Genomic DNA, 112,856 nt, shown 5'->3' on the forward strand with positions numbered 1-112,856 from the left:
TGGGAGCCAAGGATATCGACGCTCCCGTCGAGCAGGCATCGCTGACCAAGCTGATGTCGGCCTATGTCGTGTTCGACGCCCTGCGTGCCAAGAAAATCACGCTGGAGCAACGCATGCCCGTGAGCGAGCGCGCCTGGAAGATGCCCGGCTCGCGCATGTTCATCGACCCCAAGATGCAGGTTCCGGTCAATGACCTGCTCAGCGGCATGATCATCCAGTCCGGCAACGATGCCACCATGGCACTGGCCGAGGCCGTGGGCGGCACGGCCGAGAACTTCGTCAAGATGATGAATGACCAGGCCAAGGCCCTGGGCATGAAGAACACCAGCTACAAAAACCCCGAAGGTCTGACCGAGCCCGGCCACCTGACGACGGCGCGTGATCTGTCCATACTGGCCCAGCGCCTGATGCATGACTTCCCCGAGTACATGCACTACTACTCCACCAAGCAATACAGCTATCCCGGCACGCCCGCGTCCAACGGCAGCAACCGCAATGCCTTGCTGTTCCGTGATCCCACCGTGGACGGCCTGAAGACCGGCCATACCAATGCCGCCGGCTACTGCCTGGTGGCCACGGCCAAGCGCGATCTGCCCAATGTGGGCCAGCGCCGTCTGCTGTCCATCGTGCTGGGGACGGCCAGCGAAAAAGCGCGTGCCAACGAAAGCCAGAAGCTGCTGAACTGGGGTTACACCGCTTTCGATGCCGTCAAGCTGTTCGATGCCGATCAGCCCGTCGCCACTCCTGCTGTCTGGAAGGGTGCTGCCAATGCCGTCAAGATCGGCAAGGCCGACGGCGCTGTGGTGGTGACGGTGCCCTCGGGTACCGGTGGCAAGCTGACCACCGAAGTGGTGCGCCAGGATCCGCTGATCGCTCCTATCGCCAAGGGCCAGTCCATGGGTGTGCTCAAGGTCAAGTCGGGCGCGGATGTGGTGGCCGAGGTGCCGCTGGTGGCGCTTGAGGCCGTCGAGCAGGCCGGCTTCTTCGGGCGTCTGTGGGACACCATCCGCCTCTGGATCAAGTAAGTTCCCGGGCCGGCAGGAGGCTGCTCCTGCCGGTGACAGCCCTTGATCGGTCATGCAAAGCATCTTGCTGCCTGGGGGCTATTGCCCGCTGGTGCTTGTGCTGATTTGCGCAAGCTGGTACATTCGAGGGCTTTTCGGAATTTCCGAAGGGATTCACGTTTCCGCATCAGCATCTGTTCTTGCGGATAAACCTTTTGCTTTCACGAAGCAAATTCACGTTTAGGGACGTTTAATTAATGCCAACCATTAACCAACTCGTGCGTCAGGGCCGCACGGTAGAAGTTGTTAAATCCAAGAGCCCTGCTATGGAAAACTGCCCCCAACGCCGTGGCGTGTGCACCCGTGTGTACACCACCACTCCCAAGAAGCCTAACTCGGCTCTGCGTAAGGTGGCCAAGGTTCGTCTGACCAACGGTTTCGAAGTGATTTCGTACATCGGCGGTGAAGGCCACAACCTGCAAGAGCACAGCGTTGTGCTGGTGCGTGGCGGCCGTGTGAAGGACTTGCCCGGTGTGCGTTACCACATCGTGCGCGGTTCCCTGGACCTGCAAGGCGTCAAGGACCGTAAGCAAGCTCGCTCCAAGTACGGTGCCAAGAAGCCTAAGGCTAAGTAATCAGCCCTGGTTTTTTGAAAACAAACGGTGTTTGATTCGCCTGACTGGCGCGGTCAAACGTAGTGGCCCTGAGCACGAATGTTTTGTGCGGGTCGAGTAAGTGAGAGTTTTGAATAGCTCTCGCGGTATCTGAAAAGATGCCAACTGAAGCAAAGATAGAGGTAAAAAATGCCACGTCGTCGCGAAGTCCCCAAACGTGAAATCCTGCCGGATCCCAAGTTCGGCAATGTAGAGCTGTCCAAATTCATGAACGTGATCATGGAAGGCGGCAAGAAGGCGGTTGCTGAGCGCATCATTTATGGCGCTCTGGACCTGATCGAGAAGAAGCATCCTGGCAAGGACCCTCTGGAAGCTTTCGTTGTTGCCATCAACAACGTCAAGCCCATGGTCGAAGTGAAGTCCCGCCGTGTTGGCGGTGCCAACTACCAGGTGCCCGTGGAAGTGCGCCCCGTCCGTCGTCTGGCTCTGGCCATGCGCTGGATCAAGGAAGCCTCCCGCAAGCGTGGCGAGAAGTCCATGGCTCAACGCCTGGCCAACGAGCTGCTGGAAGCTACGGAAGGCCGTGGCGGCGCTATGAAGCGTCGTGACGAAGTGCACCGTATGGCCGAAGCCAACAAGGCCTTCAGCCACTTCCGCTTCTAATCGGAATCTCGCTCGAGATACAGGGCCGCATGCAAAAACTTGCTGCGGCCTTGTGTCGATTCTGAGCGCCCCCATATAGAGCTGCTGCCTCCTGCGCACAATGCGGGGCCGGCAGTACTCCCATACGATCAAGCAAGGATCCATCATGGCTCGCAAGACCCCCATTGAGCGCTATCGCAACATCGGTATTTCCGCTCACATTGACGCAGGTAAGACAACTACTACAGAACGTATCCTGTTCTATACCGGTGTGACCCACAAGCTGGGCGAAGTGCACGACGGCGCTGCCACCACCGACTGGATGGAGCAAGAGCAAGAGCGTGGTATCACCATCACTTCCGCTGCAGTGACCTGCTTCTGGAAGGGTATGGACCTGTCCTATCCCGAGCACCGCTTCAACATCATCGACACCCCCGGCCACGTGGACTTCACGATTGAAGTGGAGCGTTCCATGCGCGTGCTGGACGGTGCTTGCATGGTCTATTGCGCTGTGGGTGGCGTGCAGCCCCAGTCCGAAACCGTGTGGCGTCAGGCTAACAAGTACAAGGTGCCTCGTCTGGCCTTTGTGAACAAGATGGACCGTACCGGTGCCAACTTCTTCAAGGTCTACGACCAGATGAAGCTGCGCCTGAAGGCCAATCCTGTGCCCGTGGTGATCCCAATCGGTGCCGAAGACAACTTCAAGGGCGTGGTCGATCTGGTCAAGATGAAGGCCATCATCTGGGACGAAGCTTCCCAGGGCATGAAGTTCGAATACCAGGACATCCCCGCCGAGCTGGTGGAGACCGCCAACAAGTGGCGTGAAAACCTGGTGGAAGCCGCTGCCGAAGCTTCGGAAGAGCTGATGAACAAGTACCTGGAAGAAGGTACTCTGACTGAAGAAGAAGTGAAGCTCGGCGTGCGTACTCGTACCCTGGCCACCGAAATTCAGCCCATGCTGTGCGGCACCGCGTTCAAGAACAAGGGTGTGCAGCGCATGCTGGACGCCGTGATCGACTACCTGCCCGCTCCCGTGGACATCCCTGACGTTACCGGTACCGACCCCGATGACGAAGAGAAGAAGCTGAGCCGCAAGGCCGACGACGCCGAGAAGTTCTCGGCTCTGGCCTTCAAGCTGATGACCGACCCCTTCGTGGGCCAGCTGACCTTTGTGCGCGTGTACTCCGGCGTTCTGAGCAAGGGTGAGACCGTTCTGAATGCCGTCAAGGGCAAGAAGGAACGTATCGGCCGTATCGTGCAGATGATGGCCAACGACCGCGTGGAAGTCGAAGAAATCCGTGCCGGCGACATCGCTGCCTGCGTGGGTCTGAAGGACGTGACCACCGGCGAAACCCTGTGCGACATCGCTGCACCTATCGTGCTGGAACGCATGGTGTTCCCTGAGCCCGTGATTGCACAGGCTGTGGAACCCAAGTCCAAGACCGACCAGGAAAAGATGGGTATCGCTCTGTCGCGTCTGGCTGCAGAAGATCCTTCCTTCCGCGTGCGTACCGACGAAGAATCCGGTCAGACCATCATCGCCGGTATGGGCGAGCTGCACCTGGAAATCATCGTTGACCGCATGAAGCGCGAATTCAACGTGGAAGCCAACGTGGGCAAGCCCCAGGTTGCCTACCGCGAAACCATTCGCAGCACGGTCAAGGACGTGGATGGCAAGTTCGTTCGTCAGTCCGGCGGTAAGGGCCAGTACGGTCACGTGGTTCTGACTCTGGAACCCCAGGAAGCCGGCAAGGGCTTCGAGTTCGTCGACGAAATCAAGGGCGGTGTGGTTCCTCGCGAATACATCCCTGCGGTGGAAAAGGGCGTGATCGAAGCGCTGACTTCCGGTGTTCTGGCTGGCTACCCCGTGGTGGACGTCAAGGTGCGCCTGACTTTCGGTTCGTACCACGATGTGGACTCGAACGAAATGGCGTTCAAGATGGCTGCTATCTTCGGTTTCAAGGAAGCTGCCCGCAAGGCCAACCCCGTCATCCTGGAACCCATGATGGCTGTGGAAGTGGAAACACCCGAAGACTACGCCGGTACCGTGATGGGTGACCTGTCTTCCCGCCGCGGCATGGTGCAGGGCATGGACGACATGGTTGGTGGCGGCAAGGCCATCAAGGCTGAAGTGCCCCTGTCCGAAATGTTCGGCTACGCCACTTCGCTGCGTTCCATGACTCAAGGTCGCGCCAGCTACACCATGGAATTCAAGCACTACGCTGAAGCTCCTCGTAACGTGGCCGAAGCCATCGTTGCTGCCCGCGCCAAGTAATTGACGCAGGTTTGACGAATCCGTCATAATCTAAGGCTTCCAATCGCGGCAGTTCCTTGCGGGCTGCCGCGATTTTTGCCGGTCTGCGATCCCATGCCGTCCTGTTTCCTGTGCGGGGCGAATCAGCAATGAGGTGCAGACCTTAAACATCACACAGGTTTTTGCTCTTTCGGAGAAATCATGGCAAAAGAAAAGTTCGAACGTACCAAGCCCCACGTGAACGTGGGCACCATCGGTCACGTTGACCACGGCAAGACCACCCTGACTGCTGCTATCGCTACCGTGCTGTCCAAGCACTTCGGCGGTGAAGCCAAGGACTACTCGCAGATCGACAACGCTCCCGAAGAAAAGGCTCGTGGCATCACGATCAACACTTCGCACGTTGAATACGAAACTGCCAACCGCCACTACGCTCACGTGGACTGCCCTGGCCACGCTGACTATGTGAAGAACATGATCACTGGTGCCGCTCAGATGGACGGCGCTATCCTGGTTTGCTCCGCTGCTGACGGCCCCATGCCCCAGACTCGCGAGCACATCCTGCTGTCGCGTCAGGTGGGCGTTCCCTACATCATCGTGTTCCTGAACAAGGCCGACATGGTGGACGACGAAGAACTGCTGGAACTGGTCGAAATGGAAGTGCGCGAGCTGCTGTCCAAGTACGACTTCCCCGGCGACGACACCCCCATCATCCGCGGCTCTGCCAAGCTGGCTCTGGAAGGCGACCAATCCGACAAGGGTGAACCCGCTATCCTGCGTCTGGCCGAAGCTCTGGACACCTACATCCCCACTCCCGAGCGTGCTGTTGACGGCGCCTTCGTGATGCCCGTGGAAGACGTGTTCTCCATCTCCGGTCGCGGTACCGTGGTGACTGGCCGTATCGAGCGCGGTATTGTCAAGGTCGGCGAAGAAATCGAAATCGTCGGTATCAAGGACACCGTCAAGACCACGGTCACCGGCGTGGAAATGTTCCGCAAGCTGCTGGACCAAGGTCAAGCTGGCGACAACGTGGGTCTGCTGCTGCGCGGCACCAAACGTGAAGACGTGGAACGCGGCCAAGTGCTGTGCAAGCCCGGCTCCATCAAGCCCCACACCAACTTCACTGCTGAAGTTTATGTGCTGTCGAAGGACGAAGGCGGTCGCCACACTCCCTTCTTCAACAACTACCGTCCCCAGTTCTACTTCCGTACAACTGACGTGACCGGCTCCATCGAACTGCCCGAAGGCAAGGAAATGGTGATGCCTGGCGACAACGTGTCGATCACCGTGAAGCTGATCGCTCCCATCGCCATGGAAGAAGGTCTGCGTTTCGCTATCCGCGAAGGTGGTCGTACTGTGGGTGCCGGTGTGGTTGCCACGATCATTGCCTAATTCTTAGAAAAGCTAGGAATTAACAATGTCTAAGCAAAAAATCCGCATCCGTCTGAAGGCTTTCGATTACAAGCTGATCGACCAGTCTGCAGCCGAAATCGTTGATACCGCCAAGCGCACCGGTGCCATCGTCAAGGGTCCCGTGCCCCTGCCGACACGCATGAAGCGCTTCGACATCCTGCGTTCGCCTCACGTCAACAAGACCAGCCGCGACCAGTTCGAAATCCGTACGCACCAGCGTCTGATGGACATCGTGGATCCGACTGACAAGACTGTTGACGCTCTGATGAAGCTGGACCTGCCCGCAGGTGTGGACGTCGAGATCAAACTGCAATAAGAGTTTTGGAAGCCTCGCAAGAGGCTTTTGAGGGTCTTTGTTTAACGCGAACTTGCTTGAAAAAGCAGTTCGCGTTAAAATTTGGAGCTTCGCCTTTGATGCGAAGTTTTATTAACCTTCTTTTGTGTGCTAGGCATGATTGCCGAGGCGCAACGCTGGGCCAATTGCAGTTTCAGCGGCAAAAGTTTTGGAGCAAACAAATGAGTCTGAGCAACTCCCTGGGGTTGCTGGGTCGCAAGGTGGGCATGATGCGTCTGTTCACTGATGATGGGGACGCAGTGCCTGTCACAGTGGTGGATGTTTCTAACAACCGCGTGACTCAGGTCAAAACCCAAGAGAACGATGGCTATGTGGCCCTGCAGGTCACTTTCGGTGCACGCAAGGCTTCTCGCGTGACCAAGCCTCAAGCCGGCCACCTCGCCAAGGCGGGTGTCGAAGCCGGTGAAGTGACCCGTGAATTCCGCGTGACCGATGAAACCGCTGGCAAGTATGCCGCTGGTGCTGTTCTGCCTGTGGCAGAGCTGTTCAGCGTCGGCCAGAAGGTGGACGTGCAAGGCACTTCCATCGGTAAGGGCTACGCCGGCACGATCAAGCGCCACAACTTCAGTTCGCAGCGCGCTTCGCACGGTAACAGCCGTTCGCACAATGTCCCCGGTTCTATCGGTATGGCACAAGACCCCGGTCGCGTGTTCCCCGGTAAGCGTATGACTGGCCACATGGGCGACGAAACCGTCACTACTCAAAACCTCGACGTGGTTCGTATCGACGAAGCACGCCAACTGCTGTTGATCAAGGGTGCCATTCCTGGCGCCAAGGGTGGCTTCGTTTCCGTGCGCCCCGCGATCAAGGCTAAAGCTTCCAAAGGAGCGAACTAATGCAGCTCGAACTCCTGAATGAACAAGGCCAGGCCGCTTCCAAGGTGGAAGCTCCCGAGACTGTGTTCGGTCGTGAATTCAACGAAGACCTGGTCCACCAGCTGGTGACTGCCTACCGTGCCAACGCACGTCAAGGCACTCGCGCCCAGAAGGACCGTGAACAAGTGCGTCACACCACCGCCAAGCCTTTCAAGCAAAAGGGTACAGGCCGTGCACGTGCTGGTATGTCCTCCTCGCCTCTTTGGCGTGGCGGCGGTCGCATCTTCCCCAATCTGCCCGAAGAAAACTTCTCGCAGAAGATCAACAAGAAGATGTACCGCGCCGGTATGACTGCCATCCTGTCTCAGCTGGCCCGCGAAGGCCGTCTGGCAGTTGTGGAGTCCCTGACGCTGGATACCCCCAAGACCAAGGTGCTGGCAGACAAATTCAAGGCTATGAACCTGTCTTCGTCGGTGATGGTGATCGCTGAAGAAATCGACGAGAACCTGTACCTGGCATCCCGCAATCTGAAGAACGTGTTCGTGGTTGAGCCGCGCTATGCAGACCCCGTGTCGCTGGTGCACTACAAGAAAGTGCTCGTCACCAAGGGTGCGATCGACAAACTCAAGGAGATGTTCGCATGAGCACTACCAAGTTTGACGAAGGTCGTCTGATGCAAGTGCTGGTCGCTCCCATCGTGTCCGAAAAGGCCACTCTGGTTGCTGAAAAGTCCAATGCTGTGACATTCAAGGTGCTGCAGAACGCTACCAAGCCCGAAATCAAGGCCGCTGTGGAATTGATGTTCAAGGTTGAAGTGGCAGGCGTGTCTGTGGTGAACACCAAGGGCAAGACCAAGCGCTTTGGCAAGACCGTTGGCCGTCGCGACAATGTGCGCAAGGCTTACGTGATGCTCAAGCCCGGTCAAGAGCTGAACCTGTCTGGGGAGGCTGCGTAATCATGGCTGTTATCAAGCTCAAACCTACGACCCCCGGCCAACGCGGCGCGGTGAAGGTTACTCGCGACCACCTGCACAAGGGTGAGGGCTTTGCCCCCCTGCTGGAAGCTCAATTCCAGAAGGCCGGTCGTAATAACAACGGTCACATCACAACTCGCCACAAGGGCGGTGGTCACAAGCACCACTACCGTGTGGTGGACTTCAAGCGCAACAAGGACGGTATCCCCGCCAAGGTTGAACGCATTGAATACGACCCCAACCGTACTGCCCACATCGCTCTGGTGTGCTATGCAGACGGCGAACGTCGCTACGTCATTGCTCCTCGCAACCTGGAAGTCGGCGCTACCATCATCAGCGGCTCCGAAGCTCCTATCCGCGTGGGCAACACCCTGCCTATCCGCAACATCCCCGTGGGCTCGACTATCCACTGCATCGAACTGAAGATCGGTGCCGGTGCTCAGATCGCTCGCTCGGCTGGTACCTCCGCCACTCTGCTGGCTCGCGAAGGCATCTACGCTCAAGTGCGTATGCGTTCGGGCGAAGTCCGCAAGGTGCACATCGAGTGCCGTGCCACCATCGGTGAAGTTGCCAACGAAGAACACAGCCTGCGCCGTCTGGGCAAGGCCGGTGTGAAGCGTTGGATGGGTATTCGTCCTACCGTCCGCGGTACGGTCATGAACCCTGTCGACCACCCGCACGGTGGTGGTGAAGGTAAGACCGGTGAAGGCCGTCACCCAGTTGACCCATGGGGCAATCTGACGAAGGGCTACCGCACCCGTAACAACAAGCGCACACAGACAATGATCGTGTCGCGCCGTAAGAAGTAAGGGGTAGCAAATGACTCGTTCTCTTAAAAAGGGTCCGTTTGTTGACCATCACTTGCTGGCCAAGGTCGAAAAGGCCATCGCCACCAAGGACAAGAAGCCAGTGAAGACCTGGTCGCGTCGCTCCATGGTCCTGCCCGAGTTCATCGGTCTGACCATCGCCGTGCACAACGGCAAGCAACACGTGCCGGTTTATGTGACTGACCAGATGGTTGGCCACAAGCTGGGTGAATTCGCGCTGACTCGTACCTTCAAGGGTCACCCTGCGGACAAGAAAGCCAAGAAGTAAGGAATAGAACATGTCTGAAACACGTGCTGTTCTCCGTGGCGTCCGCCTGTCTGTTGACAAGGGTCGCCTGGTCGCGGATCTGATCCGCGGCAAGAAGGTGGATCAAGCTCTGAACATTCTCCAGTTCACGCAGAAAAAAGCTGCCGTGATCGTGAAGAAGGTTCTGGAATCCGCTATCGCCAACGCTGAGCACAACGACGGCGCCGATATCGACGAGCTGAAGGTCAAGACCATCTACGTCGAGCAAGGCACTACGCTCAAGCGTTTCACTGCTCGCGCCAAGGGCCGCGGCAACCGCATCAGCAAGCCTACCTGCCACATCTATGTGACAGTGGGTAACTGAGGCCTTAAGGAAGAATATGGGACAGAAAATCCATCCTACCGGCTTCCGTCTGGCGGTGAGCCGCAACTGGGCAAGCCGCTGGTACGCTAGCAACCGTGACTTCGCCGGCATGCTGGCCGAAGACATCAAGGTGCGCGAGTACCTGAAGGCCAAGCTGAAGAACGCCGCTGTGGCTCGCGTTCTGATCGAGCGTCCTGCCAAGAACGCCCGCATCACCATTTTCTCGGCTCGTCCGGGCGTGGTGATCGGCAAGAAGGGTGAAGACATCGAGGCCCTGAAGAAGGAACTCGCTGCTCGCCTGGGCGTGCCCGTGGCTGTGAACATCGAAGAAGTGCGCAAGCCCGAAATCGATGCCAAGCTGATCGCTGACTCCATCTGCCAACAGCTGGAAAAGCGCATCATGTTCCGCCGCGCCATGAAGCGTGCCATGCAGAATGCCATGCGTCTGGGTGCTCAAGGCATCAAGATCATGTCTTCCGGTCGTCTGAACGGTATCGAAATTGCTCGTACCGAGTGGTACCGCGAAGGCCGCGTGCCTCTGCACACTCTGCGTGCCGACATCGACTACGGCTTCTCCGAAGCCAAGACGACTTACGGCATCATCGGCGTGAAGGTCTGGGTCTACAAGGGTGACACCCTGGGCCGTAACGATCTGCCCGCCGTGGAAACGCCCCGTCCTGAAGACGAGCGTCGTCCCCGTGGTCCCCGTCGTGACGGTCGCCGTGATGGCCGTGATGGCGCTGGCCGTGGTGGCCGTCGTCCCGCAGGCACCAATGCCGCTCCTGCCGATGGCAGCGACAAGCCTGCTGGCGCTGGTGCTGATTCCGTTAAGCGCGTTCGTAAGGCCGACGCGCCCGCTACAGCAGCGGACGGTAAAGGAGAATAAACATGCTGCAACCTGCACGCCGCAAGTTCCGTAAGGAACAAAAAGGCCGCAACACCGGCATCGCTACCCGTGGCAACTCCGTTGCCTTCGGCGATTTCGGTTTGAAGTCTACTGACCGTGGTCGTCTGACCGCACGCCAGATCGAAGCTGCACGTCGTGCAATTTCCCGTCACGTCAAGCGTGGTGGTCGTATCTGGATCCGCGTGTTCCCGGACAAGCCCATCTCTACCAAGCCCGCCGAAGTGCGTATGGGTAACGGTAAGGGCAACCCCGAGTACTACGTGGCCGAAATCCAGCCCGGCAAGGTGATCTACGAAATCGTGGGTGTGCCTGAAGAGCTGGCCCGTGAAGCGTTCCGCCTGGCTGCTGCAAAGCTGCCTCTGCGCACGACCTTCGTGTCCCGTCACATTGGTGCTTAAGGAGATCAACATGACGAAATCTGCTGAACTCCGCCAAAAAGACGTGGCTGGTCTGGAAGCTGAAGTGAAGTCCCTGCAAAAGGCTCACTTCGGTCTGCGCATGCAAAAGGCCACGCAACAACTGGGCAACACTGCGACCATCAAGGCTACACGCCGTGACATCGCTCGTGCCAAGACCATCCTTGCTGAAAAGCAAGCCGCCAAGTAAGGAGCCGACATGACGGAAGCTAAAACATCCCTCAAGCGCACCTTGATTGGCAAGGTGGTCAGCGACAAGCGTGCCAAGACTGTGACCGTTCTCGTGGAACGCCGCGTCAAGCACCCCATCTACGACAAGATCATGATCAAGTCGAGCAAGTACCACGCTCACGACGAGCAAGGTGAGTACAAGCTGGGTGACGTGGTTGAAATCACCGAGAGCCGTCCTCTCTCCAAGACCAAGAATTGGGTTGCTACCCGCTTGGTTCAAAAGGCTGCCCTGGTGTAAGCCTAACCAGGCCCACCGGCTGCAAAGCCCTTGAAAACGACCCACAATGTTGTGGGTCGTTTTTTTATTTGGGCCGCCAAGAACGCGGTCCTTGCTTTGCAACAAAGGAGATAGTCATGATTAAAGTTGGTGATGCCCTGCCCGCAGTGACCTTGATGGAATATGTGGAAGTGGAAGGCAATGGCTGCAGCCTCGGCCCCAACCCCGTGAAGCTGCCCGAAGCACTGGCCGGCAAGACCGTTGCCGTGTTTGCCGTGCCCGGCGCCTTCACGCCCACCTGCTCCGAAAAGCACCTGCCAGGCTATGTGGCCAAGGCTGAAGAGCTCAAGGCTGCCGGCGTGGACGAAATCTGGTGCCTGTCCGTGAACGATGCTTTCGTGATGGGCGCCTGGGGCCGCGACCAGAAGGTGGCTGGCAAGGTGCGCATGATTGCCGACGGCGATGCGGCATTTGCCAAGGCCACCGGCCTGACGCTGGACCTGAACGGCAAGGGCCTGGGTCTGCGCGCCAATCGCTTCTCCATGCTGGTCAAGGACGGCAAGGTTGCGACCCTGAACGTGGAAGCTCCCGGCAAGTTTGAAGTCAGCGACGCCGCCACCATGCTGGCCCAGGCCAAGGCTTGATGGGTGAAGCTCTGAGCCGCTGCGCGCGGGAATGATGTTCTCGCCGCAAGGCGGCTTGGCGCGGCGCCATAAAAAAAGGCATTGCCAGCTTGGCAATGCCTTTTTCGCGTCCGGGCTCAGAACAGATCGGCCTTGAGGTAGTGTGCGCCTGGAAGCGGGTTGTGATAGTAGGGCTCGATGGACGCAAAGCCCAGGTCCACATACAGCGCGCGGGCGGATTCCATGTCGTCCAGTGTGTCGAGCAGCACATGGTCGTAGCCGCTCTGGCGTGCCACGTCCAGCATGGCCTCGGCCAGTTGACGGCCCAGGCCGAAGCCGCGAAAGGGCTTGCGCACATACAGGCGCTTCATTTCGGCCGCATTGGGATAGTCGCAGTCATCGAGCGGGCGCAGCGCGCAACAGCCGGCGAGAGCACCGTCCACATGGGCCAGCAGTATCTGGCCGCGGGGCGGGGCATAGTCGCCGGGCAGATCGGCGATTTCGGATTCGAATCCTTGAAATTCCAGGTCGATGTTCAGGCTGTCCGCATACTCCTGGAAGATCTGGCGCACAGCACCCATTTCCTCCAGTCCGGGCGTCAGCAAGTCCACGGCGGGCTTGTCCACGGCAACTAGGCGATGATGAAAGAAGGGTCAGTGTAGCGGCAAGTGCTCTTCATGGTTAAAGCGCAGGCTGCGTCGTCAGAACTCAGAAAGCAGCGCCCTGGCCCAGTTGATGGACCCACCAGGACAGTGCGCTTGCCACCACGGCCAGCAGCGCAGCCAGCATGCGGGTGGCGGCGGTGTCGCGGCTCGCCGTGACCGGTTCTGCCAGGCATTTGTCGCCCGTCACCATGGCGGGCAGCAGCTTGTTGCCTTTGAGGCTGTAGCCGATGAGGGCGAGCAGATGCAGTGCGACCAGTGCATAAATCAGGTACTGGCCCCAGTGAGCATGGTAGTCGGTGGCCTTGGAGATCAGCTCGCCCGAGACAAAGCGCGTCAGGGGACCGCTGAAGGCAATTTCGTCATCGCTCATCAGCCCGCTTGCGATCTGCGCCATCAGCACGGCGAGCATCGCGATGACCGACAGCGAGCCCAGCGGGTTGTGGCCTGCGCGGTCCTGCGTGGTCGAGGCGCCGCTGAGATAACGTCTCATGGCGGCCGCGGAAGGAATGAAGCTGCCAAAGCGCGACCAGTACCCGCCGACCAGGCCCCAGAGAAGGCGAAAGACCAGCAGAGCCAGCACCACCTGTCCCAGTATCAGATGCCAGTTCATGGCATTGCCGCCCATCTTGGCGGTGACGACCAGGGCAACGATGCAGGTCGCCAGCAGCCAGTGAAACAGGCGGGTGGGCAGATCCCAGATCCGGATTCTGTGGATTTCCGTGGCGGCTTGTGTGGCGGACTCTGTCATGGCTTTTTCATGGCTGATGGACCCGGACATTGTGCCCTGGCAAGGCGGCAAGCCCAAATCGCGGCCTTTGGGTGACTCTGCCATACTGGTTCTGCAGCCGCCTGTGGTGAGCTGCAGAACCAAGAAAGGATACCCCGATGAAAGCTTTTTCCACTCTGGCATTCGCTGCTGTGGTTGCCACCGTGGCCCTGCCTGCCTCGGCCCAGTTTGCCAAGGCTGAAGATGCCATCAAATACCGCCAGAGCGCGCTGAGTGTGCTGGGCACGCATTTCAGCCGTCTGGGCGCCATGGCCAACGGCAAGATGCCCTTCGATGCCAAGAGCGCGCAGGAAAGCGCCGAGGTCGTGGCCTTCATGTCCAAGCTGCCCTGGGCCGGTTTCGGCGCCGGCACCGAAGGCGGCAAGGCCAAGCCCGAGGTGTGGAAGGAGCAGGCCAAATTCCATGACCTGTCGGGCAAGATGGAAGCAGAAGTCGTCAAGCTCAACGCTGCCGCCAAGACCGGCAATCTGGACAATCTCAAGACGGCTTTCGGCCCGGCCGCCAATAGCTGCAAGAGCTGCCACGACAGCTTCCGCAATAAGTAAGTCAAGACTGTTCTGCATCAAGCAGACGCAAAAAAAACCGGCAGTGCCGGTTTTTTATGAGCGCCTTGCGCATGCTGATAGGTGATTTCAGCTTTATTTCATCTTGAAATCGAACAACAGCGTGCGCTACCAGCTATGTTTTTGAATGAGTTCAGGCGTTCGCAGGCTCGGCCAGCAGCTTCTCGATCAGCTTGTGCAGCTGCTCAAAGTCGGGGGCGCCGATATAGCGCTTCACGATCTCGCCGCGCTTGTTGACGATGAAGGTGGTGGGGGTGAGTTGCACATCGCCCCAGGCCTTGGCCACATTGCCGGTGTTGTCCAGCGCGACCTGGAAGGGCAGCTTGCGCGATTCGACAAAGTTCACGACATAGCTGGGCGGGTCGTAGCTCATGGCCACAGCCAGGGTGTCAAAGCCCTTGCCCTGGTACTTCTGGTAGGTGCTGATGATCTCGGGCATCTCTGCCACGCAGGTGGTGCAGCTGGTGGCCCAGAAGTTCACCAGCGTCACCCTGCCCTTGAGGTCGGCGGTGGTTTTCTGGCTGCCGTCCAGCAGCACAAAGGTGGATTGCGGCGCCGCGGTCTGCCCTGCGCCCGAATACACCCAGGCCCCGACGCCGATGACGGCGGCCGCCACAATGCCTGCGATCCAATGTTTGCTTGCCATAGAGATTGATTGTGCACAAATCTTCAGCATCTTGCTGATCTGTGGTTTGGTGTGCCAAACACGCAGAAAGTTCAGTTCCTACTGCTTGACCCACGGGTCAACCCTAGGCTTGCGTAGCAGGCCGGGCCCATGCCGCTGCCGATAATGGGTCATGAAGAAAACCGGACTCTGGGCTGCGACGCTACTGTTCAGCTGCGCACTGCTGGCCGCCTGCAGCCCGGCGCTGAATTGGCGCACCATCCAGCTCAAGGATGCGCCGCTGCAAGCGCTGCTGCCCTGCGATGCGCAGACGGCCAGCCGCCCTGTCGAGCTGGGCCTGGGCCAGGTGCCGCTGTCGGTGGTGGGCTGCGAGGCCCAGGGGGCGACCTATGCGGTATCGCATTTCGCCGTGGCCGAGCCCGCCCGCGCGGCCGAGGCGCTGACGTTCTGGCAGCAGGCAGTGCTGGCGCAGCTGAAGTCGGCAGACGGCGTCGCGAAAAGACTCAATGTCAAGGGAGACGGCCCGTGGGTGCCCAAGGGGGCGCTGAACCTGCCGCAGTCCTTGCGCATCACATTCGAAGGCCTGGGCCCCAGGGGGCAGAAGGTGGTGGGACATGGACTGTGGTTCGCTCGCCTGGAAGGCAGCGGCGCCAGGCTCTACCACGCGGTGATTTACGCTGACAAGGCCATGCCTGCAGAGGCCGAGCTGTTTTTCTCGGGCCTGCAGCTGCAATAAGCCCGGATCCAGATCATGACCCTTGCGCTTCATCCACCTCATTGCCCTTGTTGACGGCGGCGACAAGCCATAATTTGCTATCAAGAACTGTGACTACATGACCACGCGCATTCTTTTGCTCACTCACGCTCCTCTGGCCGCTGCATTGCGCGAATGCGCGCTGCACGTGTTTGCCGATAGCGCTGACGACTTGCTGGCTCTGGACGTGCCTTCCGACGAGGCGCCCGAAGCCACGCTGGAGCGTGCCCTGGCCATGCTGGTGGCGCATGGCGGGCTGGATGCGCCAACACTGGTGCTGACCGACCTGTTCGGCGCCACGCCCTGCAATGTGGCCCAGCGTCTCAGCGGGCTGTTGCAGGCCAGGCTGGTGGCGGGGGTGAACCTGCCCATGCTTTTGCGCTCCATCGGCTATCGACACGAGCCGCTGGACGCCCTGGTCTCGCGGGCCATGGTGGGCGGTAGCCAGGGGGTGATGCAGGTGGCCGGCAGTTCCCGACAAAATCAAAGCGCACGACCTTCCAATGATCAAGACCAATATCACCATCAGCAATAAATTGGGCCTGCATGCCCGCGCATCGGCCAAGCTCACCAAGCTCGCCGGCAGCTTCCCCTGCGAGGTCTGGCTGACCAAGGGCGAGCGCCGCGTCAATGCCAAGAGCATCATGGGCGTGATGATGCTGGCCGCGGGCATAGGCTCCGAGCTGGAGATGGAAACCGATGGCGCGCAGGAGCAGGAAGCCATGGATGCGCTGGTGGCCCTGATCAACGACAAGTTTGGTGAAGGCCAGTAACAGGGGCGCGGCCTGCGTCGTCGCTTGACTGCGTGCAGGCGGCGGCTGGGGCGCTAGCTCCTTTGATAGCAGGGAGCTCCTTGCTGGCAATGAGATAAAGCGTTTTTCGTGCTGCGGCGCAGTGAAGAACTGCGCTGGCTGCTGCAAAAACAAGAGCAAGAAGCAAGCAAAAAGCAATCGCGAAATTCGCGAAAGGGCATTCGCTATGACATTTGCCATCCACGGCCTGGCCGTTTCCCGAGGGATTGCCATTGGGCGCGCGGTCGTTGTGGCCTCCAGTCGCATGGAGGTGGTGCATTACTTCATCCGTCCAGATCAGGTGGAGTCGGAGATCCAGCGTGCCCGCACGGCACGCAATGCGGTGATTGACGAGCTGCGTCGGCTTCAGGAGGAGATGCCCAAGGACGCGCCCGGCGAGCTGGATGCGCTGCTCGATGTGCATCTGATGCTGCTGCAGGACCAGGCGCTGGCCGAGGCCATTCGCAACTGGATCTCCGAGCGTCTTTACAACGCCGAATGGGCGCTGACCACGCAGCTGGAGATCGTCTCGCGCCAGTTCGACGAGATGGACGACGAATACCTGCGCGAGCGCAAGGCCGATCTGGAGCAGGTGGTGGAGCGTATTCTGCGCCACATGAAGGGTGCGGCCAGCCCGATTGCGCAAGCTGCACCGCCGCTGGCACCGACAGGCGCCACCCCGGCAGCCAGCGGGCAGCAGCTGCAGCTCGAAGGCGCCACGGAAACCCCGCTGGTGCTGGTGGCGCAGGATCTGTCGCCGGCGGACATGCTGCAGTTCAAGAGCAAGGTCTTTGCGGGCTTCATCACCGCCGTGGGCGGCAAGACCAGCCACACCGCCATCGTCGCGCGCAGCATGGACATTCCGGCCGTGGTCGGTGCGCGGGCTGCAAGCCAGCTGATCCGCCAGGACGACTGGGTCATCATCGACGGCAACGAGGGCGTGGTCATCGTGGACCCCACTCCCATCATTCTGGCGGAGTACAGCTTTCGTCAGCGCCAGACCGAGCTGGAGCGCGAGCGCCTGACCCGTCTGCGCTACACGCCTTCGCTGACCATGGACGGGCAGAAGGTGGAGCTGCTGGCCAATATCGAGCAGCCCAGCGACGGGGCGGCGGCCGTGCGGGCTGGCGCTGTCGGCGTGGGGCTGTTCCGCACCGAGTTCCTGTTCATGGGGCGCAGCGGCAATCTGCCCGGTGAGGAGGAGCAGTACCGCGCCTATCGCGAGGCCATCGACGGCATGCAAGGCATGCCGGTCACCATCCGCACGCTGGACGTGGGGGCCGACAAGCCGCTGGACAAGGCCCAGCCCAAGGACTACTACCTCAACCCCGCACTGGGTCTGCGCGCCATCCGCTGGAGTCTGGCCGACCCCGTGATGTTCCGCACCCAGCTGCGCGCCATCCTGCGCGCGGCGGCGCACGGGCAGATCAAGCTGCTGTTTCCCATGCTGGCACATCGCAGCGAGATCGAGCAGACCCTGGCCCAGCTGCGCCAGGCACAGCATGAGCTCGATGTGCGCGGCATCGCCTACGGTCCGGTCAAGCTGGGCGCCATGATCGAGATCCCGGCGGCTGCGCTGACGGTGCGCAGCTTTTTGCAGTATTTCGACTTCCTTTCCATAGGCACCAACGACCTGATCCAGTACACGCTGGCCATCGACCGGGCCGACGAAACCGTGGCTCATCTCTACGACCCCATGCATCCTGCCGTGCTGCGGCTGGTGGCCGAGGTGATCGCAGCGGCCAATGCCGCAGGCAAGGAGGTGTGCGTCTGCGGCGAAATGGCGGGCGACCTGAGCATGACGCGGCTGCTGCTGGGTCTGGGGCTGCGCAGTTTTTCCATGCATCCCGCGCAGATCCTGGCCGTCAAGCAGGAGGTGCTGCGCGCGGACGCCAGCAAGCTGGCTCCCTGGGCCGCTGAAGTGCTGGGCAGCGAATGCCCGGCGCAGATGCTGGTGCCCTGAAGAACCTTGGGAACGACCTCAGGGCAGGCAGAAAAGGGATGGATGAATTACGCAAATTCGCAGGAAATCGCCCGTGCGCTTGAGCCGGTGCTGGAAGATGCAGCGCTTGCGCTGCAACTGGCAGCGCAAGCCAGGCCGGCTATGTGGCTGCAGACCACTGCAGTGGAGGATGAAGCGGAGATTGCGTCCGGCAGCACCAAGTTTGGCGGCTGTCCCGACCTGCCTGCCGGTGTGGCCTGGCCCGAGCGAGGGCGCTATCCGGACCATGAGCAGCGGGTGAAGCCCCATCGCGAAGACAGCGTTGCTCCCGACAGCCGCTGGCGTTGGGCCAGACCGGAGCAAGTAATGCTGTTTCGCGAAGAGGCCTTGCAGCACATTGCAAGACTCGAACGCACTTTTCCGCTGAGCTTTGTGGCGCAGATCAACTTCGCGGAAGCCCGCTCCGCCGGGACCCTGGAGGCAGCTTTTCCCGAGTCCGGGCTGTTGTCCGTCTTCTACGACCTGCTGGAGCAGCCCTGGGGTTTCAATCCTGCAGATGCCTGTGCGCTAAAGCTCATCTTCTCCGAAGACGATGCTGTGCTCGAGCGACGTCAGCAGCCGCCGGCGCTGCTAGAACTGCCCGATCACTGCCAGCTCGCACCTATGGCCTGCGAAATGCATGCCTGCGTCACGGCCTTGCCCCTGGAGAGCGCTCAGTGGGGTTCGCAGGGGCTGGAGCTAGACGAAGAGCAGCGTGATCGCTTTGTCGAATGGTGGTTCGATGACGCACAAAACGCTGCCAGCAGCGGTGGAGAGGACAGCGGCTGCCATCGCATCGGCGGCTGGCCCACGCCCATCCAGGGGGATATGCAGACCGAATGCGCGCTGGTGGCTGCGGGGCATTACTGCGGTAATGGCGATGCCTACGCGGACGAGGCCACGCGGGCCGTACGCGATACCGCAACGCAGTGGCTTTTGCTGCTGCAGATCGGCTGCGATGAAAAAGGCGGCATGGGCTGGGGCGATGAAGGTCAGGTCTATCTTTGGATGCGCCGCGACGATCTGCGCGCGCGTCGCTTTGACCGGGCGCGGTTGGTGCTGCAGTGTTGCTGAAACCCGCCTGCGCCGTGGCCTCAGGTACCAACGGTTGCGAAATGGCGGCAAAACAGCTGCTTGGAGATTTCTTTTGGTGGAAAACGAAAATTAATTGATATTGATTCTCATTTGATGTTACTATCCATCCCAGCTTGCAGCACGGGACTCTGGTGGGGTATCCAGCGCTGCATGGCTCAGTTTCATCGTGGGGCGACTCGTCGGGCCTGTTCAGCCTGCAGTCGTTTTTGCCAGCCAGCGGTTTGCCGGTTAGCCAGGCGTTTTTTCGATGCAAACAGTGGGTTATTCAAATTTCATGGCTTTTAGCGCATGATCTACAGCGATCCTGCTATGAATTGACTATGTAGGCTTTACCAGAAAGCGCAGCAAGCTCCTTATTCAGGAGCTTTATTTTTGGGCAAATCCTGGAGCGTGCAGCACTGCTCGTTGTGTGTGGCCATGAAAAAAGCAGCCCTTGGGCTGCTTGTGGGTGAGCACTTTCTTCGGTGCTCAGACGCCTGCGGCATGTGCCTGCTGGTCGGCGTGATAGCTGGAGCGCACCATGGCACCGACGGCGGCGTGGGTGAAGCCCATCTTGTAGGCCTCCTGCTCGAACATCTTGAAGGTGTCGGGGTGCACATAACGGCGCACGGGCAGGTGGCTGTTGGTGGGCGCCAGATACTGGCCGATGGTCAGCATGTCGATGTTGTGGGCACGCATATCGCGCATCACCTGCAGGATTTCCTCGTCAGTCTCGCCCAGGCCCACCATGATGCCGCTCTTGGTCGGTACATCGGGGTGCAGTTCCTTGAACTTCTTGAGCAGGTTCAGGCTGAACTGGTAGTCGGAGCCGGGGCGCGCTTCCTTGTACAGGCGTGGTGCGGTTTCAAGGTTGTGGTTCATCACATCAGGCGGAGCCGACTTGAGAATCTCCAGCGCGCGGTCGTCACGGCCGCGGAAGTCGGGCACCAGGATTTCGATCTGCGTCTCGGGCGAGAGTTCGCGGATGTTCTTGATGCATTCCACGAAGTGGCCCGAGCCGCCGTCGCGCAGGTCGTCGCGGTCCACGCTGGTGATCACCACGTACTTCAGGCGCAGAGCGGCAATGGTGCGCGCCAGATTCAGCGGCTCGTTCACGTCCAGCGGGTCGGGGCGGCCATGGCCCACATCGCAGAAGGGGCAGCGGCGCGTGCACTTGTCGCCCATGATCATGAAGGTGGCCGTGCCCTTGCCGAAGCATTCGCCGATATTCGGGCAGCTGGCTTCCTCGCAGACCGTGTGCAGATTGTTCTTGCGCAGAATGTCCTTGATTTCGTAAAAGCGCGTGCTGGGGCTGCCGGCCTTGACGCGGATCCACTCGGGTTTCTTCAGGACTTCGGCCTGCTCCACCTTCACGGGGATGCGCGCCAGCTTGGCGGCAGCCTTCTGCTTGGCCAGCGGGTTGTAGTTTTCGGCGGACTGCGCTTCGCGCACGACTTCATTGGTGCTCATGATCTTGCCTTCAGGGAGAGAGACGCGCCTTCAGCTGGCGGCCCAGCACGGATGCGGCCTCGTCCCAGGTTGTCTGTATGCCGATTGTAGAAAGGTCCACCGTCCTCAGCCCTGCGTATCCGCAAGGGTTGATTCGCAAATAAGGTTCCAAATCCATATCGACATTGAGTGCCACTCCGTGGTAGGTGCTGTGGCGGCTGACTTTGATGCCCAGGGCGGCAATCTTGCCCAGGCCCTCGAAATGAGGCTCGGGCGCCGGGCTGCCGGCTTTGCGGTGCTGCGGGCGCTGCTCCAGCATGGCATGGCTGCGCGGATCGTCCAGGCGCACATAAATGCCGGGCGCGCCCGCCACGCGGTGGCCGGTGACGCCGAAATGATCCAGCGTGCGGATCACCGCGTCTTCCAGCCGGTACACGTATTCCTTGACGAAGTAGCCCATGCGCTGCAGATCCAGCAGCGGATAGGCCACCACCTGGCCGGGGCCGTGATAGGTCACCTGGCCGCCACGATTGGTGGCGACCACGGGAATATCGCCGGGGTTCAGAACATTTTCGGTCTTGCCAGCCAGCCCCTGCGTGAAATGCGGTGAGTGCTCACAAATCCAGAGTTCGTCGCGCGTGCTCGCGTTGCGGGTGCGCGTGAACTCCTGCATCGCGACCACCGCTGCCTCATAGCCGGTACGCCCCAGAAAGCGCAGGTCCATGGCTTCGGGCGGCTGCGAAGCAGAAGCAATCGGGCTGTCGCTCACAGCACGACCTTCACCAGGGGGTGAGAGGTCAGTGCGCGGTAGGTGTCGTCCAGCTGCTCGCGGCTGGTGGCCGTGATGGTGATGGTCACGCCCAGGTAGTTGCCGCCGGAGCTGGGGCGCAGCTCGACCGTGCTGGCGTCAAAGCTGGGGTCGAATTTTTCGGCGATCTTGGTGATTTCATGTACCAGATGCTCATTCTTGACACCCATGACCTTGATGGGGAACTGGCTCGGGTACTCGATCAGCGAATCCTTGCGCGGGTCTTCTTGCTGACCGTTCTCGTTGGCGGCAGATGTGTTGGGCGTGTCGCTCATGAGGAATCCTTGGCTGAAATGAAAAATTGCCGTTGGTGAAACAGCCTGTCAATGAGTAGCAAAGATTGTGCGCCACGCCGGGCAGCCCTGCGTGTGTGGGCCTAATCGATGGATGACCGGAGCCTGCAAACCCTCAAAGCCCCTGGGTGCAGGCAGACAATTCAGGGCAATCGGGTTTTTCAATTGAGGCACACTCGCGCCGCACCAAAGCTGCGGGTGGCAAATGTTGTCACTCGGCGACAACCCTCAGGTCTTGTCAAAGACGTTTTGCGCATGACAGTATCAACCCCTATCTAACGACGGGGGTTTTTACTTATAATCAGAGGCTTTGTAAAAAAGTCTTGCCTGGTCAGCGGTGCGAAAGAAAACATGACAAACATGCCCGCTGATTTCCAGGATGAGGACGAAGTCGAAGACTTCAAGCCCCTGACTGCACAAGAAGCCTCTGCATGGCGTTCGCGCTTTCCGCAGGTTTCGGTCTGGCGCATCGTCATGGTTCAGACGCTGGTAGGCGTTATCGTGGCTTTGCTGTCGTGGTTGATCACGGGGCGTGCAGCCGCAGGCTGGTCGGCAGCGTATGGAGCGCTGGCGGTCGTGTTGCCCGCGGCGCTGTTTGCAAGAGGCGTGGTTCGTCAGCGGCCGGGAGGTGCCGGTGGCGCCATGGCAGGGATTTTCGGTTGGGAGCTGGTGAAGCTGGTGCTGTGCATTGCCATGTTGGCGGCTGCACCCAAGCTGGTACCTGACCTGAGCTGGCTGGCGCTGCTGGTCGGCTTGATTGTTGTGATGAAAACGTATTGGGTTGCGCTTCTGGTGCGATCCAGTGTCCAAAAACCGATTGATATTTGAGAGAAGTTGACCGATGGCCGCAGAAGCGCACGCACCAACTGCAAGTGAATACATCGTTCACCACTTGCAACACCTCCAGAACATCAAGCAGAAGTCCATCATCGACTTCTCCGTGTTCAATCTGGATTCGATTGCCGTGAGTGTGACTCTGGGCGCTTTGTGCCTGTTCGTCCTCTGGCTGGCTGCCCGCAAGGCGACTTCCGGCGTTCCCGGTCGTTTCCAGGCTGCGGTGGAAATGCTGGTCGAAATGGTGGACAACCAGGCCAAGGCCAATATTCACAACGCTGAATCTCGCAAGTTCATCGCTCCTCTGGCACTGACCGTGTTCGTCTGGATCTTCGCGATGAACGCCATGGACATGCTGCCTGTGGATCTGCTGCCCGTGCTGTGGCAGACCGCCCAGGGCGACTCCCATGCCTACCTGCGTGTCGTGCCTACTGCCGACCTGTCCACCACTCTGGGTCTGTCGACCGGCGTGCTGGTGCTGTGCCTGATCTACTCGGTGAAGATCAAGGGCATGGGCGGCTGGGCTCACGAACTGGTGACCGCTCCGTTCGGTACCTCTAAGAATCCCGTGTTTGCTGTGATCCTGGGCGTTGTGAACCTGGCCATGCAAATCATTGAATACATTGCCAAGACGGTTTCGCACGGTATGCGACTGTTCGGCAATATGTACGCTGGTGAGTTGGTGTTCTGTCTGATCGCCTTGATGGGCGGTGCGGCTGCCATGTCGCTTTCCGGTGTGTTGCTCCCCGTGGGGCACATCATTGCAGGTTCGATCTGGGCGATCTTCCACATCCTGATCATTACCCTGCAAGCCTTCATTTTCATGATGCTGACGCTGATTTACCTCGGCCAGGCACATGAAGCTCACTGAAATCCTTTCTTTCACTCAACCTTTCTTTAATCCCTAGGAGTCATCATGGAAAACGTTCTCGGTCTCGTCGCTCTGGCTTGTGGTCTGATTGTTGGTCTGGGCGCTATCGGCGCTTCGATCGGTATCGCTCTGATGGGTGGCAAGTTCCTGGAATCCTCGGCACGTCAGCCTGAGCTGATCAACGAACTGCAAACCAAGATGTTCATCTTGGCTGGTCTGATCGACGCCGCCTTCCTGATCGGTGTGGCTATCGCTCTGCTGTTCGCCTTCGCCAACCCCTTCCAACTGGTTGCCTAAGCTCCGTTCAACGCCCTAAATAGAAAGGTGTTGCCGTGAGTATTAACGCGACCCTGTTCGTTCAGCTTGGTGTTTTCCTGGTTCTGGCGCTGTTCACGATGAAGTTCGTGTGGCCCCCGATCGCGAAGGCACTGGATGAGCGAGCCCAGAAAATCGCCGATGGCCTCGCTGCTGCCGACAAGGCCAAGACCGAACTGACCGCTGTCAACAAGCGCGTCGAGCAGGAATTGGCCCAGACGCGCAACGAAACAGCTTCGCGGCTTGCGGACGCCGAACGCCGCGCCCAGGCCATCATTGAAGAAGCCAAGGCCCGCGCGACAGAAGAAGGCAACAAGATTGTTGCTGCTGCCCGCGCTGAAGCTGACCAGCAAGCCATTGCTGCCCGTGAAGCCCTGCGTGAGCAAGTGGCAGCGCTGGCCGTCAAGGGTGCCGAGCAGATCCTGAAGAAGGAAGTCAATGCCGGTATCCACGCTGATCTGCTGAACCGCCTGAAGACAGAGCTGTAAGGAAAGCAAAAAATGGCAGAACTCGCCACCATTGCCCGCCCTTACGCCGAAGCATTGTTCAAAGCCTGTGTCGACAAGGGCGCAGACTTGAACAGCACTGTCGCTTGGGTGGAGGAATTGGCGGCGATTGCCGCCAACCCGCAATTGCGCCAACTGGCCGACAACCCGAACGTGAGCGACGCGCAAGTGTTCGATCTCGTCACGGGTGTGGCCAAGTCGGCATTGCCCGAGTCCGCACGCAACTTCCTGCATGTGGTCCTCGAAAACGGCCGTCTGGACGTGCTGCCTGAAGTGGCAGCCCAGTTCCGCAGCCTCGTGAACAGCAAGAGCGGCTCTTCGGATGCCGTGGTGTACAGCGCTTTCCCGATTGAGGATGCAGCGCTGGCCGAGCTTGGCGCCACGCTGCAAAAGCGCTTTGGCCGCAAGCTGAATCTCACCGTGAAGCTCGATGAATCGCTGATCGGTGGCGTTCGCGTCGTGGTGGGCGACGAGGTGCTGGACACCTCCGTCAAGGCCCGTCTGGAACAAATGAAAGCGGCCCTCACCGCGTAATGCGCTTGAGGTCTCGGCTAACACACAAGAAAGAAGGAAAGAGTCATGCAACTCAATCCCGCAGAAATTTCTGAACTGATCAAGAGCCGCATCGAAGGGCTGGCTGCTAGCACTGACGTCCGTAACCAAGGCACCGTGGTGTCGGTGACTGACGGTATCGTGCGCGTGCACGGCCTGTCGGACGTGATGGCTGGCGAAATGCTGGAATTCCCCGCAGGCGCCGACGGTCAACCCACTTACGGCCTGGCTCTGAACCTGGAGCGCGACTCCGTGGGCGCCGTGATTCTGGGTGCTTACGAGCACATCGCAGAAGGCAACACCGTCAAGTGCACCGGCCGTATTCTGGAAGTGCCCGTGGGCCCAGAACTGGTCGGCCGCGTGGTGAACGCCCTGGGTCAGCCTATCGACGGCAAGGGCCCCATCAACGCCAAGATGACGGACGTGATCGAGAAGGTCGCTCCTGGCGTGATCGCACGTCAATCCGTGGATCAGCCTCTGCAGACCGGTATCAAGTCCATCGACTCCATGGTTCCCGTGGGCCGTGGTCAGCGTGAACTGATCATTGGTGACCGTCAGACTGGCAAGACGGCTGTCGCTATCGACGCCATCATCAACCAGAAGGGCCAGGGCGTTACCTGTATCTACGTCGCTATTGGTCAGAAGGCATCTTCGATCAAGAACGTGGTGCGCGCTCTGGAGCAAGCTGGCGCGATGGACTACACCATCGTCGTGGCCGCTACCGCTTCCGAATCGGCAGCTATGCAGTACGTGTCGGCCTACTCCGGCTGCACGATGGGCGAATACTTCCGCGATCGCGGTGAAGATGCTCTGATCGTTTATGACGATCTGTCCAAGCAGGCTGTGGCCTACCGTCAGGTTTCGCTGCTGCTGCGTCGTCCTCCCGGACGTGAAGCTTTCCCCGGCGACGTGTTCTATCTCCACAGCCGCCTGCTGGAGCGTGCCGCTCGCGTGAACGCCGACTACGTCGAAGCCTTCACCAAGGGCGAAGTCAAGGGCAAGACCGGTTCTCTGACCGCTCTGCCTATCATCGAAACACAAGCTGGCGACGTGTCCGCTTTCGTTCCCACGAACGTGATTTCGATTACTGACGGCCAGATCTTCCTGGAAACCAGCCTGTTCAACGCCGGTATCCGTCCCGCTATCAACGCCGGTATCTCGGTGTCCCGCGTGGGTGGTTCCGCTCAGACCAAGGTGGTGAAGGGCCTGTCCGGCGGTATCCGTACCGACCTGGCTCAGTACCGTGAACTGGCTGCCTTCGCGCAGTTCGCTTCCGACCTGGACGAGGCAACCCGCAAGCAGCTGGACCGCGGTGCCCGCGTGACCGAACTGCTCAAGCAGGCTCAGTACTCTCCTCTGTCGACCGCTCTGATGGCTTCTTCGCTGTTCGCAGTGAACAAGGGTTTCATGGACGACATCGAAGTCAAGCAAGTGCTGCCCTTCGAGTCTGGTCTGCACCAGTTCCTGAAGACCAGCCACGGCGCTCTGCTGGACCGTCTGAACGAAAAGCGTGCTTTCGACAAGGAAGGCAAGGACGAAGCTGAACTGACTGCAGCCATTACTGCATTCAAGAAGTCCTTCGCTTAATACCGGCGAGGAGTCATCATGGCAGCAGGTAAGGAAATACGCGGCAAGATCAAATCGGTGGAAAACACCAAGAAGATCACCAAAGCCATGGAAATGGTGGCTGCATCCAAAATGCGCAAGGCGCAGGACCGGATGCTGGCTGCCCGTCCATACAGCGAAAAAATCCGCAACATTGCAGCCCATCTTGGCGAAGCCAACCCTGAATATGTGCATCCGTTCATGCAAGTGAGCGATGCCAAGAAGGTCGGCGTCATTGTGGTGACGACCGACAAGGGTTTGTGCGGCGGCATGAACACCAACGTGTTGCGTGTCGTCACCAACAAGTTGCGCGAACAGCAGGATGCGGGCATTGCGACAGAAGCGGTGGCCATTGGCGGCAAGGGACTGGGTTTTCTGAACCGTGTCGGTGCCAAGGTGGTCTCTCACGCTACAGGCTTGGGCGACACGCCTCACCTCGACAAGCTCATCGGGCCTGTCAAGGTGTTGCTGGACCAATATGCTGAAGGCAAGTTGAGCGCGGTGTACCTGGCGTACACCAAGTTCATCAACACCATGAAGCAGGAATCGGTGGTGGAGCAACTGCTCCCCCTGTCGTCCGAAAAATTGCAAGCCGAGAAGACGGGTGCATCCTGGGAATACATCTACGAGCCCGACGCTCAGAGCGTCATCGACGAACTGCTGGTTCGTTACGTGGAGTCCCTCGTGTACCAGGCAGTTGCGGAAAACATGGCGTCCGAGCAATCGGCGCGCATGGTGGCCATGAAGGCCGCTACCGACAACGCCGGCAACGTCATCAGCGAGTTGAAGCTGGTCTACAACAAGACGCGTCAGGCAGCGATTACGACCGAGTTGTCGGAAATCGTGGCAGGCGCAGCCGCTGTGTAAACGGCTTTAACGAACAAACAGATTGGAGCAAAAAATGGCTCAAGTACAAGGCAAGATTGTTCAATGTATCGGCGCCGTGGTGGACGTGGAGTTTGCCCACGGCCAGGTGCCCAAGGTGTATGACGCCTTGAAGCTGGAAGGTACGGCCCTGACCCTGGAAGTTCAGCAGCAGCTGGGCGACGGCGTGGTGCGTACCATTGCCCTGGGTTCTTCCGACGGCCTCAAGCGTGGTCTGATGGTCACCAACACCGGCAACCCCATCACCGTGCCCGTGGGCAAGGCGACGCTGGGTCGTATCATGGACGTGCTGGGCAACCCCATCGACGAGCGCGGCGATGTGGACCAGACACTGACTGCCCCCATCCACCGCAAGGCTCCTGCATACGACGAACTGTCGCCTTCGCAGGAACTGCTGGAAACCGGCATCAAGGTGATTGACCTGATCTCTCCTTTCGCCAAGGGCGGCAAGGTGGGTCTGTTCGGTGGCGCCGGCGTGGGCAAGACCGTGAACATGATGGAGCTCATCAACAACATCGCCAAGGGCCACGGTGGTCTGTCGGTGTTTGCCGGTGTGGGTGAACGTACCCGTGAAGGCAATGACTTCTATCACGAAATGTCGGATGCCGGCGTTGTGAACCAGGCCAACCTGAACGAATCCAAGGTTGCCATGGTTTACGGTCAGATGAACGAGCCTCCAGGAAACCGTCTGCGCGTTGCGCTGACCGGTCTGACCATGGCCGAAGCTTTCCGTGACGAAGGCAAGGACGTGCTGTTCTTCGTGGACAACATCTACCGCTACACACTGGCCGGTACCGAAGTGTCCGCTCTGCTGGGCCGTATGCCTTCCGCCGTGGGCTACCAGCCTACCCTGGCTGAAGAAATGGGTAAGCTGCAAGAGCGTATCACCTCCACCAAGGTGGGCTCGATCACTTCCATCCAGGCCGTTTACGTGCCAGCCGATGACTTGACCGACCCCTCGCCAGCCACGACCTTTGCTCACTTGGATTCCACCGTGGTGCTGTCCCGTGACATCGCTTCGCTGGGTATCTACCCCGCCGTGGACCCGCTGGACTCCACCAGCCGTCAGCTGGACCCCCAAGTGGTTGGCGAAGAGCACTACAAGGTGGCTCGCCAAGTGCAAGGTACGCTGCAGCGCTACAAGGAACTGCGCGACATCATCGCGATTCTGGGTATGGACGAGCTGGCTCCCGAAGACAAGCTGGTCGTGTCCCGCGCTCGTAAGATGCAGCGTTTCCTGTCGCAGCCTTTCCATGTGGCTGAAGTGTTCACCGGCGCTCCCGGCAAGTACGTTCCCCTGTCTGAAACCATTCGTGGCTTCAAGATGATCGTGAATGGCGAAGCCGACCACCTGCCCGAACAGGCTTTCTACATGGTTGGTACCATCGACGAAGCCTTCGAGAAGGCCAAGAAGCTGGCAGCCTAACGGACTTTCACCCCCTGAGCGGCTAACGCCGCCTCCCCCTCTCTCTTCGGGAGGGGGACGACGCCCTCGCTGCGGGGCGGCCCTTGCTCGGCGTCTATGGCTTGGGGTGTGCAAGTTTCAGGACCAGTTTTAACCTTTTCCAAGGAGCAAAGATGAACACCATCCACGTTGATGTGGTCAGTGCCGAAGAGTCCATCTTCTCCGGTGAAGCGCGCTTTGTCGCCTTGCCCGGCGAAGCGGGCGAGCTGGGCATTTATCCCCGCCACACACCGCTGATCACCCGCATCAAGCCGGGTTCGGTGCGCATCGAAATGCCTGATGGCAGCGAAGAGTTCGTCTTCGTGGCCGGTGGCATTTTGGAAGTGCAACCCAACTGCGTGACCGTGCTGTCCGACACCGCCATCCGCGGCAAGGATCTGGACGATGAAAAGGCGCAAAAGGCCAAGGCTGCCGCTGAGGAAGCCCTGAAGAACGCCAAGGGCGAGCTGGATATCGCTCGTGCACAGTCCGAGCTGGCCGTCATGGCAGCTCAGATTGCCGCTCTGCGCAAGTACCGCCAGAAGCGTTGATGTCTGGTGCCCTGGAGCACCTGCATCAGCAAAGAAAAGCCACCGCATGCGGTGGCTTTTTCATGCCTGTGCATCCTTGAGGTTCAGGCGCATCGCACTTGATACCTCGGAGGGCAAGGCGCGCAATACTCGGTATTTCGGAGTGCTGCAGGGCTTAGCCGTTGCAGGCGGCCTGATAGCCGTAGACCACAGAGTTGTCCTTGGGGTCCACATGGCGCGATTTGCGCACCACGGCCTTGCTGGGGTCTTCGCAGAGAGCGCGAATCTGGGCCTCGCACTTCTTGGGGTCATCTTCCTTGAGCTTGCAGCTGAGTGCGTAGTCGTATTCAGCCGGTGCTTCAGCGCCTCTGGGGCTGATGGAGGAGCAGGCGCTCAGTGCCAGGGCAGAGCTGATGACGGCCAGAGAGAACAGGGATTTCTGCATGCTTGAGTGCTTTCTTAAGAAAATACGGCTGCCCCAAAACTAACACAGCCATGCGAGGGAAAAGGTTTTTTCTGGACGGGACCCGCCTGCTTTTTGCCTCGCCGGCCCTTTTCGCGGTGTCAAAAACAACAAAGGACGTAGATGCGCTACAGCGGTACCTTGACGCAATGGAATGACGAACGTGGCTTTGGCTGGATAGAGGCCGATGGCGGTGGCGAGCGCCTGTTTGTCCATATCAGTGCTTTTGAGCCGCGCCCGCCCGCAGAGCAGCGTCCCCAGCCCGGCCTGCGACTGGAGTTTGCCGTCGGCATGGAGCAGGGCAGAAAGCGTGCGCTTCAGGTTGCATGGCGCGCTGGCGGTTCGGTGACTCAGGCCCGGTCATCTCTGGCGCGGCGCAACAGCCCGTCTGCAGGGCGTTTGCAGTCCTCGCTTGCGGCATCTCAGGGCTGGCATGCCTCCAGTGGCTTCAGCTATGGCGTGTTGCTGACCTGGCTGCTGCTGATGCTGGCCGCCGCCGTGATCTGGGGCGTGCCGGGCATCCTCTGGCTGGTCTATGCGGGCCTGAGCATGCTGACCTTCATGGCCTACTGGCAGGACAAATGGGCCGCCCAGAAGGGGCAGTGGCGCACGCCGGAAAAAACGCTGCAGACCATGGCGCTGGCCGGAGGCTGGCCCGGAGCCCTGCTGGCTCAGCAGTGGCTGCGCCACAAAAGCAGCAAGACCAGCTTTCAGCTGCAGTTCTGGCTCATGGTCCTGATCAATGTGGCGGCCGTGCTCTGGCTGTGTTCGCCGTACGGGCGACATGTGCTGGCCTGAGGCTTATGCGGTCTGCAGCCGGCGCATGCGGCTGCAGAACCGGATCAGCGGTTGCGGCCCGGCAGATGCCTTTGGACCACGGGCGCATCGGACAGGTTGCGCTGCGTGTTGGCTGCGGACTTGCGCGGAAAATGCGCCTGCAGCTGCCGGTTGACACGCTCCAGTGCCGAAACCAGACCCACGCTGAAATGCCCGCCCTGGAAGGCGGATTGCATATCGCTGATCAGCGTTTGCCATTGCTCGGCGTTCATGGTGCGGTCCAGGGCGCGATCGGCCACGATCTCTATGGCATGGTCGGCCAGCAGCAGGTAGATGAGGGCACCGTTGTTGTGCTCCGTGTCCCAGACATGGAGCTTGGCGAACTGCGAGAGCGCGCGCTGGCGCGCAGTGGCATCGCGCCAGATATAGCTCCAGGGCAGGCCGGCCTCGACGCAGATACGGACCTGGCCGGTGTGGCCCAGCTCGCTTTTGGCGATCAGCAATTCCAGCTCCTTGAGCGTGGCAGGCGGCAAGGCCTTGCGCAGATGCCGTTCGGCCCAGCGATGTCGCACCAGGCGTGCCAGGCGTTGGAAGATATTGCTCATTTCACCAGTCCCCCGAGGCGCCACCGCCACCAAAGCTGCCGCCGCCACCGGAGCTGAAACCGCCCCCAGAGCTGAAGCCTCCTCCGCTGCCGCTGCTCCAGCCGCCGCCGTCGGTACTGATATACGGTCCGCCCCCGCCACGCGAGAGGTTGGAGAGCAGGGTGAAGATCAGGCCCACAAAGCCAGCCACGCCTGCGATCAACAGGCTGGTGGTGATCACATAAGCGGCCGTCCCGGCAATGCCTCCAATGATCAGCGAACCCAGCACGCGGCCGAAGATGGCGCGGGCGACGGCAATCCCGATCGGAAAGCCGAAAAACAGCAGCGGAAGCAGAAAGTCCAGATTTTCGGACCAGGATGGGCCCGACTTGCGCGCCCCGGACTGCGGCGCGGGCAGCTTCTCGCCATGAATCAGCAGACTCATCTGCTCGATGGCGGTCGAGAGTCCGCCTGCATAGTCGTCGGCGCGAAAGCGGGGCTTCATGGCGCCATCGATGATGCGTGCGGCCTGGATGTCGGGGATGGCGCCTTCGAGCTTGCGCGCCACCTCGATGCGCATGCGCCTGTCGTTCTTGGCCACGACGATGAGAGAGCCATCGCCTATGTCCTTGCGTCCCAGCCTCCAGCTGCTGGCTACGCGCCAGGCATAGGCTGCAATGTCTTCCGGGGCCGTGGTGGCGACCATGAGCACGGCGACCTGGGCGCCGGTCTCATCCTCCAGCTTCTTGAGTTGCTCGCTCAGGGACTGCAGATCGCCGGGGCTCAGCGTGCCGGTCTGGTCGATGACGCGCGCTGTCAGCTCGGGCACGGGCTGCAGCTGAGCGCCTGCGCCGCCTTGCGCCCTGACCGGCAGCGCCGACAGCAGCAGCATGCTTGCAAAAAAAATAGCTGCAAGCGCTTTGTAGATAAGGGCTTGAGGCGATTCTTGCATGAATTTCAAGAGCGGTGCTCGCCATTACTTGCTGCCGGCAGGCGCTGCGGGTGTGGAGAAGTCAACGGCCGGTGGCTGGGAAATCTGGGCCTCGTTCTGCACCGTGAAGGTCGGTTTGACCTGGTAGCTGAATACCTTGGCCGTGATATTGGTGGGGAAGCTGCGCGCAAGCACGTTGTAGGCCTGCACCGTGCCTATGTATTCGTTGCGTGCCACGGTGATGCGATTTTCCGTGCCCTCCAGCGTCACACGCAGATCGCGGAAGGCCTGGTTGGCCTTGAGCTCGGGATAGCGTTCTGCCACTACCATCAGGCGCGAGAGCGCGCTGGAAATCTCGCCCTGAGCCTGCTGGAACTTGTTGAAGGCTTCGGGGTTGTTGATCAACTCGGGCGTGGCCTGGATCGAGGTGGCCTTGGCGCGTGCTTCGATCACCCTGGTCAGGGTCTCCTGTTCGAAGTTGGCCTCGCCCTTGACCGTGGCGACAATGTTCGGTATCAGGTCCGAGCGGCGCTGGTACTGGTTCAGCACCTCGCTCCAGGCGGCCTTGGATTTTTCATCCAGACGCTGAAAGTCGTTATAGCCGCAGCCCGTGAGGGAGAGCATGGAGGCGGCGGTTGCGATTGCCAGAAGCCAGCGTTTCATGGGTGTTTCCATTCACGAAGTTGAGACGGAAACCATAGCATAAGGGCTTGCCCGGTTCGTGTGCGTGCAAGGCCTGTCACCCTGTCCGCTGTCCAGCAGCGCTAGCATTGCAATCATGTCCACTGTTTCCCCACTCGATGCTCTACGTGGCGCACAGCGTCCCGGCTCGAAAGCTGCGGCCTTGCCGCGCCTGTTGCTGGCCGGGGCCACGGGGCCGCTGGGCAACGAGGTGCTCAGCCGCGTGGTTGGCGCACAGAACTACGCGCTGGTCCAGGTGCTGGCACGCGAGCCTTACGTGCAGGGCCTGCGTGGCATGGAGCTGCTCGCCCAGCAGTATGACGATGTGTGCCAATGGCCTGTGCAGCAGGCCGATGTGGGCCTCATCATGTTCGAGCCACCGCGCCCCTACTACCAGCGCGAGCGCGCCTTGTGGACGCCGCAGCCCGAGCAGCTGCAGGCACTGGCGCAGTGGATGCTGCGCTGTGGTGTGCAGACGCTTGCCGTGGTGCTGCCCCACGATATGGGCAGTCTGCCCCAGGCGCTGAAGCAGGGGCTGGCCAATCTCAATGAGCAAGGCGTGGCCGCGCTGGGTTTTGAGCGGCTGATTTTTGTGCGTTCGGCCAGGGAAGCGCACAAAGCCGCTGCCGGCCATTGGCTGCAGCGCACGGCAAAGACCATGCTGTCGGCGCTCAGCTATATGCTGCCGCAGGCGGAGCGCCCGGTGCGGCCCATGCATGTGGCCCGTCTGGTGGAGGCCGCCTTGCTCAAGGCGCCGCCAGGAATTCATGTGGCACCGCCGGAGCTGGTCTGGCGCGCGGCGCAAAAGGATGGCCTGCAGTCCGAGCTGCGCAGCTGGCTGGGGTCTTCATGAATTTCGAGCAGTTTCGTGCGCCCTGGTGGCAGCCGGGCGGTCATATGCAGACCATCTGGGCGGCACTCTGTGCCAGGGAAGCGCAGACTCCGGCATGGCGGCGTGAGCGCTGGGATACGCCCGATGGCGATTTCATCGATATCGATTTTTCAAGTCATCCGGCAAGTGCAAGCGCTCCCACACTGGTGCTGTTTCATGGTCTGGAAGGCTCTTCCTCCAGCCACTATGCCAAGGCCCTGGCCCAGGTCTGTGCGCGGCGTGGCTGGCATCTGGCCGTACCGCATTTTCGCGGCTGCAGCGGCGAGCCCAATCGCCTGCTGCGCGCCTACCACTCCGGCGACTCGGACGAGGTGGACTGGATCTTGCGCCGACTGCAGCAAGGCGCGAGCGGCGGGTTGCTGGCCATGGGGGTCTCGCTGGGTGGCAATGCTCTGGCACGCTGGGCCGGAGTCCAGCAGCAGGCTGCGGCAGAGCTCGTCAAAGGCGCTGCGGTGGTCTGTGCGCCGCTGGATCTGGTGGCCGGCGGCGTCAATCTGGGGCGCGGGCTGAACCGCTGGATCTACACCCCCATGTTCATGCGCACCCTGGTGCCCAAGGCGCTGGCCAAATGGCAGCGGTCGCCAGGTGTGTTCGACAGGCGGCGGCTGCAGCGCGCTCGTACCCTGCATGACTTCGACGATGTGTTTACCGGCCCAGTCCACGGCTTCAGGAATGCCGATGATTACTGGATCCGTGCCTCGGCAAAGCCGCTGCTCAAGCAGGTGGCCGTGCCTTTGCTGTTGCTCAATGCGCGCAACGACCCCTTTGTGCCGGAGCACAGCCTGCCCACGCCCAGCGAGGTGAGCGCCTCTGTCCAGCTTTGGCAGCCGCCGCATGGCGGGCATGTGGGTTTTGCCAGCGGTGCCTGGCCGGCCCATGTGCAGGCCATGCCGCTGGCGGTGACCGAATGGCTGGAGCAGTGGCTCTGAGCGGCCGCCGAATAATCAGGAGATGAGTGATGGATGAGATCGTGAAACAGGCCATGCGCAAGTGGCCCAATGTCCCGGCCTGCAGTGGCTGGCTGGGTCTGGATGCGCGCGGCCAGTGGTGGCTAAGGGACGAGCAGGCGCAGGCCTGCGGTGCGTTTGCCAGCGGCAAGCCCGGCTCCAGGGGCAATTTGCTGCAGCACGACAAGCTGGCCGAGTTCATCGGCCGCAACTATCTGGTCGAGGCAGATGGTCGCTGGTATTTTCAGAACGGCCCGCAGCGCGTGTATGTGGAACTGGAGAGTGCGCCGTGGATATGGCGCCTGCGATACGCGGAGCATGGTTTGCAGTTGCACAGTCATACGGGTCAGGAGCTGGCTGCCGAACAGGTGGATCAGGTGCTGCTGGACGAGCAGGGGCGGCTGTTTCTGGCCCTGCCGCAAGGTCTGGGCATGGTGCACAGTCTGGACATGCTGGATGCCGCCAATGCGCTGGATAGCGGTGCGCTGCCCGAGGCGCAGGAGATCGAGAGCACCTTGCTGCCGTTGCAGTTCGGTTTTGTGCCCAGTCCTGAGGGTTATCAAGTTTGATAGCCGCTTGCGCTTGTGTGCAAAGGGTTTGAGGCCAAAAAATAACAAAACCGGCCCCAAGCCGGCTTTTGCGGGGCAGAGGGGTGCCTACTTGGCTGCGTCCACCATGTACTGGATGGCGGCCTTGAAGTCTGCATCCGATGCGGTGGAGCCGCCCTTGGGAGGCATGGCACCCACGCCTTGGGTGGCCTTCTGCACCATATCGTCCATGCCCTTGGCAATGAAAGGCGCCCAGGCAGCCTTGTCGCCAAACTTGGGAGCACCGGCTACGCCGCTGGCGTGGCAGGCCATGCAGGTGGTGTTGTAGAGGTTCTTGCCGGCATCGGAGGCGGCGGCTGCTGCGGGAGCCGGGGCGGCTGCAGGTGTCGGTGCCGCTTCGGCGGCCGGAGCCGCAGCAGGAGCGGCTGCGGGGGCTGCAGCCGTTGCAGCGGGCGCATCGCCTGCGGCGGCGCCACCGGCTGCGGGCTGTGGCTCGGGGAAGCTGCCTCCGGCCGCATTGGCCATATAGACCACGCCACGGGCAATTTCCGTGTCATTGAATTCGCCGCCACCCTGGGCCGCCATCGCCCCCTTGCCTGCCAGGGCAGAGTGCACCAGCGTCTCCAGGCCCTGCTTGATGCGGGGACCCCAGGCCGCTGCATCCTGGAATTTGGGGGCGCCGACGGTGCCGGTCTCATGGCAGGCGGCGCATTGCGACTTGAAGACTTCCGCTCCGCCGCGCAGGGGGCGGTTGGCGTCGCGAATCTCCACGCTTCCCACTTTTTGCAGACGCATGGCCTTGGCCATTTCGGCATTGCCTGTGCCCGCACCCGGGGTGTCGGACGAGGTCACGAACTTGACCAGACCGATGATGACGAAGATGGGAACCACAAACGAGAAGAAGACGGCAAGCAGCAGCTGCTTGGGTTTTTTAATGGGGCCGGTATGGGCTTCTTCGTGGTGTTGCTCGCTCATGAAGTCCTCTGAGATCGTGGGATGGGGATGAACAAACCATTATAGAAGTGAGGGTTAAGAACACCAGTGCACGACGATCCGGGTTGACGGCTGCTGGATAAAGGAGTTGAGTTGGATCAACGTTGTGTTGGCAATTTGTGGCGGGCATGAAAAAAGGCGTCCGAAGACGCCTTGTGCGAGAGCGCAAAAACCGGCCTGTTTACTGGGCCGAGATCGCCGCCGCGGGGCGGTCGTTGGCGCTGGCTTCCGTCCAGCCGCCACCGAGCACCTTGTAGAGGTTGACCTGGTTTTGCAGCTGCGCCAGTCGCACCTGCACCACGGACTGCTCCAGCGCAAACAGCGAACGCTGGGCATCCAGCAGATCCAGATAGCTGGCTACGCCGTTGGTATAGCGCAGATCCGACAGCTTGTAGCGCACCTGCTCCGCCTCCAGCTGACGCGACTGGGCGTCGAGCTGTTCCTTGAGTGAGCGGCGATTCACCAAGGTGTCGGACACTTCGCGGAAAGCCGACTGGATAGAGCCTTCGTACTGCGCCACGGCAATCTTCTGGCTGGTTTCTGCAACCTGCAGATTGGCGCGATTGCGACCGGCATTGAAGATGGGTAGGTACAGCGAAGGCGCAATCGTGAAGGCGGCAGAGTCCGACTTGAGCAGGTCGGAGATGTCGGAGCTTGCGAAACCTGCAGAGGCGGTCAGCGTGATGTTCGGGAAGAACAGCGCGCGTGCCGCGCCAATGCTGGCATTGGCGGCAATCATGCTTTGCTCGGCCTGGCGGATGTCGGGCCGGCGCAGCAGCAGGTCCGAGGGCAGGCCCGAAGGCACATCGGCCAGGGCCGGCAGATCGCGCAGCTGCTTGCCTTGCATGCTGGTCAGCAGATCGCCAGGCAGAGTCTGGCCCACGATCAGCGTCAGGGCGTTGACGTCGCGCTCGCGTTGACCGGCCTGCTGGGCCAGGGTGGCGCGTGCGCTTTCGGTCAGCGACTGGGCCTGGCGGTAGTCCAGCTCGGAAGCCACGCCCGAGTCCAGGCGCAGCTTGGTCAGCTTGATGGACTGCTCGCGCGTGCCCAGGGTACGGCGGGAGATGGCCAGCAGTTCCTCGTCCGCCTGCAGATTCAGCCAGGTGTTGGCGACTGTCGCGATCAGGCTGATCTGGGCAGCCTTGCGGCCTTCCTCGGTCGCCAGATACTGGGCCAGAGCCTGCTGCTTGAGGCTGCCGATGCGCCCCCAGAAGTCAATCTCCCAGCTGGGCATGGACAGGCCCACCATGTACGAGTTGGCATAGCGGCCCGTGGTGGCGCTGGGCTGGCGGCTGGCGCTGCCTGCCACACCGAACTCCGGGAACTGGCCGGCACGCTGGATCTGGTACTGAGCCTGCGCCTTTTCGATGTTGAGCACGGCCACACGCAGGTCGCGGTTGTTTTCCAGCGCGAGCTGGATCACCTGCTGCAGGCGTGGGTCGGTGTAGAACTGCTGCCAGGGGATGTCGGCAGCCGCCGTGGTGCCAGCCTGCTCGTCGGTGGCTAGGTAGTGCTCAGCCACCGGAGCGGCAGGGCGCTCCAGCGTGGGGATGAAGGAGCAGCCGCTGGCCAGCAGCGCGCCGGCCAGTGCTACGGATAGCAAGGTTTTATTCATGTTGGGAGCCTCCCTGCGCTGCAGAAGTTGCCGCCGGGGGAGTGGCGTTGGAGTCTTGCTTGGATTTCTTGCCAAACAGATTGAACACGGCCACAAAGAACACGGGCACCAGGAACACGGAGATCGGCGTGCCGATCACCATGCCCCAGAACACGCCCGTGCCGATTTCCTTCTGGCTGGCCGCGCTGGCGCCGGAGGCGATGTACAGCGGCACCACGCCCAGAATAAAGGCCAGCGAAGTCATCAGAATGGGACGGAAACGCAGGTGACCGGCCTCCAGCGCGGCCTCCAGCGCACTCTTGCCTTCCGCATGCAGGTCCTTGGCGAACTCCGCGATCAGGATGGCGTTCTTGGCCGAGAGACCAATCACCGTGATCAGCGCCACCTGGAAGTAGATGTCGTTGGGCATGCCGCGCATCAGCATGCCGGCCACGGCGCCGAACACACCCAGGGGAACGACCAGCAGCACGGACAGCGGAATGCTCCAGCTTTCATACAGCGCAGCCAGGCACAGGAACACGGCCAGGATGGAGAACGCATACAGCAGCATGGCCGAGGAGCCTGCCTTCTTCTCGTCCAGGGACTGGCCGGTCCACTCGTAGCCGAAGCCATCGGGCAGTTCCTGGGCCAGCTTTTCCATTTCCTTCATGGCGTCGCCGCTGGTAAAGCCGGGCTTGGCCTGACCGGTGATGCTCATGGAGGGGTAGCCGTTGTAGCGTGTCAGCTGCATGGGGCCGCTGATCCACTTGGCGTTGACCATGGTGGACAGTTCCACCAGCTGGCCTTGCGCGTTGGGGACCGTCAGGCGCATCACGTCTTCGGGCTGCATGCGGCGTGCCGCATCGGCCTGGATGGTGACGCGCTGCATGAAGCCGTTGTTGGGGAAGTCCGTGGAGTTGGACGAGCCCAATGCCGTTGCCAGCGTCGTGGCCAGGTCACCCATGCTCACGCGCTGGGCATAGACCGCGTCGCGGTTGATGTCCACCTGCCATTGCGGTGCGTCGTCCACACCGTCAAAGCGCACGCCGGTCAGCACCGGGCTCTGGTTGGCCTTGGCGACCAGCTGATTGCGGGCTTCCAACAGTGCGGCATGGCCCTTGGCGCCGCGGTCTTGCAGGCGGAAGGTGAAACCGTCGCTGTTGCCCAGCTCCGAAATCGAAGGCGGGACCAGCGTGAAGATGAAACCATCGCGCAAGGCGGACATGGCGCCCATGGTGCGTCCGGCAAAGGACTTGGCATCCGAGCCAGCGCCTGTACGCTCGGACCAGTCCTTGAGCGTGGTGAACGCCAGGCCCACGTTCTGGCCCTGGCCCATGAAGCTGAAGCCCAGAATGCTCACGATGTGATCGGTTTCAGGCTGGCTCAGGGCGAACTTCTCCAGCTCCGCCATGGTCTTGCTGGTGCGCTCCAGGCTCGCGCCGGGAGGCAACTGGGCCAGCGAGATGACATAGCCCTGGTCTTCGGTAGGCAGGAAGGCCGTGGGCAGTCGCAGGAACATGAAGACCACGCCGGCGATCACCAGCAGGTAGACGATGAAGGCCTGCACGGAGCGCTTGACCACGCCGGAAAGAGCCGCGGAGTAGCGCCTGGTGCCGGCTTCGAACTTGCGGTTGAACCAGTTGTAGAAGGGGCCGAGCAGGCCGGTCTTCTTGTCGTGCGCATGGCCCTTGGGGATGGGCTTGAGCATGGTGGCGCACAGCGCGGGCGTCAGTGTCAGCGCAAAGAAGCCCGAGAAGAAGATCGAGATCGCCATCACCAGCGAGAACTGGCGATAGATGTTGCCGGTGGCGCCCGAGAACATGGCCAGAGGCAGGAACACGGTCACCAGAATCACGGTGATGCCGACCACGGCGCCCTGGATCTGTCCCATGGCCTTGATGGTGGCTTCCTTGGGCGGCAAGCCTTCCTCGGCCATGATGCGCTCGACGTTCTCCACCACCACGATGGCGTCGTCAACCACGATACCGATCACCAGCACCATGGCGAACATGGCCAGAATATTGATGGTCAGGCCGGCGACCAGCATCACGGCAAAGGTGTCGAGCAATGCGATGGGCACCACGATGGTCGGGATCAGGGTGTAGCGGATGTTCTGCAGGAAGATCAGCATCACGATGAACACCAGCACGATGGCTTCCAGCAGCGTGTGCACCACCTTCTCGATGGAGATCTTCACGAACTTGGAGGTGTCGTAGGGCGATGACCATTTCACGCCGGCAGGCAGGAAGGGCTCCATCTCCGCCATCTTGGCCTTGACCAGCTTGGCCGTCGCCATGGCGTTGGCGGTCGAGGTCAGCTGCACGGCCATTGCCACGGCGGGCTTGCCGTCCAGACGCGACTCGAAGGCATAGCTTTCAATGCCCAGTTCGATGCGAGCCACGTCCTTGAGGCGAACGGTGGAGCCGTCGGAGTTGGAGCGCAGCACCACTTCGCCGAATTCCTCGGGCGTGCTCAGCTGACCGGGAACCACAATCGTGGCCGTGGTCGTGGTACCGGGGGTGCTGGGCAGATTGCCCAGGGCGCCGCCGGAGATCTGCTGGTTCTGCGCGGCAATCGCTGCATTGACGGAGGCAATCGACAGGCCAAAGCCCTGGAGCTTGGCCGGATCCACCCAGACGCGCATGGCACGACCCGAGGCAAACAGCTGTGCCTTGCCCACGCCGTCCAGACGCTGGATTTCAGGCACCACATTGCGGTTCACATAGTCGGCGATGTCGTCACGCGAGGTCTCCCCGGACTCGGCTTGGAAGGCCAGAATCATCAGGAAGTTGCTCATGGACTTGTCCACGCGCACGCCCAGGGCCTGAACCACCTGGGGCAGGCGAGGCAACACGCGCGAGAGGCGGTTTTGCACGTCCACCTGCGCCAGATCGGGGTTTGTACCGGGTGCAAAGGTGACGGTCAGAGTGCCTTGACCACCCGCAGGGGCGGAGGCTTCCATGTACATCAGACCTTGCGCGCCGTTGATTTCGCGCTCGATCAGTTGCAGGACGGAATCCGTCATGGTCTGTGACGTGGCGCCCGGGTAGGTCGCTGTCACGTTGATGGTGGGAGGTGCCACCGATGGGAACTGTGCCACCGGTAGCTTGGTGATGGAGATCACGCCCGCAATGATCACGAAAATCGCGATCACCCAGGCAAAGATCGGTCTGTGGATGAAAAACTTGGACATGGATCGTGCCTGTTACTTGGCTGCCTTGCCTTCGCCAGCAGCTTCGGCTGGTGCGGCAGCTTTCTCTTGCGCTGGTGCGGCGGGGGCCGCAGCAGAGGGCTGTGCTGGGGCGCCGGCAGCTGCATTGTTGATCTCGACGGGCTTGACCTTCTTGGCTCCCATGCCCACCTTGATCAGGCCGTCCACCATGACTTTTTCTCCGGCCTTCAGGCCAGATGTGACGACCCAGTTGGTGCCACTGGACTGACTGATCTGAACGGGACGCGGCGCCACCGAGCCATCCTCGGCCACGATCATGACGAAGTTGCCCTTTTCGTTGCGGGTCACGGCCTGTTGCGGAATCAGCGCGGCGTTCTCGACCTGTGCCTGCTCCAGGTGCACGCGCACATAGGTGCCGGGCAGCAGCAGTCCATCGGGGTTGGGCAGTTCCGCGCGCACGCTGACCTGGCCGGTAGTCGGGTCCACGGTCAGGTCGGTGAACAGCAGCTTGCCGGTGTGTGCGTATTCCTTGCCATCGTCCAAATAGACGTGGACGCGCGCGGCGTTGTCACCTACCTTTGCCAACTTGCCGGAGCTGAGCGCTTCGCGCATGCGCATGATGTCGGAAGAGGATTGGGTCAGGTTCACATACAGCGGATTGACTTGCTGAATGGTCGCCAGTTGCGTGGCTTCGCCCTGGCCGACCAGTGCACCTTCCGTCACCAGAGCGCGGCCGATGCGCCCGGAGATGGGGGCGGTCACGCTGGCATAGCCTAGGTTGACGTTGGCATTGGTGACTGCCGCCTTACCTGCGGCAACCTGTGCCAGGGCCGCTTTTTCGTTGGCGATGGCGGTGTCGTATTCCTGCTTGCTGATGGCATTGGCCTCCACCAGCGGCTTGTAGCGGCGGGCGGTGGCAGATGCCTGAGCCAGGTTGGCTTCGGCCTGTGCCAAGGTCGCCTGGGCGCTTTGCAGATTGGCCTTGTAGGGGGTGTTGTCGATCTCGAACAAGGCCTGGCCGGCCTTGACATCCGAGCCTTCGCGGAACAGGCGCTTTTGCACAATGCCGGCCGCGCGGGCTCGCACCTGGGCAATGCGCGATGGCTCCAGGCGACCGGGCAGATCGGAGATCAGGGGCACGTTTTGCATGGATACCGTCACCACACCCACTTCGGGGGGCTGTGCCTGTGCGGCGGCCTGTGCCTTTTGGGCTTCCGCGTTTTTGTCACTGCATGCGACTAGGCCCAGTGCAGCAGCCAGGCTCAGGCCGATGACCATGGAGCGGGTGCCGGATGCGGCTGAATTGGACTGGTTGTCGGGAGCCTGGTGTGCTTCATACATCGGGTGCATGAACGTCCTTCCGGTTGACATTGTGAAAACGAAAAAGAGCGCAGTCCTCAGGGGTGCGCTCGTTTGGGTGGAAACCCTAGATGGCTTCCTGCGTATCGGTGCTAGAGAAATTATACATACATGCATAAATGTATAATTGAAAACGTTGCGTAAAGCAGCTGTGAAAAGTTTTTTCCCGCGGCGAACTATCGCTGTCGGGTGAGGAAGAAGGTGAGTGATGGCTCGAAGAACCAAGGCTGAAGCGGATGAGACGCGCACCAAGCTGCTGGATGCGGCCGAAGAGGTGTTTTTCGAGAAGGGCGTGTCTCGTACATCTCTGGGCGATATTGCGCAGCGTGCAGGGGCTACACGCGGAGCGGTGTACTGGCACTTCAAGGACAAGATGGATGTCTTTGTTTCCATGCTTGGGCGCATATGCCTGCCTTTCGAAGAAATCTGTGACGACAGGTACGGCGACCTGTTGCCGTTAGAGCGTATTCGTCACTCCATCCTGTGTGTGTTCGAGAGTCTGGATGAGGATGAGCGCCGGCGCAAAGTGTTTGAAACAGCGCTCTTCAAGATGGAGTACGTGGGCGAACTTGCTGATGTGCGCTTGCAGCATATCGAAAGTTCAGGCTTTGCCCGGGAAAAATTTGCGCGTGATCTCGCGGCTGCTGCGGAGGGGCAGTCCCTGCGGTTGTCGGTATCCCCGGAAGAGGCAGCCCTTGGTTTGCACTCTCTTTTTGTCGGACTCATACATGGCTGGGTGTTGACCGAAGGAAGTTTCTCACTGGTCAAGGTTGGCTCGATGTCGGTGGATGTCTACTTGTCTGGTTTGGGATTTCGGGTGAATTTGTGATTTGGGTGTCCAAAGCCGTGCAATAATTGCGGCTGTTGAATTGTTGTTGGCCGTGCAAGCGGCCTGCCGGATTCGCGGCTGTAGCTCAGTGGATAGAGTATTGGCCTCCGAAGCCAAGGGTCGTGGGTTCGATCCCCGCCAGCCGCGCCAGCATCGATCTTCGGTAAGAAAAAAGAAATTTCGAAATTTCTTTTTAAGCTGAAAATAGATGCTACAATTCGAGTCTCTTCGGAGGGGTGGCCGAGTGGTTAAAGGCAGCAGACTGTAAATCTGCCCGCTAACGCGTACACAGGTTCGAATCCTGTCCCCTCCACCAGCAATGGTTGAGAAGAGCGATTGCTAGAAATAGTAGTCACGTGCAGTAGTAAATCTGTGCGGGAGTAGTTCAATGGTAGAACCCTAGCCTTCCAAGCTAATGACGCGGGTTCGATTCCCGTCTCCCGCTCCAGTTTGCGAGCAAAGATTTTAGAGGTTGTTTTTGCAACTTCTTTGCCCATGTGGCTCAGTGGTAGAGCACTCCCTTGGTAAGGGAGAGGTCGCGGGTCCGATTCCCGCCATGGGCACCATTTTCTGGTGCGCTCGCTTGATAGGGTTGCGCCGAAATCCTCTTGCAGTGAATTAATTTTTTCGGAGTCGGAAAAATGGCAAAAGAAAAATTCGAGCGCACCAAGCCCCACGTGAACGTGGGCACCATCGGTCACGTTGACCACGGCAAGACCACCCTGACTGCTGCTATCGCTACCGTGCTGTCCAAGCACTTCGGCGGTGAAGCCAAGGACTACTCGCAGATCGACAACGCTCCCGAAGAAAAGGCTCGTGGCATCACGATCAACACTTCGCACGTTGAATACGAAACTGCCAACCGCCACTACGCTCACGTGGACTGCCCTGGCCACGCTGACTATGTGAAGAACATGATTACTGGTGCCGCTCAGATGGACGGCGCTATCCTGGTTTGCTCCGCTGCTGACGGCCCCATGCCCCAGACTCGCGAGCACATCCTGCTGTCGCGTCAGGTGGGCGTTCCCTACATCATCGTGTTCCTGAACAAGGCCGACATGGTGGACGACGAAGAACTGCTGGAACTGGTCGAAATGGAAGTGCGCGAGCTGCTGTCCAAGTACGACTTCCCCGGCGACGACACCCCCATCATCCGCGGCTCTGCCAAGCTGGCTCTGGAAGGCGACCAATCCGACAAGGGTGAACCCGCTATCCTGCGTCTGGCCGAAGCTCTGGACACCTACATCCCCACTCCCGAGCGTGCTGTTGACGGCGCCTTCGTGATGCCCGTGGAAGACGTGTTCTCCATCTCCGGTCGCGGTACCGTGGTGACTGGCCGTATCGAGCGCGGTATTGTCAAGGTCGGCGAAGAAATCGAAATCGTCGGTATCAAGGACACCGTCAAGACCACGGTCACCGGCGTGGAAATGTTCCGCAAGCTGCTGGACCAAGGTCAAGCTGGCGACAACGTGGGTCTGCTGCTGCGCGGCACCAAACGTGAAGACGTGGAACGCGGCCAAGTGCTGTGCAAGCCCGGCTCCATCAAGCCCCACACCAACTTCACTGCTGAAGTTTATGTGCTGTCGAAGGACGAAGGCGGTCGCCACACTCCCTTCTTCAACAACTACCGTCCCCAGTTCTACTTCCGTACAACTGACGTGACCGGCTCCATCGAACTGCCCGAAGGCAAGGAAATGGTGATGCCTGGCGACAACGTGTCGATCACCGTGAAGCTGATCGCTCCCATCGCCATGGAAGAAGGTCTGCGTTTCGCTATCCGCGAAGGTGGTCGTACTGTGGGTGCCGGTGTGGTTGCCACGATCATTGCATAATTGATTTTGTAGGGGTATAGCTCAATTGGCAGAGCGTCGGTCTCCAAAACCGAAGGTTGTAGGTTCGATTCCTACTGCCCCTGCCACCTCTTAATGGTGGAATCAACAAGAGCCCGCCTTTGGCGGGCTTTTGTGTCTTGAAATTGCACCTTTTTGTGCATTTGAAACAAAATATGGCCACTACTCAGGTTGAAACAGTCAGCTCTGCAGCTGACAAAGCAAAAATAGCCGCTGTTGCGGCTTTAGTTGTTGCTTCTATTGCTGGCTTTTATCTGTTGAGCAAGCAAGGCGCACTGGTGCAGTGGGCGACTTTGATTGTCGGCCTGGCTCTGGCTGCTGGCGTGTTTCTGATCTCTGAGCCGGGTAAGCGCTTCATTGGCTTTGCCCGTGATGCTTGGCGTGAGGTGAAGAAGGTGGTCTGGCCCACCCGCAAGGAAACCATGCAGATGACTCTGTATGTCTTTGCTTTCGTGGTGGTGATGGCCTTGTTCTTGTGGTTCACCGATAAGACGCTTGAATGGGTCTTGTACGACTTGATTTTGGGCTGGAGGAAGTAATGGCTGATGCAGTCGAAACAGATGTGAATGGTGGAACGGCGGGACCCGCCAACCCCGATCTGCGCTGGTATATCGTCCATGCCTATTCGGGTATGGAGAAGGCTGTCGAGCGCAATATTGCCGAGCGTATTGCGCGCTCGGACATGCAGTCCAAGTTTGGCCGCATCCTGGTGCCTTCCGAAGAAGTTGTGGAAATGCGCAACGGCACCCGTCGCACGACAGAGCGCCGCCTGTTCCCCGGTTATGTGTTCGTTGAAATGGTGATGGATGACGATACATGGCATCTGGTGAAGCACACCAGCAAGGTGACCGGTTTCGTCGGTGGCGCCAAAAATCGTCCTGCTCCCATCTCCGAGGAAGAAGTTCGCAAGATCGTCGACCAGATGCAGGAAGGCACCGAGAAGCCTCGCCACAAGGTCGAGTTCATGGTTGGCGAAATGGTTCGTGTCAAGGAGGGTCCTTTCGCAGACTTCAATGGCTCCGTGGAAGAAGTCAACTACGAAAAGAACCGTCTGCGTGTGTCGGTCACCATCTTTGGCCGTGCGACTCCTGTGGAATTGGAATTCTCTCAAGTTGAGAAAACTTGAGATTCGCAATAGAATCTAGGGCTTCGCATTTTTTGACTCGATGCGGAGCTTTTTTGTAGAGTCAGCAACCTCGGGGAGCTGCTTGCACGCATTGCAAGTGGCGCTATACCCGTAAGGAGCTCAACATGGCGAAAAAAATCGTCGGCTTCATCAAGCTGCAAGTGCCAGCTGGTAAGGCCAATCCTTCTCCTCCCATCGGTCCTGCGCTGGGTCAGCGCGGCCTCAACATCATGGAATTCTGCAAGGCGTTCAACGCCCAGACCCAAGGTGTCGAGCCCGGCCTGCCTCTGCCCGTGGTGATCACGGCTTTTGCTGACAAGAGCTTTACGTTCGTCATCAAGACCCCTCCCGCAACCGTTCTGATCAAGAAGGCTGTGAAGCTGGACAAGGGTTCTTCCAATCCTCTGAAGAACAAGGTCGGCAAGATCACACGTGCTCAGCTGGAAGAAATCGCCAAGACCAAGCTGAAGGACATGAACGCCGCTGACGTTGACGCTGCTGTGCGTACGCTGGCTGGTTCTGCCCGTTCGATGGGCGTGATCGTGGAGGGTGTGTAAATGGCCAAGTTGACCAAGAAGCAAAAAGCTCTCCAGGGCAAGGTTGATTCCAACAAGCTGTACGCTTTCGCTGACGCCGTGGCGCTGGTGAAGGAAGCTGCAACTGCCAAGTTCGATGAATCCATCGACGTGGCCGTGCAACTGGGCGTGGATGCCAAGAAGTCGGACCAAGTGGTGCGTGGCGCCGTGGTTCTGCCTCACGGTACCGGCAAGACTGCTCGCGTGGCTGTGTTCGCACAAGGCGCCAAGGCTGAAGAAGCCAAGGCCGCCGGCGCTGACGTGGTCGGTATGGACGACCTGGCTGCTCAAGTCAAGGCCGGTGACATGCCCTTCGACGTGGTGATCGCTGCTCCCGACGCCATGCGCGTTGTGGGTCAGCTGGGCCAGATCCTGGGCCCCCGCGGCCTGATGCCTAACCCCAAGGTTGGCACCGTGACTCCTGACGTCGCTACGGCCGTGAAGAACGCCAAGGCTGGTCAAGTGCAGTTCCGCGTGGACAAGGCCGGTATCGTGCACGGCACGATCGGTCGCCGCTCGTTCGACGCCGACAAGCTGCAGGGTAACCTGGCTGCTCTGATCGATGCGCTGAACAAGGCCAAGCCTGCTTCCAGCAAGGGTCAGTACCTGCGCAAGGTGGCGGTGTCGTCGACCATGGGTGTGGGCGTTCGCGTCGATACACAATCCATCTCGGCGTAATTGCTAGAAATCGTCAGATGAGCCTGGCTCATCTGGTGTGGTGGGCTGCGGGAGTTGTTGCTCCTGCAGGTCATCCAAGACCGTTGGTGTGATTTGATCACTTAATCACGAAGGCCAACGCAGATGGCGATCCCGCTGCAGATGGAATTTTTCCTAAACAGTTGGTCGCTGCAACAAGAGCGTGTATGCAGGGCTTGCCTTGTATATGCATTTGAAGGAGTAGACCTTGAGTCTGAATCGCAGTGAGAAAGAAGCGGTCATTTCCGAAGTGACCAGCCTCGCCGCTAAAGCTCAAACGCTTGTGATCGCGGAATACCGTGGCATCACGGTCGCCGACATGACCAAACTGCGTGCCGATGCTCGCAGCAAGGGTGTGAGCCTGAGCGTGTTGAAGAACACCCTGGCCCGCCGTGCTGTTGCCGGTAGCGCGTTTGACGTGGTGGTTGACCAGATGACTGGTCCCCTGATCTATGGCTTCTCTGAAGACGCAGTGGCTGCCGCCAAGGTGGTGGCCGACTTCGCGAAGACCAACGACAAGTTGGTGATTCGCGGTGGTGCGTTTGCAGGTAAGGCCCTGGACGTCGACGGCGTTAAGCAACTGGCAAACATCCCCTCTAAGGAAGTACTGCTCGCACAACTGTGCGGCTTGCTCATGTCGCCTATCTCGCGTACAGCCGTTGTGCTGGGCGCTCTGGCGACCAAGAAGGGCGAAGGCTCTGCCGAAGCGGCAGCCGAACCAGCCGCAGCCTGAGTGCTCGGCAAAACCAACCAATTTTAGGAAATCAAAATGGCATTCGATAAAGACGCATTCCTGACCGCCCTGGACAGCATGACTGTTCTGGAACTGAACGACCTGGTCAAGGCTATTGAAGAGAAGTTTGGCGTGTCCGCCGCTGCTATGGCTGCTCCCGCTGCCGGCGGCGCTGCTGGTGGCGCTGCTGCTGCTGAAGAAAAGACCGAATTCAACGTTGTGCTGACCGAAGCTGGCGCCAACAAGGTGTCCGTGATCAAGGCTGTGCGCGAAATCACCGGCCTGGGTCTGAAGGAAGCCAAGGATCTGGTCGACGGCGCTCCCAAGACCGTGAAGGAAGCCGCTCCCAAGGCTGACGCTGAAGCCGCTGTGAAGAAGCTGGTTGAAGCCGGTGCTAAGGCTGAACTGAAGTAATTCAGTGAAATCAAGGGCTGGAGACTCGTAAAAGGGTCTCCAGCCTTTGGCGCTTGTGGAACGCGCTGAAAGAACACACCAGAAAGCAGGTTTCCTAGGGAGTCTGCTTTTTAGTGTCTTCTGACAATCCGACAGCAGAAGATGCCTTGGTTCGGGCGATGTGCAACGCATCGCCGTCAGCCATGGTTGGTAGTGGCCAACCGCCAAGCCCGCAGGAGACCCCTGTGGGGCAGTCGTCGCAGACCCAGGACTCATGTCTTTGCCCGGAGATCTCATGGCCTATTCTTATACCGAACGCAAGCGAATCCGCAAAAGCTTCGGGAGCCGCGATAGCGTGCTCGAAGTGCCTTATCTGCTGCAGATGCAAAAAGATGCCTATACAGCATTCCTGCAGGCAGATGTAGCCCCCAAAAAACGTACCATTGATGGCCTGCAAGCGGCCTTCAATTCCGCCTTCCCCATCGTCTCCCGCAATGGTTTTGTGGAGATGAAGTTTGTCGAGTACAACCTCGCCAAGCCCGCTTTCGACGTGCGTGAATGCCAGACCCGTGGTCTGACCTTCGCCTCCGCTGTCCGCGCCAAGGTTCAACTGATCATCTATGACCGCGAGTCCTCCACGGCTCAGTCGAAGGTGGTCAAGGAAGTGAAGGAACAAGAGGTCTACATGGGCGAAGTGCCCCTGATGACCGACAAGGGTTCTTTCATCATCAACGGTACCGAGCGCGTGATCGTGTCTCAGCTGCACCGTTCGCCTGGCGTGTTCTTCGAGCACGACAAGGGCAAGACCCATAGCTCGGGCAAGCTGCTGTTCTCGGCTCGTATCATTCCTTACCGCGGCTCCTGGCTGGACTTCGAGTTCGACCCCAAGGACCTGCTGTACTTCCGCGTGGACCGTCGCCGCAAGATGCCGGTGTCGATCCTGCTGAAGGCCATCGGCATGACGCCCGAGACCATCCTGGCAACGTTCTTCGTGAACGACAACTTCCGCCTGATGGACAGCGGTGCCCAGATGGAATTCGTGGCCGATCGCCTGAAGGGCGAAGTCGCGCGTTTCGACATCACCGACAAGTCCGGCAAGGTCGTGGTCGCCAAGGACAAGCGCATCACCGCTCGCCACACCCGCGAGCTGGAGCAGTCCGGCACCAAGTTCGTCAGCGTGCCTGAAGACTTCCTGCTGGGTCGTGTGCTGGCCAAGAACATCGTTGATCCCGACACCGGTGAAATCATCGCCAAGGCCAACGAAGAACTGACCGAAGCCCTGCTCAAGAAGCTGCGCAGCGCCGGTGTGCAGGACGTTCAGTGCATCTACACCAACGAACTGGACCAAGGCGCCTACATCTCGCAGACCCTGCGCACCGATGAAACCGTGGACGAGTTCGCTGCCCGCGTTGCCATCTACCGCATGATGCGCCCTGGCGAGCCTCCTACCGAGGACGCCGTCCAGGCCCTGTTCCAGCGCCTGTTCTACAACGCCGACACCTATGATCTGTCGCGCGTGGGCCGTATGAAGTTCAACGCCAAGATCGGCCGCGAAGGCGCGACCGGTCCCATGGTGCTGTCCAACGAAGACATCCTGGCCGTGGTCAAGATCCTGGTGGACCTGCGCAATGGCCGTGGCGAAGTCGACGATATCGACCACCTGGGCAACCGCCGTGTGCGCTGCGTGGGCGAACTGGCCGAAAACCAGTACCGCACCGGTCTGGCTCGTATCGAAAAGGCTGTGAAGGAACGTCTGGGTCAGGCCGAGCAAGAGCCTCTGATGCCTCACGACCTGATCAACTCCAAGCCCATCTCCGCGGCCCTGAAGGAGTTCTTCGGTGCCTCGCAGCTGTCGCAGTTCATGGACCAGACCAACCCTCTGGCAGAAATCACGCACAAGCGTCGTGTTTCCGCCCTGGGCCCAGGCGGTCTGACCCGCGAACGTGCCGGCTTTGAAGTGCGTGACGTGCACGTGACCCACTACGGTCGCGTCTGCCCTATCGAAACGCCTGAAGGTCCCAACATCGGTCTGATCAACTCGCTGGCTCTGTACGCCCGCCTGAACGAGTACGGTTTCATCGAAACCCCGTACCGTCGCGTGGTGGACGGCAAGGTGACGATGGACATCGACTACCTGTCGGCCATCGAAGAAGGCAAGTACGTGATCGCCCAGGTCAACGCCGATCTGGATGCCGCAGGCAATCTGGTGGGCGAGCTGGTGTCGGCGCGTGAAGCCGGTGAATCGACCCTGGTGTCGGCCGAGCGCGTGCAGTACATGGACGTGTCGCCTGCGCAGATCGTGTCCGTGGCCGCCTCGCTGATTCCCTTCCTGGAACACGACGACGCCAACCGTGCCTTGATGGGTGCCAACATGTCGCGTCAGGCCGTGCCTGTGCTGCGCCCTGAAAAGCCCATGGTCGGTACCGGCATCGAGCGCGTTGCCGCCGTGGACTCCGGCACCGTGGTCACTGCCAAGCGCGGCGGTATCGTGGACTATGTCGACGCGACCCGCATCGTGATCCGTGTGAACGACGACGAAGCCGTGGCCGGTGAAGTCGGCGTGGACATCTACAACCTGATCAAGTATCAGCGTTCCAACCAGAACACCAACATCCACCAGCGCCCCATCGTCAGCCGTGGCGACAAGCTGGCCAAGGGTGATGTGCTGGCGGACGGCGCTTCGACCGACCTCGGCGAAATCGCCATCGGCCAGAACATGCTGATCGCGTTCATGCCCTGGAACGGCTACAACTACGAAGACTCGGTGATGATCAACGAGCGCATCGTGGCTGACGATCGCTACACCTCGATCCACATCGAAGAGCTGGTGGTGATGGCTCGCGACACCAAGCTGGGTGCCGAAGAAATCACGCGCGACATCCCCAACCTGTCCGAGCAGCAACTGAACCGCCTGGACGAGTCCGGCATCATCTACGTGGGCGCCGAAGTGCAACCCGGCGACGTGCTGGTGGGCAAGGTCACCCCCAAGGGCGAGACCACGCTGACGCCTGAAGAGAAGCTGCTGCGCGCCATCTTCGGCGAGAAGGCTTCCGACGTGAAGGACACTTCTCTGCGTGTGGATCAGGGCTCGCAAGGCACCGTGATCGACGTGCAGGTGTTCACGCGTGAAGGCATCCAGCGCGACAAGCGCGCCCAGCAGATCATCGACGATGAACTCAAGCGCTTCCGCCTGGACCTGAACGACCAGCTGCGCATTGTGGAAGCCGACGCTTTCGACCGTATCGAGAAGCTGCTGACCGGTCGCGTGGCCAACGGTGGTCCTCAGAAACTGTCCAAGGGCGCCAAGATCGACAAGGCCTACCTGGACGGCGTGGAGAAGTTCCACTGGTTCGACATTCGTCCTGCCGAAGACGATGTGGCCGCTCAGCTGGAGTCCATCAAGAACTCCATCGAGCAGCAGCGTCACACCTTCGACCTGGCGTTCGAAGAAAAGCGCAAGAAGCTCACCCAGGGCGACGAGCTGCCTGCCGGCGTGCTGAAGATGGTCAAGGTCTACCTGGCCGTCAAGCGTCGTCTGCAGCCCGGTGACAAGATGGCCGGCCGTCACGGTAACAAGGGCGTGGTCTCGAAGATCACTCCTGTGGAAGACATGCCTTTCCTGGCTGATGGCTCCACTGCCGACATCGTGCTGAACCCGCTGGGCGTGCCTTCGCGTATGAACATCGGTCAGGTGCTGGAAGTGCACTTGGGCTGGGCCGGCAAGGGTCTGGGCCAGCGCATCGGCGACATGCTGCAAAAGGAAGCCCGTGCTGCTGAAGTGCGCGCCTTCCTGGAAGAGATCTACAACCGCAGCGGTCGCAAGGAAGAGCTGTCTCAGCTGGACGACGGCGAAGTCATGTCCATGGCCAAGGAACTGACCACAGGCGTGCCATTCGCAACGCCGGTGTTCGACGGTGCTTCCGAAGCCGAAATCAAGGACATGCTGAAGCTGGCCTACCCTGACGACATCGCTGCCGCCAAGGGTCTGACCGAGACACGCACTCAGGCTTATCTGTATGACGGCCGCACCGGCGAGCGCTTCGAGCGTCCGACCACCGTGGGCTATATGCACTACCTGAAGCTGCACCACTTGGTCGACGACAAGATGCATGCCCGCTCCACCGGTCCTTACTCGCTGGTGACGCAACAGCCTCTGGGCGGTAAGGCCCAGTTCGGTGGTCAGCGTTTCGGTGAAATGGAAGTGTGGGCGCTGGAAGCTTACGGCGCCGCCTACGTGCTGCAGGAAATGCTGACCGTGAAGTCCGACGACGTGGTCGGTCGTACCAAGGTGTACGAGTCCATCGTCAAGGGCGAGCACTCGATCGAAGCGGGCATGCCCGAATCGTTCAACGTGCTGGTCAAGGAAATCCGCTCTCTGGGCTTGGACATCGAGCTCGAACGTTCTTAAGCCCTATTAAACAGAGAGCTGCAACCGCTTTAAAACAAAGGATTTGCGCTTGGTTCGTTGCTGAAACCAAGGCAAATCCAGCGGTGGCTGCAATGATTTTTGACGAAAAGGAAAGAGTTACATGAAATCGCTACTCGACCTGTTCAAGCAATTTACGCCTGATGAGCATTTCGATGCCATCAAGATCGGCCTGGCCTCGCCCGAGAAGATCCGTTCCTGGTCTTTCGGTGAAGTGAAGAAGCCTGAAACGATCAACTACCGTACTTTCAAGCCCGAGCGTGATGGTCTGTTCTGCGCCAAGATCTTTGGCCCGATCAAGGACTACGAATGCCTGTGCGGCAAGTACAAGCGCCTCAAGCACCGCGGTGTGATCTGCGAGAAGTGCGGCGTTGAAGTCACACAGACCAAGGTGCGTCGCGAACGCATGGGTCACATCGACCTGGCCGCGCCCTGCGCCCATATCTGGTTCCTGAAGTCCCTGCCTTCGCGCCTGGGCCTGGTGCTGGACATGACGCTGCGCGACATTGAGCGCGTGCTGTACTTCGAAGCCTATGTGGTGACCGACCCCGGCATGACTCCGCTGAAGAAGTTCAGCATCATGACCGAGGACGACTACGACGCCAAGCAACTCGAGTACGGCTACGATGAGTTCACCGCCAAGATGGGCGCTGAAGGCATCAAGGACCTGCTCGAAGGCATCGACATCGACGTCGAGATCGAGCGCCTGCGCAACGATCTGACCGGCTCCGAAGTCAAGGTCAAGAAGAACGCCAAGCGCCTGAAGCTGCTGGAAGCGTTCAAGAAGTCCGGCATCAAGCCCGAGTGGATGGTGATGGAAGTGCTGCCCGTGCTGCCTCCCGATCTGCGTCCTCTGGTGCCTCTGGACGGTGGCCGTTTCGCCACTTCCGACCTGAACGACCTGTACCGCCGCGTCATCAACCGCAACTCGCGTCTGCGTCGTCTGCTCGAGCTCAAGGCTCCTGAAATCATCGCGCGCAATGAAAAGCGCATGCTGCAGGAAGCAGTGGACTCGCTGCTGGACAACGGCCGTCGCGGCAAGGCCATGACGGGCGCCAACAAGCGTGCCCTGAAGTCTCTGGCCGACATGATCAAGGGCAAGAGCGGTCGTTTCCGTCAGAACTTGCTGGGCAAGCGCGTGGACTACTCCGGTCGTTCCGTGATTACCGTGGGTCCTTACCTCAAGCTGCACCAGTGCGGTCTGCCCAAGCTGATGGCGCTGGAGCTGTTCAAGCCCTTCATCTTCGCGCAGCTCGAGCAGCGCGGCATCGCCACGACCATCAAGGCGGCCAAGAAGGAAGTGGAAGCCGGTACGCCCGTGGTGTGGGACATCCTTGAAGAAGTCATCAAGGAACACCCCATCATGCTCAACCGTGCGCCTACGCTGCACCGTCTGGGTATCCAGGCGTTCGAGCCCATCCTGATCGAAGGCAAGGCCCTGCAACTGCACCCGCTGGTCTGCGCGGCCTTCAACGCCGACTTCGACGGTGACCAGATGGCTGTTCACGTGCCCCTGTCTGTCGAAGCGCAGATGGAAGCCCGCGTGCTGATGCTGGCCTCGAACAACGTGCTGTTCCCCGCTTCGGGCGAACCCTCCATCGTTCCTTCCCAGGACGTGGTGCTGGGTCTGTATCACGCCACGCGTGAAAAGATCAACGGCAAGGGCGAAGGCATGGTGTTTGCCGACCTGATGGAGCTGCAACGCGCTCTGGATGCCGGCGAGACCGAACTGCACGCCAAGATCAGCGTGCGCCTGACCGAGTGGAACAAGAACAAGGAAACCGGCGAATTCGAGCCCGTGACCTCGCTCGTGGAAACCACCGTGGGCCGTGCCCTGCTGTCTGAAATCCTGCCCAAGGGCCTGGCTTTCAGCAACATGAACAAGGCGCTGAAGAAGAAGGAAATCTCCAAGCTGATCAACGCCTCCTTCCGCAAGTGCGGTCTGAAGGCCACGGTCGTGTTTGCCGACAAGCTGCTGCAAAACGGCTTCCGTCTGTCCACGCACGCTGGTATCTCGATCTCCATCGACGACATGCTGGTGCCTCCGCAAAAGGCCGACATCCTGGCCCGCGCAGAGTCCGAAGTGAAGGAGATCGAGCAGCAGTACGTCTCGGGTCTGGTGACCTCCGGCGAGCGCTACAACAAGGTGGTGGACATCTGGGGCAAGGCCGGTGACGACGTATCCAAGGTGATGATGGACCAGCTCAAGGTCCAGAAGACCACAGACCGTCACGGCAACGAAGTCGATCAGGAATCGTTCAACGCGATTTACATGATGGCCGACTCCGGCGCCCGCGGCTCCGCAGCGCAGATTCGTCAGCTGGCCGGTATGCGTGGTCTGATGGCCAAGCCTGACGGCTCGATCATTGAGACGCCTATCACCGCGAACTTCCGCGAAGGCCTCAACGTGCTGCAGTACTTCATCTCGACCCACGGTGCTCGTAAGGGTCTGGCCGACACGGCGCTGAAGACGGCTAACTCCGGTTACCTGACTCGTCGTCTGGTGGACGTGACGCAGGATCTGGTCGTGAACGAACAGGATTGCGGTACCTCCAACGGCTATCTGATGCGCGCCATCGTCGAAGGCGGTGAAGTGATCGAATCCCTGCGCGACCGCGTGCTGGGCCGCTCGACCGCCGAAGAAGTGCTGCACCCCGAAACCCGTGCCGTGCTGGTGCCTGCCGGTACCTTGCTCGACGAAGACACCATCGAAGAGCTGGAAGCTCAGGGCGTGGACGAAATCAAGGTGCGTACGGCTCTGACCTGCGAAACCCGTTTCGGCCTGTGCGCCACCTGCTACGGTCGCGACCTGGGTCGTGGCGGCCTGATCAACCTCGGCGAAGCCGTGGGTGTGATCGCTGCCCAGTCCATCGGTGAACCCGGCACGCAGCTGACCATGCGTACCTTCCACATCGGTGGTGCCGCTTCGCGTGCTGCCATCGCTTCGAGCGTGGAAGCCAAGTCCAATGGTGTCATCGGCTTCAACAGCACGATGCGCTATGTGTCCAACACCAAGGGCGAGCTGGTGGTGATTTCGCGTTCCGGCGAGATCGTGATCAGCGAAAACGGCCGTGAGCGCGAGCGTCACAAGGTGCCTTATGGCGCCGTACTGACCATCAAGCCCGATGAAGCCATCAAGGCCGGCAAGATCCTGGCGAACTGGGACCCGCTGACCCGACCCATCATTACCGAATACGCCGGTCAAGTGCGTTTCGAGAATGTGGAAGAAGGTCTGACGGTGGCCAAGCAGGTCGACGAAGTGACCGGTCTGTCCACTCTGGTGGTGATCGACCCCAAGCGTCGTGGCTCCGCCAAGGTAGTGCGTCCCCAGGTCAAGCTGATCGACGCCAACAACCAGGAAGTCAAGATCCCTGGTACCGACCATGCCGTGACGATCGGCTTCCAGGTCGGCGCCCTGATTCAGGTGCGCGACGGCCAGGACGTGGGCCCCGGCGAAGTGCTGGCCCGTATCCCTGTGGAAGGTCAGAAGACCCGCGACATTACCGGCGGTCTGCCCCGTGTGGCCGAACTGTTCGAAGCCCGTACGCCCAAGGACAAGGGCACTCTGGCCGAGATGACCGGTACTGTGTCCTTCGGTAAGGAAACCAAGGGCAAGATCCGACTGCAGATCACCGATCTGGAAGGCAAGGTCTGGGAAGAACTGGTGCCCAAGGAGCGCAACATTCTGGTCCACGAGGGCCAGGTGGTGAACAAGGGCGAGTCCATCGTTGACGGTCCTGCCGATCCTCAAGACATCCTGCGTCTGCTGGGTATCGAAGAGCTGTCGCGCTACATCGTGGACGAGGTGCAGGACGTTTACCGCCTGCAGGGTGTGAAGATCAACGACAAGCACATCGAAGTGATCGTGCGTCAGATGCTGCGTCGCGTGATCATCGAGAACTCTGGCGATACCACCTACATCCAGGGTGAACAGGTCGAGCGTTCCGAGGTGCTCAACACCAACGAACAGATGCAGAAGGAAGGCAAGCTGCCTGCCACGTACTCCAACGTGCTGCTGGGTATCACCAAGGCTTCGCTGTCGACCGACTCGTTCATCTCTGCGGCTTCCTTCCAGGAAACCACCCGTGTTCTGACCGAAGCTGCCATCATGGGCAAGCGCGACGAACTGCGTGGCCTGAAGGAAAACGTGATCGTGGGTCGTCTGATCCCCGCCGGTACCGGTCTGGCCTATCACCAGGCTCGCAAGGCCAAGGACGAAATGGACGATGCCGAGCGTCGTGCCATCGCCGAAGCCGAAGAAGCCGAGCTGGCCGGTGTGCTGGCTGATGACGTCGAAGCACCTGCTGGCGACGCCTCTGCCGACTAAGCATGGCATTGGGCCGCGGCCGGCAACGGCTGCGGTTCGCTGCTGATGCACCGCGCTCCCGCTCTGCCTTGTGCAGACGGGAGCGTTTTTCATTGATCAAGACACGATTTGCGCAAGTTCGGATCAGGCATGGCGCTCTTTCGATGAACATGCCCACTGCGCCTTCCTGTCTGCCTCAGTTTCCCAAGTTTTTCAGGTCTGCTCTTCATGACTTCCAAGCCTTCCCAACCCAAGAACGCCGCGGCTGGTGCTGCTGTGCCCAATGCTCCTGCCCTGTGGCAACAGCTGGATGCAGTGGCCAAGGCCTTGCACGGCATCCTGGGTGGCCAGTCCAGCAAGGCTGTGCTGGCACAGGTGCCGCAGCGCTTGCGTCCGGGAGTGCAGGCCTTGCTGTTCCAGGTGCTGCGCAATCTGGGGCGTGCCCAGGCGCTGCAAAGGCAGCTGGTGTCGCGGGCTCCCGCGCCCAAGGTCAGCGCCCTGCTGAGCACGGCGCTGGCTCTGGCCTGGGATGAGGCGCAAGCCCCTTACCCGCCCTTCACCCTGGTCAACCAGGCCGTGGAAGCCGCCAAGAACGGTGCGGCACGCGCGCAGTCCGGCTTCATCAATGCCTGCCTGCGCCGCTTTCTGCGCGAGCGCGATGCCCTGGTGAGCGCCACTGACAACGATCCCGTGGCTGTCTGGAATCACCCTGCCTGGTGGATTGCACGGCTCAAGAAAGACCATCCCCAGGACTGGCAGACCATTCTGGCGGCCAACAATGCCCAGCCGCCCATGACGCTGCGCGTGAATGCACAGAAAAGCACGGCAGCCCAGTATCAGGATGCGCTGCAGGCGATGGGCCTGAAGGCGACGGCCGTCGCCGAGTGCGGTCTGCAGCTGGAGCAGGCCGTGCCCGTGCAGGAGCTGCCGCATTTCGACGAGGGCTGGGCCTCGGTGCAGGATGCTGCGGCGCAGGCTGCGGCACCGCTGCTGCTGGCCGGCTTGCCCCAGCACCAGGGGCGCCCGCTGCGCGTGCTGGATGCCTGTGCCGCGCCCGGCGGCAAGACCGCCCATCTGATCGAACGTGCCGTGCCTGGCAGCATCGAAGTCACGGCCCTGGAGATCGATCCCGAGCGGGCTCGTCGCATCGATGAAACCCTGTCGCGCCTGGGCTTGAAGGCCAAGGTGCTGGTGGCCGATGCCTCCGCTCCAAAGGACTGGTTCGAATCTCAATGCGGCGCCCAGCCCTTCGATGCCATCTTGCTTGATGCGCCCTGCACGGCATCGGGCATTGTGCGTCGCCAGCCCGATGTGCGCTGGCTGCGCCGTGAAAGCGATGTGGCCCAGCTGGCAGACATACAGTCCAGGCTGCTGGACACCTTGTGGCCGCTGCTGCAGCCCGGCGGGCGCATGGTCTATTGCACCTGCTCGGTCTTCAAGGCCGAGGGCGATGCCCAGATGCAAGCGTTTCTTGCACGCAACACTACGGCGGCCAGCTTGCCTGCTCCGGGCCATTTAATTCCCGGCAAAGCCGCCAAACACGATTCCGTGTCCGACAATCCCCTGGGTGACCACGACGGCTTTTTTTACGCTCTGCTGGAAAAATTGCGCTAACGCTGTAGCGGGGGCCTTTCGGCGTGCGGCCCGTGCAGCCTCGATGGTGCTGGCGCTATCCCTGGTATTCGTGCTGGCCCGGGCCGATACCGTGCCGCCGGACATCAGCTCCATGCAGCTCACGCGCACCGAGGACGGCGTGTTTCTCTCGGCCAATCTGCAGTTCGAGCTGCCCGGTCAGGTGGAAGACGCCCTGCGCCAGGGCATTCCCATGTATTTCATTGCCGAAGCCCAGGTACAGCGCGAGCGCTGGTACTGGTCCGATCAGCAATTGGGTATTGCCACCCGTTATTACCGCATCACGCACCAGCCGCTCACCAAGCGCTGGCGTCTGCATATCTCCAACTCCGCCTTCACCGGCGGCAGCGGCACCGGGCTGGCGCTGGGCCAGACCTACGAGCAGCTCGAGGATGCCATCGCGGCCATTCAGCGCATCTACCGCTGGAAGATTCTGGAGCCCGCCCAGCTCGGCTCCACCTCGGGCGTTTCGGTGCAGCTGCGCTTTCGCGTGGATCTGTCGTCCCTGCCCAGGCCTTTGCAGATCGGTGCGCTGGGGCGCTCGGGCTGGAATCTGCAGATGTCGCGCACGCAGACCCTGGAGGCGACTCCCTGATGGCAGACTTCAAGCTCCCGGACGGCGAGGCCGGCGGCTCCTCGGCCGCACGCTGGTCGCGCGCCACGCGCTGGGCCGTCGGTACGGGCGTGGTGCTGATGGTGGTGGTGGGGGTGCTGCTGCTGTTCCTGCTGACCCTGGCCACCAACAACCGGCTGGCCTACGAGCGCAACTACAACTGGCTGTTTGCGGCCAATGTGGTGGTGGCCGGATTGCTGCTGCTGGTGCTGTTCTGGGGCGGGGTGCGCCTGGCGCTGAGGCTCAGGCGCGGGCGTTTCGGCAGCAAGCTGCTGCTCAAGCTGGCCGGCATCTTCACCCTGGTGGGCTTGCTGCCGGGCTTGCTGATCTATGTGGTGTCCTACCAGTTCGTTTCACGCTCCATCGAGAGCTGGTTCGACGTCAAGGTCGAAGGGGCGCTGTCCGCCGGCGTGAGCCTGGCCAGCGCCACGCTGGATACGGTGGCCAACGACATGGCCAACAACACGCGCACCGCAGGCCTGCAGCTGTCCCAGACCTCGGATGCCGGGGCCGCGCTGATGCTGGAGCGCATCCGCGATCAGATCGGCGCCACCGATGTGGTGCTCTGGAACGCCTCGGGCAAGGCCATCGCCAGCGCCGGCCAGTCTCTGTTCAGCCTCGCACCCGAGCGGCCCAATACCCAGCTGCTGCGCAGCCTGAGGGAGCAGGGCGGCCAGCGCGCCGTGGCCAGCATCGAAGGTCTGGATGATGCCGGCGACGTGCCTGCCGAGCAGGCCGCCGCCAATGCCAAGGTGCGCACGCTGGCGCTGGTACCCAGCTCGGCCGTGAATCTGCTCGAAGAAGCGCGCTATCTGCAGGCCACGATCCCCTTGCCTCAGGCCCTGGTCATCAATGCCCTGGCCGTGCAGGAGGCCAATCGCGAGTACCAGGAGCGAGCGCTTGCTCGCGGTGGTTTGCAGCGCATGTACATCGGCACATTGACGCTGGCGTTGTTTCTGGCCGTGTTTGGCGCCGTGGTGCTGGCCGTGGTGCTGGGCAACCAGCTGGCCAAGCCGCTGCTGCTGCTGGCCCAGGGCATGCGTGATGTGGCGCGTGGCGATCTGCGCCCCAAGCCCGCGTTGCAGAGCAAGGACGAGATCGGCGGGCTGACGCGCTCCTTTGCCGTCATGACCCAGCAACTGGCCGATGCGCGCTCCGATGCCAATCGCAATCTGCTGCAGCTCGATGCAGCGCGCAGCAATCTGCAGACCATTCTGGACAACCTCACATCGGGCGTCATCGTGCTCGATCGTGCCGGGCGCATCGTGCTCAGCAACCCCGGCGCGACACGCATTCTGCGTGCGCCCATGGCGGTATTCCAGGGCAAGCGACTGCGCGATGTCTCGGGCCTGCAGGACTTTGCCCGTGTGGTGCAGGAGCAGTTCGAGATCTTCCTGGGCGATGCTTCGGCCCAGCAGGGGCGGGACCGCTGGCAGCAGGTCTATGAGCTGGACGCCGGCAACGGCAACGGTGATGTGGTGCACAACACCACCAGTCTGGTCATGCGTGGTGCGGAGCTGCCCGAGGACCAGCGCCTGCTGGTGTTCGATGATATTTCGGAGATCGTCTCGGCCCAGCGTGCACAGGCCTGGGGCGAGGTGGCGCGCCGCGTGGCGCATGAAATCAAGAATCCGCTGACGCCGATTCAGCTGTCTGCCGAGCGTCTGGCCATGAAGCTGACCGACAAGCTGCAGCCTGTGGACCAGGCGCTGCTGGCCAAGTCGGTGAAGACCATTGTCGATCAGGTGGCTGCGATGAAACGCCTGGTCGATGAGTTCCGCGAGTACGCACGCTTGCCGGCGGCCAATCTGCAGCCGCTGGATCTGAATGCTCTGATCGCCGAGGTGCTGCAGCTCTATGGCGAGGAAAATGCGACGGTGCGCGTGGAGGCATCCCTGGACGAAGCTTGCCCGCCCATCCAGGGCGATAGCCAGCAATTGCGCCAGGTCATCCACAATCTTTTGCAAAATGCGCAAGATTCCACGGCGCAAAGAGCGCAGGAAACAGGGCAGACTCCGGGCTCCGTCACCATCGAAACCCGCTGGATGGACACGGCCCAGCGTGTGCGCCTGAGCATCAGCGACAGTGGCACAGGTTTTGCTCCCAATATTCTGCAAAGAGCTTTCGAGCCCTATGTGACCACCAAGTCCCGCGGCACCGGCCTGGGCCTGGCGGTGGTCAAGAAAATCGCCGACGAACATGGCGCAAGAGTGGACCTGGGTAATCGAGAGGAAGACGGGGTAGTTCAAGGCGCGCGAGTGTCGCTATCATTTGTACCTAACGACCGTGCAGGGACGGCTTGATCCCGTTCAGCACAAGGCATAGCAACAGGCTTTAGACACATGGCAAACATACTAGTGGTCGACGACGAACTGGGGATCCGGGATTTGTTGTCGGAAATCCTCAACGACGAAGGTCATAGTGTGGACGTGGCAGAGAACGCCACGCAGGCACGCGTATCCAGGGCCACCAACAACTACGATCTGGTGCTGCTGGACATCTGGATGCCGGACACCGACGGCGTCACCTTGCTCAAGGAATGGGCCACGGCCGGTCAGCTCACCATGCCCGTCATCATGATGAGCGGCCATGCGACCATCGAGACGGCCGTCGAGGCAACGCGCATCGGCGCGCTGTCCTTCCTCGAAAAGCCCATCACCATGCAGAAGCTGCTCAAGGCAGTGGAGCAGGGGCTGGCGCGCAGCACGGCCAGCCAGGGCTCGGAAGCCGCCTCGCATGCCAGCAATGGCACCGCGCCATCGGCCGTGGTCAGCATCACGGCGCAGGCGGCAGAAGACAATCTGCCCAATTCGCACCAGGGCTTCGATCTCGACCGCCCCTTGCGCGAGGCGCGCGACGGCTTTGAAAAAGCCTATTTCGAATTCCACCTGGCCCGCGAAGGCGGCTCCATGACGCGCGTAGCCGAGAAGACCGGCCTGGAGCGCACCCATCTGTACCGCAAGCTGCGTCAGCTGGGCGTGGATCTCGGACGCAATCGCCGCGGATAATTTCCAAAAAAATCGCAGTTTTCGATTTGGGCTCGAAAAGTGTGCCTATAATCGTGGCTTCGGCACTGAAGAGTGTTGATGAAGGCCCGGTAGCTCAGTCGGTAGAGCAGAGGATTGAAAATCCTTGTGTCGGCGGTTCGATTCCGTCCCAGGCCACCAGATTCCAAGCCCTGGATCATTAATGATTCAGGGCTTTTCTGCATCTGGATCTGATCCGTGTCCGGAGGCATTCGCAGACCGGCGAGTGCTGCGATCTGGAATGCCCAGGCGGGGCGGGATGCGGAAAAATATGCCTATAATCGCTGCTTCAGCACATTCAAGTTGCTGGACAGCAAAGGCCCGGTAGCTCAGTCGGTAGAGCAGAGGATTGAAAATCCTTGTGTCGGCGGTTCGATTCCGTCCCAGGCCACCAGATTGAAAGCCCTGGATCAGCAATGATCCAGGGCTTTTCTCATTGCCGCCTTGAATGTCTGCAACGGGCTGTGGGCAGCAAAAAAGCAGAGCGGCTTGCGCTTGCTTTGGCTCGATTTCAAGGCGTTTCAGCTCCAGTTCGCTTTGTAGGTATGCGCAACCAGCTTTTCATTTGATAGCGCCTGCATGCTGCCGTTAAGCTTGCAGCTTTCATCGTGCACAGACAGGCACAGGAGCGCGTGTGACAGCAGAGCAGCAACCAAGGGCGTCGCAACCGGCCGCGAACTGGCAGCCGGGCCTGATCGCCATCCACGGCAACCAGACCGAGGCGCTGGCCGACACCGTGCTGGCCTGGCTGGCGGCGCATCCCTTGCAGGCGCTGGAGCCCGAGATCGTGCTGGTGCAAAGCAACGGCATGGCCGAGTGGTTCAAGATGCGCATGGCCGAGCAGCAGGGCGTGTGCGCCGCAGCACAGGTCGAGTTGCCGGCGCGCTTTGTCTGGCGCAGCTACCGGCAGATTCTGGGCAGGCACGAGGTACCGCGCGAATCGCCGCTGGACAAGACGCCCATGATCTGGCGCCTGATGCGTCTGCTGCCGCAGTGTCTGGGCGAGCCAGCGTTTGCGCCCATTGCCAGCTTTCTGCGCCCCGCAGAGCCGCAGCGCCTGCTGCAGCTGGCCGAAAAGCTGGCCGACCTGTTCGACCAGTACCAGATCTACCGCGCCGACTGGCTGGCCGCCTGGGAGCAGGGCGAGGATGTGCTGCGCACGGCGGGCCGCCCCGACGCGCCCGTGCCTGAAGGGCAGCTCTGGCAGCCCCAGCTATGGCGCAAGGTGCTGGCCGAGCTTGATGAGCAGGAGCGTGCCGCCACCCGCCCGGCCCTGCTGGCACGGATTCTGGGCGCGCTGCAAAGCGGTCAGCCGCCGGTCACGCCGCTGGCGCGCCGCGTGGTGGTGTTCGGCATGAGCCAGATGCCTCTGTCGCTGATGCAGTTTCTGAGCGGCATTGCTCAGCACAGCCAGGTGCTGATTGCCGTTCCCAACCCCTGCCGCTTTCACTGGGCCGATGCCATCGACGGGCGCGAGCTGCTGCGCCAGCAGCGCCGCCGCCATGCCGACAAGGGCGGCAAGGACCTGGCGCAGATTCCCCTGGCAGCCATGCACGCCCATGCCCATCCGCTGCTGGCGGCCTGGGGACGACAGAGCCGCGACTATGTGCGCCAGCTCGATGCCTTCGACACCACGGGCGACACTGCCGTTCAATGGGGCTGGCCGCGTGTGGATGTGTATGACGAGGCCGATGCAAGTGAGCTGATCGACGCACCGCTGCTGACCCAGGTGCAGCAGCGCATTCGCGATCTGGTGCCCATGTCGGAGCACCCTGCGGTCGAGATCGCAGCGGCAGACCAGTCCATTGTCTTTCACAAGGCCCATGGCCTGGTGCGCGAGCTTGAAGTGCTGCATGACCAGCTGCTGCAATGGCTGGCCGAGCCTGTCGCTGCGGGCCGCGCCGCGCTGGCGCCGCGCGAGGTGGTGGTCATGCTGCCGTCGATCGAAGAGGCGGCACCCGCCATCCGCGCGGTGTTCGGCCAGTATGGCCGCCACGATGCCCGCCATATTCCGTTTGACATTGCCGACGTGGGCGCGCGCGCCAGCAGCCCGCTGGTGACCGCGCTGCAATGGCTGCTCAAGCTGCCGCAGCAGCGCTGCCGCCTGAGCGAGTTGTGCGACCTGCTCGATGTGCCCGCCGTGGCGGCGCGCGTGGGGCTGGCGGCCGACGATCTGCCCCAGCTCACGCACTGGATGGTCGGCGCAGGCATTCGCTGGGGGCTCAACCATGCGCAGCGCGCCCAGCTGGGTCTGGCGGCCTGCGGTGATCCCAACAGCGCCTGGTTCGGCCTGCGCCGCATGCTGCTGGGCTATGCCAGCGGACCGGCGCTGGAGGCCGCCTTCGACGAGGCACAGGCTTTTGCCGGCATGGAGCCCTATGACGAAGTGGGCGGCCTGACGGCCGAGCTGGCCGGATCGCTGGCCAGCTTGCTGGGGCGCATGCTGCAGTGGTGGCAAACGGCTGCAACGACCGCGGCTGCCGAGGTCTGGGCCCAGCGTTTTCGCAGTCTGATGGACGACTTCTTTGTCGCGCAGGGCGATGAGGACCAGGCCCTGTGCGCCGCACTCGACACGGCCCTGGTCGGCTGGCAGGCCGCCTGCGAGCAAGCGGGCTTCGATGCCCTGATTCCGCTGGAGGTGGCGCAGGAGGCCTGGCTGCAGGCCCTGTCCGAGCCCGCGCTCAACCAGCGTTTTCGCGCCGGCGGCGTGACTTTCTGCACGCTGATGCCGATGCGGGCCATCCCCTTCGAAGTGGTGTGCCTGCTGGGCATGAACGATGGCGACTACCCGCGCCGCGCCACGCGAGTGGACTTCGATCTGATGGCCCTGCCCGGTCATCAGCGCCCCGGCGATCGCGCGCGCCGCGACGATGACCGTCAGCTGATGCTGGATGCCTTGCTGTCGGCCCGCAGCAAGCTCTATATCAGCTGGGCCGGCCGCCATGTGCGCGACAACAGCGAACAGCCCCCCTCGGTGCTGGTCTCGCAGCTGCGCGACTATCTGCGCCAAGGCTGGCAGGGCGAAGGCAGCTCAGGCCTTTGCGCCAGCGAGCGCGGAGATCTGCTGCTGGCCCAGCGTACCCGCCAGCATCCTTTGCAGCCCTTCAGCCGCCGCTATTTCGAACAGGCTTCAGGGCTGTCGACCTTCGCGCGCGAATGGTATGGCGCGCATGAGCAGCGGGCAGCGCAGGCGCTGCCGGTCGTGGCCGCCTTCGAGCCCGACCCCGAGGTGCCGCTGACGCTGGCGCGACTGACGGAATTTCTGCGCCATCCCGCACGCAGCTTTTTGCGCAACCGCCTGCAGGTGCGCTTTGAGCAGGACGAGGAACTGCTGGAGGACGATGAGCTTTTCAGCGTCGATGGCCTGACCGCCTACGGCCTGATTCAGCAGCTGCAGCAGGGCGTGCGCACGCAGCTGGCGCACGATGCGGCGCTGGACGTGGGCCTGCAGGTGCAGCGCCAGGTGCAGCGTCTGGGGCGTGCCGGCGTGCTGCCGCTGGCAGGTCTCGGCAGGCGCGAGGCCGAGGCCTTGCAGGCCCAGGCCACGCCGTCGCTGCTGGCCTGGCAGCAGCAGATGCGGCAGTGGCCCCATGCGGCGCCGCGCGAGCGGCTGTTGCTGCACTCCGGCGCGGTCACGCTGGACGACTGGATGGATGGCTTGCAGGAGCGCGAAGAGCCGTCCTCGGATGCGGGCTACAGCCGCTGCTGGTTCGCGCTGGAGCCGCGCACGCTGCTGAACAAAAAAGGCGAGCTGCAGGCCCATAAGCTGCTGCCCATTTATGTGCGCAGTCTGGCGCTTTCAAGCACGGGCACCGACACGCTGATGGGGGTGATCGCACGCGACACCCTGGTCTGGGTGCAGCCGCTGGAGCCTGAGGTGGCCACGCAGCGCTTGCAAGCCTTGATGCAACTGTGGCTGGCGGGCCAGAACGAGCCCTTGCCGCTGCCTCTCAAGGCCGCCATCGCAGCCGGCCTGGACGATCTGAGTGCCGCCGCACAGGCCTACGAAGGCGGCTACATGCTGGGCGGCGAATGCGAAGACCCCAGCTGGGCGCGCTGCTACCCAGACTGGGAGGCGCTGACGGCTGATCTGCGCTTTCATGCCCTGGCCAAACAGGTCTATGGCCCGCTGCATGACTGGCTGGCCGCGCAGGTGCAGATCGAGGGCCTGCCCCTGATGCAGCGTGCAGACCAGGACGAACAACCAGGAGAGCCGGCATGAGCGCGCCCGCCAACCCGATGAAGCCCGGCAGCCAGGCGCTGCAGCCCCTGCAATTCCCGCTCTGGGGTTCGCGCCTGATCGAAGCCAGTGCGGGCACAGGCAAGACCTGGACCATTGCCGCACTCTATCTGCGGCTGGTACTGGGCCACGGCGCCGAGAACGGCTTTGCCCGGGCATTGATGCCGCCCGATATTCTGGTCATGACCTTCACGCGGGCTGCCACACGCGAGCTGTCGGATCGCATTCGTGACCGCCTGATCGAGGCCGTGCAATGCTTTCGCGGCGAGGCTGAACCGGCGGCGCACGACAGCTTCTTGCGCGATCTGCGCGATGCCTATGCCGAAGGCACAGAGCGCGACACTGCGGCCTGGCGGCTGGACATGGCTGCGCAGTGCATGGACGATGCTGCTATCCACACCATAGATGCCTGGTGCCAGCGCATGCTGCGCGAGCATGCGTTCGACAGCGGCAACCTGTTTGATGAAACGCTGGAGGCCGATGAAAGCCAGCGTCAGACCGAGGCTGCACAGGATTACTGGCGCCAGCAGTGCTACCCGCTGTCGGGCGAGGTGCTGGAGACGGCGCTGCAGGTCTGGCCCGATGTGCATGTGCTGGTCAAAGACATGCAATCGCTGCTGCGCGAAAACGTGCCCGCTGTGGCTGGTGTCGGGTCGTTGGGCGAATGCATTACGCAGACACATGCAGAGCGTGCGCAGCGACTGCAAGCGCTGGCCGATGGCTGGGAAGCCAAGTCCGAGCGCATGTTGCGCTGGATTGAGGGTGAACTAGACGGCCGCGCCGCGCTGTGGGACAGGCGAAAGCTGCAGGCTCGCTACTACACAGGCTGGTTTGCGGCGCTGACCGCTTGGGCGCAAGACCCGCTGAACCAGCCGCTGGAGCTCAGCGATTCCGCCCGCAAGCGCCTGTGCCCAGAGGGGATGGCCGAGGCCTTCAAGGGCTCGACCATGGACTTGCTGCTGCCCACCGAATTTTCCGAGCTAGAGCAATTGCTGAAAGCGTTGACCGGGCTGCCGTCGATCAAGGTGGCGCTGCGCCTGCATGCTGCAGTCCATGTCCAGCAGCGCCTGCTGTGGCTCAAGCGCCAGGCCGGCACCTTTGGCTTTGCCGATATGTTGCAGCGCCTGGATACCGCCTTGGCCGGCGATAACGGCCCCGCGCTGCGCGCCGGCATTCTGGCACAGTACCCGGTGGCGCTGATTGACGAGTTCCAGGACACCTCGCCGCTGCAATACCGGCTGTTCGACCAGATCTACCGCACGGCAGACAACAGCACGGACAGCGCACTGCTGCTGATCGGCGACCCCAAGCAGTCCATCTACGGCTTTCGTGGTGCGGACATCTACAGCTATCTGCAGGCCAGGCAGGCGACCGAGGGCCGCCACTATGTGCTGGACACCAACTTCCGCTCCACGCAGGCGCTGGTCGATGCGGTCAACCAATGGTTTGTGCAGGCTGAAGTGCGCGAAGGCGAGGGGGCGTTCCTGTTCCGCGCCGGACAGAGCAATCCGCTGCCGTTCGAGAGCGTCAAGTCAAATGGCCGCAAGGAGCGGCTGATGCAGGGCAGCCAGCGCATGGCAGCGCTGACTGTTGCCTGGGATGGCAGCAGTGGTGAACCGCTGAGCAATGACGACATCCGCCGCCGTGGGGCGGAGTTCTGCGCCAGCCAGATCGTGCAGTGGCTGATGGACGGTGCCACGGGCTTTGCCGAGGACGGTCAGCCGCTGCAGCGCCTGCGCCCGGCCGATGTCGCAGTGCTGGTGCGCACGGGCAAGGAAGCTACTGCCGTGCGCCGCGCGCTGGCGCGGCGCAATGTGGCCTCGGTCTATCTCTCCGATCAGGACTCGGTCTTCGCCAGCGGCGAGGCGCAGGATCTGCTGCTGTGGCTGCGTGCCGTGGCAGCCCCCCTGGACGCACTTGCCGTGCGCGCCGGTCTGGCCACGCCCATGATGGGTCTGTCGTTTGACGAGCTGGCCTGGCTGGCCAGCGATGACGAGGCCTTCGATGCGCGCAGCGAGCTGCTCAAGGAGCTGCACAGTCTCTGGCTGCGCCTGGGCGTGCTGGCCATGCTGCGCCAGACGCTGTACCGCTTTGAATTGCCGGCGCGCTGGCTGCAGGACATGGGCGGCGAGCGCCGTCTGACCAATTATCTGCACCTGGCAGAGCTGCTGCAGGGCGCGAGCGCCCAGCTGGAGGGCGAGCAGGCGTTGATCCGCTGGCTGGCCACCCAGATCGAGAGCCCGGGCGCGGCCGGCGATGCGCAGATCGTGCGGCTGGAATCGGACGCCGATCTGGTCAAGGTCGTCACCGTGCACAAGAGCAAGGGGCTGGAGTATCCGCTGGTCTGCCTGCCGTTTGGCGGCAGCTTCCGGCCTGTGGATGGCAAGGCGGCCTATCTTTCGCTGCCGGTGCAGATCGATGGCGCACCCGCACGCGAGCTGGTTCTGGACTACGACGATGTGCAGCTGGCGCAGGCCGACAAGGAGCGCCTGCGCGAGGATCTGCGCCTGCTCTATGTGGCGCTGACCCGTCCGCGCCATGCGCTGTGGATGGGGCTGGCCCCCATGAAGCGCAGCAGCAGCAAAAACTGTGCGAACGAACAGGGGGCGGCGGGCTATCTGCTGGCCGGAGCTGTTTCGCAGTCAGCAGCGGGCTGGCGCGCCAGCATCCAGGCCCTGAGCGAGCGTTGCACGGAGATCGCCGTGGTGGATCTGCCGGCCGAGCTACCCGTGGCCTCGCGCTATGTGGCCGCTCAGGCATTGCCAGCCCTGGCCGCCGCGCCGGTGTACGAGGCGCAGTTCGACCGCCGCTGGGGCATTGGCAGCTTTTCGTCGCTGACCCGCGCCATGGCCGCACCCAGCCTGCCGGTCCTGCCGGTGGCGGCACAAAGCCCCGCCGAGGACGAGCGTGCGCTGCAGGCCCAGGAGGCCGGTGAAGCTGCGCTGGACCTGGGCGTCATCAACGACGTCATGACCGCCCTGCCCACCTTGAGCAGATTCGCCGCCGGCGCGCGCAGCGATGCTGCGGTCTGGCACCGCTTCATGCGCGGCCCGGTGGTGGGCAATTTCTTGCACGACCAGCTGGAATGGCTGGCCGCAGAGGACTTTGCGCTGCAGGCTCAGGATGATCCCGACAACAGCGAGCCGCTGGCGGCCCGTCTGCTGCGCCGCTGCGAGCGCGCGGGCCGCAAGGAGCAGGCCGCCGATGTGCTGCAGTGGCTGCGCGCCGTGGTGCATCAGCCGCTGGCGCCTCTCGGTGTCTCGCTGGCCCAGCTGGGCGAAGGTGATGCGCTGTTGCCCGAGATGGAGTTCTGGCTGCCGGCGCGGCGCCTGTCGGCACCGCACATCGATGCGCTGTGCCGCCGGCATATCCTGCCCGGTCAGCCGCGCCCGGCGCTGCCAGAGCGCGAGCTGCACGGCATGCTGATGGGCTTTGCCGACCTGGTGTTTCACCATGCCGGCCGTTACTGGGTGCTGGACTACAAGACCAATCATCTGGGCCAGGACGCTGCGGCCTATGGCCCCGGGGCGCTGGAGCAGGCCATGCTCGAGCACCGCTATGACGTGCAGGCGGCGCTGTATCTGCTGGCTCTGCACCGTCTGCTGCAAAGCCGGCTGGGCGCGGCCTACGACCCCCGGGAACAACTGGGCGGCGCGCTCTATTTCTTCCTGCGCGGTCTCGATGGCGAGGCTGCCGGCATGCATGTCCTGAAGCCGCCGCTGGCGCTGCTGCACGGGCTAGAGGCGCTGCTTGGCGACTGCGAGCAGGCATCGAAGGAGGAGCAGCCATGAAGGGCCGCCGCAAAGCCGATCTGCAGACGCTGGACCTGTTTGCAGCCCTCGCGGATGGGGACACGATTGCGCCGGGCACCACGGACTGGCTGGCCGCTCTGGAGCGCCTAGCCGATGCCGGCCTGCTGCGCCGCCTGGACAGCGCGCTGGCGGCTTTTGTGGCCGCGCAGGACGCCGAGGCCGGGCCCGCGCTGCTGGTGGCCACTGCCGTGCTGGCGCAGATGGAAGGGCGCGGTCACAGCTGTCTACCCCTGCAGGCGCTGGCTGGCGATCCCCATCAGATTCTCGCCTGGCCCAAGGAGGCCGAGCGACTGCAGCAATCGCTATGGGAGCAATTGCCCGGCCGGCTGGCTGACTGGCTGCAGGCCCTGCGTCGCAGCCCCTTGGTGCGTGTCGTGCAGCCGGGCGTGGTAGCGGCTGACCGAGGCCAGCCGCTGGTGCTGCTGGACGGCGCTGCGCCCTTGCTGTATCTGCGCCGCTACTGGGACTACGAGCGCAGTGTCGCCGCCCATATTGCCCAGCGCACGGCGGCCGATGCGGTGGCGCTTGACGAGCCCAGGGTCCGCGACTGGCTGGCGCGGCTTTTCACGGGCTCGGCCGATGCCTCGACGGCGCCGGACTGGCAAAAACTGGCTTGCGCGCTGGCGCTGCGCGGGCGCATGTCCGTCATCACCGGCGGGCCGGGCACGGGCAAGACCTATACGGCCGCCCGCCTGCTGGCGCTGCTGTTTGCCACGGCGCCGGATGCCGCCCAGCTGCGCGTCGCGCTGGCTGCGCCAACCGGCAAGGCGGCGGCGCGGCTCAAGCAGTCCATCGACAGCTCGCTGCTGGAGCTCAAGGAGGCCGTGGGCCGTGAACTGGATCTGGAAGCGCTGGTCAAGCGCATGGGGGCGGCACGCACCCTGCATTCGCTGCTGGGCGCCAGGCCCGATACGCGGCGCTTTGCCCACCATGCGGGCAATCCGCTGGATGTCGACGTGCTCATCGTCGATGAGGCCTCCATGATCCACCTCGAGATGATGGCCGCGCTGCTGCAGGCCCTGCCGCCCACGGCGCGCCTGATTCTGCTGGGCGACAAGGATCAGCTCGCCTCGGTGGAGGCCGGTGCCGTGCTGGGCGATCTGTGCCGCGACGCGCAGCGGGGCAATTACGCACCGGACACCGCGGCCTATGCCGGGCGCGTGACGGGCCAGCCCCTGCCAGCGCAGTACCTGGCGCCAGCCAGGGCCTTGCCGCTGGCCCAGCACACCGTCATGCTGCGCGAGAGCCGCCGCTTTGGCGGCCCGATCGGTCAACTTGCACAGGCCGTGAATGCCGGCGATGCACCGGCTGCGATGGCGCTGCTGCGCACGCAAACCCAGGCTGGCCTGCATGCCGAACTCTGGGCACGTGAAGGCGGTGACGTCGAGTCCGTGGTGCGCAGCGCCGTGCAAGGCCGCGGCGGAATGGCCAGCTATGCCGCCTATGCCGAGGTGCTGGCTCAACATGGACAGGGCAAGGGGCGCGGCTTTGCCACCGAGGCCGAGCACCAGCAATGGGTGAGGGCCGTGCTGGCCGCCTTCGACCGCTACCGCCTGCTGTGCGCCGTGCGCGACGGCAACTGGGGCGTGGCGGGCCTGAACCGCGCGGTGGAGCAGGCCCTGCAGGCCATGGGCGCCATACGCAAGGAGGGCGAGTGGTATATGGGCCGTCCGGTGATGGTCACCCGCAACGATGCGCAACTGGGCGTGTTCAACGGCGACATCGGCATGGCCCTGCCCAGCTTTGCCGACCCGGCGCGGCTGCGCGTGTACTTCATGCAGGGCGAGCATCTGCACCATGTCAGCACGGCGCGCCTGGCCCATGTGGAGACCGCATTTGCCATGACGGTGCACAAGAGCCAGGGGTCGGAGTTCGAGCACACGGCGCTGGTGCTGGCCGCGCAGGGCGGTAACGTGCTCAGCCGCGAGCTGGTCTATACCGGCATCACGCGGGCGCGCAAGGCGTTTTCGCTGTGGGCCGAAGTGCCCGGCCTGTTGGTGTCGGCGATGGGCAGTCCCACGCAGCGCAGCAGCGGTTTGCTGGGATTCATGGAGAGTGCTCGGTAGCCTATGGGTGAGGTCCTGTTTTGATCGCTGCTGGCGCAATCCAGGTAGGAGCTGGAGGCTGATCCCGATCAGCCTTTATGGGACTTGCGCAAACAAGAATGCAACAACGGCCTGCCTGCTGAGGCAGTCATGCTGCCTGAACCCGTTTTGCGTGAGTCCTGCGATACAGGTAACCCATCTGGCCCGGCTCGAAGTGATGAGCCTGTGACACTGGCGCAGTCCAGGCGCGAGACGGCCAGCCAGGGCCACCCCGCAGCCAAGGTCGTCGTCCCTCTTCGGCAGAAGATGCGAACGGCTCAGTGGAGATCAGTGTTCGTAAACCGCTTCCCAGTTGGCAAATCCCTTGACCTCGATCGGGTTGCCACAAGGGTCGGTGAAGAACATCGTCCACTGCTCTCCGGGCTCGCCTTCGAAGCGCACCTGCGGCTCCAGAATGAAGGCCGTGCCAGCGGCTTTGAGACGTTCGGCCAGGGCCAGCCAGTCGGGCTTGAGCAGGATCACGCCCAGGTGGGGCATGGGCACCATATGGTTGCCGACCTTGCCGGTATTGCTCACGGCAAAGGGTTGGCCCAGGTGCAGGGAGATCTGGTGGCCGAAAAAGTCGAAATCGACCCAGGTGTCGGTGCTGCGACCCTCGCGGCAGCCCAGCACGCCGCCGTAGAAACGGCGGGCCTGGTCGAGATCGGTCACGTGATAGGCGAGATGAAAAGCGCTTTGCATGATGGTCTCAAGCGTAGCATCAGCGGGCCCGGACAGGCTAGACCAGGCCCTGCCGCATCAGCGCGCAGCCTTGGCCTGCATGCGTGCCATCAGCTCTTCGGTATTGCTCTTGCGATCGGTGTTGACCTTCTGCACCGTGGGACGCTCGCTCATGCGCGCCAGATAGTCGCGCACCGGCAGCTCGGCCAGCAGATCGCTGCCGCCCAGGATCTTGCTGGCGCTGCTGACCAGGGGCAGATGCACGATGGCGCTGCAGTCGGCCAGCGTGAAGCTGTCGCCCGCGATGAACGGGGTGTCGAAGCGGGCCAGCTTGGCAAAGGCCGCAATGTTCTTTTTCAGCTGCTCCAGGGTCTTGTCGCGCGTGGAGTCGCTGATCTTGCCGCCGAAGAAGGCCTGGGGATAGAGGTTGCGCGCCACCAGCTCCAGGTGCAGGTTCAGATAGACGCAAAGCTCACGCACCTTGGCGGCAGCAAAGGGGTCTGCGGGCAGCAGCGGCACCTTGCTGGACAGCGCTTCCACATATTCGATGATGGCGTCGGACTCGCTGATGGCGCCATGCTGTGTGCGCAGATACGGAACCTTGCCCAGCGGCGATTCCTCGGGATTGGTGCTGCCCAGCCAGGCCAGCTCCTCGGCGAAGGGAATCTGCTTTTCCATCAAGGCCAGCTTGACCTTGTTGTAGTAGTTGCTGGCCGAAAATCCGCACAAAGTCAGCATGCTTGTCTCCTGATCGGTGGTTGTGAATAGGTATCCGTGGCCAGCCATCGTAGAGGCAAGTGGTGCAAGCCCTGCGTCGCCAACCGGATAGCGGTCCGGCTCCTACAATCGCCCCATGCATTGGCGCGCGCACCCTCCTCGGCACCAACCGGCAGCCCTTGTGGCGCGCTGGGCGCTGGGTGCGTGGTTTTGCATTTTGCTGGTCAGCATGCTCACGCCCTGGGCGCGCGCCACGGCGCCTGCCGGCTGGGAGGCGGTGTGCACGGCCAGCGGCAGCACCCACTGGGTGCCCAGCCCCGCCAGCGACGATGCGGCCACCCCGCATGGACTCGATTGCGCGCTGTGCCTGCCGATGCTGGCGCCGCCGCCCGCGCAGCAGCCAGGCCCGGGCAGTCACCGCGCCGTTCTCGATGCCCGGCCCTGGGCCGAGGTTGCACACAGAGCTTTTGTCTCCACCCTGCCGCCCGTACGTGCGCCGCCCTTTGAAACCCTGAAAAACATAGCTGAAGGCGCTTGATGGTCAAGCGCTTCAGTTCGATTTGAGATTGACACGACTTGCACAAATCAGGCCCAGGCAAGGGCTTGGTTTCAAGGAGATGCATCCTGATGCACCCTTGTTTGCGTAAGTCCAGACTGAATTTGAATGGAGATGGTTTCATGAATACGCGTCGTTTTACCCTGATGGCCCTGGGTTCGCTGGTCGCTTCGTTGCTGGTTTCGGGGGGCGCCTGGGCCCATGCCGATGCCGCCCATGTCAAGGTCGAGAACGCCTGGGCCCGCGCCAGCGTGGCGGGTCAGCAGGCCTCGGGGGCCTTCATGCGCCTGACGGCCCAGGAGCCGCTCAAGCTCGTGGGCGTGGAAACCCCGGCCGCTGCCGTGGCCGAGGTGCACGAGATGAAGATGGAGGGCGATGTGATGCGTATGCGCGCCATCGAGGCCCTGGATCTGCCCCAGGGCGTGGCGGTGGATCTCAAGCCCGGCGGCTATCACCTGATGCTGCAGCAGCTCAAGGCCCCGCTGGTCAAGGACAGCCAGGTGCCCGTGACCCTGGTGTTCAAGGATGCCAAGGGCGCCGTCTCGCGCCTGAGCCTGCAGCTGCCGGTGCGCGCGACGGCCCCAGCGGCTGCCGGTGCCGGGCACCAGCACATGGGCCATGGCGGGCATCAGCATTGAGGCCCTGAGCCAGGGTTGCTGCCTGCTCCCTTGTTTGCAGCAAACATCACAAGTGCAGTAAGCTAGTTCCGCATCCGGCCCTGTCCGGATGCGGATTCTGGTATCCATCCCTGCAGCGGAGAGCACTATGAGCGGTGACGCATCGGCATTTGGTTTCGGCAAGTTCATTCCCGGCTTTGACTTTTTGCAGGGGCTGGCGCAGAGCGCTGGCGCTGCGGCCAATCCCATGGGCCGCGTGCCCCAATGGGTGGCCCCCACGGTGAGCGTGGAGGAGGTGGACAAGCGCATTGCCGAGCTCAAGGCCGTGCAGTTCTGGCTGGAGCAAAACAGCCGCGCCCTGGCTGCCACCATCCAGGCGCTGGAAGTGCAGCGCATGACGCTGTCCACGCTCAAGGACATGAATGTCAGCATGAGCGAGCTGGCCAAGTCCTTTCCTTTCCCCGGTGCAGCGCCGGCCGAGCCCGCTGCGACCGGCAATACCGGCTGGCCCATGGGCAGCGCCTCGGGCAGGACGGCAGCCGCAGAGCCATCAGCGGCGCCAGTGCCGGAGCCCGAGGCAGAACCCGCAACGACCGAGGCGGATGCCAAGGCCCAGGCTGAGCCGCCTTCTCAGGCCGGCTTGAGCCAGGCCATGCAATGGTGGGGCGCGCTGACCCAGCAGTTCCAGCAGATTGCCGCCAAGGCCATGGCCGAGCCCGTTCCTCCCGAGACCCTGGCCGCAGCCCAGCGCGCGACCGAGATGGCCAGCGGTTTTGCCAAGTCCACCATGGAAAAGGTGATGGCACAGGCAGGCGGCCTTGGCGCTGCAGTTGCAGCAAAAAGTGCGGCAAAGAGCGCTGCGGCAGCCGAGCCCAAGCCTGCACGCAAGGCGGCGGCCAAGACCGTTCAAGCCAAAACGGCAGCCAGCAAGACGGCAGCTGCTAAAAAAACTGCTTCCAAGCAGCCTGCCGCCAAGAAGACGGCAGCCAAAACCTCTGCTACCTCGCGCAAGCCCTGAGCAATCCCTTCCCGCCAAGGTGGAAAATCGTGCTTGCAAGGCATCCACGCCCCAGCAAGAACAGGAGGGCTTATGTCATTGTTTCCCGTCGCTCATGCCGCTCATGAAGACTGGCGCACTGCGGCAGAGCAAGTCGTGCTGCAACTGCGCGAGCAACTGCTGCGCCAGTCGCTGCAGCCGCACCGCCTGGGTCTGATCTATATCGCCCAGGGACTGGTGCCCCATGCGCAGCAACTGCTGGCGCTGCTGGCGCGCGAGCTGCCCCAAGTCACCGACTGGGTGGGCAGCTCCGGCCATGCCGTGCTGGCCATGGAGCATGAGTATTCCGAAAGCTCCTCGCTGGCGGTGATGCTGCTGGACCTGCCCGCCGCCCATTACCGCGTCTACTCCGGTGTGGCGCCGCTGGCGCAAAGCGGCGCCGAAGCCGGATTCGAAGCCCATTCGGCCCTGGTGCACTCCAGCATCGACCAGCCCGATCTGGCAGAGCTGCTGCTGGAGCTGTCCGAGCGCATCAGCTCGGGAAACCTGTTTGGGGCGCTCAGCAGCGAGCAGGGTGTGCAGTTCGCCTGCCGCGCCGAAGATCTGCCCAGGCTGCGCGCCCAGGCCAGCGTCGGCATTTTTCATGCCGGCTTTTCGGGGGTGGCCTTCGATGCCGACGTGGCCTGCACCTCCAGGCTGGCCCAGGGCTGTGCGCCTTTGGACACGGGGCTTGCGATTACCGAGGCCAGGGGCCCGGTGGTGCTGGAGCTGGAAGGCGAGCCCGCCTTGCCCCGACTGCTGCAGATGCTGGATGTGGAAGCCAGCCCCAGCGCCGGCGGCGGCTGGCAGGCTGCGCTGTCCCAGCTGCGCAAGACCCAGGCGGCGATCGCACCGCTGGGCCGGGGTCTGGAGCGCGGCGCGCTGACCGACGAGGCCCAGGTGCTGCATATCGTGGGGCTGGACCCGGTGCGCCAGGGCATTGCGCTGTCGTCGCCCGTGGAGGCCGAGCATACGGTGATCTTCTGCCAGCGCCAGAGCAGTGCGGCCCGCCATGAGCTGATGCAGATGGGCGCGGCCCTCAAGGATGCGCTGCAGCCCGACTTTGCCGATGCCGGCCCCGAAACCATGGCCGAGGCGGCCGTGCCGCAGCATGTACGCGGTGCCATCTATGTGAGCAGCAAGGGGCGGGGCAGCGAGCTGTTTGGCGGCGTCGATGCCGAGCTCAAGCTGCTGCGCCATGCGCTGGGGCCGGTGCCCCTGATCGGTCTGGTGGCCGAGGCACAGCTGATGGATGCGCATGTGCATCAGCTGGCCGGCGTGCTGACGGTGTTTACCGGCAAATAGTATGAGATTTGATAGCTTTTATCGCTTTATTTAAAAGGATTTCAGAATCAATTGATGCTGAAATCATTAGCTGGAAAGCGCAAGCAGCTATTAAAAAATATGGGGTGCCCCGAAACCGGCGCAGCCCAACAAAGACATGGCAAGCAAGCGCTGCCGCGCAGCGAAGCTGTCGTCCCCCTCCCGTAGCGCGCAGCGCGTAGAGAAAGGGGGACGCGGCGGGGCCTCCCCGGCAAAGCCGCTCAGGGGGTTGAATACAGCTCCACGCCCAGATTCAGCATCAGGCGGTTCGCCCAGCCGAACAGTGCGGCCGAGTGCAGCATGTCCAGGATTTCCAGATCGGACAGACCGGCATCGCGCAGCGGCTGCAGATTCTGCTTGCCAAAACTGCCCGGCGCACGCGTCAGCGTCAGCGAAGCCTGGATGATGGCGCGCTCGCGGGCATTGGTGCCGGCGGTATCGGGCTCGTCAAACAGCTGGGCCATCACATCGTTGCGCTTGGCCAATTGCTCGAAGCGCTGAGCGTGCACCGATGCGCAGTACACGCAGCGGTTGGAGCGAGAGACGGCAGTGGCTGCCACTTCACGCTCGGCGCGGGAAAGGCCGCCGGGCGCATACATGATGGCGTTGAAGGCCTGGGAGCGCTCCAGCAGCACCTGGGGCTGGCGGGCCAGCAGCAGGTAGAAGTCCATGCTCTTGGCCTTGGGGTGGCTGACTTCCAGTACATGCTGCTGCTCGGGCGTCGCGGTGTCGGGGTCCAGCACCTGCAGCCAGGCCTTCCAGTCCAGCGTCTCGCTGGTGAAGCCGTTGCGGCGCAGCGGCTCGCCGGGCGGCGGCAGGTTGGCGGGGTGGACAAAGGGTGCGGCATCGACAGGCTGGGTGGCAGGCGCTTCGGTCACGCCGCCCAGCTCGCCCATGGCCTTCACACCCGCCAGCAGGCGGGCCTGATAGGCCACAAAGCCGATCAGCTGGGCCAGCAGCACGGTGTCGTTGAGCGACAGGCCAGCGGCCGGAATGGCCAGCAGCGCGGCCTGATCGCTCTGGGCCGGGTTCAGGGCCAGCGTGCGCACAAAGTGCAGCATGGCGTCCAGGCGCGCATTGCCGGTCTGGGCGCCGGGCTGATCGAGGATGGCACGCAGCTCGGGCGTGATGGCTTGGCCCAGGGCCTCGGCGCGGCTGCGGTATTCGGCTTCCAGCGTGCTCACGCCGCTGACGCGGGCCTGCTCGGCGGCCAGCACCAGGCGCTCGGCCTGGGTCAGCGCGCTGTCCAGTTGATTGCCCAGCAGCAGGTCTTCGCAGGCCTGGGTGGCCAGAGCGACTTTTTCGCGCTCGTGACGGGTGGTGAATGTGGGGCTGCCCTGTTCGAGGCCGGCCAGTCGGTCTATGGTGTCTGTCATGCGAAGTCTCTTGATTGAATGCCGCCAACACAAGCCTTGATACATCGTAGCGAAGCCTGGTCGTACTTCCGTACTGCCTGCGGCTTCGCGTCTTGTCTCAAGTCGTGTTTGCTGGTTTCAGGGTTGCAGCTGGCGGATGCGCGCAGCGCTGTCGGCGGCGGTCCATTCCGTGCCGTCCAGTTCGGGCTCGGCATAGGCCTTGAGCTTGTCGAAGTGCTGCTCGATATCGTTCAGATAGAACAGCGAGGCCAGACCTTGCGCGAGTTTGCGCGCTCCGTCACTGATGGCGGGAATATCGCCCGACACCGTGCCGTGCGAGATCGCAGCGGGGTAGCAGAAGCAGTGGATCCGGTCGAGACCGGGTAGCTCGCCCTGGAACTCGAACAGCGGCCCCAGATCGGGCGATGCCGACAGCTCGGCATCCTCATCGGCGGCCTCGGGCGTGAAGCGGCTGTTCCACAGCTTCACGTGCGGCGCTATGTCGGCAAACTCGGGACGCAGGCTCCAGTCGATGGCAAAGCCCGTGGAGACGATGAGAAAGTCCAGCACGAACACGCCGGCCGAGGTCCGCACCTGCAGCTTGTCGCCCGCTTTTTCCACGCTCTGTACTGCGCAGCCCAGGTGGAAGAAGGCGTTGTCATGGCGCGAGACGCGCAGCGTGCTGCCGTGTGGGGGCGGCACCTGCTGGGCGTTGATGTAGTGGCGGATGCGCCATTTCCACGCATCGGGCAGCAGATACTGGCCGTGGGTCAGACCGGGCACGCCCGAGCCCTTGGACTTGTTGATCAGCGGCAGCTGCGGGCGGCGGATCAGCATGTCCACGCTGGCTGCGCCGTTTTCGAGAGCCGTCGCTGCGCTGTCCATGGCCGAGGCGCCGGCACCGACCACGCCCACATGCTTGCCGGCCAGCGTGGCGTAGTCCATTGCGTCGGAGGAATGGGCCCAGAACTTCCTGTCCACGCCCCGCATGAAGGCGGGAACCGTTGCGCCGCCCAGACCGTCACGGCCCGTGGCCAGCACCAGGCGGCGGGTTTGCCAGGTGGCGATCACGCCATTGGCCTTGACATCGACTTCCACCACGCCATCGGCCTGCGGGCGCACGGCAACGACTTCATGGCCGTTGCGCACATCAGCGTTGGTCACGCGGCGGTACCAGCGCAGATAGTCCATCCACTGCAGGCGCGGGATCTTGTCCAGCGCCGTCCAGGCATCCGGACCGAACTGGGCGATGAACCAAGCGCGGAAGGACAGGGCTGCAATTCCCATGGCGGGGCCGGTCAGCTCCTTGGGCGAGCGCAGGGTTTCCATGCGCGCCGTGGTGGCCCACGGGCCTTCGAAGTCCGGCGCGGACCTGTCCAGCAGCACAGGCTTGATGCCGACCTGCTGCAGCGCCATGCTGAGCGCGAGACCGGCCTGGCCGGCGCCGATGACGAGCACCTCATGCACCGGCAGTTCCTTGCGCGTGGAAGGGGGAATCCAGGCCTTGGCAGGCCAGCCCAGAGTGACGAAGTCGTCACGCAGGCGTTCTTCCAGCGTTGCCAGTCCCGATGTGGCGGCTGTCGTAGAAGGTGAAATTGACATAGCTAAAACCCAAAAGCGCCTGAGGCTGGAGCCGCAGACGCATCAAACAAACACCGATAACGCAATACTGGCACGATACAAGCCAGGGCTCCGAGCAAGAGCCGCCTCGCGGCGAAGGAGCCGTCCCCCTCCCGATGCAACGCATCGAGAGAGGGGGAAGCCGCGCAGCGGCTCAGAGGGTGTCAATCAATACTTATCTTGGCATCCTTGACCACCTTGGCCCATTTGATGCGATCTTCATGTACGGTCTTCTTGAACTGCTCGGGTGTCTCTTCGCGGATGGTGTTGCCCTGGGAGACAAAGCGCTCGCGCACCTCGGGCTGCTTGAGCACGTCATTGACCGCCAGGTTGAGCTTCTTGATGATCACCGGGTCCGTGCCCTTGGGCGCGAAGATGCCGAACCAGATGGAGCTGTTGAAGCCCTTGGTGCCTGGCAGGCCGCTGGCCGCAATGGTGGGCACTTCCTTGACGGCTTCCACGGGCTTGGCCGTGGTCACGCCCAGCAGGCGCACCTTGCCGGCCTTGTAGTGGCTCAGCACGGTCTGCACCTGGTTCATGATGCAGCAGGTCTCGCCGCGCAGCACCGAGGTGATGGCTTCGGGGCCGCCCTTGTAGGGCACATGCACCATGTCCAGGCCCAGACGCGAGTTGAACTCGGCAAACGCCATATGGGTGCCGGCGCCGTTGCCGGTGGAGGCATAGTTGTACTTGCCGGGATGGGCCTTGACCTCGTCAACGAACTCCTTGAGGTTCTTGACGTTGATCACATTGGGATTGATGGTCAGCACATTGGCCACGTCCACCAGTGGAGCGACGGGCACGAAGTCGGCTTCCACGTCGAACGGCAGTTTCTTGTAGAGCGCGGCATTGCTGCCATGGGTGGCGGCGGTGCCGAAGTAGATGGTGTAGCCATCGGGCTTGGCACGGGCCACGAACTCGCTGCCGATATTGCCGGCGGCGCCGCTCTTGTAGTCAATGATCACGGGCTGGCCCAGGATCTTGCCCAGCGGCTCCTGCGCCACGCGGCCGATCACATCCACTCCTGATCCTGCGTTGAAGCCCATGATCATGGTGATGGGCTGATGAGGATAGCTGGCGGCGCCCGGGTCGGCCGCCTGGCTGGCCAGGGGAAACAGGGCGGTGGCCGCTGCTGTGGCAACAAGACCGGAGATGAAACGGGGCAGCAAACGCATGATGGGACTTGTCCAGAGGAACCTTGAATGCTGTGAATTGTGTCCGTAATTTAATGATTTGCTTCTATATGCTTATGCAGCATTAAGCTCGTGGGGTTAATGCAAAAAAGCCCGTATCTCTTGCGAAACACGGGCTGAAATCCGCTGGAAAGTGATGACTCGGAGGGGCCAGCGGAGGGAGCGATCAAGGCTTAAAGCTTTAACAGGCGCTTAGCGGCGATAGGGGTTGTGGGGGTTGCGGTCATGGCGGTTGGGCACGCCGTCACCATCCCTGTCCCAGCGGCTGGCGCGGTAGTCCCAGCGGTTGCCGTGCTGCACCCAGACGGGCTGGCGGTACACATAGCCGGGGCGGTTCTGCACCCAGTGGCCGGCGCGCCAGACATGGCGGTGGCCGCGCGGCTCCCAGTAGCCAGGAGCCCAGACATAGCCACGGCGCGGAGCGGGCACGGCTTCATAGCGGACCGGGGGCGGTGCGTTGAACTGCACGTTCACATAGGCGCCCTGGCTGGCACCCGCCCAGTAAGCGCTTTGGGCCTGTGCACTACCGGCAAAGCCCAGCAAGGCGAGTGCGCCTGCGGCAGCGACGGTATGGATGGTGTTGCGGATTGTCAGCATATACGCCTCCTTCATGGGTAGCGGGTTGCCGGTGGTTCAGGCATCCCTTGGGCTCCATGTTGGAAGGCCAGCGTCAACCGTGGGTTGCCGCTGTGCGAAGTCTTGCAATCTTGTGTGTCTGCTTGGTGAAGAATGTATATAACAGGCGGATGATGCAGATGCAGCAAGCGCATTTAGCTACATATTTGGGAGTGATGGTCTACCGGCGCAAGGCCGCAAAGGCGGGCAGCTCCCATTTGCGCATGCCCAGCACCAGGGTGTAGCCCTCGATCTTGTTAGGCCCCAGGCGCTGATCCTGCAGATGCTGCTGCGAAAAGTCCTGACCGATGCGCTGGATGCGCTCCACGAAGCTGGGCGCCAGGCTGGGGGCGATGGAGCCATGCACCAGCAGCATGGTCTCGTCCTCGCCGGCAAAAGTGCCGCCAAAGTAGTCCAGCACGGCGTTCTCGCGGAAGAAGTCCATCACCGGGCCGTTGGTCTGCCAGCGGAAGGTCTTGGCCAGGCGCAGCTTGTAGCGGTTGCCGGGACGCAGCTCGATGATGCCGATGCGGTCCAGCTGTGCCAGATAGCCGATGCCCTCGGGCTCGCTGATGCGGTAGGTGGCGACGATCTGCTCCAGCGTCCACAGGCTGAGCACGCAGATGGCCGTGAGCAGCAGCTTGCGGTCGGCAACCACGGCAATCTCCTGCTCGCGCGTGATCTGCTGCAGCAGAGGCCGGCTGTCGGCCACATTGCGCGCCAGATCGGCAAAGTCCAGGTGCAGGGCGCGGCAGATCTCGTCGATGCGCGACAGCGGCATATCGCCCTTGGCCAGCATGCGCTTGACGCTGGATTCGGCCATGCCTATGGACTGGGCCAGGTCGGCATAGGTCATCTGCGCGGCCTTGAGTTCTTTCTTGATGGCGGTGACGAGGTCGGCGGTCGTGCTCATGGTATCGGTTGGTAGTACTGGCAGTGCAGCGATATGGCGCAAGTTTAGAAGATCGATGCCGCTGCTTGGGCTGATTTCCATACTGCGCAGCAATCACACAAGGAAGCGCCATGCAACTGCATACCTCATCGATCACGAACGTGGAAATGACGAGCCCCGAGACCTCGGGCACGCTGGAGCAGCGCTTTGCCTTGTTCGGGGGCATGGCCTTGCTGTTCACGCTGGCGCTGCTGATGCCCGGCATGGCCCAGCCCGAGCACTATCACGCCTTTGCCGACCGGCGCGGCTGGCTGGGTCTGCCGCATGCGGCCGATGTGCTGAGCAATCTGGGGTTTGTGCTGGCCGGACTGGCGGGCGGGCATGCGCTGCGGCGTGCCGACTATCAGAAGCTCAATGGTACGGCGCGTGCCCTGTGCGCCCTGTTCTTTGCGGGCCTGCTGTGCTCGGGGGCGGGCTCGGCCTGGTATCACTGGGCGCCGCAGGATTCGAGTCTGGTCTGGGACCGGCTGGGCATGAGCCTGGCTTTCGCCGGCTTGCTGGGTCTGGCGGTGCAGACGCGCATTGACGACATCAGCGCCCGCATCACTGCCGGGGTATTGCTGGTGGCGGCACCCGTCAGCGTGGCGGTCTGGGCGCAGACCAGCAATGTGCTGCCCTGGGTGCTGGTGCAGGGCGGCGGGATGCTCGTTCTCCTGTGGCTGGCCTTTGTGGCGCCGCGTCGTCACGCGCTGCCCGTGGAGCTGGGCTGGGTGATCGGTCTGTACCTCGTGGCCAAGCTGCTGGAGCTGTCGGATGGCGATGTGTTCGATGTGACCGCGCACGCAATCTCCGGCCACAGCCTCAAGCACTGGGTGGCCGCCGCCGCCGCGTGGCCTGTGCTGCGTGCCTTGCAGCAGTGGCGTGAATCGTAATATTCATAGCGGCTGGCGCATGTTCAACAAGCGTCAGCCGCATAAAACCTACAAAAAAATCCGGGCAAGTTGGCACAATGCCAGCAGCGCCACAGGGAGAGATCCATGAATTCCACGCCGACCGTGCATACGGCCGCCGCTGCACAGCAGCATGCCCACCCCAACCAGTTTGCCCTGCTGGGCCAGCGCCGCTTTGCGCCGTTTTTCTGGACGCAGTTTGCCGGTGCGGGCAATGACAATCTCTTCAAGTTCGCCTTCACGGTGATGGTCACCTATCAGCTCAGCGTCTCGTGGCTGCCGCCTTCCATGGCAGGCCTGGTGATCGGTGCGCTGTTCACCCTGCCTTATCTGCTGTTCTCGGCCACTTCGGGCCAGCTGACCGACAAGTGGGACAAGACCCGCATGTTCCGCCTGGTCAAGAATCTCGAGATCGCCATCATGCTGATCGCGGCCTGGGGCTTTATCCAGGCCAATGTGCCGGTGCTGTTGCTGTGCGTGTTCCTCATGGGACTGCACTCCACGCTGTTCGGTCCCGTCAAGTTCGCCTATCTGCCCCAGGTGCTCAACGACCGTGAACTCACGGGCGGCAATGGCATGGTGGAAATGGGCACTTTTGTCGCCATCCTGCTGGGTCAGGTCGCTGGCGGCCTGCTGATCGCCGTGCCGCAGGTCGGCCATATGCAGGTCGCCATGGCCTGCGTGGCCGTCGCGGTCGTGGGCCGCATCTGCGCGCAGTTCATTCCTCACGCGCCGGCCACCGACCCGGGCCTGGTCATCAACTGGAACCCGTTCACTGAAACCTGGCGCAACCTGCAGCTGGCGCGCCAGCAGCCCGTGGTGTTTCGCTCGTTGCTCGGCATCAGCTGGATGTGGTTTTTCGGCGCGGTGTTTCTCTCGCAGTTTCCCAGCTTTGCCAAGGAGGTGCTGCATGGCGACGAGCATGTGGCATCGCTGCTGCTGGTGATCTTCTCGGTGGGCATAGGCATTGGCTCGCTGCTGTGCGAAGTGTTCAGCCGTCGCCAGGTGGAGATCGGCCTGGTGCCGCTGGGTGCGATTGGCATGAGCGTGTTTGCGATTGATCTGTTCTTCGCAACCCGCGCGCTGCCGCCCTCCGAGCTGATGGGCGTGAGCGCCTTTTTTGGAGAGGCCAAACACTGGCGCGTGATGCTGGACCTGGGCCTGCTGGCACTATCGGCGGGCATTTACAGCGTGCCCATGTATGCGTTGATCCAGATGCGCAGCCAGCCCACGCACCGCGCACGCATCATCGCGGCCAACAATATCCTGAACGCGCTGTTCATGATCGCCTCTGCCGTGCTGGCCGGCGCCCTGCTGGCCGCAGGTTGCAGCGTTCCCCAGGTGTTCCTGATCACCGGCATCGCCAACGCCATCGTGGCGCTCTATGTGTTCCTGCTGGTGCCCGAATATCTGCTGCGCTTTGTGGCCTGGGTCATCACCCACTTTGTCTACCGCTTCAAGGTGCGTGGCGACGAGCATATTCCACGCGATGGCGCGGCCGTGCTGGTCTGCAACCATGTGAGCTTTGTCGATGCCATCTTGCTCATGGCGGCCAGCCCGCGTCCCATTCACTTCGTGATGGATCACCGCATCTTCCAGGCGCCGGTGCTGGGCTGGTTGTTCAAGCTGGCCAAGGCGATTCCGATCGCTCCGCACAAGGAGGATCCTGCGACCTATGAAGCAGCATTCGCACGGGCGGCAGAGGTGCTGCGAGAGGGCGATCTGCTGGCCATCTTCCCCGAGGGTGGCATCACCTCTGACGGCCAGCTGCAGCCCTTCAAGGGCGGCATCATGAAGATTCTCGACCACGCCCGAGACGACGGCCTGCAGGTTCCCGTCATTCCCATGGCGCTGACCAATCTCTGGGGCTCCTACTTCAGCCGCATCGAGTTGCGCGGCGGCAGGAATGTGGCCATGGTCAAGCCGCTGCGCCGCGGCCTGTTCAACCGCGTGGGGCTGGAAGTGGGCGAGCCCGTAGCGGCTGCTGCGGTCACGCCGGCCATGCTGCAGCAGAACGTGGCGGAATTGCTCCGGCGTTGAGGCCGAATGATCAGGGCGCGAGCCGGATATCACCCATGTAGGCAAGTCCTTCGCCATGGGTGTTGTCCGAGTCTGCCGAGACGGTGACGCCGATGATGGTGGGCATGGCCTGGGATTCGTCGCCAAAGGCCTGCTGGTAGTCGGCGGAGAGATGGCGCTGCTCCGTCACCCACTGGCCTTTGTGTGCGTCACCGCTTTGCAGCACGATGTAACGCATGCGATGTGTGAACGCGTTGTGCATGACCGTGCCCACGGGCTGTTTGTTGTCCCAGACATAGCACAGGGTCTCGGCCGGGATGTCCTCGCCGGTGCTGATTCTGCCCAGGCGCAGCTTGGCCCGTTCGCCAAAGCTCAGCTGCGATTTGTCAAAGTCGAAGGACACGCAGAGCTTGAGCGCCGCATCGTCGCCAGCCCTGGTTTTGATATCGGCCTTGTCGATCAGCTGATCCACGCGCCAGCGCCACTGAAGCTGCAGATCGGGCGCGGCAGCCTGGTGGAGGGTGTGCACCATATTGCCGTAAGCGTCATGTGTGCTCACGCGCAGCACATGTCCGCCATTCTGGTCCACCACATTGAAGGCTGTCGGGTTCTTGTTGGGCAGGGTGGCAAAGTGCCAGGGCCCGCCCAGCGGGCCCGGCGGCATTTGCGAAAAAGCAGGAATACCGCTGCCCTGTGCCAGGCCAGGGACAGCCAGGGTGGAGATGACGGTGGCGAGCGCTGCCGCAAGCCAGATCCGCGAAGGCGAAGGTTTGCGCTGGACAAAGGTCTGAGAGTGAAACCGCATGGATTGCCTGATGATTTTTAAAAGTTGTGGGCGCGGAAATCGGACAGGATGCATACACTGCCACCGGTTCTGGGGCAGCAGCGGACTGAAAGTATCGGGTTGAGATACTGAAAGATCTGCCAATTGCTGATTTTGACAAAACACAGGGCCAAAGTTTCGGGCGCGTGGATGATTCGTTCGTCGCCGCATGGAAATCGCGGTTCATTTCAACAACCATCGGGAGCCATTTGTGATCAACGTCTTGACCTTTATCCGTCCTCTTCGCAACAGCCTGTGCGCCCTGGGCGCGGCCTTTGCCTTGCTGGGCGGCAGCGCAGTCCACGCCCAGAGCGAAGCCTCTCTGGTGCTGTCGGCCCTGCCTGTGGCATCGGTGGTTGCAGCGGTATCGGGTGGCGCTTCGGAGGAAGTCGTGGCAATACCCCTGTTTCTGTCGGCCGCTGGCGCATCCGTGATCGTTGAGGCCGTGGAGAGCAGTGCCACAGGCGTGACCTATGTGCTCAAGAATGTGGCCGACGGCACATCGGCGGTGGTCAAGGTCTCTGGCCAGGCAGCAGGCGCCCTGTCGGTCGGTGTGGGCACGGTGGTGCAGACCAGCGCCACAGCGGCCGGCGTGATTCTGTCCACGGCAGGCAAGGTGCTGGCCTTTATCCCCAACGAAATCGGCAAGGCGCTGATGCACAACGAGCGTCTGTAACTCAAGAAGCAGGAGGCTCGCATGATCAAGGAACCGACAAACGTTGTACACGCCATGGCACCCGCTCAACGCACCGGCATGCCCATTCCCGGCCCTGTGGTGCTGGCACTGGGCGCTGCGCTGATTGCCTGGGCAGGCTCGGCCCAGGCCGGCCGCAGCTGTGAGGACCGGCCGCTGACTGCCGATGTCATGGCCAAGGGGCTGAATCTGGCTGCGCGTACCGCCAAGGCGCTGGATGCCGAGTTTCAGAAGAACGGCACCCAGGTCGTGCTGCTGGCGCGGCAAGGACAGGACTTGAGCAAATACGATCTCAAGTATTCCCACTATGGCTGGGCTTACAGAACACCCGCCGGCCCCTGGCGCGTGGCGCACAAGCTCAATGAGTGCGGCACTGCATCCGGCCATATCTACCGCCAGGGCCTGGGCGAGTTCTTTCTTGACGATATGTGGCGCTACGAAGCCGCCATTCAGATCCCGACGCCGGCGGTGCAGCAGGCCTTGCTCAAGTTCCTGAGCGCTCCCACGGTGCTGCGCCTGCAAAACGAACCCTACAGCATGGTCAGCTATGTCTGGAGCAGCAAGTACCAGCAGTCGAACCAATGGGCCACCGAGACGCTGGCCGCGGCCATGGAGCCGGCGGCGATTCAGAATCGCGCACAGGCTCAGGCCTGGCTGCAGGCCAAGGGTTACGAGCCCAGCGCGCTCATCATTCGCGCGTTCTCGCGATTGGGCGGGCGCATGACGGCAGCCAATATCGCGTTTGACGATCATCCGAATGAAAAGCGATTTGCCAGCCGCATCGAGACGGTGACCGTGGACTCCGTGACCCAGTGGTTGCAGCGCACGCAACTCGCATCGGCCGTGCGCACTGTGCAATGAGCTTGAGCCTTGTTGGCTTCAAGACCTTGCTGAATATGCGCATTGCGCTACGTTTTTGGAGTAATTGAAAATGAGCAAGTCACTGCGTTTGCCCGAAAAATGGTTTCGCCGCGGCCTCTGGCTGGTGGCGCTGGTGTTTGCCTTTTTCCTGATCGGTCTGGGTGGACTGGTGGTGGGCAATCTGCCGCAGCCCGATCGCTCGTTGGAGGTGGAATCCTTTATTCCGCAGGCCGATGTACAGCGCGTGCAGGCCGAAATCGACCAGGCCCGGAAGACGGCCGGCGTGACCCAGAAGGCTTTGGACAGGGCGCAGCTCAAGTTCGATGCCGAGCGCGCGCGTTACCAGTCGGCGCGCGATACCTTTGACAACTGGGTGGCGACCCGTCGGGCGACGGAGCGCCCGGAGCAGGATGCCGAGCTGGTAGCGCGCAGCAAGGCGCTGGATGCACTCAAGCAGGCCGAAGACATGGCCCGCCAGGAGCGCGAGAAGGAGGCTCAGACCCATCTGGAAGCCAACCAGGCCGTCTCCAACGCCGAGGCTGAGATGAGCAGTCTGCGCGAGCAGGCCTATCCCCAGTATGAAGCCGCCATGCGCGCCAGCGAGCTGCGCGTGTTTCTGTTCCGTCTGGCCATCACCTTGCCCCTGCTGGGCGTGGCGGGCTGGCTGTTCGCCAAGAAGCGCAAGAGCACCTGGTGGCCTTTTGTCTGGGGCTTCATCTTTTTCGCGCTGTTTGCCTTCTTTGTCGAGCTGGTGCCCTATCTGCCTGACTACGGCGGCTATGTGCGCTACATCGTTGGCATCGTGGTGACGGTTCTGCTGGGACGCTATGCCATTCTTGCGCTCAACCGCTATCTGGAAAAGCAGAAGCTGCAGGAGTCTCTGCCCGAAGAGCAGCGCCGTGAAGAGCTGAGCTATGACGTGGCGCTGGAGCGGCTTTCCAAGAATGTATGCCCGGGCTGCGAGCGCCCGGTGGACCTCAAGAACACCGAGATCGACTTCTGCCCCCACTGCGGTATCGGCCTGTTCGATCATTGCGGCAGCTGCGATACCCGCAAGAGCGCGTTCTCACGCTTTTGCCATAGCTGCGGCACTGCAGCAGGCAAGATCTTGCCGCGCCTGGATGCGGCACCCGCAGCTGGGCCGGCATCCGGGGCGAACGAGATCGGGTGAACGCTGGCCGGGCAGTCCAGCGGCTGGACGCAGGGCTGCGGGTCGCGCTCAGCAAAGCTGTGAACTGACGCGGTCGCGCCCGGCCGCCTTGGCCTCATACAAAGCCTGGTCGGCATCCTGCAGCAGCAGATCGAGGCTTTGATGCGCTTGCAGCCGGTCGGTATGGATCAGGCCTATGCTGACCGTGGCGCTCATCAACTGGTCATCCATGGGAACGCGCAGCTCCCGGATGGCGCGGTTGATACGCTTGGCAATCTCCTGCGCTGCGGCGGCATTCACCTTGGGTAGAGCCACGGCGAATTCCTCGCCTCCCATGCGGCCCACGATGTCCTGAGCGCGCAGCACCTGGGTCAGCGTCTGGCAGAAGCTGCGCAGCAATTGGTCGCCGCCGGCATGGCCGAAGCTGTCGTTGATCTGCTTGAAATGGTCCAGATCCAGCATGAGGATGGCAAAAGGCTGGCCATCCTGGCGGCATCGCTCCAGTATTCTTTGTCCCTGCTTCAAAAAGGCGCCGCGTGCCAGCGCATCGGTCAGAAAGTCGTGGTTGACGGCATGGCTGAGCTTTTGCATCAGCTCGTTGCGGGCCATGTGCGATCCTGCCACCGCAAGCGGGCCCAGCACCAGCATGCAAAGACCCATGCGAAATGACAAAGCCTCCAGAAAATGAGCGGGTGTGAATTCAAGCGTGCCCAGCGAAATGAAAATGATGCTGCTCAGGCAAAGTGCTGCCGTGATCAGCGTCAGGCTGAAGATGCGATAGCTCAGCGCGCACCATATGAGAGCCGGCAGCGAGAACGCCAGCGAACCGGGGCCTTTGATCCAGTAGCTGATGGTTTCCAGTGCAATGACAGACAGCAAAGGCAGGACGCGGCGCATGGGGGTGGGCTCGGTCCAGTTCGGTGCAGGCTGCTTGCGTGTCGGCCAGGCCAGAACAACGGGCAAAAATGTCATGTAGTTCAGCCATTCGCTGCTCAACCACATGGAGAAAGCCTGCCAGTGCGGTGTTCCGAACACGGCCGTCACCACCGGCCCGCCGAGTATTGCCGCTGCCAGTGCGCCCATGCCGCTGCCGACAAAGAGCAGCAAGGCGGAAGACTGGCGCTGCATGAACAAGGTGGCGCGGCTTTGCCTGTGCATCAGCGCCCAGGCCGTACCGACACCCGCCATATTCGCCATGCTCAGCAGGACTGCGACATCCAGCCGGCTGCCTGTCAGCAGATCCGCAGCGATATAGCCTGCCGAGACCGCCAGGATCGAGCCAGGACGCAGCCAGCCAGGCTTGTGCAGAAGCACCCCCAGCAAGAGCGCGTTGGCCGGCCAGATCGCCGAGAAAAATCCCAGAGGACGTCCCAGGATACCGAGCAAGGCCGCCACGAACACCATGCACCCCAGGGCGAGCGCGACCGTCCATGCCTGGGGGGCGGTGGTCTGCAACGAAGGCGTTTGCTTGGGTGAGGAAGCTTCGGTCATGGAGGGAGATGCCGCGAGCGTGTCGTGTCGTGCTTTTCAGTGGTTATTGGTGGATTTCGATGTCAATCGCCAAAGATGTCGGTGGTTGCCGTCCAATGCGCTGATGTTTTAACAAAAACATACAGAAAATCGGCCTCCTATGCCGCATTGCAATGGGCAATTGACGAAATTTTTCAATTGAAGGTTTCAATGGTGAAATCGGAAACGAAAAAGCCAGAGACTGGCTCTGGCTTTTTTGTGTTCTGCTGCAGCAGATGGAGTCGAAGGCTTAGACCCCGCGTGCGCGATCGGCCTTGAAGCGGGCGCGGAACTCGGTAAACGTGCCCGCGTCGAGCGCATTGCGGATTTCCTGCATCAGGTTCAGGTAATAGTGCAGGTTGTGGATGGTGGTCAGCATGGGGCCCAGCATTTCGCCGCAGCGGTCCAGGTGGTGCAGATAGGCGCGGCTGAAGCCGTCGCGACCACCATCGTCCCAGCTCACGCCGCTCTTGCCGGCACAGGCATGGCAGGTGCAGGTAGTGTCTATGGGCTGGTGATCCACCTTGTGACGGGCGTTGCGGATCTTCAGATCGCCGTAGCGCGTGAAGATGGTGCCGTTGCGTGCATTGCGGGTAGGCATCACGCAGTCAAACATGTCCACGCCGTCGGCAACGCCTTGCACCAGGTCTTCGGGCGTACCCACGCCCATCAGGTAGCGCGGCTTGTTGGCGGGCAGCAGATGCGGCGTGTGGGCCATGATCTCCAGCATCTCGTCCTTGGGCTCGCCCACGGAGACGCCGCCCACGGCATAGCCGGGGAAATCGATTTCCAGCAGACCCTGCAGCGATTCCTCGCGCAGATTGGTGTACATGCCGCCTTGCACAATGCCGAACAGGGCATTGGGGTTCTCCAGGCGCTGGAACTCCTCCTTGGAGCGCTTGGCCCAGCGACGGCTCATCTCCATGGACTTGCGTGCTTCGGCCTCGGTGGTCTTCTTGCCGTTGGTCTCGTAGGGCGTGCACTCGTCGAGTTGCATGACGATGTCCGAATTCAGAATCGTCTGGATCTGCATGCTGACCTCGGGCGACATGAACAGCTTGTCGCCATTCACGGGGCTCTGGAAATGCACGCCTTCTTCGGTGATCTTGCGCATGGCGCCCAGCGACCAGACCTGGAAGCCCCCCGAGTCGGTCAGGATGGGCTTGTCCCACTTCTCGAAGTCGTGCAGACCGCCGAAGGACTTCATGATGTCCAGGCCGGGACGCATCCACAGATGGAAGGTATTGCCCAGGATGATCTGTGCGCCCATTTCTTCGAGGCTGCGCGGCATTACGCCCTTGACGGTGCCATAGGTGCCCACGGGCATGAAGATGGGGGTCTGAACCTTGCCGTGGTTAAGCGTCAAGGTGCCACGGCGCGCGTGGCTGTTCGGGTCGGTCTTGAGAAGGTCAAACTGCAGCATAGTCCGCTATTTTCCCAGATGCTTGCAAGCACTGCTGCAATAGCCGATGCTTGGCCCAGATTCGTAACCCGTCTTTGCTGCCTGGCCCTACACTGGTGCACAAGACGAACAGGAGGTTGCCATGCTCAAGATCATGCTTGCGGTGGATGGATCGGATGTCGCGCTTGAGGCCGTACGCCACGGCATCAAGCTTTTGCGGAGCGGACTGGATGCTCACTTTGTGATAGCTCATGTGCAGAAGGAGGCATCGCTGCTGGAGCTTGCAACCACAGATTCCGACCTGATCGCCAACGCCAGCATCGAAGCCGGCATGGATCTGGTGGCACCGGCTCAGGATCTGCTCAAGGAAGCCGGAGCTTCCTACGAGGTGGAGATCAGCCTGGGCGAAGAGGCGAATACCTTGATCGATATTGCCGAGAGCAATGAATGCGATCAGATCATCATCGGCGCCACGGGCCAGAGCGGACTGGGCAGCATTCTGATCGGCTCGGTTTCACGCGAGGTGGCCAGGCACAGCCGTCTGCCGGTGACGATCGTGAAAATGCCGGAAGTCGCTGAGCTGGATGAAAGCTCCGACGAGGAAGCGGACGACTGAGGGGATGACCCTGCGCAACACGTCGCAGGGGGCGCTTGGGGGCGAAGTCAGGCCGCGCGGCGCTGCTGGCCGGATTCACGCCTTTGCCAGCTGCTGCGGCTGCCTGCGCGGTGGGCGGAAAATTTGCCATGCGGCATGCTGGCCAGACGCATCAGCATCCAGCGGCAATAGCCCTGAACGCTCAGGCATTTGTTGATTTCCTCTTCGGGCAAGGGACCGGAGACCACGATCAGCCGGTCCGCGCCCTCCCAGTCTCCTGCCATGCGCAGCCGGCGCTGCGCACCCATGGCCCAGGAGTGGATGCGAGTGGGGTGGCCATGCTGGTGCACGCGGCCGGTGATGCGATCGAACGCGATGGCGACCAGCCCGGTCTTGAGGCGATAGGGGCGCTCTCCCGTGATGGCATTGAGCGCATCACGCATGTCGTAGAGGTAGTAATACCCGGACCTGAGCCGATATCGCAGATGCATTAAATCCATGAACCATGCCCCCAAAGCCTGTGTCACGCAGGACTGCGTGCAGGGCATTCTCCATGAAATTGTCACTGAGCGGTGGTTTTTCGGGCTCAGGCACCTTCTGACAAGCTCAGTACCTGTCTGAGCTTGCCCAGCTGTTTGTAGAGATCGCTGGCACTTTCGCTGTCCAGCGGTGCCAGCAACTGCTGCAGCCACTGCTCATGGGCGGTGGCCATGGCCTTGAACTGCTTTCTGCCCATGCGCGTCAGCCGAACGATCATGGCGCGTCGATCTTCTTCGTCGGCCACGCGCTCCACCCAGCCTTCGGCGACCAGCTGATCGGTCAGCCCCGTCACATTGCCTCCGGTCACCATCAGATATTCCGACAAGGTCTTCATGCGCAGCCCCTTCGGAAAGCGGCTGAGCTGGGCCAGATAGTCGAAGCGAGGCAGGGTGGTGCTGAATTCCGTGCGCAGCTGGCTGCGTATGACTTGCTCGATCTGCGTGCTGCAGGTCAGCAGGCGCAGCCACAGGCGAACGGCCTGATGGTCGGAGTCAGACAGACCAGCCTCGCGGCCAGGGGTGTCCGGCATATCGATGGAAGAGTCCAGATGGTGTTTGTCCATGGTCTACATAGTGTTTCAAGCGCCTGAGCTTGGCTTCAGGGTTTGGCCTGATTTTAGTGAAAAGTTCATGCGTTAATAATTTAGACATAAAGTAATTTTCAGTGCGCCATTTCTCGACGCGCCAGGAAGGGATTGCTGTCATGAAGATCGTCTGCATAGGTGGCGGCCCCGCCGGCCTGTATTTCGCGCTGCTGATGAAGCAGATGAACTCTGCGCACGAGGTGACGGTGGTGGAGCGCAACCTGCCCTATGACACCTTCGGCTGGGGCGTGGTGTTCTCCGATGCCACCATGGACAATATGCGCGTCTGGGACCCGGTGACGGCGACGCAGGTCGAGCAGGCCTTCAACCATTGGGACGATATCGAACTGCTGTTCAAGGGACGCAGGATTCGCTCCGGCGGCCATGGCTTTGTGGGGATTGGCCGCAAGCACCTGCTCAACATCCTGCAGGCGCGCTGCGAGCAGCTGGGTGTCAACCTGGTGTTCGAGACCGATGTGCAGAGCGACGAGGAGTATCCGGATGCCGACCTCATCATTGCCTGCGACGGCGTGAACTCCCGCATCCGCAGCAAGTACGAGAACACTTTCAAGCCCGATATCGTCACCCGTCCCAATCGCTACATCTGGCTGGGCACGAACAAGGTCTACGAGGCCTTCACCTTTGATTTCGTGCGCACCGAGCATGGCTGGTTCCAGGCGCATATCTACAAGTTCGACGACCAGACTTCGACTTTCATCGTCGAGACCACGGAGGAATGCTGGAAGGCCAGCGGCCTCGATGGCGCCGACCAGGAGCAGTCCATTGCCTTCTGCGAAAAGCTGTTTGCGGACAATCTGCAGGGCGAGAAGCTGATGACCAATGCGCGACATCTGCGCGGTTCGGCCTGGATCAATTTTCAGCGCGTGGTCTGCGACCAATGGTGGTTGCGCAATGCCAGGGGCAGCCATGTGGTGCTGATGGGCGATGCCGTGCATACGGCGCATTTTGCAATCGGCTCGGGGACCAAGCTGGCGATTGAGGATGCCATCGAGCTGGCGCGCCAGTTCAAGCAGATCGGCGATGCGGTGGTGCATATTCCCGAGGTGCTGACCGCCTACCAGGAGGCGCGTCGTGTGGAGACGCTGCGCCTGCAGAACGCGGCCTGGAATGCGATGGAGTGGTTCGAGGTCTGCGGACAGCGCTACTGCGATCAGCTCGAGCCCGAGCAGTTCATGTACTCCATGCTGACGCGCAGCCAGCGCATCAGTCACGAGAATCTGCGCCTGCGCGATGCCGCCTGGCTGGACGGCTATGAGCGCTGGCTGGCCGAAAGAAATGGCGTGACCACGGATGGCAAGGCGCCGCCGCCCATGTTCCTGCCCTACAGGCTGCGCGGGCTCACGCTCAAGAACCGCATCGTGGTGTCGCCCATGGCCCAGTACTCGGCCGTGGACGGCGTGCCCGGAGACTATCACCTCATGCATCTGGGCGCGCGCGCCATGGGCGGGGCGGGGCTGGTGTTTGCCGAGATGGCCTGTGTCAGCCCCGAGGGGCGCATCACGCCGGGCTGCCCCGGGACTTACTCGGCGCAGCAGAAGCAGGCCTGGAAGCGCATTGCGGACTGGATTCATGCCAATACCGATGCCAAGTTCGCCATGCAGATCGGCCATGCGGGCGCCAAGGCCTCGACGCGGCTGGCCTGGGAAGGTACGGATCTGCCGCTGGAGCAGGGCAACTGGCCCATCATGGCCGCGTCGGAGCAGCAATATCTGCAGGGCGTGAGCCAGATCTCCAGGGCCATGACACGCGCCGATATGGATCAGGTGCTGCAGCAGTTCGTGCAGGCCGCGCAGATGGCGGCCGACATTGGCGTGGATTGGCTGGAGCTGCACTGCGCCCATGGCTATCTGTTATCCAGCTTTATCTCGCCGCTGACCAATCACCGCAGTGATGAATATGGCGGCAGTCTGGAAAACCGTCTGCGCTACCCGCTGCAAGTCTTCAAGGCCATGCGTGCCGTCTGGCCTCAGGACCGGCCTATGTCCGTGCGCATCTCGGCCCATGACTGGGTGCCCGGCGGCATCACCCCCGAAGATGCGGTGGAGATCGCCAAGGCGTTCAAGGCTGCGGGTGCGGACCTGATCGACTGCTCCTCGGGTCAGGTCAGCAAGGCAGAAAAGCCTGTGTTTGGCCGCATGTTTCAGACCCCGTTTGCCGACCGCATTCGCCAGGAGGCCGGTGTTGCGACGATGGCCGTGGGCGCGATCAGCGAGGCCGACCATGCCAACAGCATCATTGCCGCAGGACGTGCCGATCTGTGCGCGATTGCCAGACCGCATCTGGCCAACCCGGCCTGGACGCTGACCGAGGCTGCCAAGATTGGCTACACGCCCATCGTCTGGCCCAGGCAGTACTTCCAGGGCAAGCGCCAGATGGAAGCCTTGTTCGAGCGCGAGAAAGCGCAGCAGGCGTCGGCCAAATGAAACCCCTGAGTCTTCGCTGCGTGCCTTCACCTAAGCCTGGGGACAGCGGATGCAGGGCTTTCCCGGCCCGGCAGGTGAGGGAGGGAATGCATCCGTTTGATGGGCCGCTGGCCTGGAGAAATCAATGACAGGCGATATGAACGATCAACATGCGCTGGTGACGGGCGCGGGCCAGGGCATTGGCGAGGCGATTGCGCGCCGGCTGCTGGCCCAGGGCGCCCGCGTTACGGTGCTTGGGCGTCGCGCCGAGCCGCTGCAAAAGCTGGTGGAGCAGCACCCTGGTCAATGCCAGATGGTGCTGGCCGATGTGGCCGATGAAGAACAGGTGGCGGCTGCGTTTGCGCAGGCGGCAGCCTTTCATGGTGACATCAGCATTCTGGTCAACAACGCCGGCCAGGCCAGCAGCGTGCCCTTCATGAAGATGGATGCCGCGCACTGGCAGCAGATGCTGGCGGTCAACCTGACCGGTACCATGCACTGCATTCAGCAGGTGCTGCCAGCCATGTCCGCTTCGGGCTGGGGGCGCATTGTCAATGTGGCCAGCACGGCTGGCCTGGTGGGCTATGCCTATGTCGCTGGCTATGTGGCTGCCAAGCATGGCGTGGTGGGCCTGACACGCGCCCTGGCGCTGGAGTACGCCAGAACCGGGATCACCGTCAACGCCGTCTGCCCTGGCTATACCGAAACCGAGATTGTCAAAACCAGCATAGACCGCGTGGTGGCCAAGACCGGCCGCACACCGCAGCAGGCCATGGCCGAGTTCGTCAAATCCAACCCCCAAGGCCGTCTGGTGCAGCCGCAGGAGGTGGCGGACGCCGTCCAGTGGCTGTGTGGGCGAGGCGCATCAAGCATTACCGGGCAAGCCATCGCCGTCGCCGGTGGCGAAGTCATGTGACCCGGAGTTTTTGGAGGCAGACATGAGCGAATACGCAATCGACCCAGCGCTGCAAGCTGGCAACCACAAGCCGCTGGCCGGCTATCAGGCCACGCATTTCCTGTGGCAGGTGGCAGATGGTGTGGCCACCATCACCCTCAATCGCCCCGAGCGCAAGAATCCGCTGACGTTTGATTCCTATGCGGAGCTGCGCGACCTGTTTCACCAGCTCAAGTGGGCGCAGGACGTGAAGGCGGTGGTGCTGGTCGGCGCCGGCGGCAATTTCTGCTCGGGTGGCGATGTGCATGAAATCATCGGTCCGCTGGTCGCACTCAAGGCCCCCGAGCTTTTGATGTTCACCCGCATGACGGGCGAGCTGGTCAAGGCCATGCGTGCCTGCCCCCAGCCCATCATTGCTGCAATCGATGGCGTATGTGCGGGGGCTGGGGCCATCATGGCCATGGCCTCGGACATGCGCCTGGGCACCGCGCGCAGCAAGACTGCCTTCCTGTTCAACCGCGTGGGGCTGGCGGGCTGCGACATGGGGGCCTGCGCCATGCTGCCGCGCATCATTGGCCAGGGGCGTGCCAGCGAGCTGCTCTATACGGGACGCAGCCTGGGTGGCGAGGAGGGCGAGCGCTGGGGCTTCCTCAACCGTCTGTGCGAACCCGAGAGCGTGCTGGCCGAGGCGCAGAAGCTGGCTGCCGACCTGGCTGCCGGCCCCAGCTTTGCCAACGGCATTACCAAGACCATGCTGCACCAGGAATGGGCCATGACCCTAGAGCAGGCCATCGAAGCCGAAGCCCAGGCCCAGGCCCTGTGCATGCTGACCGAGGACTTCTCGCGTGCCTATCACGCGTTCGTGGCCAAGCAAAAGCCCGTTTTTCAAGGAAACTGATATGGCAGACACCAGCTATCTGAAGTGGCCTTTTTTTGCAGCCCATCACGCTCGTCTGGCCCAGTCGCTGGATGCCTGGGCCAGGCAGAACATTGCGCATTCCCATGGCCCCGATGTGGATGCCGAATGCCGGCAACTGGTCAAGGCCCTGGGCGAAGCCGGCTGGCTGCGGCATGCGGTGGCGGGCGAGGCCCATGGCGGTGCCGGCGAGCAGATCGACACCAGAGCCATCTGCCTGATCCGGGAGACGCTGGCGCGCCACAGCGGTCTGGCCGACTTTGCGTTCGCCATGCAGGGCCTGGGCTCCGGGGCGATCTCTCTGGCGGGTAGCGAAGAGCAGAAAAAGCGCTACCTGAGCCGGGTGGCCAGGGGCGAGGCGATCTCGGCCTTTGCACTGTCCGAGCCCGATGCCGGCTCGGACGTGGCTGCCATGGCCTGTGAGGCCAGACTCGAAGGTGATCACTATGTGATCAACGGCGAGAAGACCTGGATCTCCAACGGCGGCATCGCCGACTTCTATGTCGTTTTTGTGCGCACCGGCGAGGCACCGGGCTCGCGTGGCCTGTCGGCGCTGATCGTGGATGCCGACACACCGGGCTTCGAAGTGGCCGAGCGCATCGAGGTCATCGCACCGCACCCGCTGGCGCGTTTGAAGTTCTCCAACTGCCGCGTGCCTGCAGCGCAGCGTGTGGGCGAGGCCGGTGAGGGCTTCAAGGTGGCCATGCGCACGCTCGATGTGTTCCGCACCTCGGTGGCTGCCGCATCGCTGGGCTTTGCGCGGCGCGCCATGGATGAGGCCTTGCAGCGTGCCACCAGTCGCAAGATGTTCGGCGGGGTGCTGGCCGACTTCCAGCTCACCCAGGCCAAGCTGGCGCAGATGGCCACGCAGATCGACAGCGCAGCGCTGCTGACCTACCGTGCGGCCTGGCTGCGCGATCAGGGCGAGAGCGTGACACGCGAAGCTGCCATGGCCAAGATGACGGCGACGGAAAACGCCCAGCAGGTGATCGATGCGGCCGTACAGATCTGGGGCGGTCTGGGCGTGGTCAGTGAGCAGCCCGTGGAGCGGCTTTACCGGGAGATTCGGGCCCTGCGCATCTACGAAGGCGCGACCGAGGTGCAGCAGCTCATCATCGGGCGTGACCTCATCAAGAACCATGGCTGAAAGCGCTCGCGAATAAAGAACATCCACCTGTTTTGGCCAAAAGGAGTGTGAGTCATGTCGTACACCGCGCATATCGATACCTTTGCCGCAGACAATCTGCCGCCCGCCGAGCTGCAGCCCGAGTTCCGTTTCGAGCTGCCCGAGCTGCAGTTCCCGGAGCGCCTTAACTGCGCCGTGGAGCTGCTCGACAGACATGTGGCGCAAGGTCGGGGCGATCGCCTGTGCATTCAGGCCGAGGGAGTGCGCTGGACCTATGCCGAGCTGCAGGAGCAAGCCAACCGCGTTGCCAACGTGCTGACCGGGCCGCTTGGCCTGGTGACCGGCAACCGCGTGCTGCTGTGCGCGCCCAACAATCCGATGATGGTGGCCTGCTGGTTTGGCGTCATCAAGGCTGGCGGGATAGCGGTGGCTGCCATGCCGCTGCTGCGAGCCAAGGAGCTGTCCGCGATTGTCGACATCGCGCAGATCGGCCATGCGCTGTGCGACGAGGCCTTGCGCAGCGAGATGCAGGGCGCCCAAGGAAAATCCGCCCGGCTGCAGAAGGTTCTGTTCTTCAACGGCCAAGGCGCTGCCGCAGACGCGCTTGAGCCGCTGATGCAGGCTGCGTCTGCGAGCTTCACGGCCGTGGATACTGCCGCCACGGACACCTGCCTGCTGGGTTTCACCTCGGGCACCACGGGCGTGCCCAAGGCCACCATGCATTTCCATCGCGACGTGATGGCGGTCTGCGCCTGCTGGCCTGCGCATGTGCTGCGCGCCAATGCCGACGATGTGTTCATAGGCAGCCCGCCGCTGGCCTTCACTTTCGGTCTGGGCGGACAGGTTCTGTTCCCCATGTCCATAGCGGCCAGCATGGCCTTGCTGGAGAAGGCCGGCCCCGCGCAACTGGTGGACGGCATTGAGAAATTTGGCGCCACCGTGGTGTTCACGGCCCCTACCTCCTATCGCGTGATGGCCCAGCAGGGCGAACGCATTCGGCGCACCCGGCTGCGCAAATGCGTGTCGGCGGGCGAGGCATTGACTGCCTCCACGCGGGCGCTGTGGAAGGATGCGACCGGCATTGAAATCATCGATGGCATCGGCTCCACCGAGATGCTGCACATCTTCATCTCGCACCGCGAAGAGGATGCGCGCCCTGGCGCCACCGGCAAGGCCGTTCCCGGCTACCGTGCCAAGGTGGTGGACGAGGAGGGGCGTGAGGTCTCTCCGGGCACCGTGGGCAAGCTGGCCGTGCAAGGCCCGACGGGTTGCCGCTATCTCAACGACAGCCGTCAGACCAAGTATGTGAGTCAGGGCTGGAATCTGACGGGCGATGCCTATCTGATGGATGGCGACGGCTATTTTGTCTATCAGGCGCGTACCGACGACATGATCATCTCGTCCGGCTACAACATTGCCTCTCCCGAAGTCGAGGAGGCCTTGCTGCTGCACGCGGCCGTGGCCGAATGTGCGGTGATCGGCGTGGCCGACAGCGAGCGCGGCCAGATCGTCAAGGCCTTTGTGGTGCTGCGTGCCGGTCATATGGCCAGCGATGCCCTGGTCATGGAGCTGCAGGACTTTGTGAAGAGTCAGGTCGCGCCCTACAAATACCCACGGGCCGTGCAGTTCGTCGACCAGCTGCCGCGCACGGCCACGGGCAAGTTGCAGCGCTTTCGCCTGCATGAAACCTGATGGCCATGTTTTTCAAGCGACCTGCGCCTGATGGGCAGGTGTTGCACGTAATTTTTGTTGAAAGAACAGTCTGGCTATGAGTGAGGTAGCAATGGCTTCAGAACGCTTTGTGACGCAGATGCCGATTCGCTTTGCGCATTGCGACCCGGCGGGCATCATCTTCTTTCCGCAGTATCTGGTGCTGTTCAACGGACTGGTGGAAGACTGGTTCAACAACGCGCTGGGCCTGAGCTATGCGGACATGGTGCAAAAGGACAGGGTGGGTCTTCCCATCGTGCACCTGGAGTGCGATTTTCGCGCCATCACCCGCATGGGGGAAACCGTGGCGCTGGGCCTGTCGGTCGCCAGGCTGGGCAATCGTTCGCTGACACTCGATGTGGACTGCACGGGCCCGGAGGGACAGCTGCGCGTGACGGCGCAGAAAGTGCTGGTCTTCACCAGTCTTCAAACCCATCAGGCGATCAGTGCGCCACCCGCAATTCGCCGCGCCATCGAACGCTGGCTGAGTTCATCCAATCCAACAGAAAACAGGAGTTGAACATGCAAGTACTGCTGCCGCCGGGCTGGCCCCGGCCCAAGGGATATGCGAATGGAGTTTCCGTGAGTGGCCGCCAGATCTATGTAGCCGGCATGATTGGCTGGGACGCCGAGGGCCGGTTTCATACCGACGATCTCGCGGCGCAGGCCAGACAGGCTCTGCACAATATCGTCGAGGTGCTGCAGGCCGGTGGAGCCAGGCCTGAACACATCGTGCGCATGACCTGGTACATCACCGACAAGAAGGAATATCTGGCGCAGCAGGCCGAGATCGGCAGGGCCTATCGCGAGCTGATTGGTTCATTCAGCGTGGCCATGACAGCCGTGCAGGTGGCGGCCCTGATCGAGGACCGAGCCAAGGTGGAGATCGAAGTGACGGCCGTGGTGCCGGAGTGACTCTGATTTGATAGCTGTTAGCGCTTGTCTCTATTGAATTTCAAGGCCTTTTAATCTTGAAATTAATGGTGGAAGGTCGCTATATGCTATGAAATATGAGTGCGACGAAGCTGGCGGGCGCAATCTGTAGAAGCGGTACTCCCCGAGCCTCAAGCCCTCAGCCGGAGGCAGCGAGCCTGGGCTGCCCGTTGCATCTCGCCCCTGGGGGAGGGCGCGGGGCCGCCCGGGCGCAGCGCCTCGGTCGGCGCTTAGAAGTCCAGCAGGCTCAGACCCACGCTGAGCACCGTGCGCTTGTTGTTGTAGTCGATCAGGCTGTCGCCATAGCCGCTGAACAGCTGTACATGCAGGCGCAGATTGCTCTTGCCACCGTTCCAGCCTTCGCCCAGGGTGCGCAGCCATTCGATGCGTCCGGAACCTTTGCCCTGGCCCAGTGAGCCGCGAGCGGTCAGGCCCAGGTAGTTCTGGTCGTTGACGTTCCAGCCCAGCTTGACTTCACCGCGGCCGATGTAGTCCTGGATGTGGGGGTTGTCGTCCTCGAGCGCGCTCTCCTTCATGCGCTGCCAGGCTTTCAGATGCAGCTGCCAGCGGTTGCCCAGCTCGGCGCCGGTCATCAGATACCAGCGGTTCCAGCTGCGCGACAGCGGATTGCTCTGACCGTTCGACTGGTGCGCGATGCCAATGCCCGAGTAGCGCCAGCGCCAGCCCAGCGGCAGCTGGGCGTCCGTCGGGTAGACGTAGAAGACCTCGGGCTCGTGGTCGGTGGTGCGGAAGGGCCTCGAGATATCGCCGTTGAACAGCTGCCAGTAGGACTGCTGGGTATAGCCGAACCACAGCGAATCCTTGCCCTTCGAGGTGGGGCCGGTCAGCAGGCCGGAGGCAATCTTGGTGCGGGCCGAGAGCTGCAGGCGCATCTCGTGCTTCTGGTAGGGCTGCTCGGTCGCCAGGCCGCGGCTGGGCGAATAGGGCTGCTGGTTGACCTCGTCGCCCATGACCACGGAGACCGACATGGGGCGGTAGCCACGGAAGTTGAAGGTGCCGCAGTCCGTGCCGGGCTCCAGCTCGAAGTAGCGCGAAACCTCGGTGTAGCGCGGATCGCGGCAGCCGCCGTTGGTGGGCGAGAGACCCAGGCCGCTGTCGGCGCTGGCGACAGTCGCCCCAGCCGTGCTGGCGGGCGCTGCGTCGTTCGCCGAGGCGGTAGCGGCAGTGAGAGCAGGCGCAGCTTGTGCGCTAGCCGCAGGCACACTCCAACCGGCGGCCTGGGTTGCAACCGCCGGGCCTTGCTTGTGTGCCCATGCATCGAAGCAGGCCAGGCGGTCGGTGTTGCTGGTGGTGGCTGCGCATTGCTGCCAGCTTTCGGGTGGCGGCAGTTCCGCGCTGCTGGCGGTGGCCGGGTTCAGGCCGCCGACCAGTGTCAAGCCTATGCTCAGGGTCAGGGGGGGCGGGGTGAAGAAGCGAATACTCATGGGATCAATCAATGCACAGGCAGGACAAGGCCCGACCCTGCTCAGGGTTGGGCCTTGCGCATGATGAACGCGCGGGGTGGATCATTTTCTCCCTCCTGGTAACTGCCGTGAATTTCTGTACCGCAGCTGCCGTCGACCACTTCTCCCAGCCAGGTGCCGGTGATGCGTGAGCCGTCAGCGCTTTCTTCGAGCGTGACCGTGCCATCGTTCACATCGCCGACCATGGGGTGGCTGCCGCCCGGGCGGCTGACGCTGCCCTTGACGTTGCCTGCCCATTCGGGATGCGGGCCCAGCACCATGCGGGCGGTTTCTTCGCTGCCGGTGACGGAGGCTGTCCATTCACCTTGCAACTGCTTGTCGCTCATCTGCCAGTCTTGCGGGCAAGTGTTGGCTGATTTGGAGTAAAACTGGGCGCAGGCGCTTAGGGAGAAAGCGCTGGCAGCTATGAAAATCAGAGTTCTCAAAGTCATCTCGGGTCTTCAGTTGGCGGCGCCTGGCGCCGCCTGGTTCTTGCGTGCGGCAAATTCCTCGCGCAGCTTGCGCAGCTTCTCGCGCGGGTCTTCCTTGGCCGTGGCCGCATCGAGGCCCATTTCCTTGATGAAACGGCTGGGCTGGCAGGCCACCATCTCGCGGCCTTTTTTGCGGCGCTTGGTCCAGCTCACGGCCAGCGTGCGCTGGGCGCGGGTGATGCCCACATACATCAGGCGGCGTTCTTCCTGCAGCCGCGCTGCCGTTTCATCGCTGAGCTTCTGCTGCTTGCCGTCGTCGTCGTCGAGCTTGAACGGCAGCATGCCCTCGGTTACGCCGACCTGCATGACATGGGGCCATTCCAGGCCCTTGGAGGCATGGAGGGTGGAGAGCACGACCATGTCCTGCTCCTTCTCGCGCTCGCTGATGGTGGACAGCAGGGCAATGTTCTGCGAGACCTCCAGCAGGCTCTTGACCTCGGTCTGGGTGCCGGCGCCTGCGGCATCCTCGATCTGGCCGCCGGCGCGCTGGGCCATCCAGTCGCAGAACTCCAGCACATTGCTCCAGCGCGCGGCAGCGACAGACTCGCTGTCTTCGCTGTCATACAGATACTGTTCGTAGCCAATTTCCTTGAGCCAGTCGATCAGAAAGCTGCGCGAGGCTTCAAAGCCCAGGGTGTGGCGGGCGCGGTATTCCAGGTCGTTGATATAGCGGCCGAATTCCAGCAGGCTTTCGAAGGCCTTGCGCGGCAGCGCCTCCTCCAGCATGGCATTGAACAGCGAGCCGAACATGCTGAGCTTGTGCGCAGCGGAGAATTCCCCGAGCTTGCCCAGCGTGGTGTGACCGATGCCGCGCTTGGGCGTGCCGATGGAGCGCAGAAAGGCCGGGTCGTCGTCGTTGTTGATCCAGAGGCGGAACCAGGCGCACAGGTCCTTGATCTCGGCGCGGTCGAAAAAGCTGGTGCCGCCCGAGACCTTGTAGGGGATGTTGGCCTTGCGCAGCGCCTTCTCGAAGGGCTTGGCCTGGTGGTTGGCGCGATAGAGGATGGCGAAGTCCTTCCACGCGGGCTGCGGGTTCATATTGGCACGCAGGCTCTGGATGCGGGCCACGGCACGCTCGGCCTCGTGCTCTTCGGTGTCGCAGTCGACGATGCGCACGGGTTCGCCCTCGCCGAGTTCCGAAAACAGGGTCTTGGGAAACAGCTTGGGGTTGGGGCCGATCACATTGTTGGCGGCGCGCAAGATGGCGCTGGTGGAGCGGTAGTTCTGCTCCAGCTTGATGACCTTGAGCTGCGGAAAGTCCACGGGCAGCTTCCTGAGATTGTCCAGCGTGGCGCCGCGCCAGCCGTAGATCGACTGATCGTCGTCTCCCACGGCCGTGAAGTGGGCGCGCTCGCCCACCAGGAATTTCAGCAGCTCGTACTGCGTGGCATTGGTGTCCTGGTACTCGTCCACCAGCACATGGCCCAGCAGGCGCTGCCATTTCTCGCGCACCTCGGGGTGGCCGCGCAGCAGTCGCATGGGCATGCCGATCAGGTCGTCGAAGTCCACGCTCTGGTAGGCGGTCAGGCGCTCTTCATAGCGCTGCATGATGAGAGCGGTGCTGCGCTCGTTGTCGTCCTGCGCCATGGCCAGGGCCTTGCGGCTGTCCCAGCCCTGGTTCTTCCAGCCGCTGATGGTCCACTGCCACTGGCGTGCCGTCGCCACATCGGTGGTGCCGCCCGAGCAGTCCTTGAGGATGCCGGTGACGTCGTCGGTGTCCAGAATGCTGAACTGGGGCTTGAGGCCGAGAATGTGGCCGTCCTCGCGCACCATGCGCACGCCCAGCGAGTGGAAGGTGCAGATCAGCACCTCCTTGGCCTGGCGGCCGATCAGGCCTGCGGCGCGCTCGCGCATTTCGGCGGCGGCCTTGTTGGTAAAGGTGATGGCGGCAATGCGGCGTGGCGCCAGACCGGTTTCGATCAGGCGGCCTATCTTGTGTGTAATCACCCGGGTCTTGCCCGACCCGGCGCCTGCCAGAACAAGGCATGGACCGTCGGTGTAATGCACGGCCTGGAGCTGAGCGAGGTTGAGACCAGCAGACATGAAGCAGAGTGACCCATCATCAAAAACAAGGACTGGGAGCATACCGCTTCACCGTGAAGAGCCCTGATGACAGCGCCCACAACTGACAAAAATCAGGGACTCAGCGAGCATTTCACCTACACGTGCGCTCTGCCGTTACTTGAATAATTGTTGTAATAAGGTGTTAGTTGTGTAGCGTGAAGATTGCATCGTGTCCGGCCTTGATCCCGACAGCGCCAGCGAATTGGCGATGGTTGAGGGATTCATCGTCTTTTCCTCAACAGTCAGGGTGCTGTGCATGGCGAGAACCATCGGTGAAGTGAGCTTGGCCGCAGAACTTTGGACGCCTGCCGTGCAGCAGCGCTTTGAAGCGCTGTTCGCCGTGGCCGCGCGCAAGTCGCTTTCTGCCTGGCGTCAGGTTCCGCGCCAGGCGGCCGAAGTGCTGGTGATCGAAGGGCTGGACAGGGCAGAGGCGAGAGCCCCTTGCGTGGTCTATCTTGGTGGCGAGCCGGCCATGCAGCCGCTGGGGCGCTCCTCCCAGGGCTGGGCCGCACATCTGGATGCGGACTTTACGCTGTCCGACCTGATCGACATGCTTGATCGCGCAGCGGTTTTCCTCATGGACTGGAGAGCCCGGCACAGGACCGACGCACCCCTGTCGCTGCAGCGTGCCCTGCAGGAGCTTCAGCAGCAGGGGGTCGACTGTCCGCACCGCTTTCAGATCAAGTCCTGGGTCGCCCTGCCTGGCAGCGCCAACAGTGCGCTGCACATGCGCGTGCTGGCGCTGCTCGCGCGCGGGCCCATCGATGCCCGATCGCTGGCCGAGCACGCCGGCATCGAAATGCCGCAGCTATCGACCCTGCTGTCCCTGCCTCAGCTTCAGGCCGTCCTGCACTGCAGTCTGCGCGGCCCCGAGCAGCCTGCGGACGCACGCAAATCAAGCACCCCAAGGCAGGCCGCCACTTCGGTGACGCTCCAATGGGTCAGCAAACTGACGGGCTGGATTAGCCGTGGAGGACGCACATGACATCTTTCATGCCCATGCAGCCCGGCCAGGGCCTGCTGCGGGTGAGTCTGCTTGGGCCCATGGGCATAGGCAAGACCACGGCGCTGCGCAGCCTGTGCGGGGAATTCATGGCAGGCAGCGATGTGCGCAACCTGGACAGGGCGGCACACAGCAAGGAGTTCACCACGGTAGGGGCGGAGTTTGGCGAGATCGATCTGGGCTCGGGCGAGCGACTGCAGCTGGTGGGAAGTCCCGGCCAGGACCGTTTCGATTTCGTGCGTCGCTGGGTGCTCTCGGCATCGGTGGGGGCGCTGCTGATGCTGGACGTCAACGATGCGGGCGCGGTGGATTACGCCAGCGAGATGCTGACGGGGATCGCAGAGCTGGAGCAGGCTCCCCTGATGCTCATTCTCAGCTGCCGCAGCGCCAGCGGGGCAAGGCTGGAGGCGTTCAGCTCGGCCCTGGTGGCCAGAGGCCATGAGATCACCCCGCTGATTGAAGCCGACCCGCGTGATCGCCAGCAGATGCTGGATGCGCTGAGCGTGCTGGCATCGCTGCTGTCCCTGCAAAGTCAGACCCTATGAATACCCATACCTCTCTCGTGATTCCGGCCGATGCGGTGCAGGCCGGCCAGGAAATCCTGGCGCGCGTGGTCGCCCCGGTTGCAGGCGTCCATATCGCCTTGCTCTGCACCCCTGACGGCTTCGAGATTGCTGCGCTGCGCATTCGCAGCGAGTTGCCGACCGAGCGGCTGTCGGCCATGGCGGGCTCGCTGATGGCCATGGCCAGGGCCGTGGCCAATGAAATCGGTCACAAGGATTGCAAGCGCCTGACCTTCGAGACGGAGTCGGGCACCGTGGTCTTCCAGGCGGTGAACGGCTCTTTCCCGGCCGTTCTCTGTCTGGTGGTCGATCAGAACGCCTTGCTGGGGCGCGCGCTTTGGGCGGCCGGCGAGGTTGCCACAGGGTACCTGCCTTCCTGATCACAGGTTCACTGGAGTTCTGAGTCCGAGTGGGTGCGCATACTGCGCACGGGTTCCTTGTCTTGCTTTTTCAAAAAGGTGGATTTATGGCCTCTATCCAGGATTCTCTGAACGCTTTGATGACCACCGACGGCGCCGTCTGTGGCGCTCTCGTGGACAGCGCCAGCGGCATGCTGATGGGCAGCGTCGGCGGCGGCGTGGACATGGAGCTGGCTGCGGCCGGCAACACCGAGGTGGTGCGCGCCAAGCTCAAGACCATGCGCATGCTCAATCTCAACGATCAGATCGACGACATCCTGATCACTCTGGGCAAGCAATATCACATCATCCGTCCCGTGGCCGCCAATGACGGTGTGTTCTTCTATCTGGTGCTGGACAAGGCTCGCGCCAATCTGGCGCTGGCGCGCCGCAAGACTGCCGACGTGGAAAAGGAGCTCAAGCTCTGACGCGCAGTCCTTGCATCCGTCACAGCGGCCTGCCTTGCGCAGGCTTTGTTTTGTGAACCGGGGCGGCACTGAAAAATTTTCATCGAAGGCTCCGAGAGGTCTGCCGCAGCGCGCTGTCACAATTTGCCGGTGCTGTCCGTTCTACTCATCACCTTTCCCTTCTTTGCGCTGGTGGCTTGCGGCTTTGCTGCCACATGGCGCGGCATCCTGCCCCAGGCAGCGATCCCCGGCCTCAACGCCTTTGTGCTGTACTTCGCGCTGCCCTGCATGCTGTACCGCTTTGGCGCGCAGACACCGATTCATCAGCTGCTCGACATCAACGTCACCCTGGTCTATCTGCTCTGTGCGGTGCTGATGGTGGGCGCGACCGTGCTGCTGACACGCAGACGCCTGGGCTGGAACGATGCCGCATTCGGTGCTCTGGTGGCAGCGTTTCCCAACACCGGCTTCATGGGCGTTCCCATGCTGGCGGCGCTGCTGGGCGCGCAGAGCGCGGGGCCGGTGATCGTGACCATGGCCATCGACATGGTCGTCACCACCTCCGCCTGCATTGCGCTGTCGCGGCTCGATCTGGCGGGAGGGCAAGGAATCTGGCTGGCGGTGCGCAATTCGCTCAAGGGCATGGCGTCCAATCCCATGCCTTGGTCGATTCTGCTGGGCGGTCTGGCGTCGGCCATGGGCTGGGTATTGCCCGGCCCGGTGGACAAGACCGTGGCCATGCTGGCCGCAGCGGCTTCGCCGGTGGCCTTGTTCACCATAGGCGCCGTGCTGGCGCGCTCGCAGATGAACAGCCACGAACGCGTGGCAGCGCGGGACTATGTGCCGGTTGCGCTGGCCAAGCTGGTCGTCCATCCGTTGCTGGTCTGGGCCGTCGGACTGGCCGCGATCTCCATGGGCCTGGGGCTCCAGCACGAAACCCTGGTGGTACTGGTGCTGCTGGCGGCTCTTCCCTCGGCCAGCAATGTGTCGCTGCTGACCGAGCGCTACGGCGCCCACAGCGGCCGAGTGGCGCGCATCATCCTGGTGTCGACCAGCCTGGCCTTCCTCAGCTTCTCCGCTGCCGTGGCGCTGATGACCTGATCAAAAACAAGAGCGGCTTGCGCAAGACCAGCCTGTGCAAACCGCTTTTCATGCTTTTAACCCCCTTGCTTATGCAGATCCCTTTCGAAAGAGACAGCGAGCAAGGGCCTAGGCGGCCCCGCCGCCCCGCAGCGAGGCTGTCGTCCCCCTCCCGCATTGCGTAGCAAGGCGAGAGAGGGGGAAGGCGCGTCAGCGCCTCAGGGGGAGTGCTCAATACTCCCAGAACATCCGCTGCAGTTCCTTGGTGTTGGCGCCCTTGGTCAGCGCCAGCATGGTCAGCAGGCGTGCCTTTTCGGGGCGCATATCGTGGGCGACCACCCAGTCGTACTTGTCGTCGGGCTGCTCGGCATTGCGCAGCACAAAGCCGTAAGGCACGCGTGACGAGCGCACGACGAGCACGCCCTTGCCGCGGGCATCCTGCAGCGGCTTGACCATGCGGTCGGCCACCGAGCCATTGCCGGTGCCGGCATGGACGATGGCCTTGGCGCCGGCATCGACCAGGGCATTCACGGCCGTGGGCTGGACGCTGCCATAGGCATAGACGATGTCCACCTGGGGCAGCTTGTCGATGTTGTCGATATTGAACTCGGAGTTCATGGTGTGGCGCTTGACGGGTGCGCGGAACCAGTAGTTCTTGCCCTCGACCACCATGCCCAGCGGGCCCCACTGGCTCTTGAAGGCACCGGTCTGGATGTTGATGTCCTTGTTCACATCGCGGGCGGTGTTGATCTCGTCATTCATGGTGACGAAGACGCCCTTGCCCTTGGCGTCCTTGGAGCCGGCCACGCTGACGGCATTGACCAGGTTCAGCGCACCATCGGCGGACAGGGCCGTGCCCGGGCGCATGCTGCCGACCACGGCAATGGGCTTGTCGGTGTGCACGGTCAGGCTCAGGAAGTAGGCCGTCTCGGCCAGCGTGTCTGTGCCGTGGGTGATGACGATGCCGTCCACATCAGGCTGCTTGGCCAGCTGCGAGACGCGCTTGGCCAGTGTCAGCAGATTGTCGTTGGTGAAGCTCTCGGAAGCGATCTGGAACACCTGCTCGCCGCGCACATTGGCGATCTGGGCCAGCTCGGGCAGGCCGGCCAGCAGCTTGTCCACAGGGACCTTGGCGGCCGTGTAAGTGGCGCTGTTGACGGTCGAGGCACCGGCACCCGCAATCGTGCCGCCCGTGGCCAGTACCACTACATTGGGCTTGGCTGCCTGCGCCTTGGCCGCCTGCGCGGCCGCAGGCGATGCATCCTGCGCCAGGGCTGCGCCGGGGGCGGACAGAACGCCCAGAACGGCAATGGTGGCAGCCAGCAAGGACTGGCGGAAGACTTGTTTTTGCATGAAGTAGTGCTCCGTGATTGAATGAAACGGCCTCTTGTGGAGCCGAGCCTCACACCATGCAATAGCCATGCCGGCTTGCCCATTCGCGCAAATCCCGATGGATTTGCCAGGCGCCTGTGGTTTATATAAATTGATAGCTGTCAGCGCTTATGGGTAAAGGGTTGAAGACTTAAAACCCTTAAATTTTCAGCGGCTTTAGATGCTGAGCGGATCCACATCCACCAGCCAGCGCACCAGCGGCCTGTGCTCGGGCAGAGTGCGCAGCCAGTGCAGATACTGCTGCCAGGCATTCAGAAAGCGCAGCAGGGCGCTGCGGTTTGCGGCTTCCAGCAGCATCTGGGCACGCTCCACATTGGCCACGCGCTGCACCGCCATGGGGATGGGCGGGTAGATGAACACCTCGTCCAGATAGGGCAGCTTGGCCTCTCTGGCGACCTGGGTGGCGGAATTCAGGAAAGCCTGGGCAGCTTCCTGGGTGCGCGCATCGGCTCGGACTATGGCCTGAAAGGCATAGGGCGGCATGCCGGCATCCAGCCTTTCCTTGAGTTGCTGCCTGGCAAACGCCGGGTAGTCATGCTTGCGCAGTGCGGTGTAGACGGCGTTCTGAGGGTCGTGGCTTTGAATCCACATCTCCGGATGGCTGCCCTGGTCCTTCACATATTGCGCATCGCGCCCGGCGCGCCCGGCGGCCTGCATCAGCAGGCAGAACAGCCGCTCCGGGGCGCGATAGTCGCTGGAGTAGAGCGCGCTGTCGGGTTGCACGGCAGCCACCAGCGTGATGCGCCGGAAGTCATGGCCCTTGGCCACCATCTGGGTGCCGACCAGCACGTCCACATCGCCAGCATGCACCTGGGCGAGCTGCTCCTGCAGACTACCCTTGGCCTTGGTGGTGTCGGCGTCGATGCGCGCCACACGGGCCGGATTGCCGTCGGGACGCTGCACATTGCGCAGCAGCCGCTCCAGCTCTTCCTGCAACTGCTCCGTGCCCTTGCCCAGCGGCAGGATGTCGGGGTTGCCGCAACTGGGGCAGGCAAACGGCACACGCTGGGTAAAGCCGCAGTGGTGGCAGCGCAGCGTACGGTCGCCCTTGTGAAAGACCTGGTGAGCGCTGCAATGGGGGCAGTCGCTCTTCCAGTTGCAGTCGGCGCAGAACAGCACGGGGGCAAAGCCGCGGCGGTTGAGCAGAATCAGGCTTTGCTCGCCGCGCTTGACGCGCTCGGTAATGGCCTCGATCAGCGGTGGCGAGAACACGGCGCGCCTGGGTTGCTGGCCCATGTCCACCATTCTCACCCTGGGCAGACCGGCCACGCCTGAGCCGGCCGCTCCTGAGCCGGCCGCGCCTGAGCCGGCCGCGCCTAAGCCGGCCGCGCCGATACGGCTGGGCATGTGCAGGCGCAGGTAGCGGCCGACTGCGGGGTCCGAGGCATGCCAGCTCTCCAGGGATGGCGTGGCGCTGCCTAGAATGACCTTGGCCCCGGTATCACGGCCGCGCCAGATGGCCAGATCGCGCGCCGAGTAGCGCGCGCCTTCCTGCTGCTTGTAGCTGGCATCGTGCTCTTCATCGACCACGATCAGCGCCAGCTGCGGCACGCTGGCAAAAATGGCCATGCGCGTTCCGAGCACGATGCGGGCGCGGCCCGTGTGCGCGGCCAGCCAGCTTTTGAGGCGCTGCGGGTTGGTCATGCCGCTGTGCATGCTGACCACGGCCTCCCTGCCATACCGGGGCACGAAGCGGGCGATGAAGCGCTCTTCCAGCTGCGGCGTGAGATTGATCTCGGGCACCA

106 protein-coding genes and 7 tRNA genes (2 of these 113 running past the window's edge) are annotated in these 112,856 nt (G+C 62.1%); 82 read left to right on the forward strand and 31 right to left on the reverse strand.

Annotated features, from left to right (window positions below):
* From O987_RS01505 to O987_RS01585, 17 genes are all read left to right on the forward strand, one after another.
* Positions 1-1,025: the 3' portion of a D-alanyl-D-alanine carboxypeptidase family protein gene (locus O987_RS01505; RefSeq protein WP_003059442.1), read on the forward strand. Its footprint begins 148 nt before the window's first position; 1,025 of the gene's 1,173 nt are visible here — the last part of the coding sequence; the start codon falls outside the window, past its left edge; the stop codon is at positions 1,023-1,025.
* A gap of 236 nt (positions 1,026-1,261) precedes the next feature.
* The gene (rpsL, locus tag O987_RS01510; RefSeq protein ID WP_003059441.1) at positions 1,262-1,639 is read left to right on the forward strand and encodes a 30S ribosomal protein S12; all 378 of its coding nucleotides are present in this window, start codon (positions 1,262-1,264) and stop codon (positions 1,637-1,639) included.
* Positions 1,640-1,807: 168 nt separating this feature from the next.
* Positions 1,808-2,281 carry a 30S ribosomal protein S7 gene (rpsG, locus tag O987_RS01515; RefSeq protein WP_003059438.1) on the forward strand — a complete coding sequence of 158 codons (474 nt, stop codon included), beginning with the start codon at positions 1,808-1,810 and terminating at the stop codon, positions 2,279-2,281.
* 145 nt (positions 2,282-2,426) lie between these two features.
* The gene (fusA, locus tag O987_RS01520; protein WP_003059436.1) at positions 2,427-4,535 is read left to right on the forward strand and encodes an elongation factor G; all 2,109 of its coding nucleotides are present in this window, start codon (positions 2,427-2,429) and stop codon (positions 4,533-4,535) included.
* Between the two features lie 180 nt (positions 4,536-4,715).
* Entirely contained in the window at positions 4,716-5,906 is a 1,191-nt protein-coding gene (tuf, locus tag O987_RS01525; RefSeq protein ID WP_003059342.1) for an elongation factor Tu, read from the forward strand.
* Between the two features lie 25 nt (positions 5,907-5,931).
* The gene (gene rpsJ / locus O987_RS01530; protein WP_003059431.1) at positions 5,932-6,243 is read left to right on the forward strand and encodes a 30S ribosomal protein S10; all 312 of its coding nucleotides are present in this window, start codon (positions 5,932-5,934) and stop codon (positions 6,241-6,243) included.
* A 200-nt stretch (positions 6,244-6,443) separates the two neighbouring features.
* Positions 6,444-7,118: a 50S ribosomal protein L3 gene (gene rplC / locus O987_RS01535; RefSeq protein WP_003059417.1), complete on the forward strand. Its 675-nt coding sequence runs from the start codon at positions 6,444-6,446 to the stop codon at positions 7,116-7,118.
* A complete protein-coding gene (gene rplD, locus O987_RS01540) occupies positions 7,118-7,741 on the forward strand; it encodes a 50S ribosomal protein L4 (RefSeq protein WP_003059416.1) in 624 nt (207 codons plus the stop codon). The genes rplC and rplD overlap by 1 nt, the downstream gene beginning before the upstream one ends.
* Complete coding sequence (gene rplW, locus O987_RS01545; RefSeq protein WP_003059415.1) at positions 7,738-8,052, forward strand: 50S ribosomal protein L23; 315 nt, start codon at positions 7,738-7,740, stop codon at positions 8,050-8,052. Before rplD ends, rplW begins: the two co-directional genes overlap by 4 nt.
* Before the next feature lie 2 nt (positions 8,053-8,054).
* Positions 8,055-8,879, forward strand: coding sequence for a 50S ribosomal protein L2 (gene rplB, locus O987_RS01550; protein ID WP_003059414.1), 825 nt, complete (start codon positions 8,055-8,057; stop codon positions 8,877-8,879).
* Positions 8,880-8,889: 10 nt separating this feature from the next.
* A complete protein-coding gene (gene rpsS, locus O987_RS01555) occupies positions 8,890-9,165 on the forward strand; it encodes a 30S ribosomal protein S19 (protein WP_003059413.1) in 276 nt (91 codons plus the stop codon).
* 10 nt (positions 9,166-9,175) lie between these two features.
* Entirely contained in the window at positions 9,176-9,508 is a 333-nt protein-coding gene (gene rplV, locus O987_RS01560; protein ID WP_003059408.1) for a 50S ribosomal protein L22, read from the forward strand.
* Positions 9,509-9,524: 16 nt separating this feature from the next.
* Complete coding sequence (gene rpsC / locus O987_RS01565; RefSeq protein WP_003059406.1) at positions 9,525-10,394, forward strand: 30S ribosomal protein S3; 870 nt, start codon at positions 9,525-9,527, stop codon at positions 10,392-10,394.
* Positions 10,395-10,396: 2 nt separating this feature from the next.
* Entirely contained in the window at positions 10,397-10,813 is a 417-nt protein-coding gene (rplP, locus tag O987_RS01570) for a 50S ribosomal protein L16 (RefSeq protein ID WP_003059405.1), read from the forward strand.
* Positions 10,814-10,823: 10 nt separating this feature from the next.
* A complete protein-coding gene (gene rpmC / locus O987_RS01575) occupies positions 10,824-11,021 on the forward strand; it encodes a 50S ribosomal protein L29 (protein ID WP_003059403.1) in 198 nt (65 codons plus the stop codon).
* 9 nt (positions 11,022-11,030) lie between these two features.
* Positions 11,031-11,300: a 30S ribosomal protein S17 gene (gene rpsQ, locus O987_RS01580; RefSeq protein WP_003059401.1), complete on the forward strand. Its 270-nt coding sequence runs from the start codon at positions 11,031-11,033 to the stop codon at positions 11,298-11,300.
* Between the two features lie 116 nt (positions 11,301-11,416).
* Positions 11,417-11,923: a peroxiredoxin gene (locus O987_RS01585; RefSeq protein WP_003059399.1), complete on the forward strand. Its 507-nt coding sequence runs from the start codon at positions 11,417-11,419 to the stop codon at positions 11,921-11,923.
* 116 nt (positions 11,924-12,039) lie between these two features.
* On the opposite strand, the gene O987_RS01590 is transcribed toward O987_RS01585, so the two are convergent.
* Positions 12,040-12,528, reverse strand: a complete 489-nt coding sequence (locus O987_RS01590; RefSeq protein ID WP_019042017.1) for a GNAT family N-acetyltransferase — start codon at positions 12,526-12,528, stop codon at positions 12,040-12,042.
* An 82-nt stretch (positions 12,529-12,610) separates the two neighbouring features.
* A complete protein-coding gene (locus tag O987_RS01595) occupies positions 12,611-13,315 on the reverse strand; it encodes a cytochrome b/b6 domain-containing protein (protein ID WP_050785884.1) in 705 nt (234 codons plus the stop codon).
* A gap of 137 nt (positions 13,316-13,452) precedes the next feature.
* On the opposite strand from O987_RS01595, the gene O987_RS01600 reads away from it, so the two are divergent.
* Positions 13,453-13,899: a c-type cytochrome gene (locus O987_RS01600; protein WP_003081732.1), complete on the forward strand. Its 447-nt coding sequence runs from the start codon at positions 13,453-13,455 to the stop codon at positions 13,897-13,899.
* 151 nt (positions 13,900-14,050) lie between these two features.
* Here the strand turns inward: O987_RS01600 and O987_RS01605 are convergent, their stop codons facing one another.
* Entirely contained in the window at positions 14,051-14,563 is a 513-nt protein-coding gene (locus tag O987_RS01605) for a TlpA disulfide reductase family protein (RefSeq protein WP_043003826.1), read from the reverse strand.
* Between the two features lie 151 nt (positions 14,564-14,714).
* On the opposite strand from O987_RS01605, the gene O987_RS01610 reads away from it, so the two are divergent.
* The 5 genes from O987_RS01610 (at position 14,715) to O987_RS01630 (ending at position 19,142) form a co-directional block, all read left to right on the forward strand.
* The gene (locus O987_RS01610; RefSeq protein WP_043370612.1) at positions 14,715-15,278 is read left to right on the forward strand and encodes a hypothetical protein; all 564 of its coding nucleotides are present in this window, start codon (positions 14,715-14,717) and stop codon (positions 15,276-15,278) included.
* A 97-nt stretch (positions 15,279-15,375) separates the two neighbouring features.
* The gene (locus O987_RS01615) at positions 15,376-15,831 is read left to right on the forward strand and encodes a PTS sugar transporter subunit IIA (RefSeq protein WP_043003828.1); all 456 of its coding nucleotides are present in this window, start codon (positions 15,376-15,378) and stop codon (positions 15,829-15,831) included.
* Positions 15,800-16,069 carry an HPr family phosphocarrier protein gene (locus O987_RS01620; RefSeq protein ID WP_003059390.1) on the forward strand — a complete coding sequence of 90 codons (270 nt, stop codon included), beginning with the start codon at positions 15,800-15,802 and terminating at the stop codon, positions 16,067-16,069. The genes O987_RS01615 and O987_RS01620 overlap by 32 nt, the downstream gene beginning before the upstream one ends.
* Before the next feature lie 205 nt (positions 16,070-16,274).
* Positions 16,275-18,050, forward strand: a complete 1,776-nt coding sequence (gene ptsP, locus O987_RS01625; RefSeq protein WP_043376010.1) for a phosphoenolpyruvate--protein phosphotransferase — start codon at positions 16,275-16,277, stop codon at positions 18,048-18,050.
* Positions 18,051-18,092: 42 nt separating this feature from the next.
* The gene (locus O987_RS01630) at positions 18,093-19,142 is read left to right on the forward strand and encodes a YwqG family protein (RefSeq protein WP_043370613.1); all 1,050 of its coding nucleotides are present in this window, start codon (positions 18,093-18,095) and stop codon (positions 19,140-19,142) included.
* 489 nt (positions 19,143-19,631) lie between these two features.
* Here the strand turns inward: O987_RS01630 and lipA are convergent, their stop codons facing one another.
* From lipA to O987_RS01645, 3 genes are read right to left on the reverse strand one after another with little or no spacing between them, the layout of a single operon-like run.
* Positions 19,632-20,612: a lipoyl synthase gene (lipA, locus tag O987_RS01635; RefSeq protein WP_003059385.1), complete on the reverse strand. Its 981-nt coding sequence runs from the start codon at positions 20,610-20,612 to the stop codon at positions 19,632-19,634.
* 10 nt (positions 20,613-20,622) lie between these two features.
* Positions 20,623-21,315, reverse strand: a complete 693-nt coding sequence (gene lipB / locus O987_RS01640; protein WP_003059382.1) for a lipoyl(octanoyl) transferase LipB — start codon at positions 21,313-21,315, stop codon at positions 20,623-20,625.
* A gap of 41 nt (positions 21,316-21,356) precedes the next feature.
* Positions 21,357-21,674, reverse strand: a complete 318-nt coding sequence (locus O987_RS01645; RefSeq protein ID WP_003059380.1) for a YbeD family protein — start codon at positions 21,672-21,674, stop codon at positions 21,357-21,359.
* Between the two features lie 378 nt (positions 21,675-22,052).
* Between O987_RS01645 and O987_RS01650 the strand changes: the two genes are divergently transcribed.
* The 9 genes from O987_RS01650 (at position 22,053) to O987_RS01690 (ending at position 29,255) form a co-directional block, all read left to right on the forward strand.
* On the forward strand, positions 22,053-22,520 hold the full coding sequence (locus O987_RS01650; protein ID WP_019042020.1) for an ATP synthase subunit I: 468 nt from the start codon (positions 22,053-22,055) through the stop codon (positions 22,518-22,520).
* Positions 22,521-22,533: 13 nt separating this feature from the next.
* Positions 22,534-23,397, forward strand: a complete 864-nt coding sequence (atpB, locus tag O987_RS01655) for a F0F1 ATP synthase subunit A (protein WP_003059377.1) — start codon at positions 22,534-22,536, stop codon at positions 23,395-23,397.
* Positions 23,398-23,442: 45 nt separating this feature from the next.
* On the forward strand, positions 23,443-23,694 hold the full coding sequence (gene atpE / locus O987_RS01660; RefSeq protein WP_003059376.1) for a F0F1 ATP synthase subunit C: 252 nt from the start codon (positions 23,443-23,445) through the stop codon (positions 23,692-23,694).
* Positions 23,695-23,729: 35 nt separating this feature from the next.
* Positions 23,730-24,200, forward strand: a complete 471-nt coding sequence (locus O987_RS01665) for a F0F1 ATP synthase subunit B (protein WP_003059375.1) — start codon at positions 23,730-23,732, stop codon at positions 24,198-24,200.
* A 12-nt stretch (positions 24,201-24,212) separates the two neighbouring features.
* Positions 24,213-24,752, forward strand: a complete 540-nt coding sequence (locus O987_RS01670; RefSeq protein WP_043370617.1) for a F0F1 ATP synthase subunit delta — start codon at positions 24,213-24,215, stop codon at positions 24,750-24,752.
* A gap of 45 nt (positions 24,753-24,797) precedes the next feature.
* On the forward strand, positions 24,798-26,357 hold the full coding sequence (atpA, locus tag O987_RS01675; protein ID WP_003059371.1) for a F0F1 ATP synthase subunit alpha: 1,560 nt from the start codon (positions 24,798-24,800) through the stop codon (positions 26,355-26,357).
* An 18-nt stretch (positions 26,358-26,375) separates the two neighbouring features.
* Positions 26,376-27,242, forward strand: a complete 867-nt coding sequence (atpG, locus tag O987_RS01680) for a F0F1 ATP synthase subunit gamma (protein WP_003059369.1) — start codon at positions 26,376-26,378, stop codon at positions 27,240-27,242.
* 34 nt (positions 27,243-27,276) lie between these two features.
* The gene (gene atpD / locus O987_RS01685) at positions 27,277-28,686 is read left to right on the forward strand and encodes a F0F1 ATP synthase subunit beta (protein WP_043370619.1); all 1,410 of its coding nucleotides are present in this window, start codon (positions 27,277-27,279) and stop codon (positions 28,684-28,686) included.
* A 152-nt stretch (positions 28,687-28,838) separates the two neighbouring features.
* Positions 28,839-29,255: a F0F1 ATP synthase subunit epsilon gene (locus tag O987_RS01690; protein ID WP_003059364.1), complete on the forward strand. Its 417-nt coding sequence runs from the start codon at positions 28,839-28,841 to the stop codon at positions 29,253-29,255.
* A gap of 154 nt (positions 29,256-29,409) precedes the next feature.
* On the opposite strand, the gene O987_RS01695 is transcribed toward O987_RS01690, so the two are convergent.
* Positions 29,410-29,679: a hypothetical protein gene (locus O987_RS01695; protein ID WP_003059362.1), complete on the reverse strand. Its 270-nt coding sequence runs from the start codon at positions 29,677-29,679 to the stop codon at positions 29,410-29,412.
* A gap of 159 nt (positions 29,680-29,838) precedes the next feature.
* Between O987_RS01695 and O987_RS01700 the strand changes: the two genes are divergently transcribed.
* Positions 29,839-30,495 (forward strand): DUF1294 domain-containing protein, encoded by a 657-nt coding sequence (locus tag O987_RS01700; protein ID WP_235214237.1) that lies wholly within the window; start codon positions 29,839-29,841, stop codon positions 30,493-30,495.
* Positions 30,496-30,539: 44 nt separating this feature from the next.
* On the opposite strand, the gene O987_RS01705 is transcribed toward O987_RS01700, so the two are convergent.
* From O987_RS01705 to O987_RS01715, 3 genes are all read right to left on the reverse strand, one after another.
* Entirely contained in the window at positions 30,540-31,079 is a 540-nt protein-coding gene (locus O987_RS01705; RefSeq protein WP_003059358.1) for a TPM domain-containing protein, read from the reverse strand.
* Between the two features lies 1 nt (position 31,080).
* Positions 31,081-31,950: a TPM domain-containing protein gene (locus O987_RS01710; protein ID WP_043376012.1), complete on the reverse strand. Its 870-nt coding sequence runs from the start codon at positions 31,948-31,950 to the stop codon at positions 31,081-31,083.
* 84 nt (positions 31,951-32,034) lie between these two features.
* Positions 32,035-32,652, reverse strand: a complete 618-nt coding sequence (locus O987_RS01715) for a LemA family protein (protein ID WP_003059354.1) — start codon at positions 32,650-32,652, stop codon at positions 32,035-32,037.
* Positions 32,653-32,767: 115 nt separating this feature from the next.
* Here O987_RS01715 and O987_RS01720 point away from each other — a divergent pair, with 115 nt between their 5' ends.
* The 3 genes from O987_RS01720 to O987_RS01730 are packed head-to-tail and all read left to right on the forward strand — an operon-like array spanning position 32,768 to position 35,078.
* Complete coding sequence (locus tag O987_RS01720) at positions 32,768-33,523, forward strand: hypothetical protein (RefSeq protein WP_043370622.1); 756 nt, start codon at positions 32,768-32,770, stop codon at positions 33,521-33,523.
* Entirely contained in the window at positions 33,520-34,491 is a 972-nt protein-coding gene (locus O987_RS01725) for a YheT family hydrolase (RefSeq protein WP_003059351.1), read from the forward strand. The genes O987_RS01720 and O987_RS01725 overlap by 4 nt, the downstream gene beginning before the upstream one ends.
* A 29-nt stretch (positions 34,492-34,520) precedes the next feature.
* Positions 34,521-35,078: a DUF2946 family protein gene (locus tag O987_RS01730; protein WP_003059349.1), complete on the forward strand. Its 558-nt coding sequence runs from the start codon at positions 34,521-34,523 to the stop codon at positions 35,076-35,078.
* Positions 35,079-35,165: 87 nt separating this feature from the next.
* Here the strand turns inward: O987_RS01730 and O987_RS01735 are convergent, their stop codons facing one another.
* From O987_RS01735 to O987_RS01750, 4 genes are all read right to left on the reverse strand, one after another.
* Entirely contained in the window at positions 35,166-36,032 is an 867-nt protein-coding gene (locus O987_RS01735) for a c-type cytochrome (RefSeq protein ID WP_003059347.1), read from the reverse strand.
* 199 nt (positions 36,033-36,231) lie between these two features.
* Positions 36,232-37,665, reverse strand: a complete 1,434-nt coding sequence (locus tag O987_RS01740) for an efflux transporter outer membrane subunit (RefSeq protein WP_043370624.1) — start codon at positions 37,663-37,665, stop codon at positions 36,232-36,234.
* The gene (locus O987_RS01745) at positions 37,658-40,837 is read right to left on the reverse strand and encodes an efflux RND transporter permease subunit (RefSeq protein WP_043370626.1); all 3,180 of its coding nucleotides are present in this window, start codon (positions 40,835-40,837) and stop codon (positions 37,658-37,660) included. Before O987_RS01745 ends, O987_RS01740 begins: the two co-directional genes overlap by 8 nt.
* Before the next feature lie 12 nt (positions 40,838-40,849).
* Positions 40,850-42,157 (reverse strand): efflux RND transporter periplasmic adaptor subunit, encoded by a 1,308-nt coding sequence (locus tag O987_RS01750; RefSeq protein ID WP_050785798.1) that lies wholly within the window; start codon positions 42,155-42,157, stop codon positions 40,850-40,852.
* A 226-nt stretch (positions 42,158-42,383) separates the two neighbouring features.
* Between O987_RS01750 and O987_RS01755 the strand changes: the two genes are divergently transcribed.
* The 24 genes from O987_RS01755 (at position 42,384) to recD (ending at position 72,498) form a co-directional block, all read left to right on the forward strand.
* Complete coding sequence (locus tag O987_RS01755) at positions 42,384-43,004, forward strand: TetR family transcriptional regulator (protein WP_003059343.1); 621 nt, start codon at positions 42,384-42,386, stop codon at positions 43,002-43,004.
* Positions 43,005-43,078: 74 nt separating this feature from the next.
* Positions 43,079-43,154: transfer RNA gene (locus tag O987_RS01760), tRNA-Arg, on the forward strand.
* A gap of 80 nt (positions 43,155-43,234) precedes the next feature.
* Positions 43,235-43,320 (forward strand) — tRNA-Tyr (locus O987_RS01765).
* Between the two features lie 58 nt (positions 43,321-43,378).
* A tRNA-Gly gene (locus tag O987_RS01770) sits at positions 43,379-43,452 on the forward strand.
* Between the two features lie 43 nt (positions 43,453-43,495).
* Positions 43,496-43,570 (forward strand) — tRNA-Thr (locus O987_RS01775).
* 75 nt (positions 43,571-43,645) lie between these two features.
* Positions 43,646-44,836 (forward strand): elongation factor Tu, encoded by a 1,191-nt coding sequence (gene tuf, locus O987_RS01780; RefSeq protein WP_003059342.1) that lies wholly within the window; start codon positions 43,646-43,648, stop codon positions 44,834-44,836.
* Positions 44,837-44,846: 10 nt separating this feature from the next.
* A tRNA-Trp gene (locus tag O987_RS01785) sits at positions 44,847-44,922 on the forward strand.
* Between the two features lie 87 nt (positions 44,923-45,009).
* A complete protein-coding gene (gene secE, locus O987_RS01790) occupies positions 45,010-45,393 on the forward strand; it encodes a preprotein translocase subunit SecE (RefSeq protein WP_003059341.1) in 384 nt (127 codons plus the stop codon).
* On the forward strand, positions 45,393-45,980 hold the full coding sequence (gene nusG / locus O987_RS01795; RefSeq protein WP_003059340.1) for a transcription termination/antitermination protein NusG: 588 nt from the start codon (positions 45,393-45,395) through the stop codon (positions 45,978-45,980). Before secE ends, nusG begins: the two co-directional genes overlap by 1 nt.
* A gap of 125 nt (positions 45,981-46,105) precedes the next feature.
* Positions 46,106-46,537 carry a 50S ribosomal protein L11 gene (rplK, locus tag O987_RS01800; protein WP_003059339.1) on the forward strand — a complete coding sequence of 144 codons (432 nt, stop codon included), beginning with the start codon at positions 46,106-46,108 and terminating at the stop codon, positions 46,535-46,537.
* Positions 46,538-47,233, forward strand: a complete 696-nt coding sequence (gene rplA / locus O987_RS01805; RefSeq protein WP_003059337.1) for a 50S ribosomal protein L1 — start codon at positions 46,538-46,540, stop codon at positions 47,231-47,233. It begins immediately after the preceding gene.
* Between the two features lie 226 nt (positions 47,234-47,459).
* Positions 47,460-47,984: a 50S ribosomal protein L10 gene (rplJ, locus tag O987_RS01810; protein ID WP_003059334.1), complete on the forward strand. Its 525-nt coding sequence runs from the start codon at positions 47,460-47,462 to the stop codon at positions 47,982-47,984.
* Between the two features lie 36 nt (positions 47,985-48,020).
* Positions 48,021-48,398, forward strand: coding sequence for a 50S ribosomal protein L7/L12 (gene rplL, locus O987_RS01815; protein WP_003059332.1), 378 nt, complete (start codon positions 48,021-48,023; stop codon positions 48,396-48,398).
* A gap of 274 nt (positions 48,399-48,672) precedes the next feature.
* On the forward strand, positions 48,673-52,785 hold the full coding sequence (rpoB, locus tag O987_RS01820; protein ID WP_043376014.1) for a DNA-directed RNA polymerase subunit beta: 4,113 nt from the start codon (positions 48,673-48,675) through the stop codon (positions 52,783-52,785).
* Positions 52,786-52,906: 121 nt separating this feature from the next.
* Positions 52,907-57,130 carry a DNA-directed RNA polymerase subunit beta' gene (gene rpoC / locus O987_RS01825; RefSeq protein WP_003059328.1) on the forward strand — a complete coding sequence of 1,408 codons (4,224 nt, stop codon included), beginning with the start codon at positions 52,907-52,909 and terminating at the stop codon, positions 57,128-57,130.
* Positions 57,131-57,337: 207 nt separating this feature from the next.
* The gene (gene rsmB, locus O987_RS01830; protein ID WP_043370630.1) at positions 57,338-58,723 is read left to right on the forward strand and encodes a 16S rRNA (cytosine(967)-C(5))-methyltransferase RsmB; all 1,386 of its coding nucleotides are present in this window, start codon (positions 57,338-57,340) and stop codon (positions 58,721-58,723) included.
* A 43-nt stretch (positions 58,724-58,766) separates the two neighbouring features.
* Complete coding sequence (locus O987_RS01835; protein WP_003059325.1) at positions 58,767-59,336, forward strand: DUF4390 domain-containing protein; 570 nt, start codon at positions 58,767-58,769, stop codon at positions 59,334-59,336.
* A complete protein-coding gene (locus tag O987_RS01840; RefSeq protein WP_019043329.1) occupies positions 59,336-61,657 on the forward strand; it encodes a sensor histidine kinase in 2,322 nt (773 codons plus the stop codon). Before O987_RS01835 ends, O987_RS01840 begins: the two co-directional genes overlap by 1 nt.
* A 39-nt stretch (positions 61,658-61,696) precedes the next feature.
* The gene (locus O987_RS01845; protein ID WP_003059323.1) at positions 61,697-62,362 is read left to right on the forward strand and encodes a response regulator; all 666 of its coding nucleotides are present in this window, start codon (positions 61,697-61,699) and stop codon (positions 62,360-62,362) included.
* Positions 62,363-62,445: 83 nt separating this feature from the next.
* Positions 62,446-62,521, forward strand: a tRNA-Phe gene (locus O987_RS01850).
* Between the two features lie 177 nt (positions 62,522-62,698).
* Positions 62,699-62,774, forward strand: a tRNA-Phe gene (locus O987_RS01855).
* 240 nt (positions 62,775-63,014) lie between these two features.
* Entirely contained in the window at positions 63,015-66,602 is a 3,588-nt protein-coding gene (gene recC / locus O987_RS01860; RefSeq protein WP_043370633.1) for an exodeoxyribonuclease V subunit gamma, read from the forward strand.
* Positions 66,599-70,411: an exodeoxyribonuclease V subunit beta gene (recB, locus tag O987_RS01865; protein WP_043370635.1), complete on the forward strand. Its 3,813-nt coding sequence runs from the start codon at positions 66,599-66,601 to the stop codon at positions 70,409-70,411. The genes recC and recB overlap by 4 nt, the downstream gene beginning before the upstream one ends.
* A complete protein-coding gene (gene recD / locus O987_RS01870; RefSeq protein WP_043370637.1) occupies positions 70,408-72,498 on the forward strand; it encodes an exodeoxyribonuclease V subunit alpha in 2,091 nt (696 codons plus the stop codon). The genes recB and recD overlap by 4 nt, the downstream gene beginning before the upstream one ends.
* Positions 72,499-72,804: 306 nt before the next feature.
* Here recD and O987_RS01875 read toward each other — a convergent pair whose 3' ends face one another.
* Positions 72,805-73,218 (reverse strand): VOC family protein, encoded by a 414-nt coding sequence (locus tag O987_RS01875; protein WP_034352961.1) that lies wholly within the window; start codon positions 73,216-73,218, stop codon positions 72,805-72,807.
* Between the two features lie 57 nt (positions 73,219-73,275).
* Positions 73,276-73,935 (reverse strand): glutathione S-transferase, encoded by a 660-nt coding sequence (locus tag O987_RS01880; RefSeq protein ID WP_043370640.1) that lies wholly within the window; start codon positions 73,933-73,935, stop codon positions 73,276-73,278.
* A gap of 115 nt (positions 73,936-74,050) precedes the next feature.
* Between O987_RS01880 and O987_RS01885 the strand changes: the two genes are divergently transcribed.
* From O987_RS01885 to O987_RS01900, 4 genes are all read left to right on the forward strand, one after another.
* The gene (locus tag O987_RS01885; RefSeq protein ID WP_043370641.1) at positions 74,051-74,452 is read left to right on the forward strand and encodes a hypothetical protein; all 402 of its coding nucleotides are present in this window, start codon (positions 74,051-74,053) and stop codon (positions 74,450-74,452) included.
* A 140-nt stretch (positions 74,453-74,592) separates the two neighbouring features.
* Positions 74,593-75,108: a copper chaperone PCu(A)C gene (locus O987_RS01890; protein WP_043370642.1), complete on the forward strand. Its 516-nt coding sequence runs from the start codon at positions 74,593-74,595 to the stop codon at positions 75,106-75,108.
* Between the two features lie 127 nt (positions 75,109-75,235).
* The gene (locus O987_RS01895) at positions 75,236-76,105 is read left to right on the forward strand and encodes a PhaM family polyhydroxyalkanoate granule multifunctional regulatory protein (protein ID WP_043370644.1); all 870 of its coding nucleotides are present in this window, start codon (positions 75,236-75,238) and stop codon (positions 76,103-76,105) included.
* 72 nt (positions 76,106-76,177) lie between these two features.
* Positions 76,178-77,428, forward strand: a complete 1,251-nt coding sequence (locus O987_RS01900) for an FIST signal transduction protein (RefSeq protein WP_003059310.1) — start codon at positions 76,178-76,180, stop codon at positions 77,426-77,428.
* Between the two features lie 239 nt (positions 77,429-77,667).
* Here the strand turns inward: O987_RS01900 and O987_RS27680 are convergent, their stop codons facing one another.
* The 5 genes from O987_RS27680 to O987_RS01925 form a co-directional block, all read right to left on the reverse strand.
* Complete coding sequence (locus tag O987_RS27680) at positions 77,668-78,822, reverse strand: CMD domain-containing protein (RefSeq protein WP_080731424.1); 1,155 nt, start codon at positions 78,820-78,822, stop codon at positions 77,668-77,670.
* A 117-nt stretch (positions 78,823-78,939) separates the two neighbouring features.
* Positions 78,940-80,403: an NAD(P)-binding domain-containing protein gene (locus O987_RS01910; protein ID WP_043370645.1), complete on the reverse strand. Its 1,464-nt coding sequence runs from the start codon at positions 80,401-80,403 to the stop codon at positions 78,940-78,942.
* A gap of 182 nt (positions 80,404-80,585) precedes the next feature.
* Complete coding sequence (locus O987_RS01915) at positions 80,586-81,596, reverse strand: Bug family tripartite tricarboxylate transporter substrate binding protein (RefSeq protein ID WP_003059307.1); 1,011 nt, start codon at positions 81,594-81,596, stop codon at positions 80,586-80,588.
* A gap of 210 nt (positions 81,597-81,806) precedes the next feature.
* Positions 81,807-82,211, reverse strand: a complete 405-nt coding sequence (locus tag O987_RS01920; RefSeq protein WP_003059306.1) for a YXWGXW repeat-containing protein — start codon at positions 82,209-82,211, stop codon at positions 81,807-81,809.
* 199 nt (positions 82,212-82,410) lie between these two features.
* A complete protein-coding gene (locus O987_RS01925; protein ID WP_003059305.1) occupies positions 82,411-83,142 on the reverse strand; it encodes a helix-turn-helix domain-containing protein in 732 nt (243 codons plus the stop codon).
* 110 nt (positions 83,143-83,252) lie between these two features.
* Between O987_RS01925 and O987_RS01930 the strand changes: the two genes are divergently transcribed.
* Positions 83,253-84,053 carry a hypothetical protein gene (locus O987_RS01930; RefSeq protein WP_043370647.1) on the forward strand — a complete coding sequence of 267 codons (801 nt, stop codon included), beginning with the start codon at positions 83,253-83,255 and terminating at the stop codon, positions 84,051-84,053.
* 105 nt (positions 84,054-84,158) lie between these two features.
* Positions 84,159-86,111 (forward strand): MFS transporter, encoded by a 1,953-nt coding sequence (locus O987_RS01935; protein WP_043370649.1) that lies wholly within the window; start codon positions 84,159-84,161, stop codon positions 86,109-86,111.
* A gap of 10 nt (positions 86,112-86,121) precedes the next feature.
* On the opposite strand, the gene O987_RS01940 is transcribed toward O987_RS01935, so the two are convergent.
* Positions 86,122-86,895, reverse strand: a complete 774-nt coding sequence (locus O987_RS01940) for a DUF3047 domain-containing protein (RefSeq protein ID WP_043370650.1) — start codon at positions 86,893-86,895, stop codon at positions 86,122-86,124.
* Positions 86,896-87,082: 187 nt separating this feature from the next.
* Between O987_RS01940 and O987_RS01945 the strand changes: the two genes are divergently transcribed.
* From O987_RS01945 to O987_RS01955, 3 genes are all read left to right on the forward strand, one after another.
* On the forward strand, positions 87,083-87,589 hold the full coding sequence (locus tag O987_RS01945; RefSeq protein WP_003059300.1) for a hypothetical protein: 507 nt from the start codon (positions 87,083-87,085) through the stop codon (positions 87,587-87,589).
* Between the two features lie 21 nt (positions 87,590-87,610).
* Positions 87,611-88,468: a DUF2145 domain-containing protein gene (locus O987_RS01950; RefSeq protein WP_043370652.1), complete on the forward strand. Its 858-nt coding sequence runs from the start codon at positions 87,611-87,613 to the stop codon at positions 88,466-88,468.
* A 70-nt stretch (positions 88,469-88,538) separates the two neighbouring features.
* The gene (locus O987_RS01955; RefSeq protein ID WP_003059297.1) at positions 88,539-89,639 is read left to right on the forward strand and encodes a hypothetical protein; all 1,101 of its coding nucleotides are present in this window, start codon (positions 88,539-88,541) and stop codon (positions 89,637-89,639) included.
* A 48-nt stretch (positions 89,640-89,687) separates the two neighbouring features.
* Here O987_RS01955 and O987_RS01960 read toward each other — a convergent pair whose 3' ends face one another.
* Both O987_RS01960 and tgt read right to left on the reverse strand, forming a co-directional pair.
* Positions 89,688-91,109, reverse strand: a complete 1,422-nt coding sequence (locus O987_RS01960) for a GGDEF domain-containing protein (protein ID WP_003059296.1) — start codon at positions 91,107-91,109, stop codon at positions 89,688-89,690.
* Positions 91,110-91,377: 268 nt separating this feature from the next.
* Positions 91,378-92,550, reverse strand: coding sequence for a tRNA guanosine(34) transglycosylase Tgt (tgt, locus tag O987_RS01965; RefSeq protein ID WP_003059294.1), 1,173 nt, complete (start codon positions 92,548-92,550; stop codon positions 91,378-91,380).
* Positions 92,551-92,671: 121 nt separating this feature from the next.
* Here tgt and O987_RS01970 point away from each other — a divergent pair, with 121 nt between their 5' ends.
* The gene (locus O987_RS01970) at positions 92,672-93,145 is read left to right on the forward strand and encodes a universal stress protein (RefSeq protein WP_003059291.1); all 474 of its coding nucleotides are present in this window, start codon (positions 92,672-92,674) and stop codon (positions 93,143-93,145) included.
* 47 nt (positions 93,146-93,192) lie between these two features.
* On the opposite strand, the gene O987_RS01975 is transcribed toward O987_RS01970, so the two are convergent.
* Positions 93,193-93,615, reverse strand: a complete 423-nt coding sequence (locus O987_RS01975) for a hypothetical protein (RefSeq protein ID WP_051962103.1) — start codon at positions 93,613-93,615, stop codon at positions 93,193-93,195.
* 95 nt (positions 93,616-93,710) lie between these two features.
* Positions 93,711-94,226 (reverse strand): MarR family winged helix-turn-helix transcriptional regulator, encoded by a 516-nt coding sequence (locus O987_RS01980; RefSeq protein ID WP_003059287.1) that lies wholly within the window; start codon positions 94,224-94,226, stop codon positions 93,711-93,713.
* A 140-nt stretch (positions 94,227-94,366) separates the two neighbouring features.
* Here O987_RS01980 and O987_RS01985 point away from each other — a divergent pair, with 140 nt between their 5' ends.
* The 7 genes from O987_RS01985 to O987_RS02015 all read left to right on the forward strand — a co-directional run bounded on the left by O987_RS01985 (position 94,367) and on the right by O987_RS02015 (position 102,232).
* Positions 94,367-96,691, forward strand: a complete 2,325-nt coding sequence (locus O987_RS01985; RefSeq protein ID WP_003059284.1) for a bifunctional salicylyl-CoA 5-hydroxylase/oxidoreductase — start codon at positions 94,367-94,369, stop codon at positions 96,689-96,691.
* Positions 96,692-96,815: 124 nt separating this feature from the next.
* Positions 96,816-97,586, forward strand: coding sequence for an SDR family NAD(P)-dependent oxidoreductase (locus O987_RS01990; protein ID WP_043370654.1), 771 nt, complete (start codon positions 96,816-96,818; stop codon positions 97,584-97,586).
* A gap of 22 nt (positions 97,587-97,608) precedes the next feature.
* Positions 97,609-98,463 (forward strand): enoyl-CoA hydratase family protein, encoded by an 855-nt coding sequence (locus tag O987_RS01995; RefSeq protein WP_043370655.1) that lies wholly within the window; start codon positions 97,609-97,611, stop codon positions 98,461-98,463.
* A 1-nt stretch (position 98,464) separates the two neighbouring features.
* On the forward strand, positions 98,465-99,628 hold the full coding sequence (locus O987_RS02000) for an acyl-CoA dehydrogenase family protein (protein WP_043370657.1): 1,164 nt from the start codon (positions 98,465-98,467) through the stop codon (positions 99,626-99,628).
* 54 nt (positions 99,629-99,682) lie between these two features.
* Complete coding sequence (locus O987_RS02005) at positions 99,683-101,299, forward strand: benzoate-CoA ligase family protein (protein WP_043370659.1); 1,617 nt, start codon at positions 99,683-99,685, stop codon at positions 101,297-101,299.
* A 76-nt stretch (positions 101,300-101,375) separates the two neighbouring features.
* Positions 101,376-101,837 (forward strand): acyl-CoA thioesterase, encoded by a 462-nt coding sequence (locus O987_RS02010; protein ID WP_080731426.1) that lies wholly within the window; start codon positions 101,376-101,378, stop codon positions 101,835-101,837.
* Between the two features lie 2 nt (positions 101,838-101,839).
* Positions 101,840-102,232 (forward strand): RidA family protein, encoded by a 393-nt coding sequence (locus O987_RS02015; protein ID WP_003059272.1) that lies wholly within the window; start codon positions 101,840-101,842, stop codon positions 102,230-102,232.
* Positions 102,233-102,480: 248 nt separating this feature from the next.
* On the opposite strand, the gene O987_RS02020 is transcribed toward O987_RS02015, so the two are convergent.
* The 3 genes from O987_RS02020 to O987_RS02030 all read right to left on the reverse strand — a co-directional run bounded on the left by O987_RS02020 (position 102,481) and on the right by O987_RS02030 (position 106,247).
* Positions 102,481-103,695, reverse strand: a complete 1,215-nt coding sequence (locus O987_RS02020; protein WP_003059271.1) for a phospholipase A — start codon at positions 103,693-103,695, stop codon at positions 102,481-102,483.
* 41 nt (positions 103,696-103,736) lie between these two features.
* Positions 103,737-104,060, reverse strand: coding sequence for a hypothetical protein (locus tag O987_RS02025; RefSeq protein WP_232536073.1), 324 nt, complete (start codon positions 104,058-104,060; stop codon positions 103,737-103,739).
* Between the two features lie 114 nt (positions 104,061-104,174).
* Positions 104,175-106,247 carry an ATP-dependent helicase gene (locus tag O987_RS02030; protein ID WP_003059267.1) on the reverse strand — a complete coding sequence of 691 codons (2,073 nt, stop codon included), beginning with the start codon at positions 106,245-106,247 and terminating at the stop codon, positions 104,175-104,177.
* A gap of 190 nt (positions 106,248-106,437) precedes the next feature.
* Between O987_RS02030 and O987_RS02035 the strand changes: the two genes are divergently transcribed.
* The 5 genes from O987_RS02035 (at position 106,438) to O987_RS02055 (ending at position 109,740) form a co-directional block, all read left to right on the forward strand.
* Positions 106,438-107,253: a hypothetical protein gene (locus O987_RS02035; protein ID WP_080731427.1), complete on the forward strand. Its 816-nt coding sequence runs from the start codon at positions 106,438-106,440 to the stop codon at positions 107,251-107,253.
* Positions 107,250-107,816 carry a GTP-binding protein gene (locus O987_RS02040; protein ID WP_003059262.1) on the forward strand — a complete coding sequence of 189 codons (567 nt, stop codon included), beginning with the start codon at positions 107,250-107,252 and terminating at the stop codon, positions 107,814-107,816. Before O987_RS02035 ends, O987_RS02040 begins: the two co-directional genes overlap by 4 nt.
* Positions 107,813-108,214, forward strand: a complete 402-nt coding sequence (locus tag O987_RS02045; protein WP_003059259.1) for a roadblock/LC7 domain-containing protein — start codon at positions 107,813-107,815, stop codon at positions 108,212-108,214. Before O987_RS02040 ends, O987_RS02045 begins: the two co-directional genes overlap by 4 nt.
* An 86-nt stretch (positions 108,215-108,300) precedes the next feature.
* Entirely contained in the window at positions 108,301-108,660 is a 360-nt protein-coding gene (locus O987_RS02050) for a hypothetical protein (RefSeq protein WP_003059256.1), read from the forward strand.
* Between the two features lie 129 nt (positions 108,661-108,789).
* Entirely contained in the window at positions 108,790-109,740 is a 951-nt protein-coding gene (locus O987_RS02055; RefSeq protein ID WP_043376020.1) for an AEC family transporter, read from the forward strand.
* Positions 109,741-109,950: 210 nt separating this feature from the next.
* Here O987_RS02055 and O987_RS02060 read toward each other — a convergent pair whose 3' ends face one another.
* Together O987_RS02060 and priA are read right to left on the reverse strand one after the other, a co-directional pair.
* Positions 109,951-111,072, reverse strand: coding sequence for an asparaginase (locus O987_RS02060; protein ID WP_003059251.1), 1,122 nt, complete (start codon positions 111,070-111,072; stop codon positions 109,951-109,953).
* 195 nt (positions 111,073-111,267) lie between these two features.
* On the reverse strand, positions 111,268-112,856 hold the 3' portion of the coding sequence (gene priA / locus O987_RS02065; protein WP_043370666.1) for a replication restart helicase PriA. The gene runs 643 nt beyond the window's last position; 1,589 of the gene's 2,232 nt are visible here — the last part of the coding sequence; its start codon lies off the right edge, out of view; the stop codon is at positions 111,268-111,270.

Origin of the sequence: Comamonas testosteroni TK102 (genome assembly GCF_000739375.1) — a bacterium.
In the GTDB taxonomy this organism is placed as follows: domain Bacteria; phylum Pseudomonadota; class Gammaproteobacteria; order Burkholderiales; family Burkholderiaceae_C; genus Comamonas; species Comamonas brasiliensis.

Coding starts and splice junctions, on each gene's coding strand:
- ptsP (WP_043376010.1), top strand. CDS start 16,275: ATGACATTTGCCATCCACGGCCTGGCCGTTTCCCGAGGGATTGCCATT.
- rplW (WP_003059415.1), top strand. CDS start 7,738: ATGAGCACTACCAAGTTTGACGAAGGTCGTCTGATGCAAGTGCTGGTC.
- tuf (WP_003059342.1), top strand. CDS start 4,716: ATGGCAAAAGAAAAGTTCGAACGTACCAAGCCCCACGTGAACGTGGGC.
- secE (WP_003059341.1), top strand. CDS start 45,010: ATGGCCACTACTCAGGTTGAAACAGTCAGCTCTGCAGCTGACAAAGCA.
- O987_RS02005 (WP_043370659.1), top strand. CDS start 99,683: ATGTCGTACACCGCGCATATCGATACCTTTGCCGCAGACAATCTGCCG.
- lipA (WP_003059385.1), bottom strand. CDS start 20,612: ATGAGCACCAATGAAGTCGTGCGCGAAGCGCAGTCCGCCGAAAACTAC.
- O987_RS01595 (WP_050785884.1), bottom strand. CDS start 13,315: ATGACAGAGTCCGCCACACAAGCCGCCACGGAAATCCACAGAATCCGG.
- O987_RS01750 (WP_050785798.1), bottom strand. CDS start 42,157: ATGTATGAAGCACACCAGGCTCCCGACAACCAGTCCAATTCAGCCGCA.
- O987_RS01950 (WP_043370652.1), top strand. CDS start 87,611: ATGATCAAGGAACCGACAAACGTTGTACACGCCATGGCACCCGCTCAA.
- O987_RS01585 (WP_003059399.1), top strand. CDS start 11,417: ATGATTAAAGTTGGTGATGCCCTGCCCGCAGTGACCTTGATGGAATAT.
- O987_RS01885 (WP_043370641.1), top strand. CDS start 74,051: ATGCATTGGCGCGCGCACCCTCCTCGGCACCAACCGGCAGCCCTTGTG.
- O987_RS01740 (WP_043370624.1), bottom strand. CDS start 37,665: ATGAATAAAACCTTGCTATCCGTAGCACTGGCCGGCGCGCTGCTGGCC.
- rpmC (WP_003059403.1), top strand. CDS start 10,824: ATGACGAAATCTGCTGAACTCCGCCAAAAAGACGTGGCTGGTCTGGAA.
- O987_RS02040 (WP_003059262.1), top strand. CDS start 107,250: ATGACATCTTTCATGCCCATGCAGCCCGGCCAGGGCCTGCTGCGGGTG.
- O987_RS02025 (WP_232536073.1), bottom strand. CDS start 104,060: ATGAGCGACAAGCAGTTGCAAGGTGAATGGACAGCCTCCGTCACCGGC.
- O987_RS01735 (WP_003059347.1), bottom strand. CDS start 36,032: ATGAGCGAGCAACACCACGAAGAAGCCCATACCGGCCCCATTAAAAAA.
- rplV (WP_003059408.1), top strand. CDS start 9,176: ATGTCTGAAACACGTGCTGTTCTCCGTGGCGTCCGCCTGTCTGTTGAC.
- O987_RS01610 (WP_043370612.1), top strand. CDS start 14,715: ATGAAGAAAACCGGACTCTGGGCTGCGACGCTACTGTTCAGCTGCGCA.
- O987_RS01720 (WP_043370622.1), top strand. CDS start 32,768: ATGTCCACTGTTTCCCCACTCGATGCTCTACGTGGCGCACAGCGTCCC.
- O987_RS01730 (WP_003059349.1), top strand. CDS start 34,521: ATGGATGAGATCGTGAAACAGGCCATGCGCAAGTGGCCCAATGTCCCG.
- O987_RS01945 (WP_003059300.1), top strand. CDS start 87,083: ATGGAAATCGCGGTTCATTTCAACAACCATCGGGAGCCATTTGTGATC.
- O987_RS01990 (WP_043370654.1), top strand. CDS start 96,816: ATGACAGGCGATATGAACGATCAACATGCGCTGGTGACGGGCGCGGGC.
- O987_RS01995 (WP_043370655.1), top strand. CDS start 97,609: ATGAGCGAATACGCAATCGACCCAGCGCTGCAAGCTGGCAACCACAAG.
- O987_RS02015 (WP_003059272.1), top strand. CDS start 101,840: ATGCAAGTACTGCTGCCGCCGGGCTGGCCCCGGCCCAAGGGATATGCG.
- O987_RS01970 (WP_003059291.1), top strand. CDS start 92,672: ATGCTCAAGATCATGCTTGCGGTGGATGGATCGGATGTCGCGCTTGAG.
- O987_RS01650 (WP_019042020.1), top strand. CDS start 22,053: ATGCCCGCTGATTTCCAGGATGAGGACGAAGTCGAAGACTTCAAGCCC.
- O987_RS01645 (WP_003059380.1), bottom strand. CDS start 21,674: ATGAGCGACACGCCCAACACATCTGCCGCCAACGAGAACGGTCAGCAA.
- O987_RS01705 (WP_003059358.1), bottom strand. CDS start 31,079: ATGAGCAATATCTTCCAACGCCTGGCACGCCTGGTGCGACATCGCTGG.
- O987_RS01930 (WP_043370647.1), top strand. CDS start 83,253: ATGCAACTGCATACCTCATCGATCACGAACGTGGAAATGACGAGCCCC.
- rplP (WP_003059405.1), top strand. CDS start 10,397: ATGCTGCAACCTGCACGCCGCAAGTTCCGTAAGGAACAAAAAGGCCGC.
- lipB (WP_003059382.1), bottom strand. CDS start 21,315: ATGGACCTGCGCTTTCTGGGGCGTACCGGCTATGAGGCAGCGGTGGTC.
- rpsS (WP_003059413.1), top strand. CDS start 8,890: ATGACTCGTTCTCTTAAAAAGGGTCCGTTTGTTGACCATCACTTGCTG.
- O987_RS01880 (WP_043370640.1), bottom strand. CDS start 73,935: ATGCTGACTTTGTGCGGATTTTCGGCCAGCAACTACTACAACAAGGTC.
- atpG (WP_003059369.1), top strand. CDS start 26,376: ATGGCAGCAGGTAAGGAAATACGCGGCAAGATCAAATCGGTGGAAAAC.
- O987_RS02050 (WP_003059256.1), top strand. CDS start 108,301: ATGGCCTCTATCCAGGATTCTCTGAACGCTTTGATGACCACCGACGGC.
- O987_RS01600 (WP_003081732.1), top strand. CDS start 13,453: ATGAAAGCTTTTTCCACTCTGGCATTCGCTGCTGTGGTTGCCACCGTG.
- O987_RS01745 (WP_043370626.1), bottom strand. CDS start 40,837: ATGTCCAAGTTTTTCATCCACAGACCGATCTTTGCCTGGGTGATCGCG.
- O987_RS01615 (WP_043003828.1), top strand. CDS start 15,376: ATGACCACGCGCATTCTTTTGCTCACTCACGCTCCTCTGGCCGCTGCA.
- O987_RS01910 (WP_043370645.1), bottom strand. CDS start 80,403: ATGTCAATTTCACCTTCTACGACAGCCGCCACATCGGGACTGGCAACG.
- O987_RS01715 (WP_003059354.1), bottom strand. CDS start 32,652: ATGAAACGCTGGCTTCTGGCAATCGCAACCGCCGCCTCCATGCTCTCC.
- O987_RS27680 (WP_080731424.1), bottom strand. CDS start 78,822: ATGACAGACACCATAGACCGACTGGCCGGCCTCGAACAGGGCAGCCCC.
- O987_RS02060 (WP_003059251.1), bottom strand. CDS start 111,072: ATGCAAAAACAAGTCTTCCGCCAGTCCTTGCTGGCTGCCACCATTGCC.
- O987_RS01900 (WP_003059310.1), top strand. CDS start 76,178: ATGTCATTGTTTCCCGTCGCTCATGCCGCTCATGAAGACTGGCGCACT.
- atpB (WP_003059377.1), top strand. CDS start 22,534: ATGGCCGCAGAAGCGCACGCACCAACTGCAAGTGAATACATCGTTCAC.
- O987_RS02045 (WP_003059259.1), top strand. CDS start 107,813: ATGAATACCCATACCTCTCTCGTGATTCCGGCCGATGCGGTGCAGGCC.
- rpsJ (WP_003059431.1), top strand. CDS start 5,932: ATGTCTAAGCAAAAAATCCGCATCCGTCTGAAGGCTTTCGATTACAAG.
- O987_RS02000 (WP_043370657.1), top strand. CDS start 98,465: ATGGCAGACACCAGCTATCTGAAGTGGCCTTTTTTTGCAGCCCATCAC.
- tuf (WP_003059342.1), top strand. CDS start 43,646: ATGGCAAAAGAAAAATTCGAGCGCACCAAGCCCCACGTGAACGTGGGC.
- rplC (WP_003059417.1), top strand. CDS start 6,444: ATGAGTCTGAGCAACTCCCTGGGGTTGCTGGGTCGCAAGGTGGGCATG.
- O987_RS01840 (WP_019043329.1), top strand. CDS start 59,336: ATGGCAGACTTCAAGCTCCCGGACGGCGAGGCCGGCGGCTCCTCGGCC.
- O987_RS01725 (WP_003059351.1), top strand. CDS start 33,520: ATGAATTTCGAGCAGTTTCGTGCGCCCTGGTGGCAGCCGGGCGGTCAT.
- O987_RS01710 (WP_043376012.1), bottom strand. CDS start 31,950: ATGCTGCTGCTGTCGGCGCTGCCGGTCAGGGCGCAAGGCGGCGCAGGC.
- rplL (WP_003059332.1), top strand. CDS start 48,021: ATGGCATTCGATAAAGACGCATTCCTGACCGCCCTGGACAGCATGACT.
- O987_RS01935 (WP_043370649.1), top strand. CDS start 84,159: ATGAATTCCACGCCGACCGTGCATACGGCCGCCGCTGCACAGCAGCAT.
- O987_RS01620 (WP_003059390.1), top strand. CDS start 15,800: ATGATCAAGACCAATATCACCATCAGCAATAAATTGGGCCTGCATGCC.
- rplA (WP_003059337.1), top strand. CDS start 46,538: ATGGCCAAGTTGACCAAGAAGCAAAAAGCTCTCCAGGGCAAGGTTGAT.
- rpoB (WP_043376014.1), top strand. CDS start 48,673: ATGGCCTATTCTTATACCGAACGCAAGCGAATCCGCAAAAGCTTCGGG.
- rsmB (WP_043370630.1), top strand. CDS start 57,338: ATGACTTCCAAGCCTTCCCAACCCAAGAACGCCGCGGCTGGTGCTGCT.
- O987_RS01955 (WP_003059297.1), top strand. CDS start 88,539: ATGAGCAAGTCACTGCGTTTGCCCGAAAAATGGTTTCGCCGCGGCCTC.
- O987_RS01845 (WP_003059323.1), top strand. CDS start 61,697: ATGGCAAACATACTAGTGGTCGACGACGAACTGGGGATCCGGGATTTG.
- O987_RS01890 (WP_043370642.1), top strand. CDS start 74,593: ATGAATACGCGTCGTTTTACCCTGATGGCCCTGGGTTCGCTGGTCGCT.
- rpsL (WP_003059441.1), top strand. CDS start 1,262: ATGCCAACCATTAACCAACTCGTGCGTCAGGGCCGCACGGTAGAAGTT.
- rpsG (WP_003059438.1), top strand. CDS start 1,808: ATGCCACGTCGTCGCGAAGTCCCCAAACGTGAAATCCTGCCGGATCCC.
- O987_RS01690 (WP_003059364.1), top strand. CDS start 28,839: ATGAACACCATCCACGTTGATGTGGTCAGTGCCGAAGAGTCCATCTTC.
- recD (WP_043370637.1), top strand. CDS start 70,408: ATGAAGGGCCGCCGCAAAGCCGATCTGCAGACGCTGGACCTGTTTGCA.
- O987_RS01940 (WP_043370650.1), bottom strand. CDS start 86,895: ATGCGGTTTCACTCTCAGACCTTTGTCCAGCGCAAACCTTCGCCTTCG.
- O987_RS01835 (WP_003059325.1), top strand. CDS start 58,767: ATGGTGCTGGCGCTATCCCTGGTATTCGTGCTGGCCCGGGCCGATACC.
- tgt (WP_003059294.1), bottom strand. CDS start 92,550: ATGCTGCAGTTTGACCTTCTCAAGACCGACCCGAACAGCCACGCGCGC.
- O987_RS01980 (WP_003059287.1), bottom strand. CDS start 94,226: ATGGACAAACACCATCTGGACTCTTCCATCGATATGCCGGACACCCCT.
- rplD (WP_003059416.1), top strand. CDS start 7,118: ATGCAGCTCGAACTCCTGAATGAACAAGGCCAGGCCGCTTCCAAGGTG.
- O987_RS01875 (WP_034352961.1), bottom strand. CDS start 73,218: ATGCAAAGCGCTTTTCATCTCGCCTATCACGTGACCGATCTCGACCAG.
- O987_RS01985 (WP_003059284.1), top strand. CDS start 94,367: ATGAAGATCGTCTGCATAGGTGGCGGCCCCGCCGGCCTGTATTTCGCG.
- O987_RS01915 (WP_003059307.1), bottom strand. CDS start 81,596: ATGCGTTTGCTGCCCCGTTTCATCTCCGGTCTTGTTGCCACAGCAGCG.
- O987_RS01960 (WP_003059296.1), bottom strand. CDS start 91,109: ATGACCGAAGCTTCCTCACCCAAGCAAACGCCTTCGTTGCAGACCACC.
- O987_RS02020 (WP_003059271.1), bottom strand. CDS start 103,695: ATGAGTATTCGCTTCTTCACCCCGCCCCCCCTGACCCTGAGCATAGGC.
- atpE (WP_003059376.1), top strand. CDS start 23,443: ATGGAAAACGTTCTCGGTCTCGTCGCTCTGGCTTGTGGTCTGATTGTT.
- fusA (WP_003059436.1), top strand. CDS start 2,427: ATGGCTCGCAAGACCCCCATTGAGCGCTATCGCAACATCGGTATTTCC.
- rpsC (WP_003059406.1), top strand. CDS start 9,525: ATGGGACAGAAAATCCATCCTACCGGCTTCCGTCTGGCGGTGAGCCGC.
- O987_RS01670 (WP_043370617.1), top strand. CDS start 24,213: ATGGCAGAACTCGCCACCATTGCCCGCCCTTACGCCGAAGCATTGTTC.
- rpoC (WP_003059328.1), top strand. CDS start 52,907: ATGAAATCGCTACTCGACCTGTTCAAGCAATTTACGCCTGATGAGCAT.
- O987_RS01920 (WP_003059306.1), bottom strand. CDS start 82,211: ATGCTGACAATCCGCAACACCATCCATACCGTCGCTGCCGCAGGCGCA.
- O987_RS01695 (WP_003059362.1), bottom strand. CDS start 29,679: ATGCAGAAATCCCTGTTCTCTCTGGCCGTCATCAGCTCTGCCCTGGCA.
- O987_RS02010 (WP_080731426.1), top strand. CDS start 101,376: ATGAGTGAGGTAGCAATGGCTTCAGAACGCTTTGTGACGCAGATGCCG.
- atpA (WP_003059371.1), top strand. CDS start 24,798: ATGCAACTCAATCCCGCAGAAATTTCTGAACTGATCAAGAGCCGCATC.
- rplB (WP_003059414.1), top strand. CDS start 8,055: ATGGCTGTTATCAAGCTCAAACCTACGACCCCCGGCCAACGCGGCGCG.
- O987_RS02030 (WP_003059267.1), bottom strand. CDS start 106,247: ATGTCTGCTGGTCTCAACCTCGCTCAGCTCCAGGCCGTGCATTACACC.
- rplK (WP_003059339.1), top strand. CDS start 46,106: ATGGCGAAAAAAATCGTCGGCTTCATCAAGCTGCAAGTGCCAGCTGGT.
- O987_RS01895 (WP_043370644.1), top strand. CDS start 75,236: ATGAGCGGTGACGCATCGGCATTTGGTTTCGGCAAGTTCATTCCCGGC.
- O987_RS01630 (WP_043370613.1), top strand. CDS start 18,093: ATGAATTACGCAAATTCGCAGGAAATCGCCCGTGCGCTTGAGCCGGTG.
- O987_RS01605 (WP_043003826.1), bottom strand. CDS start 14,563: ATGGCAAGCAAACATTGGATCGCAGGCATTGTGGCGGCCGCCGTCATC.
- recB (WP_043370635.1), top strand. CDS start 66,599: ATGAGCGCGCCCGCCAACCCGATGAAGCCCGGCAGCCAGGCGCTGCAG.
- nusG (WP_003059340.1), top strand. CDS start 45,393: ATGGCTGATGCAGTCGAAACAGATGTGAATGGTGGAACGGCGGGACCC.
- rpsQ (WP_003059401.1), top strand. CDS start 11,031: ATGACGGAAGCTAAAACATCCCTCAAGCGCACCTTGATTGGCAAGGTG.
- O987_RS01925 (WP_003059305.1), bottom strand. CDS start 83,142: ATGAGCACGACCGCCGACCTCGTCACCGCCATCAAGAAAGAACTCAAG.
- O987_RS01975 (WP_051962103.1), bottom strand. CDS start 93,615: ATGCATCTGCGATATCGGCTCAGGTCCGGGTATTACTACCTCTACGAC.
- atpD (WP_043370619.1), top strand. CDS start 27,277: ATGGCTCAAGTACAAGGCAAGATTGTTCAATGTATCGGCGCCGTGGTG.
- O987_RS01755 (WP_003059343.1), top strand. CDS start 42,384: ATGGCTCGAAGAACCAAGGCTGAAGCGGATGAGACGCGCACCAAGCTG.